Raw genomic sequence first — 114,013 nt, 5'->3', positions numbered from 1 at the left:
GGCCAGCAGGTCGACCTCCTCGCCCGCTTCCTGCAGCAGGACGGCCACGGTGTGGGCGAGGACGCCGCCCACCGACCAGCCGATCAGCCGGTAGGGACCGTGCGGCTGGACCTCCCGGATCCGTGCGGCGTAGTCCGCCGCCTCCTGCGCCAGGGTGCGCGGCAGCGGCTCGTCGTCGCCGAGCCCGCGCGCCTGGATGCCGTACAGGGGTTGGCCGGGGCCGAGCCGGGCGGCGAGGCCCGCGTAGCACCAGGCGAGGCCCCCGGCCGGGTGGACGGCGAAGAGCGGGGTGCCCCCGTCGCCGGCGCGCAGGGGCAGGACGACGCCCAGGGCGTCGCCGGCGGCCGGTGCGGCGGCGGCCGTCCGGGCCGCGAGCGCGGCCGGGGTCGGCGCCTCGAACAGGGAGCCGATGGTCAGCTCGGTGCCGAACTCCTCCCGGATGCGCGTCACCAGGCGCACCGCGAGCAGCGAGGTGCCGCCGAGGTCGAAGAACGAGTCGTCGGGCCCGGTGTGCCCCAGCCCCAGCACCTCGGCGAACAGCCGGGTCAGGGCCGCCTCCCGGGCGTCGGCCGGCGCCCGGCCCCCGTCCGCCCCGGCGAAGACGGGGGCGGGCAGGCCGCGCCGGTCCAGCTTGCCGTTGGGGCTCAGCGGGAACGCGTCCAGGGCGACGACCGCGGCCGGCACCATGTGCTCGGGCAGGTCACGGGCCAGCGCCGCGCGGACGGCCGCCGGGTCGGCGCCGCCGGTGACGTACCCCACGAGCAGCTGCTCGCCGGGCCGGTCCTCGCGCACCAGCGCGCAGGCGCCCTCCACGCCCGCCTGGGCGGCGAGCTGCGCCTCGATCTCGCCGAGTTCGATGCGCTGGCCGCGCAGTTTGACCTGGTGGTCGGTGCGGCCGAGGTAGACGACCTCGCCGTCCTGCGTCCAGCGGGCCAGGTCGCCGGTGCGGTACATGCGGCTGCCCGGCGGCCCGAAGGGGTCGGTGACGAAGCGGGCCGCCGTCAGGTCGGGGCGGTTCAGGTAGCCCTCGGCCAGCTGGCGCCCGGCCAGGTACAGCTCGCCGGGCACGCCGGGCGGGCAGGGCTGCCCGGCGGCATCCAGGACGTACAGGCGGGTGTTCCACACGGGCCGGCCGATCGGCACCGGGCCGCCGGCCGCCGGGTCGCAGGCGTGGTACGTGACGTCGACGGCGGCCTCCGTCGGGCCGTACAGGTTGTGCAGCTCGACGCCGGGCAGGGCGCGGGCGAAGGCGTGCGCCGTCTCCCGGGGCAGGGCCTCGCCGCTGCAGAAGACCCGCCGCAGGCTGTCCGCGCACCCGCCCGCCTCCGCCTCGGCGAGGAAGACCTGGAGCATGGAGGGGACGAAGTGGCAGGTGGTGACGGCCTGTTCCCGGATCAGCCGGGCCAGGCCGTGCGGGTCCTTGTGCAGGTCCGGTGCGGCGACGACGAGGGTGGCGCCCTCGCGCAGGGGCCAGAAGAATTCCCAGACGGACACGTCGAAGGACGACGGCGTCTTCTGCAGCACCCGGTCCTCGCCGGTCAGCGGGTAGGCGTGCTGCATCCAGCGCAGCCGGTTGTCGATCGCCCGATGCGCGACCACCACGCCCTTGGGCCGGCCCGTCGAGCCGGAGGTGTAGATGACGTACGCCGGGTGGTGGGGGGTGAGCGCCTTCGGCGGGTTGACCCATGGGCACCCCGACACGTCGAGGCCGTCCAGGACGACCACCGGGGCCCGCCCGTCCTCGGGCAGGCGGCCGGCGCGGTCGGCAATTGCGCAGACCGGCCCTGCGTCCTGGAGCATGTACGCCAGTCGCGCCTGCGGATAGTCCGGGTCCAGCGGCAGATAGGCGGCGCCCGTCTTGAGGACCGCGAGCAGGGCGACGACCAGATCGGCCGAGCGCGGCACCGACACCGCCACCACCTCGCCCGGCCGGGCCCCGAACGCGCGCAGGTGGTGGGCCAGCCGGTTGGCGCGCACGTTGAGTTCGCCGTACGTGAGCGTGGTCCCGCCGTCCACCAGGGCGGGTGCGCCGGGCGTGTGGATCGCGCGCGCCTCGATCGGACCGATCAGCGTCGTCGGCGGCACCGGCTGCGCGGTGTCGTTGAACGTCTCCAGGACCAGCGCGCGTTCCGCCGGCGTGGCGATGCCGAGGCGGGCCGTGGGCTGCCCGGGGTCGGCCTGCGCGATCAGATCCAGCAGGTGCAGGAAGCGCTCCTGGTGGGCGGCGAGGGCCGCGTCGTCGTACAGGGCGGGGTTGCCGTCGTGGTCGATCGCCAGGCCCCGGCCGTCGGCGCGGTCGTACACACCCACCGTCAGGTCCTCGACGGGGCCCGCGGAGAGGTTGCGGGCCCGCGCCGGCGCCCCCGCGAAGTCGACGCCGTAGTCGAACGGCATGACGTTGACGAGCGGGCCCACCAGGCCGCGGCTCTCGCCGAGCAGGCCGAGGTCGCGGCGGATGTCCTCGTAGCGGTAGCGCTGGTGACGGCGGACCTCCCGGATGCCGAGGACCACCTGCCGCACCAGTTCGGCGAAGGTCGCCTCCGGGGTGACGGTCAGCCGCAGCGGCAGCACGTTCATCACCATGCCCGGCACGCGCAGCGCGGCCGACCCCAGCCGGCCCATCATCGGCAGGCCCAGCACCACCTCCGTGGCCCCGATCGCCCGCGAGACGTACAGCGCCTGCGCGGCGATCAGCACGTCCGGCCAGGTGGCCCGCAGCCGGCCGGCCAGCTCGCGCAGCCGCTCGGTGGCCTCGGGGGAGAGCCGGGCGCTGCGCCGGCGGAACGTGCGCGAGGGCAGCGCGCCGCGGCCTGCCAGGCGGGGCACCTCCGGGCGGTCGGCGAACGCCGCCGCCCAGTGCGCGCGGTCGGTGGCGAACGCCTCCGAGGCGCGGTAGGCCGCGTCGTCCGCCACCAGGTCGGCAAGGCTTCCGAACCGCCGCGGCGGCGGCTCCTCGCCGCGGGCGAGGGCGGTGTGGACCTCGGCGGTGCGGCGCACCAGCAGGGAGTACCCGTAGCCGTCCATCACCAGGTGGTGGATGCGCTGGTACCACAGCCAGCGCTCCGCACCGATGCGGAACAGGGCGTGCCGGAACGGTGGGCCGGCCGCCAGGTCGCAGGGCGTGGCGAGGTCGGCGCGCATCCACGCCTCCGCCTCGCCCTCCGCATCGGCCGCACCGCGCAGGTCGCGCACGGTCAGCGGCAACTCCACCGCCTCGGCCACCTGCTGGCGCGGGCCCTGCGGGCCGTCGGTCACCCGCACGCGCAGCGCCTCGCACTCGGCCACCACCTGACGCAGGGCGGCGGCGAACACGCCGGGATCCAGCGGGCCGTCGATCTCCAGGCACTCCGCGGTGTTCTGGGCGGGGCTGTGCGGGTCGAGCGCCTGGGCGTACCACATGCCCGACTGGGCGGCCGTCAGCGGCAGGACGGTGCCGGGTGCGGTGCCGGCGGTGCGCTCGACGCGGGGGTCGGCGGTCGCTGCGGTGCTCACGAGGCCCCCAGCAGCGTCGCCCAGGCATCGACGGCGGGCCGCTCGGCGAGATCGGCGAAGTCGGCCGTGACGGCGTGTTCGCGGCGCCAGCGCTCCAGCAGCGTCATGACACGGATCGAGTCCAGGCCGTAGTCGAGGAGGTTCTCGTCGACGGGGATGTCGCAGGGGTCCTCGCCGAGGCAGTCGGCGACGTCCTCGCGGATCTTCTCCAGGGTCAGGGACATGCGGCTCAGACCTCCCGGAAGAGCGCGTCGGTGGTGGTCACGGCGGCGCAGCGGCCGGCGGCCCAGCGCAGGGCCATGGCGTGCTCCTCGGCGGAGAAGTCGGCGACGGCGTCGGCGACGACGAACGCCCGGATGTCGCGCATCCACGCGTCGGCGGCCGTCATCAGCACGCCGATGTGCGCGTACACGCCCGTGATCACCAGCTGGTCGCGGCCCCAGCCGCGCATCCGCTCCTCCAGGTCGGTGCGGGCGAACGCGCTGTACTTCCACTTGGTGAGCAGGGTGTCCCCGGGTGCGGGCGCCACGGCGTCCGGCACGGCCAGGGCCGCGGGGTCGTCGGCGACGCCCGGGCCCCAGAAGTCGAGCTGGAGCCCGCGCTCCTCGGGGCTCTGCCCGCCGCGCTGGACGGAGTAGACCACCGGTACGCCCAGTCGGCGGGCCCGGGCCAGGAGGCGGGCGGTGTGGGCGAGCATGCCGGTCAGCGGCTGCTCGCCGGCCGGGAAGGCGGACAGGAAGTGCTGCTGCAGGTCGTGCACGAGCAGCACGGCGCGGTCCGGGTCCGCGGTCCAGGACACGCGGTTCGCGGGCAGGTCGCCGGCGGACGGCAGGGGATAGGCGGAGATGGAGGGAAGTGCCATGGGAAGGGGGCCTTTCAGCGCTGCTCGGCGGTCGACCGCAGCTGCTTCCGGCTGACCTTGCCGATGCCGGTCTGCGGGAAGGCGTCGACGAAGGCGACGAGGTCGGGGATCTTGTAGGCGGCGACGCCGCGTTCGCGGACGAAGCGTTTGACGTCGACGGGCCGCAGCGGCCCGGCACCCGGGCGCAGGATCACGTAGGCGAGGGTGCGTTCGCCCAGGTAGTCGTCGGGCACGGCGACGAGGCAGGCGTCGTGCACGCCCGGGTGGGCCAGGAGGATGTTCTCGATCTCCTCCGCGGCGATCTTCTCGCCGCCGCGGTTGATCTGGTCCTTGGCCCGGCCCTCGACGACCAGGTGCCCGCTCGGCACGCGGCGCACGATGTCGCCGGTGCGGTAGAAGCCGTCCTCGGTGAACGCGGTCCGGTTGTGCTCGGGCGCCCGCCAGTAGCCGCGGATGGTGTAGGGGCCGCGGGTCAGCAGATGGCCGAACGCGCCGTCGGGCACGTCCCGGTCGGCGTCGTCGACGACACGGATCTCGTCGTCGGGGGAGATCGGCAGGCCCTGCGTGGTGACGACGGTCTCGGGGTCGTCGTCCAGGCGCGTGTAGTTGACCAGGCCCTCGGCCATGCCGAAGACCTGCATCAGCCGGCAGCCCAGCGCGGGCTCCAGCCGCCGGGCCGCCTGCTCGCTGTACTTGGCGCCGCCGACCAGGACCAGTTCCAGGCTGGAGAGGTCGTACGCGCTGCCGGCCGCGGCGTCCGTCCACACCAGGGCGAGCGGCGGCACCAGCCCCGTCATGGTGATCCGCTCCCGCTCGATCAGCGGGAAGGCGGTCGCCGGATCGGGCTTCGGGCACAGCACGGCGGTGCCGCCCGCGTACAGCACGCCGAGCCAGCCCGGCGAGCTCATGGGGAAGTTGTGGGCGGCGGGCAGCACGACGAGGAAGCGCGTACCGGCGTGCACGCCGCAGATCTCGTTGGAGCCGCGCAGCGAGTAGAGGTAGTCGTCGTGGGTGCGCGGGATCAGCTTGGGCACCCCGGTCGTCCCGCCCGACAGCTGCAGGAACGCCAGCTCGTGCGGGCGCGGGCCCGCAGGTGGTGCGGACGGCTCGCACGGCACCTCGGACAGCGCGGTGTGCCCGCCCGGCTCGCCGGCCACGAAGACGTGCTCCAGGCCGGGGGTGCGCTGCTGCACGCGGGTGGCCAGCTCCCGGTGGTCGAAGCCCTCGTGCACGTCCGGGACGACGTAGGCGACGGCCTCGGTGAAGGAGCAGAAGTGCGCGATCTCCGTCTCCCGGTGCGCGGGCAGCGCGTACACCGGCAGCGCCCCGATGCGGAAGAGCGCGAAGACCACCTCGGCGAACTCGCCCACGTTGGGCAGCTGGACGACCACGCGGTCGCCGCGGCCGATGCCGCGCGCCGCGAAGCCCGCGGCCAGCCGGTCGGCGGCCTCGTCCAGCTCGCGGTACGTCCAGGTGCGGCGCCGCGGCGCCGGGTCGACCAGGGCGATGCGGTCGGGGTGGGCGGCGGCGCGCTCGCGCAGCATCCCGCCGAAGGTCTCGCCGCGCCAGTGGCCCGCGGCGCGGTAGCGCTCGGCGAATTCCTGGGGCCAGGTGGGCGCGTCGACGCCGGGGGTCAGTGCGGACGCGGTCACAGCGCGGCCCCCACGGCGTCGAGGAACGTACGGAACTTCGCGGCGGTCTCGGCGGTCTCGGCCTCGGGGCAGGAGCCGGCCACCACGCCCGCGCCGGCGTACAGCCGCAGGGTGCGGCCCTCGGCCTCGGCGCAGCGGATGGTCACCACCCACTCGCCGTCGCCGTCGGCGTCCTGCCAGCCGACCATGCCGGTGTACGCGCCGCGGTCGAAGGGCTCGGAGCCGGCGATGACGGCGCGGGCCACGTCGGTGGGCGTGCCGCACACCGCGGGGGTCGGGTGCAGGGCCGAGGCGAGGTCGAGCGCGGTGACGCCGGGCCCGGCGATCTCGCCGGTGACGGTGGTCGACAGGTGCCACATCGTCGCCGTGCGCACCAGCGTGGGCCGTTCGGGCACCGCCAGGCGGCGGCACAGCGGGGCCAGTGCCCGGCGTACGGCGTCCACCACGACGGCGTGCTCGTGCAGGTCCTTCGGCGACTCCAGCAGCGCCACCGCCCGGCGCACGTCCTCGGCCAGGTCGGCGCTGCGCGGCGCCGAGCCGGCCAGCGGGTTGGCGGTCACCAGGGGGCCGCGGCGGGCGACGAGGAGCTCGGGGCTGGCCCCGACGAGGGTGCGGCTCGCTCCGGCAGGCACCGCGAAGGTGTAGCCGGAGGGGTCGCGGCGGGCGAGCCGGTTCAGCAGGGCCGGCAGGTCGGGGGCGTGCGGCGCGGTCAGCTCCAGGGTGCGGGCGAGGACGACCTTGCTCAGTTCCCCGGCGCGTATGCGCTCGACGGCGGCGGCCACGGCCGCCGCGTACCCCTCGGCCGCCGGCCACTCGCGCACCTGCCAGTCGGCGCCGTCCGCCGCGTCGGGGGCGGGCAGCGCGATCAGCGGGTCCTGGGCCAGGGGAGGGGCGCTGCGCACCGTGCGGGGCACGGCCAGGGCCGTCGGCGCGCCGGGGGCGAAGGGGATCGCGCCGAGGACCATCGGGGCGGGGGCGGCCGGCTCCCGCAGCGAGTGCAGCAGTTCGTGCACCCGCTGCGGCAACGGTCTGCTGCCGCCCGGGACCTCGGCGGCCGTGCCGTGGGCGAGCAGGGTGCGCCGGGGCGTGGCGAGGAAGCGGTCCGAGCCGGGGCGGTAGGCGTCCAGCAGGGCCACCGCCGCACCCGGGGTCGGCAGGGGCGGGGCGGAAAGGACGCTCGGGGATGTGGTCATGGGCTCTCCAGGGCTGTGGGGGAGCGGGCGGGGACGCGGGGTGCGGGCGGGTCAGGCCCGCAGCGTGGCGCCGCCGTCGACGTACAGGTCGTGCAGGGTGATGTGGCGGGCCCGGTCGGAGACCAGGAAGGCGACGGCCTCGGCCACGTCGGCCGGCTCGGCGATGCGGCCGAGCGGGATGCCGGTGCGGTAGGCGGCCGGGTCGCCCTCGATGACGGACCGCCGGCCGCCTTCGGCGCCTCCGGGCGCGGCCGCCCACAGGGCGCGCTGCATGGCGGTGTCGGTGGATCCGGGGGAGACGGTGTTGCAGCGCACGCCGTGCGCGGCGACCTCCAGCCCCAGGCACTTGGTGAACATCACCGCGGCGGCCTTGGACGCGGCGTAGGCGGCCATGCCGCTGCGCGGGACGCCGGCCGCGTTGGAGGCGACGGTGACGATGCTGCCGCGGTCGCGGGCGGTCATGCGGCGGGCGACGGCGCGCGAGACGTGGAGGACGCCGTCGGTGTTGACCGCGAAGACGGCCGCCCAGTCCGCGTCGTCGAGCTCCAGCACGGGTCCGGTGCGCAGGATGCCGGCGACGTTGACCGCGATGTCCAGCGGCCCGAGGGTGTCCTCGGCCTCGGCGACCAGCCGTTCCACGGCGGCGGCGTCGGTGACGTCCAGCGGGCGTGCGGTCACCGCCCCGCCCGCGCGCGCGGCCGTGGCCGCCAGCGCGTCGGCGTCGGTGTCGGTGGCCAGGACGCGGGCGCCGCGTGCGGCCAGTGCCGCGACGACGGCCTCGCCGATGCCCCGGGCCGCGCCGGTGACGAGGGCGAGGCGTCCGGCCAGTTCTTGTTCCGTCGTCACTTGACCATGGCCTTCCGGATGTCGCCGAGGACGGAGGCGGCCGCCTCGGCGCCGCCCAGGCTCGTCCACTTGGAGCCGTCGATCACGCTCGCGTGCCCGTCGCGGACGGCCTTCAGCTCCCGGTAGGCGGGCTTGTCGGTGAGCGTCTTGAGCAGTCCGGCGTCCGGGCCGGCCGACGACAGGGTGCCGATGAACAGCCAGTCGCCGTCGATCTCGTGGAGGTTCTCGTCGCTGATCGGCGTCGAGTGGCCCTTGCCCGGCTCGTTCTGGATGCCGGGTCGGCGGAAGCCGAGGTCCCGCAGTACGTCGCTGATGAACACCCCCTGCTGCATGACGGCGGTGCCCTTGGCGGAGTAGCGGGCGACGGACACGCTCAGGCCCGCGTCGTCGCCGAGGTCCTTCTTCAGGGTCGCGGCGGCGCTGTCGTAGTCCGCGAGGAGTTTGCCGGCCCGGTCCGTGCGGCCCAGGGCCTTCGCGGTCAGCTGCAGCGACTTCTTCCAGCTCTTGTCGCCCCCGATGGTGACGACCGTCGGGGCGATCCTCCGCAGCTGCGCCAGTACTTGTTCGTCGGCCAGTTGCCCGGCGAGGATGACGTCCGGCCGGGTCCGGACGACCTTCTCGATGTCCGGGCCCGTGACCGCGCCGACCACGGGGATGCCCTCGGCCTGCTTGCCCAGGTACTCGGGGGCGCCCTTCTGCCCGCGCCCGGCCGCAAGACCGACCGGCTTGACGCCGAGGGCCAGCGCGGAGTCCAGGTCCATCTCGCTGAGCGTCACGACGCGCTCGGGGGCGGCGGGCACCTTCACGGACGCGTTCGTGGCGTCGGTGAGCGTCGTCGTCCCGCTCCCGGTACTGCTTTGGGCCGCGGTCCCGTGCGGGGCCGCGTCGTCCGAGGAACTGCAGGCGCTCAGGACGAGCCCGCACGCGAGGGCCAGGGCCGTGGCGGCCGCGCGGCGGGCGGTTCGGGAAGCAGGGCGGGGCGGCGTCATGGCCTGGAATCTCCGTTGTTCGTCCGTCAGGTCCCCGGAAGGGAACCCGGGTTCGGTCCGCCGTGTACTCCTCGCAGGGCATGCGGAACAGCCGGCATTCCGGACATGCGGATGCTCGGCGGCCGACCGTCGGCGGACGGTTACTTAGGTTAGGCTAACCATATGACGAAGACGAGAGGGTTGCCGGTGGGACGCGGATCCGGCCGCCGCGAGGAGCGGCCGCCCCGGGGACACCCCGCCGTCCCGGCCGGCGTGGCCCTGCTCGTCCTGCTGCCGGTCCTGTGCCTGCTGTCCCTGCTCGTCGGCACCGGCTCCAGCTCACCGGCCCACGCCCTCGACTACCTCCTGGGCGACCCCGCCGCCCGCGCCGACCCCCACCTGCGCCTGGCCGTCATGGACGTACGGCTGCCCCGCACCCTGGCCGCCCTCCTCGTCGGCGTCTGCCTCGGCACGGCCGGCTGCCTGCTGCAGGCCGCAACCCGCAACCCGCTCGCCGAGACCGGGCTCCTCGGGGTCAACTCCGGGGCCGCATTCGCCGTCGTCGTCGGCCTCACCTGGTGCGGGGCCTCCTCCACGACGGACCTGCTGCTGTGGGCCCTCGGCGGCGGCATCGCCGCCAGCGCGGTCGTCCTGCTGCTGGCGGCCGGCGGCCGCGCCGGCGGATCACCGCTGCGGCTCGTCCTCGCCGGCGCGGCCCTCGGCGCCACCTTCCACGGCATGACCTCCTACGTCCTGCTCGGCAGCCAGGCCACCTTCGACGTCTACCGCTACTGGACCATCGGCTCGCTCGCCGGCGTGCGCACCCGCGACCTCCTGCCCCTGCTGCCCGTCGCGGCCGTCGGCCTGCTGCTCGCGGCCGGCTGCGCCCGGCCGCTGTCCGCGCTGGGGCTCGGCGACGACAGCGCCCGCTCCCTGGGCCACCGCCCCGGCCGCACCCGCCTGGTGGTCGCGGGCGCCGTCTCGCTGCTGGCCGGCTGCGCGGTCGCCGTCGCCGGGCCCATCGCCTTCCTCGGCCTGCTCGCGCCCCACGCCGCCCGGGCCCTGGCCGGCGCGCGCCCGGCCGCCCAGCTCGTGCTGTCCGCCCTGATCGCCGCCGACGTGATGATCCTCGCCGACGTCCTCGCCCGCGTCGTCATCCGCCCGTGGGAGACACCGGTCAGCGTGCTGCTGGCCTTCGTCGGCGGCCCGTTGCTCGTCTGGATCGCCCGCTCCTCCCGCCTGTCCACCGCCGGAGCCCCCTCATGACCACCCCCGCCGCCCGCAGACCCGCCGGGGACGTCACCCCGCCGGACAGCCTCGTGCTGCGCACCGGCACGCTCTCCTGGCTCTTCCCCCGCCGCGGCGCGCTGGCCGCCGCGCTCGTGGTGCCGCTGCTCGTGCTGCTCGTCGCCCTCGCGGTGACGGCCAGTTCCACGGGGATGAGCCTGTCGCAGACCCTCTCCGGGCTGCTGGGCACCGGCGACCGGGGCACCGTCATGGTCGTACGGGAGTTCCGGCTGCCGCGCGTGTGCGTCGGCATCATGGTCGGCGCCGCGCTCGGCACGGCCGGCTGCCTCACCCAGACCCTGGCCGGCAACCGGCTGGCCACCCCCGACCTCCTGGGGGTGGGCGAGGGCGCCACCGCCGCGGTGGTGGCCTCCGTCGCCGGCTCCTCGACCGGCACGATCGGCCACTGGTGGCTCGGCCCGATCGGGGCCGTGGCCGCGGCCGTCCTCGTCGTGCTGTGCGCGGGCGGGGCGGGCGGCGCCGGTTACCGCGTCCTCGTCGCCGGCATCGGCGTGTCCACCGTCGTCGGGGCCGCCGGCGACCTCGTGATGTCGCGCCAGAACGACAACACCGCGGGCGGCGTCTTCCTGTGGGCCGTCGGCAGTCTCAACGGCCGCGACTGGGCCGTGGGAACCCCCCTGCTGATCGCCCTGCTCTTCCTCCTCCCCCTCACCCTGGCCGCCGGGCACCGCCTGCAACTGCTGCGGTTCGACGACGACACGGCCGCGGGCCTCGGCGTTGACCTGCGCCGGCTGCGCGCCGCCGCGTTCGCGCTCGCCGTCGTCCTGGCCGGCCTGGCCGTCGGCGTGGGCGGCCCCGTCGCCTTCGTCGCCCTCGCCGCACCGATCCTCGCCGCACGCCTCGCCGGCCCCACCCGGGTGCCCGTCCTCGGCTCCGCGCTCACCGGAGCCGCCCTGATCACCGCGGCCGACGCCCTCGGGCGCGTCGCCGCCCCCGTCGAACTGCCCGTCGGCGTCGTCACCAGCGTCCTCGGCGGGCCCTTCCTCCTGTGGGTCCTCTTCCGCGCGGACCGCACCACCGGAAAGGCCTGAGCACCCCCATGACCACCGCCCGCCCCGGCCACCCCGGCCACCCCGGCCTCGACGTGCGCGGCCTGCACGCCGGCCACCCCGGCCGGCCCGTCGTCCGCGACGTCGACCTGGCCGTCCCCGCCGGCCACGTCGCCGCCGTCGTCGGCCCCAACGGCTGCGGCAAATCCACGCTCCTGCGCACCATCGCCCGGCTGCACCGCCCCGAGGCGGGCAGCGTGCACGCCGACGGCGCCGACGTGTGGAAACTGACCCAGCGACAGGCCGCCCACAAGGTCGCCCTGCTGCCCCAGGCCCCGCGCGCACCCGAAGCCGTCACCGTGGCCGGGCTCGTCCGCTACGGCCGCCACCCCCACCAGGGCCTGCTGCGCCAGTGGTCCCGCGAGGACGAACGCGCCGTCCGCGACGCCCTGGAGGCCACCGGCACCGCCGAACTGGCCGCCGAACGCCTCGACCGGCTCTCCGGCGGCCAGCGCCAGCGCTGCTGGCTCGCCATGGTGCTCGCCCAGCACACCCCCGTCGTCCTGCTCGACGAGCCCACCAGCGCCCTCGACCTCGGCCACGTCGTCGACGTCCTCGACCTCGTCCGCCAGGTCGCCGCGAGCGGCCGGACCGTCGTCATGGTCCTGCACGACCTGGCCTCCGCCGCGCGGTACGCCGACACGCTGATCGCGATGAAGGACGGCCGCGTCATCGCCCAGGGGCCGCCCCGCGACACGGTCGACGAGGCACTGGTCAAGGAGCTCTACCGCGTGGAGGCCGACATCCTGCACGCCCCCGGCGACGCCGCCCCGGTGGTCGTCCCGCGCGCCCGCGGCTGAACGGGACCCCGGCCCAGCGACGGCTACAGGTGCCGCAGGTGGTCGCGCAGGGCGCGGGCGACGTCGGCCATGAGGGCTTCGGCGCCGGGCTGGGTGCCGGCCGGGACGAGCGACTCGGTGAGGACGGCGACGGCGTACGCCTGGCCGTCGGCGTGCTCGACGACGCCGATCTCGTGCCGGAGGTTCAGGAGGGTGCCGGTTTTGGAGGACCAGGTGGTGGCGTCGGAGCTGAAGTCCGGGGCGAGCCGGTGCCGCAGGAGGTTGTGGGCCATGAGGTCGCGCACGCGCGCGGCGGCCTCGGGGTGGATCGCCGAGGGCGTCCACAGGGCCTGCAGCAGCTCGACCCAGTCGCGGGCGCTGCCGGAGCTGGCCCGGGTGGTGTCGAGTTGGGGCACCCGGTGCCCGCGGCCGCCGGTGCCGGCGTCGATGGCCAGGGCGTGGGCCAGGTGGGTCTGGGAGGCGTCGAGGCGTTCGGCGGGGGTCTCGGAGAGCTCGCGCAGCGTGTGGCGCACGGTGATGCCGCGCAGGCCGGACTCGCGCAGGACGGCGGTGACCCGGGCGGGCGGCGTGAGCGCGAACAGCGCGTCGGCGGCCGCCCCGTCGCTGATGCAGGTGCTGAGGTAGAGCAGGTCGTCGATCGCGATCCGGGCGGGGTGGCGGAAGCGGCTGATGCCGGTGGGGCCGGGCGTGGTGATCCGGCCGGGCCGGACGTCGAGTGCGAAGGCCCCGTCGAGCTCGCCGCGCCGGATGCGCTCCACCGTCGCCAGCGCGAGCGGGACCTTCACCAGCGACGCGGCGGGCAGCGGGGTGTCCGGCTCGATGCCCAGCTCGTCCCCGGTGCGCAGGTCCCGTACGAGCAGGCAGGCGCGCAGGCCGCCGTCGTGCAGCCGGCGGCGCAGGTCGTGCAGCAGTGCCTCGGTGTTCACGTCGTGGTTCCTCTCGTGCTTCCTCCCGCGGCGCGTGCCCGGGGGGATGCCCCCAGGCAGCGGGCGATGGCGTCCCCCAGGCGTGCCTCGATGTGCAGGGGGTTGCCGTCCGCGGCGGTGGCCAGGGCGTACCCCCGGCTGAGCGTGACCTCGCCGACGGGCCGCCAGTGCAGGGTGAGTTCCTCCGCCTGCGCGGGGGTGCACAGCAGCAGGTCGCGCGTGCGCAGGACCTCCGCCGCGGCGGTGGTCAGGTCGGCCCCGGCGACCACCTGTACGGGCTGCAGGCCGAGGGCGTCGCGCAGGCGTGTGAGCGGGTCGCGGATGTGCGGGACGTCGTCCTCCGGCTGGATCCACACCCGGCGGGCCGGCCCGGTCCGGGCGCGGCCGGCCCGCAGCGTTTCGAGGTAGACGCGCCGCACACCGGGGTCGTCGGCCGCGGCGAGCCCGAGCGGCAGGACCCACGTCGCCTCGTCCGGCGGCACCGCGAGCAGGGCGGCCCGCACCTGCTGGGTGTGCACGAGCTCCGTGCGCCGGGCCGGTGCGGCGATGCGCAGGTCGAGCGTGACGTCGTGCTCGCGGGCGTCGGCGACCAGGCGCGCGAGGCGGACGGTGGGGCAGGTGCCGGGCACCGCGAGCCGCCAGGGTTTGCGCCGGGCCGTCCGCGCCTCGTGGAGCAGCGCGTCGGCCGCCTGCACGAGCTGCCGGGCCACCGGCAGCATGTCCCGGCCGAAGGGCGTGAGGACGGCCCGCCGCGACGTCCGCTCGAACAAGCGCTCCCCGAAGTGTTCCTCCAGGGCGGCGACGCGACGGCTGGCCACCGGCTGCGACATCCGGGCCGCGGCCGCACCGACGGTGAAGCTGCCGTGCTGACCGACGCTGACGAACGCGCGACATGCTCCCACCAGATCCACCCCCCGAGCCTATGCCGGATCCGCATGGAAGCGTGCACGGGCGTATTGGACCGCATGACCGTGCGGCGGTGAGGGTGGTCCCGTCAGCCACGACCACGCACCGGGACGGGCCGCCCGCCCGTCCCCTACGCGCCCTGCCCACGGGCGCCTTCGGAGGTTTGGACCATGCAGAAGACCCGCGCCCGCCGCGCCGCTCTCGGCGCGCTGGCCCTGCTCGCCCTCGTCCCGCTCGCGGCCTGCGGCCAGGACGCTTCCCCGGCCGCGTCGTCCTCCGCGTCGTCCTCCGCCGCGGCCGGGGCCGCTCCGGCCGCCAAGCCGTTCGCCCGGGACTTCCAGGAGCTGGAGCGCCGGTTCGGCGCACGGCTGGGGGTCTACGCCGTCGACACCGGCACCGGGCGCGAAGTGGCGTACAACGACGGCGAGCGCTTCCCCCACGCCTCCACCTTCAAGGCACTGGCCGCCGGTGCCGTGCTGCGCACGTACTCCCCGGACCGGATGGACAAGCGGGTCACCTATGCCAAGGACGACCTCGTCGACTACTCGCCGGTGACGGAGAAACACGTGGACACCGGCATGACCCTGCGCGAGCTGTGCGACGCCGCCGTCCGCTACAGCGACAACACCGCGGGCAACCTGCTCCTCGACGCGCTCGGCGGACCAAAGGGCCTCAACGCGGCGCTGAAGGAGATCGGCGACGACGCCACCCGGATGGAGCGCCGCGAGCCCGACCTCAACCGCTGGGCCCCCGGCGAGACGCGCGACACGAGCACCCCGCGGGCCCTGGCCGAGGACCTGCGCGCCTACGTCCTCGGGGACGTCCTCGGCAAGGACGAACGCGGTCTGCTCACGCAGTGGCTCAAGACCAACACCACCGGAGGCGAGCTCATCAGGGCCGGGGTGCCCGGGAACTGGGTGGTCGGCGACAAGACCGGAGCCGGCAAGGGCTACGGCTCCCGCAACGACATCGCCGTGCTCTGGCGCCCGAAGGGCGCCCCCGTCGTGGTGGCGATCATGTCCAACCGCATCAAGGAAGACGCGGGCTACGACAACAAGCTGATCGCGCAAGCGGCATCGGTGGTGGCACGGACGCTGTCGTGACGGCAGTGGCGGCCGAGGAGATCACGCCGGCGATCCCGCGGCCGCACGGTGTCAGCCCTCCACGTGGCGCCGGAGGTACTCCCCGGTGGCCGACTCCTCGGCCTTCAGCAGGTCGGCCGGTGTGCCGGTGAAGACCACTTGGCCCCCATGCTTGCCGCCGTCCGGGCCCAGGTCGACGACCCAGTCCGCCTGGCGGACGACGTCGAGGTTGTGTTCGATGACGATGACCGTGTTGCCCCGGTCCACCAGACGGTTCATCAGGGCGACGATGGTGTCGACGTCGGACATGTGCAGGCCGGTGGTCGGTTCGTCGAGGACGTAGACGGCACCGGAGCGGTGCAACTGGCCCGCGAGCTTCAGGCGCTGGCGCTCTCCGCCGGACAGGGTGCTCAGGGACTGGCCGAGCGTGAGGTAGTCGAGGCCCACGTCGAGCAGTGCGGTGAGCTTGTCGTGGATCTCGCGTTCGGTGGCGAAGAAGCCGACGGCCTCCTCGGCGGGCATCTCCAGGACGTCGGCGATGGACCTGCCGCGCACACGATGGGCGAGGACGTCCTCCTTGAAGCGGCGGCCGTCGCACGATTCGCAGTGGACGCGCACCGGGTCCATGTAGGCGAGCTCGGTGACGATCTCCCCGCGGCCCTTGCACTCGTCGCAGGCGCCGGTCGAGTTGAAGCTGAAGAGAGCCGCCGGCACACCGTTCGCCTTGGCGAAGAGCTTGCGGACGGGATCCATCACCTCCAGGTGGCTGGCGGGGGTGGAGCGCGAGGAGGCCCTGATGGCCGACTGGTTCACGAGCACGGAGTCCGGGTGGGCGCTCATGAAGGCCCCGGTCACCAGGGAGCTCTTGCCCGCGCCGGCGACGCCGGTGACGGCCGTGAGCACGGCCTTCGGGAAGTCGACCGAGACGTTCCGCAGGTTGTGCAGGGTGGCGCCCACCACGGGGAGCCGCCCCGCCGGCCGGCGGACGGGGTCCTTGACCCCGCCCCGGCGCCGCAGGCAGGCACCGGTGAGCGTCTGCGCCGTGCGCAGGTCCGCGAAGGTGCCCTGGAAGACGATCTCACCGCCGTGGACGCCTGCGCGCGGGCCCATGTCGACGACGTGGTCGGCCGTGGCGATGACGTCCGGGTCGTGCTCAACGACGAGGACCGTGTTGCCCTTGTCCCGCAGCGCCGCCAGCAAGTCGTTGAGACGGCCCACGTCGCGGGGGTGCAGGCCCGTGCTGGGCTCGTCGAAGATGAACGTCATGCCGATGAGGCTGCTGCTGAGGTGCCGTACGGTCTTCAGCCGCTGCGCCTCGCCGCCGGACAGCGAGAGGGTCTGGCGGTCCAGGGAGAGATAGCCCAGACCGATGCCCTCGATGCGCTCCAGGGCGGTGCGGATGCCGTCGGCGATGGGTGTCGCGACGGGGTCGTCGATGTCCCGGAGCACCTTGATCAGATCGCTGATCTCCATGCGGGACCAGTCGGCGATCGTGCGGCCGTCGATGGTGGAGGCGAGCGCCCGGGGACCCAGGCGCGTCCCGTCGCAGGCGGTGCAGTGGCCGAGGGTGATGAACCGCTCGATGTTCGTCCGGGCCCGGTCGCCGAGCGTGCTCAGGTCGCGCTTGAGGTTGGTGCGGGCGAAACGGTCCACGACGCCCTCGTATTTCAGGGTCGCGGTGCTGTTCGCCGTGCGCACCGTCACCGTGCCGCCGCTGCCGTGCAGCAGCATGCGCCATTCGTCCGCGTTGTAGTCGCTGAGCGGTTTGGCCGTGTCGAAGTGGCCGGAATTGGCGTACAGCTGCCAGTCCATGCTGCCGACCTTGTGCGTGGCGAGCTGGATCGCCCCACCGTCCAAGGACTTCGTCCGATCGAACATGCGGTCGACGTCGACGCGGCGCATCCGGCCGAGCCCGTCGCACTCGGGGCACATGCCCTGCGGATCGTTGAACGAATAGAACGACGGCGGATTGCCGGGAGTGGCGTAGCGGGAGAAGAGCACGCGGACGGACGAATAGATGTCGGTCATCGTCCCCACGGTCGAGCGGGCATTGCCGCCGACCGGTTTCTGGTCGACGACCACCGGTGCCGTCAGGTTCTCGATGGCATCCGCGTGCGGCCGCTGGTATTTCGGGAGCTGGTTGCGGATGAACCAATTGAACGTTCCGTTGAGCTGGCGTTGCGCCTCGACGGCCAGGGTGTCGAAGACGAGGGAGGACTTCCCCGAGCCCGAGACCCCGGTGAACACCGTGATGTTGTTCTTCGGGATCCGCAGGGAAACGTCCTTGAGATTGTTCTCCCGCGCACCCACGATGCGGATGTCGTCCTCGTGCTCGGTCATGCCCGCTCGGTACACGTTGTCGTCTCCACTGTCGTTCTTTTCAAGGGTTTCACTCGGAGGTACGGACGCCGTCGCGGTCGAGGTAGCGATGGCGTTCGGCGTACAGCTCCGAGGTGCTCTCCGCCAGCTGCCGCAGTTCCGTCACGTGCTGCTGGAAATCGGGGTGGGCCACGGCGGCGCGCAGGGATGCCTCGTCCTGCCACAGCGCGACATTGACGTAGCGCTGCGGGTCGGTGACGTCCTGCGAAAGGGTGTAGCCGAGGATGCCGGGCCGGTCCTTCATGAAGTCCGCGACCCGGGCGAAGGCTTTTTCGAAGGCGCCCGGGTCACCCTGGACCGAGAACCTGTTCACGAAGGTGACGCGGGTGGGGCTGCCGTTCTCGGTGGTCATGCATGCTCCTCGGATCGGCCGGACAGGCTGTGCAGGCAGGCGATCAGGCACCGCGCCTGGACGTTGACGTAGTGGCTGTGCCGCAGCAGGGCGGTCAGCTGGGCCGTGCTCATCCACCGGTGCTCCGGGCCCGCTTCGAGATCACCGTCGGCCTCGACGATCAGGTAGCGGTTGCGTGCGTGGTGGAAGCGGCCGCCCTCCTCGGCGTGCACGGCGTCGAAGCGGATGCGCGCCGGGTCCGCCTCCAGCACCCCGTCCAGGTACGGCGGCCGGGCGGCGGCGGGCAGCGCGGCGTAATTGGCGGGGGTGCACTGGACCGTCGGGGCGAGCTCGGCGACGTCGACGTACCCGGGCTCGGACTTCACCTGCACGAGCAGGTGCAGCACCTCCCCGATCGGCTTGACCAGGAAGGCGATCACGCCCGTGCCGCAGGGCCGGATCATGGGCTGGGACCAGGAACGCACCTCCCGCCCGGTGGCCGTGACGTCGACGCCGATCACGTCGAAGAACAGTCCGCTCTCATGGCTGATCCGACCGTCCCTGCGCCGCCAGCGGCTCACCTCGCGCAGCGGGATGCGCTCGCTTGCGGCATCGCGCCGGGCACGGACGTCGGTGATCCAGTGAAGGAGGTCGCCCATGCCGTGCCGGGTGGGGGCACCCGGGTCGCAGGAGCGCACGAGCGCCGCCGCGAACTCCCCGGGAGCCGGGCCGAGGACGCGCGTCAGGCCGCTGCCGGCCAGCGGCAGGCAGGACAGCACCGAGCGCGTGTCCATGTTCACCAGATCGTCGGCGGCCAGCAGGCGGTGGAGCTGGCCGAGCGTCAGCCAGCGGAAGCCCTCGCGGAGCTCCACCGCCCCGGTCACCTCGACCACCATGTTGCGGTTGCGCTTGCGGTGGAACCAGGAGCCCTGCTCGGACTGGCGTACGTCGGCCAGGACACGGTGCCGCGACGGGGCGCGGAAGTAGGAGAGGTAGGGGACCTCGGCCCCCTGGTGCACCCGTGTGTAGTTGCTGCGGGTGGCCTGCACGGTGGGCGACAGCTGGAGCCCGTTGTGGTTGCCGGGTTCGGCCTTGGCCTGCATCAGGAAGTGCAGGACGCCGTCGAACTCCTTGGCCAGGATGCCCAGGATGCCCACCTCGGGCTGATGCAGGACGGGCTGGCGCCACCACTCCACGGCGGCGCCGGGCACGTGCGCGTCCAGCCCCTCGACCGAGAAGAACCTGCCCGTGCGGTGGGTGATGTTCCCCGTGGCCGGGTCGGTGCGCCAGTCCGTGAGGGCGTCCAGCGGCACGGTCCGCACCTCCATGGCGGACCGGCCGCGCTGCTCGTCCAGCCACCGGTGGAACGTCCCGAGGTCCGGTACGAGGCCGGAGCCGGCCCGTGCGGACCGCGCGATGCGCAGCGGGTCGTCGTCGGCCGGTGGTGCCGGGAGCGCGGTCGCCCGCGCCTGCGTGGTCAAGGGTGCCCCTCGATGTCTGCGCTCACCCGTCGATGGTCGTCCGCACGGCTCGACGTCCCGTGCACTCGCGCTCGAACCCCCACGGTGCGAGCCGGCCGGGCGGAACGGGGGGCCGCCCGGCCGGCTCGCCGTGCCGCGGCCCTTCGACAGGCCCGTCGGCAGACCGTTCGTCACGCCGTTCGTCACGCCGTGAAGGCCGCGGCGTTCTCGCGGACCCACTGGGCGAAGGTACGCGCCGGCCTGCCGGTGACCTTCTCCACGGTGGGCAGGACCGTGTAGCCGGCCTCCGGGGGGTTGGTGCGCATCATGAGGAAGAACTCGATGTCCTCGTCGGAGTAGCCGGTCGCCCGCCACTGGGCGACGATCTCGTCCCGGCTCAGCTCCACGTAACGCACCGGGCGGCCGAGGGCCTCGGCTATGACGCGTACCTTCTCGGGCGGCGTGAGCGCCTCCGGGCCGGTGAGCCAGTACTCCTGGCCGGCGTGCCCGTCGGTGGTCAGCGCGGTCGCGGCGACGGCGGCGATGTCGGCGTCGTGCACCATCGCGCTCTTCGCCTCCGGGAACGCCTCGCGGACGACACCTTCGTTCTTGATGGAATCGGCCCACTCCAGGGCGTTGGACATGAACTCCACCGGCGCGAGGTGGGTCCACTCCAGGCCGCCGGCCTCGACGGCCTCCTCCAGGGGGCTCTTGGACACGTCGCCCTTGAGCACCGTCACCTTGCGCACGCCGGCCTTCTTCGCCAGGTCGACGATCTCCGGGCCGTTGGCGAGCGGGGCGAAGTCGGCCCCGTTGAAGCTGATCAGGTGGACGGCGGTGACACCGGCGAACGCCGCGGCCAGGCCGGAGGCGTCGGCCAGGTTCCCCGCGACCACCTCGGCTCCTGCGGGGAGGGCGGCCCGGGCGGGGTCACGGGTGAGCGCACGGACCGGATGCCCGGCCGCGAGCAGCTGTTCCACCAGCGGGCGGCCGACGTTGCCGGTGGCTCCGGTGACGAGAATGGTCATGGGATCTCCTTCCGTTGCGCCCGACACTAGGAGCATTCGCGGTCACCTCCTGTCCGCGGTCGGTGCGAAACTCGGCGCATGTTGGAGACTTCGGCCCGTCTGCTCCGTCTGCTCGCGCTGCTCCAGGCCCACCGGGAATGGTCCGGACAGGGCTTGGCCGAGCGGCTGAGCGTCAGTCCCCGTACGGTCCGCCGCGACGTCGACAAGCTCCGCGCCCTCGGCTACCCCATCAACGCCGTCGGCGGCGTGGGCGGCGGCTACCAGCTGGCCGCGGGCGCCTCCCTGCCGCCGCTGCTGCTCGACGACGAGGAGGCGGTGGCGGTGGCGGTCGGCCTGCGCACGGCGGCCGGCGGCGCGATCACCCGGATCTCCGAGACCTCCGTGCGGGCCCTGGCCAAGCTGGACCAGGTGCTGCCGTCCCGGCTCCGGCACCAGGTCAACACGCTCGGCGCGGCGCTGGTGACCATGCCGGTGCCCGGGCCCACGGTCGACCCGGAGGTGCTGACGGCGATCGCCGCGGCGGTGCGCGACCACGAGCGGCTGCGCTTCGACTACGTCTCCCACGGGGGCGAGACGTCGCTGCGCGACGCGGAGCCCTACCGGCTGGTCCACGGCGGGCGCCGCTGGTACCTGGTCGCCTGGGACACCGGCCGCGGCGACTGGCGCAAGTTCCGCGTCGACCGGATCACCCTGCGCATCCCGAACGGTCCCCGGTTCGCCCCGCGGCCGCTGCCCGCCGAGGACATGGCGGCGTACGTCGCCTCGGGCGTGACCACCGACCAGTTCCCCCACCGGGCGGTGCTGCTCATGCACGGCCCGGCGCAGGACGTGGCCGACGAGGTCCCGCCCTCGCTGGGAGTGGTGGAACCCGTCGACGACCACACCTGCATCCTGCGCATCGGCGCACAGGACCTCGACCACCTCGCGGTGTGGGTGGCCGCGTTCGGCTTCGACTTCGAGGTCCGCGAACCCCCCGAGCTGGTGGAGCATCTGCGGACCCTGACGGCCCGCCTGCAACGGGCGCTCCCCGATGCCGGGGAGCGGCACCCCTGACCGTCAGGAGCGCACGAGCTTGCCGGCCACCTCCCGGGCCCGCTCCAGCACCGCGGCCCCGGCGGCCTCCAACGAGGCGGACGCCTTGGCCAGTTCGGCGGGGTCCTCGGAGGTGAAAGGGGTCACCGTGAACGAAGCGGTGATGATGCGCACCTCGTAGCCGAGCACCTTCTCCACGACGGTCCGCAGGTAGGGGGCGCAGTGGTCCATGTCCGCGCTGGGCGAGCCGGGGGAGTAGTCGCCGCCGTAGGCGAGCACGATCGTGGCCGGGCGCCCGGCGAGGGGGTTGGCGGCGGGGTCGTAGGGCAGGGTGCGGCCGAGGACCAGCGCCTGGTCGAACCACGCCTTGAGGTGGGAGGGGATGGTCCAGTTGTGCATCGGCGCGCTGATCAGCAGGGCGTCGGCGGCCAGGATCTCCTCGACGAGCTCGTCGTGCAGCGCGGCGGCCCGGGCCTGGCCCTCGGTCTGCGGCTCGGCCATGAGGGTGGCGAGCGCGTCCGCGTCCACATGCGGTACGGGCGCGGCGGCCAGGTCGCGGTAGGTCACGCTCGCCCGGGGCTGCTCCTCCTGCCACACCTCGCGGAAGGAGGCGGCAAGCTTGCGGGAGACGGAGAACGGCGAGGGCGACGTGTCGATGTGCAGCAGGTTGGCCACGGAACTGCCTCTCGGTGCGCGGGTGGTGGCGCCGAACAGTCCGGCGCTCGTGGTCCCGCATGCTGTCGCGGCGCGCTCGAGCGCGGTCGGAGCGCCGCTGGCGTGCCCGCGGCTCCTGCGTCAGCGGCGCACCCCGAGGAACAGGCCGCGCCCCGACTGCACGTCGGGCACGTACGTGCAGTCCAGGCCCGCGCCGGCGAACGCCTCCTCGTACTGCTTGCGCGTGAAGAGCATGGCCCGGTGCGTCTCGGTCAGGTGCCGGATCCCGGATTCCGGGGACGCCTGCAGGTAGTGGACCTCCATCCGGGAGGCGTCACCGTCGCGGACGGTGTGGGACACCCGGGCGACGGTCGTGCCCTGCCAGTGCAGGACGTCACCGGACACCCAGCGGTCGAGGTAGGTCTCGGGGAACCACCAGGGCTCGACGGCCACCACGCCGCCGGGGACGACGTGGCGGGCGAAGCACTCCAGCGCCCCGTGCAGCTCGGCGCCGGAGCCCACATAGCCGATGGAGGCGAACAGGCAGGTCAGGGCGTCGAAGGTGCGGCCCAGATCGAAGGAGCGCATGTCGCCCAGGTGCAGGGGGACATCGGGGTGGTCGGCGCGGGCGATCTCCAGCATGGGCGCCGACAGGTCGATCCCCTCGACGTGGCCGATCAGTTCGGCGAAGGGCCCGAGGTGGCCGCCGGTGCCGCAGGCGACGTCGAGGACGGAGGCGGCCCCGGGGAAGCGCGAGTGGATCAGATCGGCGACCGTGCGGGCCTCCGCCGCGTAGTCCTTGCCTCGTGCCGTGTGCTGCGCGTAGTAGAACTGGGCCGACTCGGCACCGTACATGGGGTACTCCTTGGCTGCCCGGGAGGGTGGTGTGGTGACCGCAGGGTCGCGCCCGGCCGTCGAGTGCCGCTGGAACCCGGCCGGGGCTTGAGCGAGTCCCGATCGCGGAGGTCCACGCTTCGAGCGGTGCCAGTTCCCCGTCTTCTCTGCGAAGTCTTCTCTGCGAAGGAAGGACAGCATGTCCGCGAACGGCAGGGCCGTCGTCCTGGGCGGCACGGGATTCGTCGGGCGGCACGTGTGTGCGGAGCTCGGCAGGAGGGGCCTCGACGTGGTCGTCGTGGCCCGCAGACCACCCGGCCACGAGGTCACCGGGCCGTTCCTCGCCCTGGACCTGGGCCGCGCGCCCACGCCGGATGTGCTCGCGGAGCTGGAGGCCGTCGAAGCGGGCATCGTCGTCAATGCCACCGGCAGCATCTGGGGCCGTACCGACGAGCAGATGTGGGAGGCCGTCGCGGTCCCCACCCTGCGCCTGCTCGACGCGCTGGACCGGATGGCGGACCCGCCCCGGCTGGTCCACCTGGGGTCCGTGCTCGAGTACGGGCGGATCCCGCCGGGCACCACCGCCGACGCCACGGCACCGGTGCACCCCACCAGCGCCTACGGCCGGGCGAAACTCGCGGCCACCGAGGCGGTGCTGGAGCGGGTGCGGGCGGGCCGGCCGCCGGGCATGGTGCTGCGCGTGGCCAACCTCGCCGGGCCCGGCGGCCCGGACGTCAGCCTGCCGGGCCGGGTGGCGCATCAGCTGCTGACGGCCGGCGGCCGGCCGGCAGTGGTCGAGCTGGACCCCCTGCTGGCCCACCGCGACTACGTGGACGTGCGCGATGTCGCCGACGCCGTGGTGGCCGCCGCGCTGTCGGAGGTCTCCGGCGAGCTGGTGGACATCGGCAGCGGGCGCAGCACCGCCGTACGGGACCTGGTGGACATGGTCATCGAGCGCAGCGGGGTTCCCGCGGTGGTCGTGGAGCGCGCGGGGGCGGGGGGCCTGCACTCCACCGAGGACTGGTCCCGGGTGGACGTCGCACCGGCCGCACGCCTGCTCGGCTGGCGCCCCCGGCGCTCGCTCACCGAGGCGGTGGACGCGTTCTGGCAAGAGTTCGTCGCACGCAAGGACAACCGAGACGAAAGCGAGGGCCGAGCGACATGACGGCGTACGTGTGGGACTACCTGCCGGAGTACGAGCAGGAGCGGGAGGATCTGCTCGACGCGGTCGACACCGTCTTCCGCTCCGGCCGACTGGTGCTGGGGCCGAGCGTCGGCGCCTTCGAGCGGGAGTTCGCGGACCATCACGGGCTGGCGCACTGCACGGGGGTGGACAACGGGACCAACGCGGTCCGGCTCGGCCTGCACGCTCTGGGCGTCGGCCCGGGCGACGAGGTGATCACGGTGTCCAACACCGCGGCACCCACCGTGGTCGCCATCGACGGCGTGGGCGCGACACCGGTGTTCGTCGACGTCCGCGAGGAGGACTACCTGATCGACACCGCCCAGGTGGCGGCCGCGATCACCCCCCGCACCAAGGCGCTGCTGCCGGTGCACCTGTACGGCCAGTGCGTGGACATGGCCCCGCTGCGCCGGCTCGCGGAGCAGCACCACCTGGTCGTCCTGGAGGACTGCGCGCAGGCACACGGCGCCCGGCACCACGGCCGGCTCGCCGGGACGATGGGACACGCGGCCGCGTTCTCCTTCTACCCGACCAAGGTGCTGGGCGCCTACGGGGACGCCGGCGCGGTGGTCACCTCCGACGCCGGGGTCGACGCGAGGCTGCGGCGGCTGCGCTACTACGGCATGGAGAAGACGTACTACGTCGTGGAGGCCCCCGGGTACAACAGCCGCCTCGACGAGGTGCAGGCGGAGATCCTGCGGCGGAAGCTGCGCCGCCTGGACACCTACCTCGCCGGACGGCGGGCCGTGGCCCGCCGCTACGAGGAGGGGCTCGGCGACCTCGCGGAGCACGGTCTGGTGCTGCCGTCCACGAACGAGGGCAACGAGCACGTCTATTACGTCTACGTGGTCCGCCACCCCCGGCGCGACGAGATCATCGAGGCCCTCAAGCGCTACGACATCGCGCTGAACATCAGCTACCCCTGGCCCGTTCACACCATGTCGGGGTTCCGCCACCTCGGGTACGCCGAGGGCTCGTTGCCGGTCACCGAGCGGCTGGCGAAGGAGATCTTCTCCCTGCCGATGTACCCCTCCCTGCCCGAGGACCTGCAGGAGAAGGTCGTCTCCGCCGTGCGCGAGACGGTGCTGGCCTTCTAGGGTCCGGTCATGACAGGAGGGCCACCCCGGGCGGGGTGGCCCTCGTTGCCGTTGCCGGGGTCAGACGAGCGCCTCGATGGCGCGGACGACCTCGGCCGGAGCCGGCATCCCCGCGATCTCCCGGGACAGCTCCCCGGCCCGGGCCTTGTAGGACGGATCGCCGAGGATCTTCGCGATCGCGGCCGCGGTCTCCTCGGCCGGTACGTCGTGCGAGGCCAGGGTGATCGAGGCACCGAAGGCGTCGACCGGGCGCAGGGGGATCGCCGAGTACTGGATCTCCGGCAGGACCAGTTGCGGGGTGCCGGCGTTGAGGATCGTCATGACCGTGACGCCGCCCCCGTGGTGCAGCACCAGGTCGGCGGTGGGGGCGACCACGTCCAGCGGGACGTAGCCGGCCTTGACGTCCGGGAACTCGGCGCGCAGCTGGGCGGCGACGGGTTCCGGGGCGGCGACGACGACCTCGACCTCGCCGCCGCCCAGCACCGGGCCCGTCAGCAGGGGCCGGAAGAAGTCGGGCCCGAGGGCCGGGATGAAGGCGCTGCGGGAGCCGGAGGTGATGACCACCCGCGGACGGTCGCCCTTGGCGTACATCCAGGGCTGCAGGGGGACCTGCGGGTTGCCGGGGGTCCAGCGCATCGGCCGGGCCGGCTCGGCGTGCGCGGGACGGATGCTGGGCGGGGTGATGTCGACGAACAGGTCCGGCGCCGGCAGGGCGTCCAGGCCGAGCCGGGACAGCTCCGGCCGCAGCTCGTCGGTCGCGCCCTGCCAGTCGACCTCGGTGCGGTCGTAGATGGCCCAGGTGTGGCTGACGAGCGGGAGGCCGAAGCGGTGGGCGACGAGGTGGGCGGCGTGGTTGTACTCGCCGCCGATCACCACGTGGGGCCGCCAGGCTTCGGCCAGCTCGTGCGTGCCCGCGTAGCTCGCGGCGGAGAGCCGGGCGAAGCCCCGGCCGGCGAAGTCCATCTCGTGGACCGCGCCGGTGGGCCGGGGCAGCCAGTTGCCCTCGCGGTCCTTGAGCATGGCGTCGGCCATGCCCAGGCTCGTCACGGCGCGGGCCGGCAGCCCCAGGCCGGTGACGAGGTCCAGGTTCTCCTCGGGCACCGCGACGACGACCTCGTGGCCCGCGGTCCGGGCCGCCCAGGCGAGGGGGGCGCCGGCATGGACGGGGGCCGACCCGCCCCCGGCGACGATCAGGAAGCGCACGGTGGTTCTCCTTCGGCTAGCGGCTCACGGCCTTCTTGTAGCGGTGGACGGCCAGGGGAACGAAGATCCCGAGGATCAGGGCGATCCACAGGAAGGAGGCAAGGACCGGGTGCTGCAACGGCCAGACGTCCGGCTCGGGCCTGCCCTCGGGGATGTTGCCGAACAGCCGGCGGCAGGCCTCGACCACGGCGGAGACCGGGTTCCAGTCGGCGGCCACCTGGAGCCCCTTGGGCAGTCCCTCGGCGGGCACGAACGAGTTCGAGATGAAGGTCAGCGGCAGCAGGACCATCAGCATCGCGTTGCCCAGCACCTCGGGCGACTTGGCGGTCAGGCCGATCGCCGCCGTGACCCAGGAGGCGGCGTAGGCGAACAGGAACAGCAGCAGGAAGGCCAGCGCCGAGTCCCAGACGTTCGAGCGGATGCGCCAGCCCATGAGCAGGCCGGTCAGGGACATCAGGACGATGACGAGGACGTTGTTGACCGCGTCGCCGCTGGTGCGGCCCACGAGGACCGCGGACTGCGAGATGGGCAGCGAGCGGAACCGGTCCACCAGGCCCAGCTTCATGTCGTGGGCGATGCCCACGCCGGTGTTGGAGGCGGTCAGCAGCATCGTCTGGGTCAGGATGCCGATGACCATGAACTCGCGGTAGTTCGAGCCGTGCACGTCGATCGCACTGCCGAAGACGAATCCGAAGAGCAGCGCGAAGGCGATGGGTGCGGCGCTGGTGAACACCACGATGTCGGGATTGCGGAGGTTCTTGAGGACGTTGCGCTTGGTGAGGGTCAGTCCGTCCTCGACTGCCTGGGCGAAGGCGTTCACGTGACCGGCTCCTCGGACTTGTGGGCGGCGGCGCTCGCGCCGGCGGACGTGGCGGGTGCGTCGGTGAGGGCCAGGAAGACCTCGTCCATGCTGGGCCTGCGCAACGTGACGCCGGTGATGCGCACCTGTTCCCGGTCGAGCAGGCGGATGGCGCCGACCAGGGCCGCCGGACCGTCGACGACGGGCACGACCACCCGGTTGTTCTCCTCGTCCGTGGTGATCTCGCCCTGGGCGAGGTCGCCGAGGGCCCTGCGGGCGGTGAGCGCGTCCTGCGCGTCACCGGTGGTCAGTTCCAGGCGCTCGCCGCCGACGCGGTCCTTGAGCTCGTCCGGGGTGCCCCGGGCGATGACCCGGCCGTGGTCGATCACCGTGATCTCGTCGGCCAGTTGGTCGGCCTCCTCCAGGTACTGGGTGGTCAGCAGCAGGGTGCTGCCGCCGCGCACCAGCTCCCCGATCACCTCCCAGACGGCCATGCGGCTGCGCACGTCGAGGCCGGTGGTCGGCTCGTCCAGGAAGAGCACCTCGGGGCTGGAGACCACGGCGCAGGCGAGGTCCACGCGGCGGCGCATGCCGCCGGAGTAGCCCTTGACCTGGCGGTCGGCGTTGTCGGTGAGGTCGAAGCGCTCCAGCAGTTCGTCGGCCTTCTTCTCCGCGGCCGCGGCGCCGAGGTGGTAGAGCCTGCCCACCATCCGCAGGTTCTCCCGGGCGGTGAGGTCCTCGTCGACGGCGGCGTACTGCCCGGACAGCCCGATCCTGCGGCGCAGTTCGACGGCGTGGGTCGCCACATCCAGGCCCGCCACCCGCGCACGGCCCGCGTCGGCGCGCAACAGGGTGGACAACACCCGCACCGTGGTGGTCTTGCCGGAGCCGTTGGGGCCGAGCAGCCCCATCACGGTGCCCTCCCGGACGGTGAGGTCGAGCCCGTCGAGGGCGACGTGGGAGCCGAAGCTCCTGCGCAGCCCCTCGGCGACGATCGCGTGCGTCATCGTTCCTCCATCAACCTGCGCGGTGGTGGCCTCGCCGGGGCTCCCGGCGGGCCGCGCGCCACACCGTAGGACCGATCGCGGCCAGCCTCGGTCCCCGATCGGCCGCGATCGCCGAATCCAGGGCGGGCGCGCCCGCGCTGTACGGCGGGCACCAGTGTCGGGGTGTGCGGTCGACCTCCGGTGGACCGGCGCCTGATCGCGCCGGCGGCGGACGGCGGGCGCGGGGTCGAGGCGGAATCAAGACGTTCCTGAGGCGACGCCCGCACCATGGCACGGCGCTGTCGTGTGCCACCTAGGCGGTCCGCCGCGGCGGACCGGAAACGGAAACCCCAGATGAACCGGATGACTGGCTGTGCCGCGGCCGCCCTGCTGCTGGGCGCCGCACTCCTCGGTCCCGGAGCGGCCGGTGCCGCCGCCTCCCCGTCGATCGCCGGACAGGAGGAGGGCGGGGCCGCACCGGTCGGCACCTGGACCGGCACGATGCACCTGCCGGACACGGACATCGATGCCGCCATGGCCTTCCACCGCGACGGCCGGGTCTGCCTGGTGGTGCCGCCCCCCGGCCCCGACGGCGGGGTCGAGGGGCACGGCCGGTGGACGAGCACGGGCCCCCGTTCCTTCACCTTCCGGGTGCAGGAACGATTCTTTGATGGTGCGGGCAAGCTGACGGGATCACTGCGCGCCGTGCACAACGCCTCGCTCCGGGGGAACGAGTTCACCACCAAGGGCACGGCGGTGGCCTATGACGCGGCCGGGAAGGAAGTGGGCACCCTCGCCTCCACCGGGGAGATGCGGCGGCAGAGCCGTCAGCCGGCACCCTGCCCCGCCGTCACGGCGCGGGCCGGTCACGACGCGGCCGGCTGATCCCGCCGGAGCGTGCGGGACCTCACCCGCAGCGCGCCGTCCCGGCGCACCAGGACGTCGGTGACCGCGAAGGTCGACTCGAAGCGGACCTCCCCCTCGGCACCGGTCAGGGTCACCAGCGAACCGTAGGAGACGGTGACGGTGCCGTCGGGGGCCTCGTCCATCAGATAGTGGTCGTTCCAGTGACGCAGCACGACGGTGCGGTAACGCGGCAGCGCCTGCCGGGCATGGGCCAGCAACGCCGCCCTGCCCTCCAGCTTCTGCCCGCGGTGCACGTGGTGCGTGACTCCATCCTCGGTGAACGTTGTGGCGTAGCCGTCGATGTCCTGGGCGTCGAGCAGGCTCATCTGATGGGCGTAGAACTGCAGGATCTCGACGTACAGTTGCGTGCTCACCGCTGCCATGCGGTGCCCCCCGTCGTGGTGGCGAGAAGCCGCCGGCTCTCGGTGTCGGCGGCCGGGTGAACGGTCGTGGTGGGGTTCCATGCCCTGGCGGGGGAACCCGGGGCGTGCGGGGGCCTTCCTCCCGGTGCCGCCACGTCCAGGTCGAGCTCGGAGCGCAGCACCGCCCGCTGCAGGTTCTGCAGCCGGACGGAGGGTTCGACCCCCAGTTCCTTGTTCAGGGTGTCGCGCAGGTTTCTGAACGCCTGGAGTGCCTGGCACTGCCGGCCGACGCGGTAGAGGGAGACCATGTAGTGGGCGCAGAGGTTCTCGTGCATCGGGTGCTGTGCGGTGAGAACGGTGAGTTCGCTGAGGACCGCGTGGTACCGGCCGAGCCGGATGTCCGCGCCGATGCGGCCCTCCAGCGCGTTGAGCCTGCTCTCCTCCAGCCGGGCGACCTCGATGCCCAGCGGCATGCCGATGCGCACGTCGGCGAGCGCGCGGCCGCTCCATTCGGCGAGGGCACGGCCGAGGAACCGCGAGGCCGCCTCGTCGTCGGCCTGCTCCAGGGCCCGGTTGCCGGCCTCCACGAGCTGCTCGAAGATGTGGACGTCCACGCTCTCCGGCTCGATGTCCAGCAGGTAGCCCTCGAAGCGGGTCACGAGGATGTCCTTGGCCCTGCCACGCATGTCGGCTGCAAGGGCCGACTCGATGAGCCGGCGCAGCTGCAGGATGTAGGTCTGCAGGGTCGTGCGCACGCTCATCGGCGGGCGGTCCCCCCACAGTTCCTCGATGAGGGTGGGCACCGAGACGATCCGGCCCGCGTGCAGGGCGAGCAGGGCCAGAACCTGCCTCGGTTTGGCGGCGGTCGGTGTGATCGATTGACCGTTTAATCGGGCATCGAGCTCGCCCAACAGGCGTATACTCATCCATTCCCCCATGGAGCACATTGACCGTCAGAAATTCAGGAGGATGTACTGGGCCTTTCGATTGAGCGGAATAGCAGGGGATTGCGGCGGTGCGGCGGCTCCGGCCGGTCCCGAATTTCTGCCCCCCGCAGTCTTCATTGTGCAATCTGCGTCACCGTAGATAGAAAGCGGTTGCGCAGTCAACCCCGATCGATGGCATCGTCATCCAGGTCGCTCGAGTCTGGCTGGATCCGATTGTGGACCTTGCGGTCCGGACAGCCCGAGAGGTCACAGCCGGGCGGCTGCGACCTCGGGTTCCCCTGGCCTCCCTGCGATATCCGGTCGTGCGTCGCCGATTAGTAGTTGCCCAGACCTCCGCAGACGTTGAGCGCCTGTGCGGTGATGGACGCGGCCGTATCCGAGATCAAGTAGGCGACCAGTCCGGCGACTTCCTCCGGGGTGGAGTAACGCCCCAGTGGAATCTTGGCGTTGAACCGGTCGAGCACGTCCTGCTCGCTCACGCCCCAGTGCTGTGCGTAGCCGCTGCGGACCCGTTCGGCCATCGGGGTCTCGACATAGCCGGGACACACGGCGTTCACCGTGATGCCGGTCTTGGCCAGCTCGAAGCCGACGGACTTCGTGAAACCGATTACCCCGTGCTTGGACGCGGTATACGGCGAGGCGTACATGACGCCCTGCTTTCCGGCGGTGGAGGCGATGTTGATGATCCGGCCCCAGCCGGATTTCCCCATTCCGCCGGCGGTCAGCACCTCCCGGGTGACCCGGAATACGCTATTCAGATTGGTGTCGAGGATGTCGAGCCACAGGCTCTCGTCCAGCTTGTCGATCTCCCCGCCGCCACCCCGCCCCGCGTTGTTGACCAGAATGTCGATCTTTCCGAAGGCGGCGACGGCGGCGGCCACGGCCTGCTGTACGTCCTCGGTGTTCCTCACGTCGCAGGAGACGCCGTCGGCCGGGTGTCCGGCAGCGCGTAATTCGGCCACCGTGGCGGCCACGTTCTTCGCGTCGCGCGCGCAGCCGAAGACCGCGATGCCGAGGCCGGCGAGGGTGCGCGCGGTGGCCAGGCCGATCCCGCTGCTCACACCGGTGATGAAGGCTGTTCTGTGGTTGCTCATGAGGGTCTTCCTCCTGTCGGTGGTGGAAGGTGGGCAGGGGCGCGCGGTCAGGCCGCACAGTGCGGCAGGCCGCCGTGGAACCGGGCCATCTCCCGGAAGGACGCGGCCACGTCGAGACGTGCGCCGGGCGCGAGCCCGTCGAGCTCGGCGCAGGCACGGTGGAGGTTGCTGACGAGCCGTTCGCCGTCGGCGAGCGCGGCGAAGGGGCCCAGGTCCGCGGCCTCGGCCGCCTGCAGCGGGGTGCGGCCGCTGCGCAGCGCCTGCCGGGCCAGCTCGCGCACCCAGCGCAGGTAGGCCTCGGTGGCGTCCAGGGCCTCGGGGCCCGACACCGGCCCGTGCCCGGGCACGACGATCCGCGGCCCCAGACGCCGCAGCCGCTCCAGGGCGGCCAGGGAGCCCTCGACGGAGCCCATCAGCACGTACGGGGTGACCCCCGACCACACCACGTCCCCGGTGAACAGCACCCCGCGCTCGGGCACCCAGGCGGCCACGTCGCCCGGCGTGTGCGCCGGGCCGATCGCCATCAGCTCCACGGTCAGGCCGCCGGAGTGCACGGTCGTGCTCTCGGAGAACGTCGCGTCGGGCAGCACCACGGCGGGATCGCCCCAGTCCACCTCGGGCCAGATGCCGCACAGGCCGAGGCCGGCCTCGGCCATGTCGGACCGGGTCCGCTCGTGGGCGACGACCGTGGCCCGCGGCGCGAACTCGTCGTTGCCGAAGACGTGGTCGCCGTGGAAGTGGGTGTTGACCACGACGTCCGGCCCGCCCGGCACCACCCGTTCGGTCTCGGCGCGCAGATGGCGCGCCCGGGCGCGGGTGGCCACGGTGTCGACCAGCACCGCGGTGCCGCCGCCGGCGATCAGCCCCGCGTTGTTCAGGCACCAGCCGCCGGGCAGCTGCTCGTAGACGTGCACGCCCTCGGCGATCTCCCGCAGCCGGGGCCGGGCGGCGATGCGGCGGGCCCCGGTCACCGGGCCGCCTGCGCGAACCGCTGCAGGGTCTCGCCGGGGCTCGGCCCGTCCAGCGCCCGGAAGATCCGCTCCGCATCCGCACCGTGCCGCTCCAGCCGGACGTGGGCCAGCTCGACGCGGGTGAGCCCGCCCCCGACGGGCGTGAAGGCGACCTCGATCTCGCTGGCCCGCTCGTCGTCGGGCACGGAGCGCCACTGCCCGTCGACCCGCCAGGTCAGCCGCAGCCGGTGGGGCGGCTCCCACTGCAGCACCCGGCCCCAGTCGACCTCCACCCCGTCGACGTCCCACTCGTAGTAGCGGCCGCCGACCCGCCGCTCCAGGGCCAGACCGGCCCTCGGCCGGGTGACCAGCACGTGCGACGGCGGCCACCAGTCGGCCATCCGCTCGGTGAACGTCTCGAAGCAGTGGTGCGGGCTCGCTTCGACGAGCACCGACTTGCGGACGTCCGGGATCGGGCGTTGCTCCATGGCTTCCTCCCACACAGGCACGAATCCCCGGCCACCCTCGTCAGACCGGCTCGACCTCCTGTGGAGCTGCGCTCGACACCCCTGGACGCCGCGGGATTCCAACGCGCCTGGATCGCGAGTCGAGGGACCGGTCCCACGCTGCCCGGTACGGGCGAGCGAGCACCGGATCCCTATGGAAAGCTCCCGTGACCACGGAGGAACCCATGGCCCGCAGGGCAGTCATCACCGGCATCGGCGTCGTCGCGCCGGGCGGAATCGGGAAGGAGCCGTTCTGGGAGCTCCTCACCAGCGGCAGGACCGCGACGCAGACCATCACGCAGTTCGACGCGAGCGGGCACCGCTGCCAGGTCGCCGCGGAGGTCGACTTCGACCCGCTCGCACGGGGTCTGACACCCCAGCAGGCCCGGCGGACCGACCGGGTGTCGCAGCTGGCCATGGTGGCGGCGGGGGAGGCACTCACGGACAGCGGCCTGGATATCGACGGCGAACTCGCCGAGCGCACCGGGGTGGCGATCGGCAGCGCGGTCGGCGGCACCACGACCATGGAGCGGGAGTACGCCGTGCTCTCCGACGGCGGCCGGGACTGGGTCGTCGACCCCTCGTTCGCCGTCCCGCACCTCTACGACTACTTCCTGCCGAGCTCGATCGCCGCCGAGGTCGCGCTGATCACCGGCGCACTCGGCCCGGCCGCGGTCGTCTCGACCGGCTGCACCTCCGGCATCGACTCCGTCGGCCACGCCGCCGAGCTCGTGAGGGACGGCACGGCCGACGTCGTGATCACCGGGGCGACCGACGCACCGATCTCCCCCATCACCCTGACCTGCTTCGACGTCATCAAGGCCACGTCGGCCCGCAACGACGACCCGGCCACCGCCTGCCGGCCGTTCGACCGGACCCGCACCGGGCTCATCCTCGGCGAGGGCTCGGCCGTGCTGGTCCTGGAGGAGTACGAGCACGCCCGGCGGCGCGGCGCCCGCATCTACGCCGAGGTCTCGGGCTACGCCTCCCGGTGCAACGCCTTCCACATGACCGGGCTCAAGGCCGACGGGCGCGAGATGTCCGCGGCCATCGACGCCGCCCTGGGCGAGGCGCAAGTGGACCCGACGGACATCGACTACGTCAACGCCCACGGCTCCGGCACCAAGCAGAACGACCGGCACGAGACGGCGGCGGTCAAGCGCAGCCTGGGCGAGCACGCCTACCGCACGCCGATGAGCGGGATCAAGGCCAGCGTCGGCCACTCGCTGGGCGCGATCGGCTCCATCGAGATCGCCGCCTGCGCGCTGTCCATGCGGCGCGGCGTGGTCGTGCCCACGGCCAACCTGCACGAGCGCGATCCCGAGTGCGACCTGGACTACGTCCCCAATACCGCGCGCGAGCGCCGTCTCGACGCGGTCCTCACGGTCGGCAGTGGCTTCGGCGGATTCCAGAGCGCGATGGTACTGAAGAGTCTGGAGCGAACCGCATCATGAACCAGGACGTCGTTGTCACCGGTGTCGACGTGGTCGCGCCCAACGGGATCGGTACCGAGGAGTACTGGGAGGCCACCCTCAAGGGTGCCTCGGCGATCCGGCCGATCACCCGGTTCGACGCCTCCGGATACCCGGTGCGGCTGGCCGGGGAAGTGCCCGGGTTCGAGGGCGAGTTCTCCTTTCCCAAGAAGATGGCCCCGCAGACCGACCGGCTCACCAGGCTGGCCCTGATCTGCGCGGACGCGGCGCTGGCCGACGCGCGCGTCGACCCGGCGGCCCTGCCCGAGTACGCGGTGGGGGTCGCCGTCTCCAGCGCCACCGGCGGCCTGGAGTTCGGCCAGCAGCAGCTGCAGCAGTTGTGGGGCACCGGCTGGGAGTCGGTGAGCCCGTACATGTCCTTCGCCTGGTACTACGCGGTGAACACCGGGCAGATATCGATCAGGAACGGCATGCGCGGGCCCGGCGGCGTGGTCGTCTCCGAGCAGGCCGGCGGCCTGGACTCGCTGGCGTTCGCCCGCCGGCAGGTGCGCAAGGGCACCGCCGTGATGACCACCGGCGGCTTCGACGGCATGCTGTGCCCCTACGGCGTGGCCACCGTCTCCGTCGCCACCGGTGTGAGCCGGCACGACGACCCCGAACGCGCCTATCTGCCCTTTCGGGACGGCTCCACCGGTTTCGTCCCGGGCGAGGGCGGCGCCGTCCTTGTCCTGGAGTCCCGGCAGGACGCCGCACGGCGGGGGGCGCCCCGGGTCCACGGCGTGGTGGCGGGCCACGGGGCGGCGTTCGACCCCGACCCGGCGGGCCCGGCCGGCGACGGCCTGGTGCGGGCGGCACGCACGGCCCTGGCCGATGCGGGGCTGTCGGCTCAGGACGTCGACGTGGTCTTCGCCGACGCGGCCGGCAGCGGGCCCCTGGACCGTGCCGAAGCCGCGGCGCTCGCGCGGCTGTTCGGCCCCGCAGGCGTACCGGTGAGCGCACCCAAGGCCCTGGTGGGCCGGCTGATGTCCGGTGGGGCGGCGCTCGACGTGGCCACCGCGCTGCTCAGCCTGCGGGACGGCATCGTTCCGGCCGTGCCCGAGGTGACCGGGGCGGCGGTCGACCCGCGGGTCGACCTGGTCGTCGGCGAGCCGCGGACCCTGCCGCTGCGTACGGCCCTGGTGCTCGCCCGGGGGCACGGCGGCTTCGCGTCGGCCCTGGTGCTCACCGGGCCGTGAGCGGGGACGCACGCGGTGGGGCCCGGCTCCCCGGAGCCGGGCCCCACCGTGTCCCCGCGCCGGTCAGCGCCGTTTCGCCGCCGGCAGGACGTACCGGGTGTAGAGCAGGTCGCGCACGACGTCGTCGCCGCCCTCCACCAGGCCGACGTACCGCAGGTCGCGCACCAGCTTCCCGACCGGGTGGTCGTGGGTGTAGCCCAGCCCGCCGAACATCTCCGAGCCGATCGTCGCCACCTGCCAGCCGGCCTGGCCGCAGTACATCTTGGCGGCCAGCGCCGAACGCAGCGTGCCCGTCCGGTACATCGCGGCCGCCGGGTCGGCGGCCGCCAGATGCCGGTCGAACTCCGCCGCGGCGGCCCGGCACTGGTTGCGCATGACGTCGATCAGCATCTCGATCTGGCCGAGCTTCCCGGCGAACACCGCGTTGGCGGCCAGCGGCGCGCCCTTGACCTGCTTGACCGACGCGTACTCCATGGCCAGGTCCCGCACCCGGCGGGCCATCCCGATCGCGGTGGAGGCGATCAGGATCCGGCTGGCGTTCAGGCCGATCTCCAGGTTCCGCAGCCCGTTGCCGCGCAGCACGGAGCCGGCCGGCACCCGGCACCGGTTCAGGCGGACCCGGTAGGTCGCCGAGCCGCGCATGCCGATCATGTCCCAGCGCTTGACGATCTCCACGCCGGGTGTGGAGCGCGGGACGAGGACCACGCTGTGGGCGGCCGCGTCCTCGGCGTCCCGGGCCACCACCAGCAGCAGGCCGGCGGCGTCGGCGTTGGTGGAGAAGAACTTGTCCCCGTCCAGGACGAGGGCGTCGCCCTCACGCCGGAAGGTGGTGGTGATGCGGCCCAGTTCGCTGCCGGCCTCCTCCTCACTGGCGAGGATCGCGCAGACGCCGCCGTGTCGTGCCAGCTCCTCCAGGTGGGGACGGACGAGCCCGTCCTCCCCGCAGAGCCGGAGCATCGTGGTGCCCAGGATCGACAGGAAGGACCCGAAGGCGAACCCGGCGTCCCCGTACGACAGCTCGGAGACGACGTCCACGCTGTCCTCCAGGGACACCCCGAGACCGCCGTAGTCGGCGGGGATCCACCAGTTGGCCAGCCCGGCCGCGTGCAGCCCGGCCGACTCCCTGGTGGGCGCCTCCGGCAGGGCGTCGAAGTGTTCCGCCCGGGGCAGGACCTCCGCGTGGACGAAGGTCCGTACCCGTTCCAGCAGGCCCGTGGTCGTCATTGCCCGCCCCTCCCGTTGCGCCCCGGCCGTCATGCCGTGCGCGAGAGCTGACCGTTGAACGCGTCGAGGAAGTCCCGGGGCGTCTCCAGCTCCGGGCCGTCGTCCTCCGGCAGCTTGATCCCGAAGTGCTGTTCCAGGCTGTTCGTCGTGGCGATGATCGCCAGCGAGTCGAAGCCCAGCTCCACCAGCTTGGTGTCCGTGATGTCGCCGGAGAGGTCGATGGACTCGTCCTCGCCCATCGCGCGCAGCAGGAACGTCTTCAGTACGTCGAGGGTCAACTCGGCCATGGCATGTCACCTTTCCGTTCGGAACGTGCTGGGGTGGACGGGCTTCGCGGGCCGGCGCCCCTCGACCCATTCCCGGGCCCTGGCCAGCGTCGCCCGGCTGTTCGCGCCGAGGGAGTCGCGCACGGCGGTGCGGGCCGCCTCCAGCGACTCGGGGGGCCGGGGGAGCGCGGCGAGGGCCTCGGGGTCGAGGATCACCTGGTGCCGGGAGGTCACGCGGACGCCGTCCGCCGCCTCCTCGAAGAGCCATGCGCCGGTGTGGGCCTGCAGGACGGGCGGCAGTTTCGTCTGCTTGTAGGCGATGCGCCGCAGCGGCGTGCAGATGCGGCCGGAGACGGTGGTGTGCGCCGAGCCGTCCGCCGCGCGGGTCTCCATCTCCATGAGCTGCAGGCCGCTCGCCTCCTCCCGCACGTCGAGGCGCAGGACGTGCGGCAGGCGTTCCGGCCAGCGGGCCACGTCGTAGAGGAAGTCGTAGACATCGCGCAGGGGGCCGGCGACGGTCACGCTGTCGGAGAAGTCCAGCAGGAGCTCCTTCTCCTGTTCGCCCCGCTCGGCGGCGCGCCGCAGGTGCTCCAGTTCGGCGGTGCTGTTGGTCTCCACGGCCCGTGCGATGCGCCGAAGCTTCGCCGGGTCGTCGCCGGTGGCGCGGTAGTGGTGGTCGAGGACGACCGTGCTGCCGCCGTCCCCGTCCGGGGTGACCGTCCAGGCACCGCCCATCGAGGCCACCGGATCGGCGGGGGTCGCCTGCTCGAACTTCACCCGGTACGCCGCCGGGTGGAGCCGGCGATGGGACTCCCAGGTGCGGATCTCGTCGTTGGCCAGGGCCCAGATGCGGATCCGTTCCCCGGCGTCGTCCCCGGCGACCCGCTCGGCCTGCAGGGTGGGCGGGAAGTACAACGGCCACAGGCCCACGTCGGCGATGATGCGGTAGACCGTAGCGGCCGGGGCCCGTACGGGGATCCGGTGGGTCACCTCGGTCGTGCTCATGAAGATCCCTTCCTCCTGGCCTGCTCGGGCGGTACGGGCAATCTGGCAGGGCCGCGTCGAGCGGCCCTACAGCAGCGGTGCAGCGGTGCAGCGGTGCGCTCACGCACGCGCCCGGCCGGAGCGCATGAACTCCACCAGCAGGCGCGGCGTCGGGTTCCGCAGCACGGCCTCGGCGGGCAGCTTGAGCCCCGTCGCGGCGTTGAGCCGGTTGCGCAGGTCGACGCTGAGCAGCGAATCGAAGCCGAGTTCCTTGAAGGCGTCGTCGGGGCCGACGTCCACGACCTCCTCGTAGCCCAGCACCTCGGCGGCCTGTTCACAGACCAGGCGCATGAGCTCGTCGGCCGGCGGATGCGGCGCGGGCACGGCCGGGGCGGGTACGGAGGGTGCCGGTGCCTGCGGGACGGGCCGGGGCGCCGGCGCAGCGGGCTGCAGGCCCTCGAAGAGGCGTGCCGCGCGGCCGTCCGGCCGCAGGCCGTCGAGGACCGGGCGCAGCGGCACCCTGAGCGGGGCCGCGGAGGCGAGGGCCTCGTCCAGCAGCCGCAAGGCGTGTGCGGTGGCCAGCGGGGCGATGCCGATGCCGGCCAGCGCGGCCACGTCGCGCTCGGACAGGTGGGAGGTCATCCCCGTGCGCTGCTCCCACAGGCCCCAGGCCAGCGAGGTGGCCTCCAGACCGCGGGCCCGCCGGTACTGCGCGAGGGCGTCCAGGAAGGCGTTCGCCGCGGCGTAATTGGCCTGCCCGGGACCGCCGATGACGCCGGCGGCGGAGGAGAAGAGCACGAACGCCGACAGGTCCATCTCCTCGGTCAGCTCGTGCAGGTGCCAGGCGCCGTGCGCCTTGGGCCCGGTGACCGAGCGCAGACGGGCGGGCGTGAGCTGGGCGACCACGCCGTCGCCGAGCACGCCGGCGGTGTGGAAGACACTGCCCGGCGGTTGTTCGGCGATCACCTTGGCCAGCGCCGTGCGGTCGGTGACGTCACAGGCCAGGACGGTCGCCTCGGCGCCCAGTGCGGCCAGTTCGGCCTGCAAGGCCCCGACGCCCGGAGTGTCGGGGCCGCGCCGGCCGGTCAGGACGAGCCGGCGGGCGCCGTGCGCGGCCGCCAGATGCCGGGCGACGACCGCGCCCAGCCCGTCGGTGCCGCCGGTGATCAGCGCGGGGCGCCCGGGGTCGAAGGCGCGCGGCATGGTCAGGACGAGCTTGCCGCGCTGCCTGGCGCGGCTGAGCAGGCGCAGCGGTGTGCGGGCCCGGTGGACGTCCCAGGTGCGCAGCGGCAGGTGGACCAGGGCGCCGCTCTCGAACAGGGCGATCAGTTCGTCCAGCACCTCGCCGATGCGGTCGGGGGCCACGCCGAGGATGTTGTAGGCGCGGTAGGTGATGCCGGGGTACCGGGCCTCCGTCTCGGCGATGTCGCGGATGTCGGTCTTGCCCATCTCGGCGAACCGCCCGCCCGGCGCGAGCAGCCGCAACGAGGCGTCGACGGCCTCCCCCGCCAGGGAGTTCAGGACGACGTCGACGCCCCGTCCGCCGGTGGCGGCGCGGAACTCCTCGGCGAAGGACAGGGAACGCGAGGAGGCGATGCGCTCGCCGGGGACCCCCCATTCCCGCAGCGTGTCGTGCTTGCCGGGCCCGGCGGTGGCGAACACCTCCGCGCCCAGGTGGCGGGCCAGCTGCAGCGCGGCCAGGCCCACGCCGCCCGTCGCGGTGTGGATCAGCACGGACTCGCCCGGCCGGACACCGGCGATCTCCACCAGGCACTGGTAGGCGGTGATGTACACGATCGGCACGCTCGCCGCCTGGGCGTGGCTCCAGCCCGCCGGAACGGGCCTGACCATGCGTTCGTCGGCGACCGCGACGGGACCCAGCGAGCGCTCGAAGACGCCGAACACCCGGTCCCCGACCGCGACGCGGCTCACCTCGCCGCCGACCTCCGTGACGACGCCCGAGCCCTCGCTGCCCATGGTCCGCTCGGTCGCCACGAGGCCCAGACCGACGGCGATGTCCCGGAAGTTGAGCCCGCCGGCACGCACCTCGATGCGGACCTCCCGGGGCCCCAGGGCGGCCTCCGCCTCCGGGTGGGCCACGAGCGCGAGGTTGTCCAGGGTGCCCTTGCGCGTCACGTCCAGCCGCCAGGCGCGGTGCCCGGCCGGTTCCGGCAGGCCGTCCTCGGCCGGCACCCTCAGCCGCGGCCGGTACAGCTTCCCGACCCGCACGGCCACCTCGGGCTCGGCGCAGGCCAGCGCGGCCGGCAGCGCCTCGGCCGAGGCAGGCGTACCGTCCGTGTCGACGATCCGGAAGGCGCCGGGGTGTTCGGCCTGTGCCGCCCTGACCAGCCCGGTGACCGTCGAGGCGGCCAGACCGGGCACGGGTTCCCGGTCGAAGACCGCCAGCGCCTGCCGGGTCAGGACGGTCAGGCGCGCCCCGGCGAAGCGCGGGTCGGCCAGCCAGCCCTGCAGCAGGTCCGCGGCCTCGCCGGCCAGGCGGTCCGCCACCGCCGGCACCGGCTCGCCCGGCCGCGCCGCGCCGTCGAGCGCAGCGAGGAGCACCGGCGGCGGGGACGGGGGCACGGACGCGAGGTCGGGGAAGTCGTGTGCCGCGCCCAGCGCCGGTGCCGCCAGACTCGCCCACTCGTGCGGCAGGAGTTCCCCGCCCTCCGGTACGGGTTCCCAGGCCAGTTCGAAGCCGGTGCCCTCGCCGGAGCCGGCCGGTGCGGCCGGCGGCCGCAGTGCCAGCGAGGCGACGGAGGCGACGAGACGGCCGTGCGCGTCCCGGCACCGCACGGAGACCGTAGGGCCCTCGATGTCCAGGTGCACCCGCAGCGTCGTCGTCGAGGAGGGGGCCAGGACGGCCCCGGTCCAGGCGAAGGGCACCACCAGGTCCCGGCCGGTCTGCAGCACGGCGGCGTGCAGGGCCGCGTCGAGCAGCGCGGGGTGGACGGTCGGGCAGGGCGAGGGTCCGGTGGGCAGCGTCACCTCGGCGAAGACCTCGTTGCCGCGCACCCACATGTGCCGCAGGCCGGTGAACGCCGGCCCGTAGCGGTAGCCGCGGGCGCTCAGCCGGGCGTACGCGTCGGACAGGTCGACGCGCAGGGCGTCCGGCGGCCAGGCGGACGGCTCGCCCGCGGTGTTGGTGGCCGGGGCGCCAGTGGCGAGGGCGCCGGTCGCATGGCTCGTCCAGCCGTTCGCCCCCGGGTGCCGCGCGTGGACGGTGAAGGCCCGGGGGCGTCCGGCGTCCGGCGCGTCCAGCACCACGCGCAGATCGACGGTGCCCTCGTCGGGAAGGGTCAGCGGCGCGCCCAGCACCAGCTCCTCGACGACACCGCAGCCGACGTGGGTGCCGGCCTCGGCGACCAGGGAGAGCAGGACGGTCGCCGGCACCAGCGCGGCCTCGCGCACGACGTGGTCGGCCAGCCAGGGCTGCCGGGCCCGGTCCAGGCGCGCCGTGAACACGGACTGCCCGGAGGGCAGGTCGACGTGGCGGACGTCGAAGGTGGCCTCGCCGGAGGCGGCTTCCGGGGCCGGCGCGGTCACCCAGTACCGGCTGCGGTCGAAGGCGTACCCCGGCAGCTGCGTCCACCGCCCCGGCGGCTGCGTCCGGCCGAGGTCCACCGGCACGCCGACCGCCTCCGCCGCGGCGACCGAGGCGAGGAACTGGCCCATGCCGCCGCTGCTCCGGCGCAGGGTGCCCAGGACCGTGCCGCGCACACCGGCCTCCTCCAGGACCGCCTGCAGACCGAGGGTGAGCACCGGGTGCGGGCTGACCTCCAGGAAGACGCCGTGCCGGCGGGCGGTCAGCCGGCGTACGACGGGACCGAACCGCACCGGGTTGCGCAGGTTGTCGAACCAGTAGGCCGCGTCCATGGCCGTGCCGTCGATGCGGTCGCCGGTGACCGTCGAGTACACCGGCACCGAACCCGCGCGCGACGTCACACCGGCCAGCTGCTCGGCCAGCGACTCCCGCAGGGCCTCCATGGCGTCGGTGTGCGAGGCGTAGTCGACGTCGATGCGCTTGGCGTCGACGCCCTGCCGTTCGCAGACGGCCAGCAGGCGGTCGAGGGCCGGCACGGCACCGGCGACGACGGTGGCCTGCGGCCCGTTGAGGGCGGCGACGCCCACCCCGGCCACGGAGCGCAGCAGTTGCTCGGTCTCCTGCACGTCCAGCGGGAGGCTCACCATGCCGCCGCTGCCGGCGACGGCCTGCAGCGCCCGGCTGCGCCGGGCGACGATGCGGCAGGCGTCGTCGAGGCTCAGGACACCGGCCACGTGCGCGGCGGCTATCTCGCCCTGGGAGTGCCCGACCACCGCTGCCGGACGCACGCCGGCCTCCTGCCACATGCGGGCCAGCGACACCATGACCGCGAACAGGGCGGGCTGCACGACGTCGACGCGGTCCGCCCCCTCGCCGCGCAGGGCGTCGGTCAGCCGCCAGTCGCAGTAGCGGGCCAGGGCCTCCTCGCAGTCGCGGACACCGGTGCGGAACGCCTCGGACTGCTCCAGCAGTTCCAGGCCCATCCCCGGCCACTGCGACCCCTGCCCGGGAAAGACGAGGACGGGGCCGGCCAGGTCCTGCCGGGCCTCGGCGCGCAGCACGGTGGGCGACTCGTAGCGCCCGGGCACCGGGCGTTCCCGGGAGCCGGAGGCCAGCCGGGCAAGGCCGCGCACCAGGTCCTCGGCGCTGTCGGCGACGACCGCGCCCCGGTGGGCGAAGCGGGTCCGCGAGCGCAGGACCCGGGCCACGTCCTCGGGTGCGGGCGCCGGGCCCGAGGCGAGGAAGTCGCCGAGCGTACGGGCCTGGTGGCGCAGGGACTCCTCGCCCGGCGCGGAGACGGTCCACACGAACGGGCCGGAGGCGGGGCCGCGGTCGGCGGCGGGGGCCGCGGGCGCCTCCTCCAGCACCAGGTGCGCGTTGGTGCCGCTGATCCCGAAGGAGGAGACCGCGGCGCGCCGGGGGCGGCCCTGCGCCGCCGGCCACGGGCGGGGCTCCTGCAGCAGCGCGAGGCCGCTGCCCGCCCAGTCCACGTGCCGGCTCGGCCGGGCGGCGTGCAGGGTGGGCGGCATGATGCCGGCGCGCATCGCCCCGACCGCCTTGATCACACCGCCGACCCCGGCGGCCGCCTGCGCGTGGCCCAGGTTGGACTTCAGCGAGCCCAGCCACAGCGGGCGCCCGGGGGCGCGGTCGCGGCCGTACACGGCGGCCAGGGCCCTGGCCTCGATCGGGTCGCCGAGCTCGGTGCCGGTGCCGTGGGCCTCCACCAGGTCGACGTCGCCGGGGGCCAGGCCCGCGTCGTGCAGCGCGCGGCCGATGACCTGCTCCTGGGCCGCCTTGCTGGGCGCGGTCAGGCCGTTGCTCGCACCGTCCTGGTTCACGGCGCTGCCCCGGATGACGGCGTGGACGCGACGGCCGTGCGCGAGGGCGTCCGACAGCCGTTCCAGCAGCAGCAGTCCGGCGCCCTCGGCCCAGGCGGTGCCGTTCGCGTCGTCGGAGAAGGACCGGCAGCGCCCGTCCGGCGACAGGCCGCCCTGCCGGGTGAAGTCCACGAACAGGCCGGGCGTCGGCATCACCGCGACACCGCCGGCCAGCGCCAGGTCGCACTCGCCCCGGCGCAGGGACTGGACGGCGAGGTGGAGGGCGACGAGGGAGGAGGAGCAGGCGGTGTCCACCGTGATCGCCGGGCCGCGCAGCCCGAACCAGTAGGCGATGCGCCCGGAGGCGACGCTGGTGGTGCTCCCGGTGATGCGGTAGCCGCCCGCGCCCTGGTTGTCCTCGTGCAGCCGGGGCCCGTACTCCTGCGCCATCGCGCCGACGAACACCCCGGTATTGCTCTCGGCGAGGGCGTCCTTGGCCAGGCCCGCCTGCTCGACGGTCTCCCAGGCGACCTCCAGCAGCAGCCGCTGCTGCGGGTCCATCCCGGCCGCCTCGCGGGGCGAGATGCCGAAGAACTTGGCGTCGAAGAGGTCGGCGTCGTGCAGGAACCCGCCGTGCCGCGTGACCGAGCGGCCCTCGGCGTCCGGTGCGGGGTCGTGCACGGCGGGGTCCCAGCCGCGGTTGCCGGGGAACTCCGTGATGGCGTCCTCGCCCGCCGCGACCAGCCGCCACAGGTCCTGCGGCGACCGGACTCCGCCGGGATAGCGGCAGCCCATGGACACGATGGCGATCGGGTCGCGCTCCCCGTGCGGGGAGGGCGTGTCGTGGTTCATGGTGAACAGGGCCTTTCGTGACGTGGGGCGGGTGGTGCGGAGCGGCCGGGCTACAGCGGGGTGTCCGTCTCCAGGGCCTCGATCAGCGCCGCCGGGGTGGGATGGTCGAAGAGCAGGGTCGTGGGCATGGGCCGTCCGGTGGCGCGGGTCAGCGCGGTGCGCAGCCCCACGGCCATCCGCGAGTCGAAGCCGAGGTCGTTGAAGGAGCGGCTCAGGTCGAGCTCCGCTGCGGGCTCCAGCCCGAGCGTGCGCAGCGTGTACCCGACGACCAGCTCGAACGGGTCGGCGGACGCCTCCGCCGCCACCGGCCCGGGCCCCTCGCCGGCCTCCGGCGCGGCGGCGGTGTCGAGCCAGTAGCGCTCGCGCTGGAACGGGTACAGGGGAAGGTCGGCGCGGCGCGCGGTGCGGCCGTGGACGGCCGGCCAGTCCACTCGCCTGCCCATGACGAAGGCCCCCGCCGCCACCTCGGCCGCTCCCGCGACCTCCTGCTCGGTGGCCAGAGGCGCCACGAACAGCTCCTCGCCCTGCGCCACGGTCTCCGCCGCCATGGTCGACAGCCCCTGGCCCGGGCCCGGTTCGACGAAGAGCCGGGCGCCGAGCCCGTGGGCGGTCCGTACCGCGGAGGCGAAGCGCACCGTGGAACACAGGTGGTCCGGCCAGTAGCCGGGGTCGGCGAACTCCTCCGGGGCGGCCGGACGCCCCGTGACGGTCGAGACGATCACCGGCCCGGTGGCCGGGCGCCAGGTCAGCCCCTCGGCGACCGCCCGCAGCTCCTCCCGGATGGGCGCCATCAGCGGGGAGTGCCCGGCGGCGGCGATGCGCAGCCGGCGGGTGCGGCGGCCCAGCGCCTCGAAGTGTGCGGCGACCCGGTGGACGGCCTCCTGCTCCCCGGACACCACCAGGGAGCGGGGACTGTTGACGGCGGCGATGCCGGCCGCTCCCGACTCCCGGGCCAGCACGGCGAGGGCCTCGCCCTCCTCGGCCTGCACGGCCACCATCGCGCCGCCCGGCGGGAGGCCGTCGATGAGCTGCCCGCGCCGGGCGACCAGGACGGCGGCGTCCTCCAGGGACAGCGCGCCCGCCAGGTGCACCGCGGTGATCTCGCCCTGCGAGTGGCCGACCAGCACGTCCGGCACCAGCCCCCAGGACTCGAACAGCCGGTACAGGGCCACTTCCACGGCGAACAGCGCGGGCTGGGCGTAGTCCAGCCGGTCGACCAGGTCGTTGCGGCCCCACATGACGTCGGGCAGGCTCACCTTGACGACGGGTTCCAGCGCCGCGCACGCCGCGTCGAAGGCGCGCGCGAAGGCACCGAACTCCTTGTGGAGCCGCTGCCCCATGCCGAGGCGCTGCATGCCCTGCCCGGGGAAGAGGAAGGCCGCAAGGCCCCCGGAGCCGGTGCGCTCGACGACGCCCTGCGCCTCGCCCGCCTCACCGTCGGCCAGCTGCCGCAGCCGCACGACGAGTTCGTCGGGACCGGAGGCGACGACCGCGCCGCGTGCGGGCAGGGCAGCCCGGGTCGTCGCCGAGGACAGCCCGATGTCGGCGAGCGCCGGTCGGGCGCTGTCACGGGTGACGTCCAGCGCGTCGGCAAGGCGTGCCGCTTGCTGCCGCATCGCCGCGGGCGTCCGGCCGGAGAGCACCACCGGCACCGCCGAGGCGCCCGCCGGCACCTGCGGCCGGGGCTGCTCGTGGCCGGGGGCCTCGCCCAGCAGCACGTGGCAGTTGGTGCCGCCGAGGCCGAAGGAGGAGACGCCGGCCAGCAGCCGGTCGTGACCTCCCGGCCACTCGCGCAGCTCGTGGCACACCTCCAGGCGCAGTGCGTCGAGGTCGATCGCCGGGTTCGGCTCCCGGAAGCCGACGCTGGGCGGCAGCGCCCGGTGGTGGAGGCCGAGGGCCGTCTTGATGAAGCCGGCAATGCCCGCCGCCCCTTCCAGGTGGCCGATGTTGGTCTTCACCGAGCCCACCAGCAGCGGCGCGCCCGGCGGGCGCGCCCGGCCGTGGACCGCACCGAGCGCGGCGGCCTCCACCGGGTCGCCCAGGGGCGTTCCGGTGCCGTGGAGTTCGACGTAGGAGACGTCGGCGGGCGCCACGCCCGCCTGCCGGCATGCCGCGCTCAGCACGGCCTGCTGGGCGCGAGCACTGGGGGCGGTCAGCGCGGTCGCCCCGCCGTCGTTGTTGACGGCGCTGCCCAGGACGACGCAGTAGATGCGGTCGCCGTCGGCCTGCGCGGCACCGAGCGGCTTGAGGACGAGGACGCCGGCCCCCTCGCCGCGGACGATGCCGTCGGCCCGGGAGTCGAACGTGTGGCAGCGCCCGGTGGGGGACAGCGCACCGAGTGCCTGGACGACCTCGTCGCCCTCGGCGGCGAGGTTGAGCTGGGCCGCCGCCACGACGGCCGCCGAGCACTCGCCCCGGCGCAGCGCCTGCACCGCCTGGTGCAGGGCGGCCAGTGAGGAGGACTGCCCGGTGTCGACGACCAGGCTGGGGCCGGTGAACCCGAAGGCGTGCGAGAGGCGGTTGGCGAGGAAGGCCCGGCCGATGCCCGTCATGGTGTACGCACCGGCCACCCCGGCGGCACGGCTGAGCAGCGCGTAGTCGTCCGCGCAGGAGCCGGTGAACACGCCGACCGGACTCCCGGCCAGGGCGTCCGGCGCGGTACGGGCGTCCTCCAGCGCGTGCCAGCACAGCTCCAGCAGGAGCCGCTGCTGCGGATCGGTGGCGGCCGCCTCGGCGGCGGGCATGCCGAACAGCTGCGCGTCGAACCGGTCGACGTCCCGGAGGTAGCCGCCCGCCCGCCGTCCGCTGCGCCACCCCTCGGCGGGGCCGATCGCGTCGCCGCCGCGGACCAGCAGGCGCCAGAACCCGTCCAGTCTGTCGGCGCCGGGGAAGCGGCAGGCCATGCCGACCACGGCCACCGGTTCGTCCGCCGCGGGGCCGGGACCGGGCCGGGGGGCTCGAGTGAGGTCTTCAGACACGTTGTCCTCCGCAGTCGGCGGGGTCGGGTCGGTGGGTGCTCACGCGGTGCGCGAACCCACCGGCGGGCGGATCAGCTGCCGCCGGGCCGCTTCGGCGGACCGCCGGTCGGCGTCGTCGCCCCGGTGGCGGTCGGGCAGCAGCGGCAGGACGGAGCTGCGGCCGGCGGTCACCGGTGGCTGCCGGCGGGCCAGGACGCTCAGGCTGTTCCCCGGCCCGGCTTCGACGAGCAGGCAGTCGTGGTCGCTCAGCAGCGCGGTGAGGGTGGGGGCGAAGTGGACCGTCGTGGCGGGCTGTTCGGCCCAGAAGACGGGGTCGGTGGCGTCACGGCCGGTGAGCACCCCGCGCGTGTGGGCCGAGTACAGGGGCAGTCGCGGCGGCCGCAGGCGGGTGGCGCGCCAGTCGGCCACCGAGGCCGCCGCGGCGCCGGCGACCAGCGGGCTGTGGAAGGCCTGCCGCGCGAGCACCTCCCGGCAGGTGACACCGCGTCCGCGCAGGATCCGGGCCGCCTCGTCGAGGGGACCGCGGGCGCCGGCCAGCAGGATCTGCCGGGCGGCATTCACGGCCGCCAGGTGCACACCGGTTGCCAGGACGTCGCCGACCTCGGCCACCGGAGCGGCCACGGCGAGCATGCCGCCGGGCGGTGTGGCGGCGAACTGCCCGATGCGGGCCCGCATCAGCCGGACCCCGTCGGCGAAGCCGAGCACCCCGGCCAGGGTGGCGGCGGCCAGCTCGCCCACGCTGTGCCCGAGGACGGCGACCGGACGTACGCCCCAGTCGAGCAGCATCCGGCCGAGTGCGTGGTTGACCGCGTACAGCAGCGGCTGTGCCACCGACACGTCGTCGAAGTCCGGCGAGGGCCCGGTGGCGAGCCATGCGGCGCGCAGCCGCGGGCCGTCGTCCCCGAACAGGTGGAAGGACTCGTCCATCCACGTGGTGAACGACTCCTCCCACCCGTACAGGCCCGCGGCCATCCTGGGGTGCTGGGCGCCCTGTCCGGCGAACATCAGGGCGACGGGCGGTGCGCTCGGAGCGGAAGGTGACATCCCCCTGCCTTTCCTGGACTGGCCAGCACCGTGCAGCCGGGTGTTCGAGCCTCGCCGGAGAACGGTTCGAACCCGCAGGGCTCCATCCCGGCTCTAGCCGCCTTTGAATTCCCCGCCACAGACTCCGAGGCCGGGGGCCGGACCCTGCTTCGGCAGCCGGTGACCACCGGCGCAACGGCGCACGAGGGAGGGATCCGGTGGGTGTCGCGGACGTGTTCGTATCCGGTGCCGGGCTCCACCTGGCACCGGCGATGCCGGTGGCCGAGGTGGTGCAACGGGGCCTCGCGGACCCACGGGCCGTCCGGCGCAGCCGGATGCGCTCCGTGTGCGTGGGCGAGGAGTCGGGGCCCGAGATGGCCGTCCGCGCGGCCCGGGCGGCCGTCCGGCACGCGGGAGCGCGCCCCGAGCACATCGACCTCGTGCTGCACGCCAGCACCTACTACCAGGGGCACGACCTGTGGGCGCCCGCCTCGTACGTCCAGCGCGAGGCCCTCGGCACCGCCACCTGCCCGGCCATCGACGTCGGGCAGTTGTCCAACGGCGGCATGGCCGCCATGGAGCTGGCCGTGGCCTACCTGAGGGCGGACGCCGCGCGCCACAGCGCCCTGATCACCACGGGCGACCGCTTCTGCGCGCCGGGCTTCGACCGCTGGGAGACCGACCCCGGAACGGTCTGCGGCGACGGCGGCACGGCCGTGGTGCTGTCCGTGGCCGGGGGCTTCGCCCGGATCCGGAGCCTGGTGACCGTCTCCGACCCGACGCTGGAGGCGATGGGCCGCGGCGACGACCCCTTCGGTGCGGCGCCGCTCGCCTCCCGTTCGCCGATCAGCGTCGCCGACCACCGGGCGCGCCTGGTGGACGAGCTGGGCATGGCACGGCTCATCGACCGGCTCCAGTCGGGCCAGCGGGCCGCGTTCGAGCAGGCCCTGGCCGAGGCGGAGCACAAGGCATGCGACATCGCCTGGTTCGTCCTGCCCCACCTCGGACGCCCGAAGATGGACTTCCAGTTCTTCGACGCGCTGGGCATCGACCCCGCCCGCTCGACCTGGGAGTGGGGCTCGGGGGTGGGCCACCTCGGCGCCGGCGACCCCTTCGGCGGCCTGGCCCACCTGGTGCGCACGCGGGCGCTGGAGCCGGGCCGGTCGGTCGCGCTCGTCAGCGCCGGCGGCGGCTTCGCCTGGTCGGTGGCCGTCCTGGAAATCGTCGCCGAGCCGGCCCCCGCCCTGTCCTGACGTCTCTCCTCGCAACGGAAGCCGAGCCCAACGCCATGACCCGAGACAGTTCACCGGACGACCTGAAGGACTTCCACCGGCAGCGGCCCGCGTGGTCGCCGCCGGACGACGGCATCGAGCACACCGTCGTCGAGGTCCCCCTCGACTACGCGGATCCCGCCGGCCGCCGGCTGCGGATCGCCGTCAGCCGCCGCAGGGCAACGGATCCCGGCCGCCGCAGAGGCATCCTGCTCGCCGTCAACGGCGGTCCCGGGGGCTACTTCGGGCTGGGCCGGCGGTTCTGCCGGGCCCTGGCGCACACGCCGCTCGCCCGCGCCTACGACCTCATCGGCTTCGACCCGCGCGGCACCGGCGACTCCACCCCCCTGCGCGGCGAGATCACCCCCACCACCGCGCCGTTCGACTCGCGCCCCCCGGATGCGGACTTCCCGCTCCTCACCGAGGACGCCCGGCGACGCGAGGAGGGCAACCTCCGTGCGGGCGGGGACATCCGCCCGCACTTCAGCACCCGCAACATCGCCCGCGACATGGACGTCCTGCGCGCGGTCCTCGGCGAGGAGAAGCTGACCTACCTCGGCTACACCTACGGCACCTACCTCGGCGCCGTCTACGGCAGCATGTTCCCCGACCGCCTCGACCGCAGCGTCCTCGACTCCTGCGTGCACCCGGACTGGTCCTGGCGGGAACAGGCCATGGCCCAGGGCCGGGCCCACCGCGCCAACGTCACCGCCTGGGCCGACTGGGTCGCCGCACGCCGGGCGCACTTCGGGCTCGGCGCCACGGGCGAGGAGGTCGTGGCCGCCGTCGAGGAGGCCGCGGCCGCGATCACCGCGGAAGCGGGGCACGTGTTCCTGCGCTCGCTGTTCGACGGCGCCATGGGATCGCGCTCCGCCGACCGCTCCCGGTGGGAGGAACTCGGCCGGCTCGTCGCCGACGTGCGCACCGGCGGACACCCCGCGGCCGAGAAGTGGCTGGCCGACGAGAAGGTGTGGCCACCGGCCGAGACGGAGGGCGAGATGCGCTGCGGCGTCCTCGACGCCGTGACGGTGGAGAAGCCCTGGCCCACCGACCCGGAGGTCTACTACGCGGACATGCGCCACTTCCGCGAGCACTACCCCTACGGCTACGGCGTCATCCGGGTGCAGCCGTGGGTGGGCGCCTTCCTGACCTTCACCCCGCCCGAGGAGCCCACCGTGCTCTCGGCCCACGGCCACCCCGGCGGCCTGATCGTGCACGCCGACTCCGACCCGACCGACCACTACGAGGGCGGGGTCGCGATGGCCGGGAGGCTGGGCTACGACCTGCTGACCGTGGCCGACTCCGGTCAGCACGAGATCTACGCGTTCGCCCGCAACCCGCGGCTGGACGCCCTCGTCGAGGACTACCTCCTCGACGGCGTCCGCCCCGGGCACACGACCGTACCGAGCACGGTCGGTCGCCCGGACGTCCCACCGAATACGGACGGCGGCGTGCCCGGCCGCCCGTGAGCCGGTGGCGGCCCACCGAGACAGCAGAAGGAAGGACAGCGTGAAACGAGCACTGGTCATCGGCGGCGGCATCGCCGGCCCCGTCGCCGCGATCGCCCTGCAGAAGGCCGGTTTCGAGCCGGTCGTCTACGAGGCCTTCGACCGCACGGCCGACGGCATCGGCAACTTCGTCAACATCGGACCCAACGGCATCGACGCCCTCGACAGCATCGGCGTGGGCGATCTGGTGCGGCGCCACGGCTTCGACACCCCGGCCATCGCGTTCTACAGCCACACCGGGCGGGCGCTGACCGGCGACATCGCCACCGACCGGATCGCCTCCCCGGGCCAGATCATCCAAACCATCCGGCGTTCGGACCTGTACACCTCGCTGCGGGACGAGGCCGAGCGGCGTGGCATCCCCGTCGAGTACGGCAAGCGCATCGTCGAGGCCACCGGCTCCGCCGACGGCGTCCGCGCGGTGTTCGCCGACGACAAGCACGCCGACGGCGACCTGCTGGTCGGCGCGGACGGCCTGCGCTCGCGGGTGCGCCGGATCATCGACCCGGCGGCCCCGGCCCCCCGCTACCTCGGGGTCCTCAACGCCTTCGGCCACGCCCGGGGCGTGGACCTGCCGGGGCGGCCCGGCGTCATCCGCATGTTCTTCGGCAGGAACAGCTTCTTCAGCTGCACCAAGCACCCCAACGGGGATCTGTGGTGGTTCGCCAACCCGCCGCGCTCCGTCGAACCGAGTGCCGAGCTGCTCGGCCGCAAGGCGGCGACGTGGCGCGAGGACCTGATCCGGCTGTTCGCCCGCGACCGGACACCGGCGGCACGGATCATCGCCGCCACCGAAGACCTGGCCCTGCCCTCTCCCACCTACGACCTGCCCAAGGTGCCCCAGTGGCACCGCGACGGCATGATCCTGATCGGCGACGCGGCGCACGCCGTGTCCCCCACCGCGGGCCAGGGCTGCTCGGTGGCCATGGAGGACGCCGTCGTCCTGGCCAAGTGCCTGCGCGATGCGCCCACCACGGCCGAGGCGTTCGCCACCTACGAAGCGGTGCGCCGCAAGCGCGTCGAGGACATCGTCGCGCAGGGCAAGTACAACAACGAAGGCAACATGCGACGCGGCCCGGTCGGCCGGATGCTGCGCAATTACTTCATATCCCGCGCTTTCACATCCCCCTCGGGCAAGGGTGATCCGACATGGATGAGCAGTCACCACATCGACTGGGACGCCAAGGAGCCGGCGGTGAGCCCGCGATGACGACGACCGGAGGCTGCCCCGTCACGGGCGAGACGTTCCCCTACCCCCGCCGGGGTCCGTTCGTCGCGCCCCACCAGTACCCGCAGATGGTCGCGAACGGCGTCACACCGGTCACCCTGCGCGAATCGGGGCTGCGCGCCTGGGCGGTCACCGGCTACGACGCCATCCGCAGCATCCTGACGGACCCCCGTGTCAGTGCCTCCCGCAAGCACCCCGGCTTTCCCTTCTACTTCAACGCCCCGCCCGAGTTCCGCACGGACACCTCCTTCATCGGGTACGACGCGCCGGAGCACACCCGCTCCCGCAGCACGGTGGCCGCGGCCTTCACCTACCAGCGGGTGCAGAAACTGCGGCCGCGCATCCAGCAGATCGTCGACGAGCACCTCGACCGGCTGCTCGCGCTGCAGCCGCCGGTGGACTTCCACCGCGTCTTCTCGCTGTCCCTGCCCACGACCGTGATCTGCGAGATGCTGGGCGTCCCGCAGAACGACCACGACTTCATCATCCGGCACAGCAACAACCTCTTCGGCGGGCGGAGCACCACCGAGGAGCGCCAGGCCGCGATCGTCGAGGTCAACGCCTACGTCGAGAAGCTGGTCCGGCTCCGGAGCGAGGAGCCGGGCGACGACATCATCAGCACGGCGATCGCCGCCCACCGGGCCTCCGACCAGGAGTACACCGAGCGGGATCTGGTCAACATGGTCCGGATGCTGATGAACGGCGGGCACGAGACCACCGCGAGCATGCTCTCCTTCGGCACCGCCTGCCTCCTGGAGAACCCCGACCAGCTCGCGGAACTGCTGGCCGATCCCGAGGGGCTGATCGGTCCGGCGACCGAGGAACTGCTGCGCATGGTGACCATCGGCGACGTGGGCGTGCCCCGGGTCGCCCTGGAGGACATCGAGATCGGCGGCACGGTGATCCCCGCCGGCGAAGGCATCCTGTGCCTGCTGCTGACCGGGAACCGGGACCCGAAGGTCTTCCCCGAGCCGGACCGGCTGCTGCTGCGCCGGGGGAGCCGCAAGCAACTGGGCTTCGGATACGGGGCGCACCTGTGCATCGGGGCCGAACTGGCCCGGGTGGAGATGCAGACCGCCTGGACGACCCTCTTCCGCCGCATCCCCACCCTCCGCCTCGCCGTGCCGTTCGAGGACGTCCCCCGCAAGGAGGGCGCGATCGTCTACGGCGTCCACGAGCTGCCCGTCACCTGGGACGTGTGAGAGATGACCGAGGAGACGTACGGAGCCGGGCTCGCCGAGATCTACGAGCTGATCTACGCCGGCCGCAACAAGGACTACCCGGCCGAGTCCGCCGAGGTGGCCGCCCTCGTGCGCGAGCGCAGGCCCGGCGCCTGCTCGCTGCTCGACCTGGCCTGCGGCACCGGCGGCCACCTGGCCTTCCTCGGCCGGCACTTCCCCGACCTGGCCGGCCTGGAGCTGTCCGAGCACATGCTCGCCAAGGCCCGGCGGAACCTGCCCGGCATCCCGGTGCACCACGGCGACATGCGCGACTTCGATCTGGGCCGCACCTTCGACGCCGTCATCTGCATGTTCAGCTCCATCGGCTACATGGGAACGGCCGGAGAGCTGGAGGACACCGTGCGCAGTGCCGTCCGGCACCTCGCGCCCGGTGGCGTCGTGGTGCTGGAGCCCTGGTACTTCCCGGAGGCCTTCCTTCCCGGCTACATCGCCGAGGACCTGGTCCGCTCCGAGGACCGGGTCACGGTGCGCATCTCCCACTCGACCCGCGAGGGCGACCACGTCCCCATCGTCGTCCACTACCTCGACGCCCAAAAGGACGGCGGAATACGGCACTTCACCGACGTCCACCGGATGACGCTGTTCACCAGGGAGCAGTACGAGGAGGCCTTCGAGAAGGCCGGCTGCACGGTCGAGTACCTCGCGCGCGGCGGCCGCTTCGGCTGCGGGCTGTTCGTCGGCGTGCTCACCTGACGTGCCGCCTGCGCCGGCCCGGCGCCCCGCCGGGGCGCCGGGCCGGCGCAGGTCAGTCCTCCGAGGCCGCGCGCCACATGTCCCGCAGCGAGTCCGCGAGCGTGATCCGCGGCCGCCAGCCGAGCAGTTCCCCGGCGAGCCGGATGTCGGTGCAGGTCCAGCCCCCGCCGAGGCTGCGCACGTCCCGGTGCTCCTCGTGGACCGTCTCCGGCGGGAAACCGGCCCCCGCGACGAAGAGCCGCACCAGCGTCCGCATGTCCACGGCCGTCCCGCTGCCGATGTTCAGCGCCCGGCCGCTCGCGGTGGCCGTGGCGGCCCTCATCACCGCGTCGGCGACGTCGCGCACGTCCACGAAGTCGCGCCGGGCATCGGTGAGTGCGACCGTCATGGGCCGGCCCTCGGCGGCCGCCTCGCGCAGCATGCGCACGAGCTTGCCGGGGAAGGACGCGGGGGAGGGGTGGGGGCCGCTGACGTTCGCCGCGCGCAGGACCAGCCCGTCCACCTCACCGGCGCGGACGGCCGCCAGGACCGCCTCGGAACCGGCCAGCTTGGTGCGGGTGTAGGCGGTGCGCGGATCGGGCCGGAGCGTTTCGTCCATGGCGGTCCCGACCGGCACCTCGCCGTACTCGTGCACCGTACCGATGTGCACCAGGCGGGTACGCCAGGGCAGCGCGCCCGCCGCCTGCAGGAGCCGGCGCACCAGGCCGACGTTCATGCCGGCCATCTCCTCCTCCGAGCGGGCCCAGCCGTCGGTGGCGTTCGCGGCGTCGGTGGCGTTGACCAGCACGCCCGCGCGGTGCTCGCGCAGCACGCCGCCGATCTCCCCGGCGCCGGCGGCCGCGAGGTCCAGGGCGACGAAGCGGTGGCCCGCGACGTGCGGCGCGGGCCTGCGGGCCACGACGACGACGTCGTGGCCCTGCCGGCGGGCGAGCTCGCACACGTGCCGCCCGACCCATCCGGTACCGCCGAGGACCGCGATCCGCGGCGCGTCCTTCCCGGGTGCCGTACGCATGCGGATGCCCTCCGCCGTCCGCTACCGGACCAGCTGCTCGACGGCCGGGACCACGGCGGCCGGTGAGGGCAGCGAGGCGATCTCGTCCCGCACCGCCAGCGCCTTCTGCCGGTGCCCGGGGTCCTCCAGCAGGGCCCGGCACCCCTCGACGACCGCGTCGGGGGTGAGCTCGGCCGGGGGCAGGTGCCGCACCGCTCCCGAGGCCGCCAGCCGCCCGATCGCCTCCAGCGGCTTGCCCCGTCCCGGGACGACCAGCTGCGGCACGCCCTGCGCCAGGCACGCCATCATCGTCCCGGGCCCGCCGTGGTGCACCGCCGCGTCGCACCCCGGCAGCACCGAGGGCAGCGACACCCAGCCGGCCGCCACCACGGCGTCCGGCAGGGGACCCAGCTGCCCGACGAGGTGGTCGGCCACGGCGACCACCAGCTCCACGTCCAGCCGGGCCAGGGCGTGCAGGATCTGCCCGAGCATCGGCATGCCGCCGATCTGCGGCTGGACGGAACCGAGGGTGACCAGCAGGCGCGGACGCGCGCGCCGCTCGTGCACCCAGCCGGGTACGGCGCCCGGCTCGCCGTACGGCACGTAGCGCAGCGGCCGCGCGCCCGCGGCGCACTCGCCCATCGACGGGGGGCAGTTGTCCAGCACGAGGTCGGGGGAGGGCAGCGCGTCCAGGCCGATGCGCTCCAGCTCGGGGGCCAGCTCCCGCTCCACCCACGGGGCGACCGGCAGGTCGCCGGGGCCGACGGTGTGCTTGACCCACGGGATGCCGTGCTCCCCGGCCGCGGCCGCGGCCGCCGCGAACGAGTAGGTCTCGCCCACGACGACGTCGGGCCGCCAGGAGGCGACGAGGTCGCGCGTGGCGTCCAGGGTGCGCGCGGCCAGCCGCCCGAACCCGGCGCCGACGCCCGCGGCCATCTCGTCGTCCGAGTCCGGCACGCGCACCGGACGACCCTGGCGGTCCTTGGCCATCACGTCGGCCATGTCCAGGGGGCCGGAGATCGGCGCCATGGGCAGGCCCGAGCCCCGTACGGTCGCCTCGAAGCTCTGCGGAGCCGCCACGAGCACCTCGTGGCCGGCGGCGCGCAGCGCCCAGGCGAACGGGACGACCGGGAAGTACAGCGGGTGTGCCGGCCCTGTGGCCACCAAAGTCTTCATGCCGGGAACGTAGGAGGGGGGACCGGATTCCCGCTCGAATCCGGCTGGTCGGCCCGCCACGGGCGCGGCAGGACCGCCGCGTCCAGCTCCAGGCAGCGCTCGTACTCCGGCAGCAGGCCGCGGCGCAGGCACTCCTCCAGGCCCGGTGCCACCCGGTCCCGCTCGGACAGGACCGGTTCGGCGTCGTCGGGGATCGGCAGCTTCAGCGCGGGGTCGAAGGGCGACAGCGCCAGTTCGTTCTCCGGGACGTAGCCGCGCGAGAGCGTGTACGACATCACGGTGTCGTCGGCCTCGGCGACGAAGGCATGGCCGACGCCGACCGGGAAGAACACCGCCCGGCAGGCCAGCGGATCGAGCACCACGCTGTCCCAGCGGCCGAAGGTCGGCGAGCCGCGTCTGAGGTCCACGACGATGTCGAGGGCCCTGCCGTGCGGGCAGCTGACGTACTTCGCTGCACCCGGCGGGGTCCGGGTGAAGTGCACGCCGCGCACCACCCCGCGCCGGGAGCGGCTGTGACTCGTCTGCGCCACGGCGAACAGCCGGCGCCCGGTCGCCCGGCCGAACGCCTCCTCCTGGAAGGGCGAGACGAAGGCGCCGCGCTCGTCCTCGTACACCCGGGGCGTGAAGACGAAGGCGCCGGCGACCGCGAGCTCCCGTGCTTCCATGGCCCTGATACCTCCCGCGTCCGCATGACGGCCGGTTCCCCGCCGGACTCTGCGTGCCCCGCCTCGAGCACGACCGGTGCGGCGCTGGAGCGGGCGCCGGTACGGTACGCGGGTCGATCGCGGCCGGTATGTGACCGCGATCCCGGTTAGCGTGCGCCGGAGCCCCCCCCGCACGCCCGTGCACCGGTGAAAGGACACCATGGCACCGCTCACCCTCCGGAGCCTGAACAGGGCGACCCTGCAGCGGCAACTGCTGCTGGAGCGCACCGACTTGTCCGCCCACGACGTGACCGGCCACCTCGTCGGTCTCCAGGCCCAGGACCCGGACCCGCCCTACATCGGACTGTGGAGTCGCATCCGGGACTTCCGGATCGACGACCTGACGCAGCTGCTGCACGAGCGCTCCGTCGTCCGCGCCACCCTCTTCCGGGGCACCCAGCACCTGCTCACCGCCGACGACTACCTGTGGGTGCGACCCCTGTTGCAGCCGATGCTGAACCGCTGGCAGAAGGCGGCGTTCGGCAAGGGCACCACCGGAGTGGACCCCGCCGAGCTCGCGGAACGGGCCCGGGCCCTGCTCGGCACCGCCACCCTGACCCGCGCCGAGCTCGGCCGTGCCCTGGCCGGGCACTGGCCCGGCCGCGACCCCGTCGCGCTGGCCCGCTCCGTGCAGGGCCTGCTGCCGGTGGTGCACACCCCGCCGGACGGTACCTGGGGGCGCCGGGGGGCCACGCCCTTCACCCTCGCCGACCACTGGCTCGGCCGGCCGCCGGACGACGCGCCCTCGGCGGCGGACCTCGTCCTGCGGTACCTGGCGGCCTTCGGCCCGGCCACCGTCAAGGACGTCCAGGCGTGGAGCGGGATGACGCGGCTGCGCGAGGTGGTCGACGGCCTGCGGCCGCGCCTGCGCGTCCTGCGGGCCGCCTCGGGCGCCGAACTCCTCGACGTCCCCGGCGCGCCGTTGCCGGACCCGGACGTCCCGGCACCGGTGCGCTTCCTCGCGGCCCTCGACAACGTGGTGCTCGGCCATGCCGACCGGTCCCGGATGGTGAGCGACGACCGGCGGCGGCACCTCGTCGTGGAGGCCGGCGTCACCGTGGACGGCTTCGTCGAGGGACTGTGGCACATCCGGTGGCACAAGGACACGGCCGTCCTGGTCGTCAAGCTCTTCCGGCCCCTGACCGCGGCCGAGGAGGAGGCCGTCCACGCGGAGGGCATGCGCCTGCTGCGCTTCGCCGCCGGGAAGGCGCAGGGGCACGACATCCGCTTCATGCCGGTGGAAGCCGCGTAGGCCGTGCCCGGCGGACCGTGCAGGGCCCTGCGGCTGGCGCCCCGTGGGTGCGACACGGCACCCCGTCTGCGGGTGCGTCGTGGCTTGTCGCGCAGTTCCCCGCGCCCCTACGGGGCGCCCCGTAGGGGCGCGGGACCGTGTCGATCTGCGGCTGCCGCCGCGTGGGCGCGATCGGCCACCGACGGCCCGCAGTCGACGCGCCGCCCCGAGGCCCGGGCGAAGCCCCGCGCCCCTTACGGGGCCCTAGGGGACGGTCAGTTCCTCGGCTATGGCCAGGACGTACTGGCCGTACCGGGAGTTGGCGAGCCGCTCGCCCAGGCGCCGGCACTCGTCGCCGGTGATGAAGCCCATGCGCAGGGCGACCTCCTCGACGCAGGCGATGCGCACGCCCTGGCGTTCCTCCAGCGTGCCCACGTACTGGCCGGCCATCAGCAGCGACTCGGGGGTTCCGGTGTCCAGCCAGGCATAACCGCGCCCGAGGTCGACCAGCTTGGCCCGGCCCCGTTCCAGGTACCAGCGGTTGACATCGGAGATCTCCAGCTCGCCGCGTGCCGAGGGCCGCAGGTTCTTGGCCACGTCCACCACGCTGTTGTCGTAGAAGTACAGCCCCGTGATCGCCTTGTTGGAGCGCGGGCGCGAGGGTTTCTCCTCGATGGACACGAGCCTGCCCTCGGCGTCGACCTCGCCCACGCCGTACCGTTGCGGGTCCTGCACGGGATAGCCGAACAGGACGCAGCCCTGCACGTCCCGGCTGTTCTCGTGCAGCACGTCGTAGAAGCGGTGCCCGTGGAAGATGTTGTCACCGAGGATCAGGGCGACCGGGCTGTCGCCGATGTGGTCGGCGCCGATGATGAAGGCTTCCGGCAGGCCGTTGGGTTCGGCCTGCACCGCGTAGTCCAGGTGCAGCCCCAGGTGGGAGCCGTCGCCGAGCAGCCGCCTGAACTGCGGCAGGTCGTCGGGTGTGGAGATGATCTGGATGTCCCTGATGCCGGCGAGCATGAGAACGCTGAGCGGGTAGTAGATCATGGGCTTGTCGCCCACCGGAAGAAGCTGCTTGGAAACCGCCAGAGTGATCGGGCGGAGCCGGGTACCGGATCCGCCCGCAAGAATTATTCCTTTCACAGGACGCCTCCCAGCGCGGGCCCGTCGCACTTACGAACGCCGGCCAGTAGGACATGCGGGATTCGAGCCCTTCTCGACAGGTGCTCGAATCGGCGGGATCCGGCCGTGGTGGACCGGGCTGAATTGTCTGCCACCGTCGAGTTTGCATCGAGTTGCGTTCGAGTGCGCATCCCTAGCGTGCCGGGCATGACTTCATGCCGTATTTGCCGGGGATCGGTACAGGAGTTCTTCGACTTCGGCCGCCAGCCGCTCTCCGACGCCTTCCGTAAACCCGAGGACCGGTCGGAGGAATTCTTCTACCGCCTCGCGGTCGGCGTCTGCGAGGAGTGCACCATGGTCCAGCTCATGGAGGAGGTGCCCCGGGAGCGGATGTTCCGCGAGGACTACCCGTACCACTCGTCGATGTCCTCGGTGATGCAGGAGCACTTCACCCGCACCGCGCACCGGCTGCTGGAGGCATGCGGTACGGCCGCGGACCCCTTCGTGGTGGAGATCGGCTGCAACGACGGTGTCATGCTGCGCACCGTGGCCGACCGAGGGGTGCGTCACCTGGGCGTCGACCCCTCCCGGGACGTGGCCGAACTGGCCGCGGGCAAGGGCGTCGACGTGCGCATCGACTTCTTCCAGGAGTCGACCGCGGTGGAGATCAGGGAAAGCCACGGCCCGGCCGACGTCGTCTACGCGGCGAACACCATCTGCCACATCCCCTACCTGGACTCCGTCTTCCGCGGGGTCGACGCGCTGCTGGCCCCCGACGGCGTCTTCGTCTTCGAGGACCCCTACCTGGGCGACATCGTCGAGCGGGCCAGCTTCGACCAGATCTACGACGAGCACTTCTACCTCTTCTCCGCCTCGTCGGTGCGGGCCACCGCCCGGCGGTTCGGGTTCGAGCTCGTCGACGTCGAACGCCTGCCGGTGCACGGCGGCGAGGTGCGCTACACCATCGCCCGGCAGGGGCGCCGGAAGCCGGCGGCCGTCGTCGCCGCTCTGATCGACGAGGAGCGACGGCGCCAGATCACCGACATCACCATCCTGGAGCGGTTCGCGGTCGAGGTGAAACGCAACTGCGAGGACCTCACCAATCTCCTGGCGCGGCTTCGCGCCGAGGGGCGCAGCGTGGTGGCCTACGGGGCGACGGCGAAGAGCGCGACGGTCACGAACTACTGCCGCATAGGCCCGGACCTCGTGCCGGCCGTATTCGACTCCACGAAGGCCAAACAGGGCCGGTTCACGCCCGGCACCCACATTCCCGTACGGCCCCTGGAGGAGTTCTCCGAGCCGTACCCGGAGTACGCCCTGCTGTTCGCCTGGAACCATGCCGAGGAAATCATCGCCAGGGAGCAGGGTTTCCGCGACAGCGGTGGCAAGTGGATTCTCTACGTTCCCAAGGTCCACATCATTTAGCGGGTCCGGGTCCTCACGGAAGCGGAAAACCATGACCACCAGAGTTCTCGTCACGGGCGGGGCGGGGTTCATCGGCTCCCACTACGTCCGCACCGTGCTGGGCCCGGACGGCCCCGGCGACCTGACCGTCACGGTCCTGGACGCCCTGACGTACGCGGGCAACCGCGCCAACCTCGACCCGGTCCGATCGCATCCGGGCCTGGCGTTCGTCCACGGCGACATAGGCGACCCCGCCCTGGTCGACGCGCTGATGGCCCGCCACGACCAAGTCGTGCACTTCGCCGCGGAATCCCACGTCGACCGTTCGCTCCACGACGCGGACCGCTTCGTGCGCACGAACGTCCTGGGCACCCAGACCCTGCTCGACGCGGCACTGCGGCACGGTGCCGGCCCCTTCGTCCACGTCTCGACCGACGAGGTCTACGGGTCGATCGACAGCGGTTCCTGGAGCGAGGAGGCCCCCGTGGCCCCCAACTCGCCCTACGCCGCCTCGAAGGCGGCGGGCGACCTCCTCGCCCTGGCCCAGTACCGCACCCACGGCCTGGACGTGCGGGTCACCCGCTGTTCCAACAACTACGGTCCCTACCAGTTCCCCGAGAAGCTCATCCCGCTGTTCGTCACCCGCCTGCTGGACGGCGGGTGGGCGCCGCTGTACGGGGACGGCCTGCACGTGCGCGACTGGCTCCACGTGGACGACCACGTACGGGCCGTCGAGCTGGTCAGGACGGCCGGCCGGGCCGGCGAGGTGTACAACATCGGCGGCGGCACCTCGCTGCCCAACCGGGAGCTGGTCGCCCTGCTGCTCGACGCCTGCGGTGCGGGCTGGGACCGGGTGCGCCACGTCGAGGACCGCAAGGGCCACGACCGCCGCTACTCGGTGGACTGCGCCAAGATCTCCGACGAGCTCGGCTACCGCCCGCGGGTCCCCCTGGCGACCGGCCTGGCCCGCACCGTCGCGTGGTACCGCACGCACCGCTCCTGGTGGGAGCCCCTGCTCACCGGCGCCCGCTCCACCGGCGCATGGCCGGCCGCTCGACCGCCACGTGGAGCAGCCACGCCGAGGCGAGGCTGATCGCCACGGTCGCGGCTCCCTCGGCCAGCGCCCGGGGCAGCGTGGACACCGACGTCCAGCCGTCCTCCTCGGCCATGCCGATCGGTCCGTACGCGAGCACGAGCCAGTGCACCATGTACAGGGCGAAGGAGATCTCCCCCAGGAAGGTCATTTTCGGGCCGCGCAGGAGCGTCCGGCGGCCCTCGGTGTCGGCCCGGGCGCCCGCCGCGATGAGCAGGGCGAGGAAGAAGGCGATCCCGGACGCCTGGCTGAAGGAGTCCGGCAGCCACTCCGACGCGACCACATAGCTCAGCGTGGCCAGGACGGCGGCCGGCGCGAGCCCCAGCGGGATCCACCGTCCGCTCAGCACGATGCGGGCCATCAGCATGCCGAGGAGGAACTCCAGGGCCCTGACGAGCGGGAAGTAGTAGCCGAACCACTCGGCCCACCAGGGCTCGGTGGTGTTGAGCATGATCGGCCGGTCCGGCAGGGCGCGCCCGAGGAACGGCACGGTGGCGACGGCGACGGCGACCACCGCGGTCCACAGCCACAGTCGTGCCGCGGGGATCCTGCGCACCAGCGCCAGCAGCGCGGGGAACGCGAGGTAGAAGAGGAGTTCACAGGCCAGCGACCAGGTGGGTGCGTTCGAGGAGAAGTTCAGCACCACCTCCTGGTCCGGTATCCAACTCTGCACGAGGAACACCGTGGGAACGGTGTTGGCCACCGTCACCGGATTGCCGTACACGAGCATCAGCACCGTGACCGCCGCCAGCGTCACCAGGTGGTTCGGGAAGATCTTCACCAGCCGGCGCCGCCAGAACCGCCCGGGGGCGTCCCCGGGCCGGGCGACCCAGGTCAGGACGAAGCCGCTGAGGACGAAGAAGAAGACCACCCCCGTGGTCCCGGCCGTGTAGAGGTACCGGTCGCTCCACTCCAGCCAGGGCTTGTCCACCCGGGGCACGAGCACGATCCCGATGTGGCAGATGAGCACCATGAAGGCGGCGATGAACCGCATTCCGGTGAGGGAGGGCAACCGCGCGGGCCGGTCACCGGCCGCGCCGCCGGCATGCGCGGGCGGCGCGGCGATCAGAGAGATGGTGGCATGGTCATGTCGCTTTGGAGTCCCCGTCATGTCCCGACACCCTTCGCCGCAGGGCTCGACACGGGCTCGGGAGCGGCTGGGGTATGCGCGCTTCCGCCTCACGGGGGCTCCCGGCCGGCGGTCAGGCCGTGGCGGTGTTGCGCTCCTGCCAGGTGCGGTGGACCGCCACGGCCTCCTCGCGGGGCTCGTGGCGCATCGGCAGACGGCGCTGCTGCCACGGCTTGGCGAACTCGTCGTAGAAGGTGGCCAGCTCGAAGTACCTGCGGTCGTCCACGTAGTGCGGCGCGTAGGCGTCGCGCGTGGTGAGGAAGACGACCTCGTCGGGGGAGCAGTAGTACAGGGCGCCCAGGCACATGGGGCAAGGATGGGCCAGGACGTAGACGGTGGTGCCGGTCAGGTGCTCGGTGCCCGCGCGCAGGCACGCCTCGCGGATGGCGAGGATCTCGGCGTGGGCGGTGGGGTCGCCGCTCTGGGCGACCCTGTTGGGGCTCTCCGCCAGGATCTCGCCGTCCTTGACGACGACGGTCGCGAAGGGGCGGCCGCCCTCCTCGACGTTGCGGCGGGCCAGGTCGATGGTGCGCTGGATGAAGTCCATGGGTGTCCTTCGGGCTCAGAAGGGCTTGGTCGGCAGGTACTTGCCGTCGAGGGTGATGACGGCGCGCTCGCCGCCCTCGGGGTCGGCGACCTTCTGCACGTCCAGCCTGAAGTTGATCGCCGAGATGATGCCGTCGCCGAACTGCTCGTGGACCAGGGCCTTCAGCGTGGTGCCGTAGACCTGGAGCATCTCGTGGAAGCGGTAGATGGTCGGATCGGTGGGGATGCCGCCGGGGATCGAGCCGCGCGTGGGGACGGTCTGCAGGAGCAGCGCGGCGTCGGCGTCCAGCCCGAGGAGCTCGGCCACCGCCTCGGCCGAGGCCGCGGGCAGCGCGTGCTGGCCGAGCACGGCGGCGGTGGTGAAGGCGACGGACAGGCCGGAGGCGTCGGCGATCTGCTGCCAGGTGAGGTTCTTGCGGGTCTTGGCCTCGACGGCGGTGGCGGCGAGGAGCTGACGGGCGGTGGGGTCGAACTGAGCGTGGATCATGAGGTGTTCACCTTTCCGGATCAAGAGATGGGTGTGGCTCGCGCGTCGATGACGCGGCCGGTCGCGATGTCGAAGACCCAGCCGTGCAGCGCCACCGTGTTCCGGGCGAGCGCGCGGGCGACCGAGGGATGGGTGGCGAGGTTCGCCAGCTGGGCGCGCACGTTCTCGCGGACGAGCGCGGACGTCCCGCCGTCGCCGGCGGTACGGGCCGACGCGGCGTCGGCGTGGCGCAGCCAGCCGGCGACCGCCGGAGCGGCGGCGAGGTCGTGTCCTTCGGCGAGCGCGGTCATCGCGCCGCAGGCGGAGTGCCCGCAGACCACGATGTGCGACACGCCCAGGACGGCGACGGCGTACTCGATGCTCGCCGCCACGCCGTCGGTGCCCGGGGTGTGGGCGGGGACGAGATTGCCCGCGGTCCGTACGACGAACAGCTCCCCGGGCTCGCAGCCCAGGATCAGCTCGGGCACGACGCGGGCGTCGGAGCAGCCGATGAACAGGGTGTGCGGCCGGTGCTCGGTGGCCAGGCGGGCGAAGAGCCCTTCCTTGGCGGGGAAGACGTCCCGCCGGAACCGTGCGACGCCCTCGGCGAGGTCATGCATGGGTCACTCCCTTCGGTGGCGGCCGGCCGCGGGGCCGACGGGTTCCACCCTGCATGAGCTGGTCCTATAGAGTCCAAGAGCCATTGGGCATGCAACTCATAGATGGCATCTATAGTCGCTTCCATGGCTCTGGAACTGCGTCACCTGCGCTACCTGCTCGCCGTCACCGAGCACGGCAACTTCACCCGCGCCGCCGAGGACCTGCACATCTCCCAGCCCACCCTGTCCCAGCAGATCAAGCAGCTGGAGCGCACGGTCGGCGTGCAGCTGCTGGACCGTACGGGCCGCACCGTGCGGCCCACCGACGCCGGCCTGGTGTACGTCGAGCACGCCCGCCGGGCGCTGCGCGACCTGGCCGCCGCCGAGCGGGCCGTCCACGACGTGCAGGACCTCTCGCGCGGTGACCTGCGCGTGGGCGTCACCCCCACGTTCACGGCCTACCTCGTCGGACCGCTCGCCGCAGCGCTCCACGAGGCGCACCCCGGCGTCACCCTGACCGTGCGGGAGACGACCCAGGACGGCATCGAGGCCGCCCTCCTCGCCGACGACCTCGACCTCGGCATCGCGTTCACCGGCCCCGGCGCCCACCTGCCCGGCATCGGCGCCTCGCCCCTGTTCACCGAGACCCTCGGGTTGGTCGCCGGGCCGCACACGGCAGCTCCCGCGGACCTTGCACCCGTCCCCGTACGCAGCCTGAACGACCGTCACCTGGCACTACTGGGCCGGGACTTCGCCACGCGCGGCCACATCGACGCCTACTTCGGCCGCCACGGCGTCCGCCCGCCCATCGCCGTGGAGGCCGACTCCGTCCAGGCCCTGATCGAGATCGTCCGGCGCACGCCGCTGGCCACCGTGCTGCCCGACGCGATCACCGACGACCACCCCCACCTGACGCGCGTCCCCCTCGACCCGCCCCTGCCCACGCGCACCGTCGCCCTCCTCACCCGCGCGGACGCCTACCGCAGCGCCGCCGCCCGGGCGTTCACCCGCCTCGCGCACGAGCACGTCGAGGCCCGGGCCTACGCCCCGGCCGGCCCGGGCGGTCCGGGCGGTCCGGGCGGTTCGGCGCACTGAGGTGCGGCGGCCCAGGCGGCCCGCTCGCCGAGCAGTTCGCGCAGGTCGGCGATCGTGTAGCCGCGGGCGCGGACGGCGTCGACGATCCGCGGCAGGGCCGCGGCGTCCAGGACGGTGTCCTGCCCGTCGGAGCCCACGTGCATCTGGACGATCTCCCCGGGGCGCAGGGCGTCCAGGGCCCGCCGGACGGCCTGATCGACCGTCATGCCGCGGGCCGGCCCCAGGTACCCCTTGGTGTCGGTGGTCCACTCGATGTCGGCGAACCCCAGGGCGTTGACCTCGGCGATCTCCTGCGGGGTGGTGTCGCCGTAGGGGAAGCGGAAGAACGGCAGCGGGGCGGTGCCCGTGGCCGCGCGGAGGGCCCGGTCCGCGCGCAGGACCTCCGCCGCGCGCTCCTGCGGCCGCAGGGTCTCGAAGTGGGGGTGACCGTAGGAGTGGTTGCCGATGCCGTGCCCGGCCGCGGCGATGGCGCGGGCGGCGGCCGGGTGGCGGTCGGCGAAGTCGCCGGTGAGGAAGAACGTGGCGGGGGCGCCGCGCCGGCGCAGCACCTCCAGCACCGTGTCGATGCCCTCCACGTCCCAGGCGGCGTTGAACGTCAGGGCCACCACGTGGGCCCGCGTGGGCATCGTGCGGTTCTCCGAGCCGTACAGGGCCCGCAGCCGGTCGCAGGGGTCGCCGGGCCTGCCGGGCGCCGTCGCGGCGGGCGCGGGGACGCCGGACAGGGCGGCGAGCATGGCCATCGCGGTTGCCGCCACCGTCCACGCCCCCGGGGAACGCCTCACGCCGCGCACGTTACCGGCGTGTGCCCGCCGGGAGCCGGTGACGAGGCCGGAAGTGGCCGCTCTGAAAGCAGCCGCCGCGGAAGCGGCCGCCGTAAAAGCGGATGCGCCGCCCGTGGGGCGCTCGTTACCGTAGGGGCATGTCTACGCCCCGAATCTCCTAGCCGAGGACCCGCTTCCCCGCCAGAAGTGTGTCCTTTCGCTGTTTCGGAGCGTTACCCATGATTACCGTCCGCGGTGTCGAGCTGCGCGCGGGTGCCCGCGTGCTGCTGTCCGATCTCTCCTTCACCGTCTCTCCCGGCGACCGCATCGGCCTGGTCGGCCGCAACGGCGCAGGCAAGACCACCTTGCTGACCGCCCTCGCCGGCGCCGGCGGCCCGGCCGCCGGCACCATCACCCGCACCGGTCCCGTGGGCTTCCTCGCCCAGGACTCCCGTGCCGCCGACCAGGCCGTCACCGTCACCGACCGCATCCTCTCCGCCCGCGGCCTCGACCGCGCCCTGCACGCGCTGCGCGCGGCCGAGGCCGCGATGGCCCGCGCCGCGCGCCCCGCCGAACTGGAGCGCGCCATGGCCGCCTACGCGCGCGCCGAGGCCGCCTTCCAGGCCGGCGGCGGCTACGCCGCCGAGGCCGAGGCCGCCCGCGTCGCGGCCGGGCTCGGCCTGCCCGACCGCGTGCTGAACGAGCCGGTCGGCACCCTCTCCGGCGGCCAGCGGCGCCGCGTCGAACTCGCCCGCATCCTCTTCGCCGGGCTCGCCGGGCACGGCGGCACCCTGCTGCTGGACGAGCCCACCAACCACCTGGACGCCGACTCCGTCGCCTGGCTGCGCACCTTTCTCCAGGGCCACCAGGGCGGCCTGGTGGTCATCAGCCACGACACCGGACTGCTCGCCGACGTCGTCAACCGCGTCTTCCACCTGGACCCCACACGCGCGACCATCGACATCCACAACACCGGCTGGCACACCTACCTCGCCCAGCGCGAGAGCGACGAGCGGCGCCGGACCCGGGAGCGGGCGAGCGCCGAACGCAAGGCCGCGGCCCTGCACGCGCAGGCCGACCGGATGAAGGCCCGCTCGGCCACCGCCGTCATGGCCCGCAGCATGGCGCGCCGCGCCGACCGCATGCTGGCCGGCCTGGAGCCGGCCCGGCGCACCGAGCGCACCGCCCGCATCCGGCTGCCCGAGCCCGCGCCGTGCGGCCGCACCCCGCTGGGAGCGATCAGCCTGGCCAAGTCCTACGGCGACCACCGCGTGCTGGACGGCGTCGACCTGGCCGTCGACCGGGGCAGCCGCCTGGTGATCCTCGGCCTCAACGGCGCCGGCAAGACCACCCTGCTGCGCATCCTGGCCGGTGCCGAGACCCCGGACGCCGGCCGGGTGGTGCACGGGCACGGGCTGCGCCTGGGCTACTTCGCCCAGGAGCACGACACGCTGGATGCGGCCCGCACCGTCCGGGAGAACCTGGCGGCCGCCGCCCCGCACCTGACGGACGGCGAGGCCCGGCACGTCCTCGGCTCGTTCCTCTTCGGCGGGGACGACGCGGACAAGCCCGCGGGCGTCCTGTCCGGCGGGGAGAAGACCCGCCTGGCCCTGGCCGGGCTGGTCCACGGCGGTGCCAACGTGCTGCTGCTGGACGAGCCCACCAACAACCTCGACCCCGCCTCCCGGGCCGAGGTCCTGGCCGCGGTCGGCGCCTACCCCGGCGCGATCGTCATGGTCACCCACGACGAGGGCGCCGTCGACGCCCTGCGCCCGGACCGCGTCCTGCTCCTGCCGGACGCGGACGAGGACCTGTGGAGCGAGGACTACCGCGACCTGCTCCTCCTCGCCTGACCGCGGTCACCGCCGGCACGCGTACCGCGTGCGGATGCCTGCCGGGGGCCGGTCCCCGGCAGGTCAGCGCGGGGGCTCGGCCAGGAGGGCCTTGCGGTGGCTGAACGTCTCCAGCGAGTAGCGGCCGTGGTAGTTGCCCATGCCGCTCTCGCCCACGCCGCCGAACGGCAGCTCCGGGACGGTGAGGTGGGCCAGCGGCAGGCCGAAGGACAGGCCGCCCGAGGACGTCTCGGCCGCCAGGCGCTCGCGTACGGCGGGCGAGTCGGTGAAGGCGTACAGCGCGAGCGGCTTGTCGCGGTCGTTGATGAAGGCGATCGCCTCGTCCAGGCCGGGCACCGTGACGACGGGCAGGACGGGGCCGAAGATCTCCTCCTGCATGACGGGCGCGTCGGGGTCGACGTCGGCCAGGACGGTGGGGGCGATGTACTTCGTGTCCCGGTCGCTGTCGCCGCCCGTCACCACGCGGCCGGAGCCGAGCAGGGCGGTCAGCCGGTCGAAGTGGCGCTCGTTGACGATGCGCCCGTACCGGTCGCCGGCCGCCGGGTCGGGGCCGTAGAGCTCCTCCACGGCACGCGCCAGGGCCGGCTCCAGGGCCCGGGCGGTCTCCGGGTCGGTCAGGACGTAGTCGGGGGCCACGCACGTCTGGCCCGCGTTGAGGAACTTGCCGGCCGCCAGGCGCCGCGCCACCTCCTGCGGGTCGGTGCCCCGGTCGACGAAGACCGGCGACTTGCCGCCCAGCTCCAGCGTGACCGGCGTCAGGTGCCGGGCCGCGGCCGCCATCACGATGCGGCCCACGGTGCCGTTGCCGGTGTAGAAGATGTGGTCGAAGCGCTCGGCGAGCAGCTCGGTGGTCTCGGGCACGCCGCCTTCGACGACGGCCACCGCATCCGCGTCGAGGTACTGCGGGAGCAGGCGGGCGAGGACGGCGGAGGTGGCCGGGGCCAGTTCGCTGGGCTTGGCGACGACCGCGTTGCCCGCCGCGAGGGCGCCCAGCAGCGGGGTCAGCAGCAGCTGGGCCGGGTAGTTCCAGGGCGCGATGACGAGGACGACGCCCAGCGGGTCGTACTGCGTCCAGGCGCTGGCCCCGGCCAGGTGCTCGGGGACGTCCGCGGGCTGCGGCCGCAGCCAGTCCCCGAGGTGTTCCAGGGTGTGGTCGATCTCCCGGATCGTGAAGCCGATCTCGGTGCGGTGGGCCTCGTACGCGCTCTTGCCCAGGTCCCGGTGGAGGGCGTCGGCGATGGCCGCGGCCTCCTCGGTGAGCAGGGTGCGCAGGGCGTGCAGCTGGGCGGTGCGCCAGGCGAGCGGCCGGGTGCGGCCGGTGCGGAAGGCGGCGCGGAGCCGGGCGACGGCCTCGGCGGGCCGTTCCGGGGCGGGGGCGGGGTGCGACATGGTGCCTCGTTCCGACAAAGGTTCCGAAAAGGGTTCCGAAGGAGTTCCGAAAAGACGTTGCGCAAGACGTTCCGGAAGATGTTCCGGGAAAGGGGAGGGGATCAGGCGGCGGCCGGTACGGCGGCCAGGCGGGGCCGGGCGCGGCGCTTCTCGGCCGCGGCCGCCACGGCGAGCAGGGCCAGGCCGCCGGCCAGCCAGCCGAACAGCGACAGCACGCGGCCGTCGAAGCCGGCGCCGCCGTCGAAGTAGAGCAGGGAGCGGGCGCCCTCGACGAAGCCGGCGCCGTTCCAGAAGGCGTGCAGGGAGCCGAAGAAGCCGTTCTGCAGTTCGGGGCGGAAGACGCCGCCCGAGGTCGTGAAGTTCAGCATCACGAACAGCACCATCATCGTCAGTGTCGTCCAGCGCTTGAGGAAGGTGTGCAGTCCGATGCCGAAGGCGATCACGCCCGCGGAGTAGAGCCAGGCCATGCCCCACACGGTGGCGTAGTCGTGGTCGACGACGTGGAAGACGGGGCCGGCGAGGGCCATGCCGATGGCGCTGACCACGACGGAGACGGCCAGGCCGACGGCCGCACGCGTCCACAGGCTCAAGGAGGCACCGGCCGCGCCGATGGCCGCCACGCTGCCGTACGAGCCGATGCTCAGCGCGACGAGCAGGAAGAAGATGCCCTGCCCGGTGGGGTCGCCCGAGGACAGCGTGGTGATGTCGGTGACCTTCAGCGGCACGCCCTGGTGGTCGGTGACGCTGCGGAAGACGGCGGTGGCGGCGGTGGCGGTGGTGTCGGAACCGGCCTTCGCCACCAGCACCTCGGGGTGCTCGGCACCGGGCACGTACGCGCCGGCCAGCTCGCGGTCCCGCAGCTGCCGGGTGGCGGTCGCGCGGTCGGCGACGGTGGTGACGTCCAGGGCGTCGCCGGCCCTGTCCTTGATGGTCTGGGCGAGGACCTGGGTCCGGGCGGTGCTGCCGACGACGGCGACCTTCATGCCGTGCGGCTCGGGGGAGTGGAAGGCACCGAGGTAGGCCAGGCCCATGCCCAGGCACATCAGCAGCGGGGTCAACAGGTGCACGGCCACGTGCTTGAGGTGGTGGCGCGGCCCGTGGGCGGCGTGAGCGGTCATGAGCGGGGGCTCCTCCGGGCAGTTGCGAGGTCTCAGAGGTTGGTAAATGCAACCAATACTGAATGTATTATGCAACCGAATGGAAGGTGGAGATATGCCGGACCGCGATGTGACCCTGAGCACCATCCAGCGCGAGCTGACCGCGTTCGCCCGCCGGGCCCGGCACAAGGCCGCGCAGATCCACCCCGAGCTGTCCCTGGTGACCTACAGCATGCTCGACCACCTGGAGGCGACCGGCGGCTGCCGCGGCACCGACCTCGCCGACCACTTCCTGCTCGACAAGTCCACCGTCAGCCGGCAGACCGCCGTCCTCGAACGCCTGGGCCTGATCGTGCGCGAGACCGACCCCGAGGACCGGCGCGGGCAGATCCTGCGCCCGTCCGAGGACGGCCTGCGGCTGCTCGCGGAGGCCCACCGGCAGCGCCGGGCGATCTTCGAGGACCGCTTCACCGACTGGGACGACGCCGACCTGGAGCGCTTCGCCGGGTACCTGCAACGCTACAACGCCGCCGGCTGACACCGGCGGCGTTGAAAGTGATCGGGGTCGATCCGCTTGATCAGTAGGCGGAGTTGACGTTGTCCATGGAGCCGTACTTGTCGGCGGCGTAGTTGCAGGACGCGACGATGTTGGCGACCGGGTCGTAGATGTCCCAGGAGGTGCCCTCGACGTGATACGCCTTGAACGTCGGGTCGATGATCTGCAGCAGACCCTTGGAGGGGACACCGTTGACGGCGTTGACGTCCCAGTCGTTGATCGCGCGCGGGTTGCCCGTGGACTCGCGCATCACGTTGCGCTTGATGCCCTCGTACGAGCCGGGGATGTGCTTGGCCTTCATGATGTCCAGGGCCTGGGTGATCCAGCCGTCCAGGTTGTCGCCGTAGGCCTTGGGGGTCGCAGCGGCGGGCTTGGCGGGCTTGGCGGCGGGCTTGAGGGCGGTGCGGGCCTGGGAACGGGAGGCGGCCTGCTCCTTGGCCTTGCGCTCGGCCTCCGCCGCGGCCTTGGTCTTCGCCTGGGCGTCGGTGGTGGCCTGGGTGGCAGCAGCGTCAGCGGCCTTCGCCAGCTCGGCGTCCTGGGTCTGACCGAAGGTCTCCGCGTTCCAGGCGACCGGCTTGACCGGGGCGTGGGTGGCGGCGGTGGCGGCGGGGACGACACCGAGCACGACACCGGTGGCGCCGGCGGCGGTCAGGCCCGCAGCGATGAACTTGTGGGTCTTGGTCAGACGGGTATAGCCGGAGTGGTTGGAGCGCATGAAGGAGCTGAACCTCTCGATCGGGGATGCCGCACGAGCCCGAAGCGGCGCATAACGAAGCGCCGTTCTCGATCGGACGGCGCCGTGCGACTCATCCATCATTAGCGGCGCTCGAAACCCCTGGCAAAGCCCCCCACTACGGCCCTCTTTCGTCCCCCACCACCCCCCACCCCACCCACCACGGCCAATACCAACGGCCCACTTTCGTAGGTGATCCACCTCTCATGGGCGGGCTCACATCCCGGGCCCCTCCGGCTCGCCCTCCGCGAAGAAAGCGCTACTCCACGGCACCGGAATCCGGGCCCGTGCCCCGCAGCGTCTGGGCGTGGGCCAGCTCGCGGTACGCGGCGCTGCGCCGCAGCAGTTCCAGGTGCGTACCGCAGGCGATCACGCGCCCGGCGTCGAGCACGTAGATGCGGTCGGCGTTCTGGACGGTGGACAGCCGGTGGGCGATGACCAGCAGTGCGCACTCCCCGGCGATGTCCCGCATGACCTTGCTCAGCGCCGCCTCGTTGATCGCGTCGAGGTGGGAGGTCGGCTCGTCCAGCAGCAGCAGCGACGGCCGGGTGAGCAGGGCGCGGGCGAGGGCCACGCGCTGGCGCTCGCCGCCGGAGAGGGTGGCCCCGCGCTCGCCGAGGTTGCAGGCCAGCCCGCCGGGGAGGCGTTCGACCACGTCCGTGAGGTTGGCCAGCCGCACCACGCGGTCGACCTCGGCCGCGCCGGCGTCGGGCACCGCGTAGGTGATGTTGTCCCAGAGGGTGCCGTGCACGACGTGGGTGTTCTGGTCGACCAGCGCGATGCGCTCGCGGCACTCCTGACGGGTCAGCTCGGGGGCGGGCCGCCCGTCGAAGAGCAGGACGCCCTCCTGGGGCTCGTAGAAGCGGGCGGCGAGGGAGAAGATCGTGGTCTTGCCGGCGCCCGAGCGGCCCACCAGGGCGACCTGCCCGTGGTGCGGTACGGACAGGGACACCCCGCGCAGGACGGGTCGGCCGGGGCGGTAGCCGAAGTGGACGTCGCGCAGCGTGAGGGCCCCGGCGGGCCGGGACGCGGAGCGCGGAGCGGGGGACCGGGTGCGGCCGGCGGGCTCCCGGGGCAGGGCCAGCGCCTGGTCGACGCGCTCGTAGGCGCCCATCCCGCGCTGGACGAGGCCGACGGCACGGAAGACGGACGAGAGAGGGACGACCAGGTAGGAGGCGTAGAGCAGGAAGGCCACCAGTTCGCCGAGCGAGTCGGCGGCGCCCACGCGCATGCCGCCGATCACCAGGACGACGAGGAACGATCCCTGGACGGCGAGCTCGACGGCGGAGCTCATGAAGGAGGCGAGCTTGGCGGTCTGCACTCCGGCGCGGTACGCGCTCTCGACGCGGGTGCCGATCCTGGCGGCCTCGCGGTCCTCGGCGCAGTGGACGCGCACCATGGGCAGCGCGCCGAGCGCCCGCTCCAGGTCGGCGGCGATGCCGCCGACGGCCCCCTGGGTGCGCTCGGCGGCGGTGCGGATGCCAGACAGCAGTGAGGTGACGATGACGGCCGCCGCGGCCACGGTGGCGACGACCAGCAGGAGCAGGACGGGGTCGATCCAGGCCATCAGCGCCAGCGCGCCGGCCGAGACCAGCAGCCCGGTGACCAGGTCGACCAGCGCCTGAGCGGTGGCCTCGCGGATGACGCCGGTATCGGCGGTGACGCGGGAGATGAGGTCGCCGCTGCGGTGCTCGCCGTACTCGCGCATGTCGAGGCGCAGCAGATGGGAGACCAGGCCGTGCCGCAGGGTGCGGATCACGCCTTCCCCCATGCGTTCCAGCAGGAAGCGGCCGACCGCCCCGGTGACGGCCTCCGCCACGAACAGCCCCGCGAGCAGCAGCAGCGGTCCGGTGACGGCGGCGTGGCCGGCCGCGTCGATGACGCGCCGGGCCAGCAGCGGCTGGGCCAGGCCCATGGCCGAGCCGGCCAGGGTCAGCACGCAGGCGACGGCGATGGCGGACCGGTGCCCGGCGGTCAGGCGCACCATGGTGACCAAGGCCCCGGCCGCCTTGCGGCGGCCCTTCGGCGAGGGCGCGTGCGCCGTGGCCTCCGGTTCGCCGGGGCGCGGATCGGCGCCGGTGGCGAGCTGCCCGCTCACGGCTCGTCCCGGCCGGCGGGTGCCACGACCACCAGGCGGCCGAAGTAGTCGTCGGGCACGCCCTCGCCCACCGGCCGGCCGCCGGCCTCGACCCAGGCGTGAGCGGCGAAGGGCGGCACCACGCGGACCCCTGCGCACCACGTGGGCCACACACCCCACAGCCGGCACAGCAGCGCGGCGCCCACCGAGCGCGGCAGGCAACCGCGTGGCCCCGCGCAGTACAGGCTGACCGCACATATCGCGTCCCGGGCGGCCTGCGCCTGCCCGGGGTCGGCCGGTGCGGCACCTCGGCGCACGACGCCGAGGACGGCCCGGATGCGGTGGGGGCGCAGCCGGGCCAGCAGCAGGGCGGGCAGCAGGACGACCCGGGCGGCCAGGCGGTGCCCGAGGGGCACGCCGACGGGCCGCGCCAGGGCGCTGGGGGTGCTCACGATGCCAGCCCGCTGCTGCGCAGCTGCTCGGCGAGCGTGGCGACGTCCCGGGCCGCCTGGGCGCGGTCGATGTCGAATTCCGCGACGAGCGCGTCCACCGCGTCCTGCTCGTCGCCGCCCTCCAGCAGGGCGCGGACGACAAGGGTGCCGGTGGGGTTGAGCTCCCAGTACTCCCCGCTGCGCTGGTCCAGCAGGACGGTGCCGTATGCGGTGGTGGCGGTGCAGACGTCGGCTCCCAGCCGCAGTGCCATGTGCCGTACCCCTTCTCTAGGCCGGTGGTGCGTCAAGGTCGGTGCCGCGGGCCAGGCTGCGCAGCCACACCTCGCAGGCGATGGTGGAGTAGAGGATCGCGTCCTTCAGGCCGGGGCTGTTCGGGCGCTGGGCCAGGGCGCGCAGGACGTCGCGGTCGACGAGCCCCATCCGGGCCAGATGGGAGTCCTCCCACAGGGCCAGCAGGTCGCCGCGGTGTTCGCGCAGCCCGTCGGCGGCGTCCATGGACGCCTGGGCCTTGCTGGTGCGGCGCAGGCACTCGTCGGGCACGATGCCACGCATCGCCGAGGTCAGCATCGGTTTGTACGCCCAGGGGGTGACCCGGTCGGCGGGCCGGACGGCCAGGGCCGCCTCGATGACCCGGTCGTCGAAGAACGGCGAGGCCATGGGCAGGCCGGCACGGCAGGCCATGGCGTCCCACTGGCGGACGATGCGGGTGCAGGTGCGGATGGCCTCCAGGTCGGTGTGCATTCCGCGGTCGGGGTGCAGCGGCCGGGCGCCGGCCGCCGCCTCGGTCAGTGCGTCGCGCACGAGCGCGGCGGCGTCGTCGGTGACCCAGTCGAACAGCCGGGGCTCGGCCGACCAGCCCAGCGTCCCGCCGACCGTGTCCGGCAGGGGGTCCCGCAGGCGGCCGGTGGCGTCGGCGAGCCAGCGGTCGTACGGCCGGGAGTCGGCCAGGGCGCGCGCCATGCCGGACAGCGGCCAGGTGAACAGGACCTTGAAGCCGCGCAGCCGGCCGAGCGCGAACAGCGGCCGGCGGCGCAGCAGCCGGTGGTAGTACGCCTCCGAGCACCAGGCGATGTGGTCGCCGCCGATGCCGGTCAGATGCAGCCTGCTGCCGCGCTCCCGCAGGCCGGGCAGGTGGTGCAGCACCCGGGCGCGGTCCATCACGCCGATGGTCGGCTCGTCCATCGGGTCGTCGATCTCCAGCAGGTCGGTGTAGACCAGCGGCGAGGCGTGGGCGTCCCAGACGACGTGCTCGACCTGCGGCAGGTGGGCGGCGGCGCGCTTGGCCCAGTGCAGGTCGTCGTCGCCCGGGTCGCGGCCCGGCCAGGTGCTGGCCACCACCCGGGCGGGGGAGCGGTCGGCCAGGAAGCAGACGGACGTGGAGTCCAGGCCCCCGGAGAGATCGCAGCTGACCACGCCGCCCGGCCGGGTCCGGGCGCCGACCGCGTCGGTGAGTGCCTGCCGGAGCAGGGGGGCGCCCTCGGCGAGGGGGCGCACCGGTTCGGGCGGGGACCACCAGCGGGAGGTGCGGGTGGTGTGCCCGTCGGGTGACAGGTACAGCGCCTCGCCCGGGCGCACGGCGCCGACGCCCTGCCAGACGGAGGTCTCGTACAAGGGGTGGGGAACCGGCCACAGCAGGCGCACGGCCACCTCGCGCGGGTCCGGTCCGGTGCCGGCCGCGTGGGCGAGCAGGCGGGCGTCGGTGCCGGCGACGTGGACGCCCTCGAGCGCGGTGTGGAAGACCAGGCGCAGGCCGGAGGCCGCGCCCTGGATCCTGACCCGGCCGTCGAGCGAGGCCGCCAGGTGGAAGCTGCCCGGCAGGGTGCGGGCGAGTTCGTCCAGGTGCGCGAGGTCGGTCAACCGGTCGGCGTGTCGCTGGAGTACATCGGGGCGCACGGGGCAGCAGCCCAGGACGGCGAGGGCGACCCGGCGGGTGGCGACGGCGGTGCACTCGTCGTCGGTCCAGTGGCCGGTGATCCAGGGCCTGCCGGAGGGGTGGTCGAGGGTGCGTGTTCCGGGGTGGCGGGGCAGAGAGCGGGCCGCGGCCCGCGCGCCCTCACAGTCCGGAAGGACCGTGAAGGACGCGCTGCCGCAGCCCGCCTCCGCATGATCATGCAGTGACGCCATGGCGTGCGATCAGCTGCCCTGCCTCAGTTCTTGCTGAGGACGAGGCGGTCGTTGCCCTTGAACTGCAGCAGACCGGTCTCGGTGCGGAAGTCGCCGCGCCGCGTCAGGGTGGGGGCCTCGTACGCCTTCTTCATGAGCTTCTCCTCTTTTTTGGGAGGGAGAACCAGCCCTGCATCAGACGTAACTCCCGTCTGTTGCAAGGAGGTTCGCTGCTACGAAGAACGTAGCAGCGCCTCCCGACGGTCGGACAATACGCTCATGTGCGTATTCATAAGAGGAATCGCATAAATATCCGCCGTGACCCTGTTCGGGGAAAGCGGGTTCGGGAAGGGGAGGGTGGCGCTCCGGGAGATCGTTGCTGTTAAGGTAAGGCTTACCTATTCGAAGCCCGTGTCGAGTCGTGCGCAGGGGGTCCTCGTGGCGGTGGCAGTCGCTCCTTCCCGGACGGCCGGTGCGCTCGGCGCGCCCGCCTGGGCCGGTGTGCTCCAGGAGACCTACGCCCAGGTGGCCGAGGCGCTCGGCCCGGTCGTCCGGGTGCGGGCCGGCACCGGCCTCGAGGGCGACCCCGTCACCGCCGAACGCCTCGTCAAGGACGAGGCCCTGCGCGAGTGGCTGGTCGAGGCGTCCGCCCGCAGGATCGAGGAGGGCCACGGCACCGCGCCCCGCCGCGACGTCGCGGCCCTCGACGTGCTGCACCAGTACGCCTTCTTCGCCGCCGTCACCATGAGCGGCCCCTGGTTCCTGGAGCGGCGCGTGCCCTGGGTCGGGCCCGGCGGCGTCGGGTACGACCCGGCCTCCGCCACCCTGACCGTCTCCCCCTCCTACCTCTCCTGCCTGCCGGACGACCCCGCCGCCGGCCGCCCCGGCTTCCGCGTCGTCGCCGACGAGGAGGCGCTGCGCACGGAGCTGCGCGGCGCGGTGGCCCACCACCTCGGGCCGGTCCTGGAGGCCTTCCGCCCGCTGCTGCGCCGCGGCCCCCGCGCCGTGTGGGGGCTGGCCACCGACGAACTGGCCGAGGGCATCTGGTACCTGGGCCGGCTCATCGGGCAGGAGGGCCGGGCGGTGGCCGCGGCCGAGCGGCTGCTGCCGGGCAGCACCGCGCCGTTCGTGGGCGCGGCCGGGTTCCGTCCCTCGTGCGGCGACCCCGAGGCGGAGGCGGTCGGCGAGTCCACCCGTACGCGCGTGAACTGCTGCATGTGGTACACCATCACCCCGCAGACCGTCTGCCCGACCTGCCCGCGCCGCAAGCGCCCCTGAACGAATCGCACGCAACGCAGTACGGCGATGGCCGGGCCTCCTTCAGGAGGCCCGGCCATCGCCGTACTGTCGTCGGTCCGCTGTCGCCGCGTCAGGCGCGGGCGGCGTCCACCCCGTACGTCTTGGCGACGTCGTCGAGGACGGACTCGGCGCCGTAGAGGCCCACGGCGAGCATCCACGTGGTGTCGTCGACCTCGTGGACCTGCCCCTTCAGCTGCTTCCACAGCGGGTTCGCCTGGAACTTCTCCTTGTTCTTCGTGCCGGCCCCCGACGGGTCGGGGTAGGCGGTGACGAAGATGTCGTCCGCGTCGACCTTCTTGATCTGCTCCTCGGAGATGTCGGCGTTGAAGCCGGTGCCCTTGGCGTCCTGCGGCTTGTCGAAGCCGAGGTCCTTGAGGATGACGCCGATGTAGGTGTCCTCCTTGTACAGGCGCGTCGGGCCGTCGAGGAAACGCACCACGGAGACCGAGGGGTTGGACCCCTTCTTCTTGCGGACCGCGTCGCCGATCGCCTTGGCGCGCTTGTCGTACGCGGCGATCTTCTCGTCGGCGAGCTTCTCCTTGCCGAGCGCCTTGCCGACCAGCTTGAGGTTGTCCTTCCAGGTCGCGCCGGTGTCCTCGGTGAAGACGGTGGGCGCGATGGCCGACAGCTGGTTGTAGAGCTTCTCGTGACGGACCTTCGCCGACAGGATCAGGTCGGGCTTGAGGACCTTGATCTTCTCCAGGCTGGGCTCCTCCAGCATGCCGACCGGCTTCGCGCCGCCGCCGTACGTGGCCGCGTCCTTGCCGAAGTACGCGGGCAGCTTCTCGTCGGGGGAGGCGAGGGTGGTGTAGCCGACGACGTTGCCCTGCAGGGCCAGTGCGGCGTCCACGAACGTCATGTCGAGGGCGACGATGCGCTTGGGGGCCTGCTTGAGCTGCGTCTTGCCCATGGCGTGCTCGATCGTGCGCGGGAAGGCGGCGCCCGAGGCGGCCGTGCCCTTGCCGCCCTGATCGTCCGTATTCTTGTCCGAGCCGCCGCCGCAGGCGGCGGTGGCGAGCAGACCTGCGGTCACGGCGACGGCGCCGACGGTACGGCCGAAGCGGCTGAGCCAACGGGCTCTCATCACGGGGGTCCCTTCTCTGTGCGCGTTGTGCGGTCCTAAGGATAGGCTCACCTAAGTGACCGAAAGACGCGGGGAGGGGATCGTGACCGAAGCGCTACCTGCGCGACCCGTACAGAGGGAAATGAGGCAGGTTGCGTCCGAAAGGGCAAGAAGCCGCCGGCTGTGGACCGTTGGACTGGCCGGAGCACTGCTCCTGGCGGTGGTGCTGAGCATCGCGTTCGGCGCCGAACCGCTCGGGCCCGGCCAGGTGTGGCACGGACTGTGGAGCCCCTCGGGCCGCGAAGGCGACATCATCGTGCGCTCCCTGCGCATGCCGCGCACCGTGACCGCCCTCGTGGCCGGCCTCGCGCTCGGCGCCGCCGGGGCCCTGATGCAGGGCCACACCCGCAACCCCATCGCCGACCCGGTGGTGCTCGGCATCAGCGCCGGCGCCGGCGCGGGCGTGGTGGCCTCGCTCTTCCTCGTCGGCGTCGGCAGCCTGTACGGGTACGTGTGGTTCGGCTTCCTCGGCGCCGCGCTCGCCGGCACGGCCGTGTACACGGTCGGCGCGCTCACCCGCGGCGGCGCCACGCCCGTGACCCTCGCCCTGGCCGGGGCCGCGGCGCATGCGCTGTTCACGGCGCTGACCGCCGGCATGGTGCTCTTCGACCGACAGGCGCTGGAGACCTACCGCTTCTGGACGGTGGGCTCCGTCAGCGGCCAGCCGCTGAGCCTGGTGGCCGAGGCCCTGCCCTTCATCGCGGCCGGCCTCGTGCTCGCCGCGCTCAACACCCCCGGCCTCAACGCCCTCTCCCTCGGCGAGGACGTGGCCCGCATGCTCGGCGTGCGCATCGGGCTCAACCGGGCCGTGGGCATGGCTGCCATCACCCTGCTGACGGGCACGGCGGTGGCCCTGTGCGGGCCGATCGGCTTCGTCGGACTGGTGGGCACCCACATCGCCCGCCACCTCTCCGGCCCCGACTACCGCTGGATCACCGCCCAGGCCGCGCTCATCGGCGCGGCCCTGATGCTGGTCGCGGACACCCTCGGGCGGCTGGTGGCGCGCCCGGGGGAGCTCCAGGTGGGCATCATGCTCGCCCTCATCGGGGCGCCGGTCTTCATCCATCTCGTCCGCCGCCGTCAGGCGGTGAGGATATGAGCGGTGCGCAGATGAGCAGCGTGCAGGAAACGACGGCCGTCCCCGGGCGTTCCCCCCTGCGGGCCGGCCCCCTCTCCGCGGTCTGGCGGCCGCGCACCCTCCTCGTCCCGCTGCTGGCCCTGGCCGTGCTGCTGCTCGGCACGCTCGTGGGCTGCGGCCGCGGGGACGTCGGCATCCCCCTCGGGGACGTCGCCAAGGCCCTGCTGGGCGCCGGCGACGAGACCAGCCGCATGGTGGTCCTCGATCTGCGCCTGCCCCGCTCGGTGACCGGCGCCGTGGTCGGCGCCTCGCTCGCGCTGGCCGGTGCCGTCGTCCAGGGGCTGGCCCGCAACCCGCTGGCCAGCCCCGACATCCTCGGCATCACCGCCGGCTCCGGCGTGGGCGCGGTGACCGTCATCGTCCTCGGCGGCGCCAACGGAGGCGTCGGCGGCGCGCTGGCCGAGGCCGGCCTGCCCGCCGCGGCCATGGGGGGCGGCCTGCTGGCGGCCGTCGCCGTCTACCTGCTCGCCGTGCGGCGCGGCCTGTCCGGCTACCGGGTGCTGCTCGTGGGCGTCGGCGTCAACGCCGTCCTGACCAGTGTGCTGTCGTGGCTGCTGCTCAAGGCCGACATCGTCGACGCCGGCCGGGCGCTGCTGTGGCTCAACGGCAGCCTCAACGGTGCCTCGTGGGAGTCGATGCGCCCGGCCCTGTGGACGCTCGCGGTCCTCGGCCCCGTGGCCCTGATGCTGTCCTTCCCCTTCGGCGCGCTCGTCTTCGACGAGGACACCGCCCGCGGCCTGGGCGTGCGGATGACGGCGACGCGCGTCGCGCTGCTGTTCACCGCCGTGCTGCTGACCGCCGCCGCGACCGCGGCCGCCGGCCCCATCGCCTTCGTCGCCCTGGCCTGCCCGCAGCTGGCCGTCCGGCTCGTGCGCAGCGGCACCCCGCCGCTGCTCGCCTCGGCGCTGATCGGCGCCGCGGTGACGGTGTGGGCCGACGTGCTCGGCCGCACCGCCTTCGGAAGCATCGAACTGCCCGTCGGCATCCTCACCGCCGCACTGGGCGCCCCGTACCTGCTGTACTTGCTCATTCGGAGCGGAAGGGCCCGCACGTCATGACCGAGACCACCCGCACCCCCGCAGCCTCCCCGGCCCACGACGGCGCCGGGCGCCGGGTGCGCCTGCGGGCCGAGGGCCTCACGCTCGCCTACGGGGACCGGGCCGTCGTCCGGGAGCTGGACCTCGACATTCCCGACGGCGGCATCACCGCCGTCATCGGGCCCAACGGCTGCGGCAAGTCCACTCTCCTGCGGGCGTTCGGCCGGCTGATGAAGCCCACCGCCGGGCATGTCCTGCTGGACGGCACGCCCATCCACCGCATTCCCACCCGCGAGGTGGCCGAGCGCGTGGGCCTGCTCCCGCAGTCCCCGGCCGCGCCCGAGGGGCTGACCGTGGCCGACCTGGTGGCGCGCGGGCGCCACCCGCACCAGAGCTGGTACCGGCGCTGGTCCTCCGACGACGAGGCGGCGGTCGCCGAGGCGCTGCGGGCCACCGGCATGTACGAACTGGCCGAGCGGACGCTGGACGAGCTCTCCGGCGGCCAGCGGCAGCGCGCCTGGATCGCCATGACGCTCGCCCAGCAGACCGAGCTGCTGCTGCTCGACGAGCCCACCAACCACCTCGACCTCGCCCACCAGATCGAGGTGCTCGACCTGGTGCGGGAGTTGCACCTGACCACGGGCCGCACGGTCGTCGTGGTGCTGCACGACCTCTCGCTGGCCGCCCGGTACGCCGACCGGCTGGTGGCGATGAAGGACGGGCGCGTGGTGGCCCAGGGCGCGCCCGCCGAGGTGCTCACCGAGCAGTTGGTGCAGGAGGTCTTCGGGCTCAGCGCCCGGGTGCGCCGCGACGAGGAGACCGGCGCTCCGCTGGTCATCCCGCTGAGCAGGCACGCCCGTACGGCGGCTGACGGGGCGTGAGGCGCGGGCGGGGCGGAAGCATGGCCACAGTTTGGTAGGTTAGCCTTACCTAAGTCGATGGGTGGCGGGAAACCGCTCCCACCCACCGGCGCCGCCCTGCCTGCCCACCCCGCTCGTGACCGAAGGATCCCGCCATGCTGCGTGCTCGTCTCCTCGACCGACAGGCGCAACGTGAGTCCGCTGCCCGCACCTACGCCCGGTCCATCCCGGTGGCGCCCGTCGCCGCCGCCGGCGCCGAAGTGACCGGTGCCGACGGCCGCACGTACCTCGACTGCCTCTCCGGAGCGGGCACCCTCGCCCTCGGCCACAACCACCCGGACGTCATCGCCGGCCTGCAGCAGGTCATCGGCTCCGCCGCCCCCCTGCACGCCCTCGACATGATCACCCCGCAGAAGGACGCCTTCAGCGAGGAACTCCTCAAGCGGCTGCCGGGCACCCTCAACAACAACGCCAAACTGCACTTCTGCAGCCCCGCCGGCACCGACGCCGTCGAGGCCGCCCTCAAGCTGGCCCGCAACGCCACCGGCCGGCAGGGAATATTCGCTTTCACCGGCGCCTACCACGGCATGACCCTCGGCGCCTCCTCCGTCTCCGGCCCCGGCCGGATGCGCCGCGGCGCGGCCGCATTCGGCCCGGCCGAGGCCCAGCCCGTGACCCGGCTGCCCTACCCCTACGGCTACCGCTGCCCCTTCGGCGTCGGCGCCGAACAGGCCGGCGAACTCTCCGCCCGCCTGATGGAGTCCTACATCACCGACCCCTCCAGCGGCGTGGGCAAGCCCGCCGCCGTCATCCTCGAAGTCGTCCAGGGCGAGGGCGGCGTCGTCCCCGGCCCCGACGCCTGGCTGCGCGAGGTACGCCGCATCACCGCCGAACACGGCATCCTCCTCGTCATCGACGAGGTCCAGACCGGCATCGGCCGCACCGGCGACTTCTGGGCCTGCGAACGCGCCGGCATCACCCCCGACATCCTCGTCACCTCCAAGGCCGTCGGCGGCGGCCTGCCGCTCGCCCTCATCGCCTACCGCCCCGACCTCGACACCTGGCAGCCCGGCGACCACACCGGCACCTTCCGCGGCAACACCCTGGCCATGGTCGCCGGCGAGATCACCCTGCGCACCGTCGCCGAACAGCAGCTGGCCGAGCGCGCCGCCAAGCTCGGCGAGCGCCTGCGCGCCGGCCTGCGCGAGATGGCCACCGCCCACCCGCAGATCGGCGAGGTGCGCGGCCGCGGCCTGATGATCGGCGCCGAACTCGTCGACCCCACCGCCGCACCCGACGCCCTCGGCTCCCTGCCCGGCGACGGCGCCTTCGCCCGCGCCGTGCAGCAGGCCTGCCTGGAGCGCGGCCTGATCTGCGAACTCGGCGGCCGCGGCGACGCCGTGCTGCGCCTGCTGCCCCCGCTCGTCCTCACCGACGAACAGGCCGACTCCGTGCTCGGCCGCATCGCCGAATCGCTCGCCGCCGTCACCGCGGAGCGTGCCGCGTGAACGAGCCCACCCGCGCCGACGCCGTCGCCGACCCTGCCTCCCCCTACGCCCTGCGCAAGCTCGCCTCCATCGCGCTCGACGCGCTCGCCGACGGCGCCGCCGCCCGCGGCGGGCCCCTGCCCGCCGGAGGCCCCGAGCAGGTCGCCGCCCGCACCCGCGCCCTGTGCACCCCCGTCCTGCCCGAGGAGGGCGTGGGCGCCGCCGACGCGCTGTACGACGTGGCCCGCGCCGCCGCCGAGGGCGCGGCCGACCCCTCCGACCCGCACTGCGTGGCCCACCTGCACTGCCCGCCGCTCGCCGTCGCCGCGGCCGCCGACCTCGTCGCCTCCGCGCTCAACCCCTCGATGGACTCCTGGGACCAGGCGCCGGCCGCCGCGGTCATCGAAGCGGAGGTCACCGCCGCCCTCGCCCGCCTCGTCTACCCCCACCACCCCGCCCCCGACGCCGTCATCACCAGCGGCGGCACCGAGTCCAACCTCGTCGCCCTGCTGCTCGGTCGCGAGCGGGCCCGTGCCACCGGCGCCCGTACGGTGCAGGTGCTCGTCGGCGCCAACGCCCACCACAGCGTGCGCCGCGCCGCCTGGATGCTGGGCCTGCCCACGCCCGTCGTCGTCGACTGCCCCGGCGGGCGCATGAGCCCCGCCGCCCTGGACCGGGCGCTGGTCGACTGCGCGGGCCCCGCCCTGGTCGTCGCCACCGCCGGCACCACCGACGAGGGTCTGATCGACCCGCTGCCCGAGATCGCCGAAGTGGCACGCTTCCACGGCGCCGAACTCCACGTCGACGCCGCCTACGGCGGACCGCTGCTCTTCAGCGACAAGCTGGCGCCCCGCCTGGCCGGCATCGAACACGCGGTGTCGGTGACCTACGACCTGCACAAGCTCGGCTGGCAGCCGGTCGCCGCCGGCGTCCTCGCCGTCGCCGACGCCCAGTTGCTGGAGCCGCTGGCCCTGACCGCCGACTACCTCAACGCCGACGACGACACCGAAGCGGGCCTGCCCGACCTGCTGGGCCGCTCCATCAGGACCTCGCGCCGCCCCGACGTCCTGAAGATCGCCACCACCCTGCGCGCCCTGGGCCGGCGCGGCCTGGGCGCCACGGTGGAGCACTGCGTGCAAACGGCGGCCGACGTCGCCCGGGCCGTCGACGAGCACCCGGCCCTGCGTCGCCGCCCCGGCGAGGTGGGCATCAGCACCGTGCTGTTCCGCCCGGCCGCGGCGGACGCGCTGCCCGACGCGGACGGCGACGAACTCGTCGCCGCCGTCCGCCGCGACCTGCTCGCCGAGGGCCGCGCCGTCCTCGGCCGCGCGACGGTGGCGGACGCCGACGGCAGGCAGCGACTGTGGCTGAAGGTGACACTGCTGCACCCGAGCACGACGGCCGACGACTTGGCCGGCCTCCTGGAGCTCGTCGCCGAGCAGGCGGAACGCCTCGCCCCGGCCACGATGGCGGCGTAGCCGCCCCGTAGGGGCGCGGGGAACTGCGCGACAAGCCACAACGCACCCGCAGGGGGAGTGCCGGGCCTCGCCCGACGGCGGGCCGTCGGTGGCCGATCGCGCCCACGCGGCGGCAGCCGCAGATCGGCGCCGTCCCGCGCCCCTGACGGGGCGCCGGACGGCGCGCCGCGGCCCTGCGGCCCGGCGGCGCCCACCGCCCCTACGGGGCGCCCGGCTTGGAAAGTCGCATCGTATGAATTAGCTTAGGCTCGCCTAACTTGGCCGGGGTGTCCGGATGCCGACGGACACCCCGGCCATCCCCGCAAGGCCGAGCGCCAGCGCCCCGCATCACGTACGTACGCCCGTCACCCGAAGCAGCAAGGCAGCCGCCGTGTCCATAGAACTCCCGCCGTCCGCCGCACCCCGCACCGCCCACGCCCAGGACGTCCTCCCGGCACGTGTGCAGCGCCGCCTGCTCGACCTCGCCCGCAGCGGCGACCCCGTCGCGGCCTACGTCTACGACGGCGACGTCGCCGCCGCCCGCGCCCGCGAGCTGCGGGCGGCCCTGCCCGAGTGGGCGGCGGTCTACTACGCGGTCAAGGCCAACTCCTTCCCCGGCATCGTCGGCGCCCTCGCCCCGCACGTCGACGGCTTCGAGGTCGCCTCGCTGTCCGAACTGGCCCTCGCCACCGCCGCCAAGCCCGCCGCCCCCGGCGCACCGGCCCCGGTCGTCGCCGCCGGACCCGCCAAGTCCGTGCCCGTCCTGACCGGCCTGGTCGAGGCCGGCGTCGAGGCCATCAACGCCGAGAGCCCCCTCGAACTGCACCGCATCAGCCGCATCGCCGGCGAGCTCGGCACCACCGCCCGCGTCGCCCTGCGCGTCAACCCCGCCGAGATACCCGTCACCGGCTCCCTCCACATGGGCGGCGAGGCATCCCAGTTCGGCATACCCGAGCCCGACGTCGCCGAGGCCGTGCGCCTGGCCATGAAGCTGCCCGGCATCGACCTGGTCGGCTTCCACATCCACGCCGCCTCCAACAACCTCGACGCCACCACCCACGCCGCCTACCTGCGCTGGTGCATCGAGTGGAGCGTGGCCACCGCCGTCGAGCACGGCATCGACCTGCGCCACATCGACGCCGGCGGCGGCATCGGCGTCGCCTTCGAGGCCGACTTCAAGGACGAACGGCCCTTCGACGTCGCCCGCTTCGGCGAACTGCTGGCCGCCACCCCGCCCCCCGGCGGCGTCAAGGTCGCCCTGGAGCCCGGCCGCTTCCTCGTCGCCGACTGCGGCTGGTACGCCGCCGAGGTCACCGACGTCAAGCACTCCTACGGCACCTCCTTCGCCGCCCTGCGCGGCGGCATCAACCACTTCCAGCTCCCCACCTCCTGGGACATCGTCCACAACGTCGCCGTCCTGCCCGTCGAGGAGTGGCCCGAGGGCTGCCCGCGCCCCGAGGCCGCCGACGGGCCCGTGACGTTCGTCGGCGAACTGTGCACCCCCGAGGACACCCTGCTGCGCGACGTGCGCGTCGAGCGCGTGCGCGCCGGCGACATCGCCGTCTTCCCCTGCGCCGGCTCCTACGGCTGGGAGTTCGCCATGCACGCCTTCCTCGGCCACCCCGTCGCCGACCGCATCCTGCTCTGACGCCCACGCCGCCTCGAAAGCACCCGCGATGACCCTCCCGCCGAACCCGCCCACGGCCCCGGCACCGGTGCCGGATCCGCTCGACCACCCCGATGCCCGGCAGGCCGCCGACTCCGCCGCCACCGAGACGCTGCTGCGCGCCTACGTCCGCGAGAGCGCCGTCGAGGTGCCCGCCGCCGGCACCGAGATGCTGCTCGACTTCCCCGCCAGCGCCCTGCGGCTGCGCGTGCCCGTCCGCCACCGCTCGGCCACCGGCTGGCACCGCTTCGGCCCGCCCGTCGTCGACGGCACCGGTCCCGCCCCCGCACCGGCCGACGCCGCCCTGGTGGCCGCCGCCGCGATCCGCGAGTCCACCACCGGCCGCGGGCTCGCCGCCCATCTGGGCGCCGACGCCGTCGGCCGGGTCCTGAACTCCGCCGGCCGCGTCGCCGCCCACCTCGCCGCCCGCCGCGCCGAGGCGGCCGGCACCACCGGCCCCACCCCCTTCCTCGACGCCGAACAGGCCCTCCTGCTCGGCCACCCCTTCCACCCGGCCCCCAAGAGCCGCGAGGAGGCGTCCGAGGACGAACTGGCCGACTACTCGCCCGAGCTGCGCGGCTCCTTCGCCCTGCACTGGTTCGCCGCCCACCCCGACATCGTCGCCGGCGGCACCTTCGACGGCCGGCCCGTCGCCGACCTGCTGCGCCCGCTGGCCGCCGGCGTCGCGCTGCCGAAGGGCACCGTGCCCGTCCCCGCCCACCCCTGGCAGGCCCGCGAGGTGCTGCGCCGCCCGGAGGTGCGCGCCCTGGTCGAGGACGGTCTGCTGACCCCGCTCGGCCCCGGCGGCGCGCCCTGGCACCCCACGTCCTCCGTGCGCACCGTCCACCGCCCGGACGCCGACGTGATGCTCAAGCTCTCCCTCGGCATGCGCATCACCAACTCCCGCCGCAACAACCTGCGCGGCGAGATGCGCCTGGGCGTCGGCGCCGCCCGGCTGCTGGCCGCAGGCCCCGCCGACTGGCTGCGCGCCGAGCACCCCGACTTCGCCATCCTGCGCGACTTCGCCTGGATCTCCGCCGGCACCTCCGGCGCCGAGACCGGCCTGGAGACCGCCCTGCGCGACAACCCCTTCCGCGGTGGCGCCGGCGAGGGCCTGTGCGTCGCCGGCCTGCTCGCCGAGCGCACCGGCCCCGGCGACGGCAGCGCCCCCGCGCACCGCACCCTGCTCGCCGAGGCGGTCGAGCGGGCCGCGCGCACCCACGGCACCACCGTCGCCGAGGCGGCCGCGCGCTGGCTGGAGTACTACCTCGACGTGCTCGCCGTCCCGCTGATCCGCCTCCAGGCCCGGTACGGCATCGCCCTGGAGCCGCACCACCAGAACACCCTCGTCGCCCTCGGCGAGGACGGCCTGCCCACCGCCGGCTGGTACCGCGACAGCCAGGGCTACTACCTCGCCCGCTCGCGCGCCGCCGAGATCGAGCGGCTGCTGCCCGGCGCCACCGACGACGTCGAGCTCGTCTTCGACGACGCCTTCGTCGACGAACGCGTCGGCTACTACCTCTACATCAGCAACCTCCTCGGCGTCATCGGCTCCCTGGGCGCCCAGCAGCTGGCCGCCGAGGAGGACCTGCTGCGCGTGCTGCGCGCCCGCCTGGAGCGGCTGCGCGCCACCGAGCCCGGCGCCAAGGGCCTGCTCGGCCTGCTCCTGGACGCGCCCGTCCTGCGCTGCAAGGGCAACTACCTCACCTGCGTGGACGGGCTCGACGAACTCGTCGGCGACGTGCACACCCAGTCCGTCTACATCGACCTTCCCAACCCCCTCGCGGAGGCCCAGCGGTGAGCGAGAACACCCCTTACGACCTTCTCGGCGTCGGCATCGGCCCGTTCAACCTGTCGCTGGCCGCCCTCGCGGACGGCGTGCCCGGCCTGAGCGCCCTCTTCCTCGACGCCCGGCCCGCCTTCTCCTGGCACCCCGGCCTGCTCCTGGAGGGCACCACGCTGCAGGTGCCCTTCCTCGCCGACCTGGTGACCATGGCGGACCCCACCAGCCCCTGGTCGTACCTGAACTACCTGCGCTCCCACGAGCGGATGTTCCCCTTCTTCTTCTCCGAGCGCTTCCTCATCCCGCGCCGCGAGTACGACCACTACTGTCGCTGGGTCGCCGAGCGCCTGCCCTCCTGCCGCTTCGACGCCCGCGTCGACGCCGTCGCCTGGGACGAGAGCGCCGACGCCTTCGCCGTCACCTACGCCCGCGCGGACGGCACCACCACGCGCGTCCTGGCCCGCCAGATCGTCCTCGGCGTCGGCACCGACCCGGTCGTGCCCGAGCCGCTGCGGCCGCTGCTGACCGACGCCCACCGCGGCCGCGTCCTGCACAGTGCCGACTACCGCACCCACCGCGCGGCCCTGGCCGCGGCCGACGACGTCACCGTCATCGGGGCCGGCCAGTCCGGCGCCGAGATCGTCCTCGACCTGATCCGTCACCAGGACGGCGAGGGCCTGGGCGGGCCGTTCACCCGCTGGCTGGCCCGCACCCCCGCCTTCGCGCCCATGGAGTACTCCAAGATCGGCCTGGAGCACTTCACCCCCGACTACATCCGCTACTTCCGCCACCTGCCCGAGGACCGCCGCGAGCAGATGGTCCGCGAGCAGTGGCAGCTGTACAAGGGCGTGAGCGCCGACACCCTCGGCGCCATCCACGACGAGCTGTACGAGCGCACCATCGGCGGCGGCCGCCCGCGCGCCGACCTGCACCCCGGCGTCGAGCTCACCGCCGTCCGCGAGGACGGCGACGGCTACCTGCTCACCTGCCGCCACGCCCCGCAGGAGAGCGAGTTCACCTTCCGCACCTCCGCGATCGTCGCCGCCACCGGCTACGCCGCCACCCGGCCCGCCTTCCTGGACACGCTCGCCGACCTCGTCGACTGGGACCCCAAGGGCCGCTACCGCGTCGACGGCCACTACCGCGTCGGCCTCGACCCGCGCGTCGGCGGCACCCTGTACGTCCAGAACGCCGAGATGCACACCCACGGCGTGGGCGCCCCCGACCTGACCCTCGGCGCCTGGCGCGCGGCCACCATCCTCAACACCGTGTGCGGCCGCACCGTGCTGCCCGTGCCCGACCGCGCCGCCTGGACCACCTTCGGCGCCCCCGGCGCGGCGGCACCCGCCACCGCCCCGCACCACGCCGACCCGGTCGGGACCCTGCGATGAGCGCGGCCCGGCAGGCCGGGGGAGCGGCCCCCGCGCGATCGGGCCTGCCGCTGCGGGCCGTCCTGATCGCGGTGATCGCCCTCTACCTCGTCGCCGAGACCGCACTGGCCCCCTTCCTGCCCCAGCTGTTCGAGCGCCTGTACGGCGTCGACGACCCCGGGGCGACGGGGCTGTACCTGTGGACCTGCCGCATCGTGGGGCTCGTCGCCCTGCCGCTGTGGGGCCTGGCGGCCCGCCGCCGGCCCCTGCACCAGCTCGTGGCCACCGGCCTGTGCGCCGCCGCCGCGGTGGACCTCGTCCTCGGCTTCGCGCCCAGCTATGCCGCCTTCACCGCGCTGTCGGCGGCCTCCGTCGCCGCCAACGCCGCGCTGCTGCTGGCCTACCCCGCCTTCATCGCCGAGCACACCCGCAAGGCGGCCGAGGAGCAGAGCGACGCCGAGCACGCCGAACTGGCCGCCGTGCGCTCCATCGTCGTCGTCTTCCACGTCGCCGCCGTGGCGGCCACCCTGGTGGGCGCCGGCGTGCTCGCCCTGCCCGACCCGCGCCTGGGCGTGTCCGCCTTCGCGGTGGTCGACGTCGTCCTCGCCGTGCTCATCCTGCGGGTGCTGCGCCGGCTGCCCGCCCGCAAGGACGAGCCCACCCGGGCCCCGGCCGCCGCCCCGGCCGCCGGCGGCCGGGGCCGGTGGGCGCTGCTGGCCCGGGCCGCCCTGATCGGCGTGGCCTTCGACTTCGCGCTCGCCGTGGCCCGGCCGTTCTTCACCGAGTTCGCCGAGACCGAGTTCGCCTCCGACCTGGGCGGCGGCTCGGTGGGCGGCGCCGTGCTGTTCTTCCTGCCCAGCGTCGGCGCCCTGATCACCCTGCCGTTCGCCCGCCGCTGCCACGACCGGTTCGGCCACCGGCTGCTGCCGGTCGCCGCCCTGGTGTGCGCGGGCGGCTTCCTGTGGCAGTACGCCGCCACCTCGCTGACGTCGCTGATCTGCGGCCGGCTGGTGGCCGGGCTGGGCCTGGGCCTGGCCCAGGTGGCCGTGGAGATGCGCATGTTCCACTCCACCGGCACCGCCGGCCCCGCCTTCACTGCCGTGGAGACCGTGCGCTCCGCCGGGCTGCTCGCCGCGCCCCTGATCTCCGCGGCCGTCGTCTCCCACGACCTGGCCCTTCCCCTGACGGTGGCCGCCGCCGCCCTGGCCTGCGTCGCGGTGACCTCCCTCGCCCCGGCGCGGCGCGCTGCCGCCGCCTTGGCCACCGCCCCCGTCCCGCCACGCGAACTCGTCCTCGCCGAGGCCGCCGTGACCGTCCCCGACGGCCTGCCCGTCCACGCCAAGGAGTAACGACCCCATGAACCGCCCCACCCGCACCACCTGGGCCGAGGCAGGACGCCGACTGCTGGTCAAGGCCGTCGAGGAGTTCGCCTACGAGGAACTGCTCACCCCCGCACCCGACCCCGCGCGCGGCACGGACGCCTACCGCCTGGACTTCCCCGGCGGCATCCACTGGACCTTCCACGCCGGCCGCGGCACCTTCGGCACCTGGCGCCTGACCGGGACGCCCGTACGCCACCCCGCCCCCGCCGACGGCCCGGCCGGCCCCGAGCTGCTGCTCCTCGACGCCCGCCCCGTGCTCGGCTGGGACGGCCCCACCACTGCCGAGGTGCTGCGCGAACTGACCGCCACCCGGCGCGCCGACGCGGCCGTGCTCGCCCGCGCCCTGCCCGCCGCCGCCCTCGCCGACCTGGACCACCTCGACCTGGAGGCCCACCAGGACGGCCACCCCTGCATGCTGCTCAACAAGGGCCGCCTCGGCTTCTCCGCCGCCGACTTCGCCGCCTACGCCCCCGAGACCGCCGACGCCGTCCACCTGACGTGGGCCGCCGTCCACACCACGCTCGCCGCCTACTCCGGCGTGCCCGGCCTGGACGCCGGCACCCTGCTGAAGGAGGAGCTCGACGACGACGTCCGCGAGCGCTTCGCCGGCGTGCTCGCGGCCGCCTGTGCCGAGGGACCGTACGACCCTTGCGACTTCGTGTGGCTGCCGGTGCACCCCTTCCACTGGGACGAGGCCGTCGAGACCCTCTTCGCCGCCTACCTGGCCGAGGGCCGCATCGTCCGCCTCGGCGAGAGCCCGGACCGCTACCGCCCCCTGCAGTCCATCCGCACCCTCGCCAACCTCGACCACCCGCACCGCCGCAACGTCAAGGTGCCCCTGCTCATCCGCAACACCCTGGTCTGGCGCGGGCTGAAGACCGAGCCCACCCACGCCGCGCCCGACGTCAGCGCCTGGCTGCACACCATCCGCGCCAACGACCCCTACCTGAGCGACGAGCTGCGCTTCCACCCGCTCGGCGAGGTCGCCGCCGTCTCCGTCGCCCACCCCCTGTACGACGCGGTCACCGACGCGCCGTACCGCTTCCACGAACTGCTCGGCGCCGTCTGGCGCGAACCGGTGGGCGCCCTGCTCGGCGAGGGCGAGCAGGCCCGCACCATGGCCGCCCTCCTGACGACCGGCTCCGACGGCCGCGCCCTGGTCGCCGAACTGGTCGGGCGCTCCGGGCTCGCGGCGCGTGCGTGGCTGGAGCGCTTCCTCGCCGCCCTGCTGCCCGGCCTGCTGCACTACCTCTACCGCTACGGCACCGCCTTCTGCCCGCACGGCGAGAACACCGTCGTCCTCTACGACGCGCAGGACGTCCCGATCGGCATCGCCGTCAAGGACTTCGCCGAGGACGTCAACCTCCTGCCCGAGGACCGCCCCGAGTACGCCACCCTCTCGCGGCGCGCCGAGGCGATCCTGCTGCGCTGGCCCGCGCACGAGCTCGCCCACTCCCTGCTCAGCGCCGTCTTCGCCGGACACTTCCGCTTCTTCGCGCCGCTGGTCGAGCAGCACCTGGACATACCCGAGGACACCTTCTGGGCCCTGGTCCGCGCCGAGATCGAGCGCTACCACGCCCGCTTCCCCGAACTCGCCGAGCGCGCCGCCGACTTCGGCCTGCTCGCCCCCGACTTCGACCGCGTCGCCCTCAACCGCGAGCAGCTCCTCGGCGGCGGCTTCCACGACCGCGCCGAGAAGGACGAGGGCTTCGACGTCGTCCACGGCCGCGTCGCCAACCCGCTCGCCACCGCCGGGGAGGCCAAGTGAGCCCCCGCACCCCCGCCCACGCCCCCGCCTTCGAGCAGCTGCGCGAGCAGGTGGCGGCCGGGCACCTGGACGAGGTCGTCGTCGCCGTGCCCGACCTGCAGGGCCGGCTCCAGGGCAGCCGCCTGGCCGCCCCGTACTTCCTCGACGAGGTGGCCGCCGACGGCTTCCACGCCTGCGTCTACCTGCTCGCCACCGACGCCGAGATGAACACCGGCCCCGGCTACGCCATCGACGCCTGGCAGTCCGGCTTCGGCGACTTCCTCCTGCGCCCCGACGCCACCACCGTGCGGATGCCGCCGTGGGACCCCGGCACCGCCGTCGTGCTCGCCGACGCCACCTGGCCGGGCGGCGAGCCCGTGCGCGTCGCCCCCCGCCGCGTGCTGCGCGAGCAGCTCGACCGGCTCGCCGCCCGGGGCCTTGCCGCCTTCGCCGGCACCGAGCTGGAGTTCCTCGTCTTCGACGACTCCTACGACGGGGCCTGGGAGCGCCGCTACCACGACCTGAAGCCCGCCACCCGCTACAACGTCGACTACTCCCTGCAGGGCCTGGCCGGCGTCGAACCGCTCGTGCGCCGCATACGCCGCGAGATGACCGCCGCCGGGCTGCGCATGGAGACCGCCCGCGGCGAGGTCCACCCCGGCCAGTACGAGATCGTCTTCCGCTACGACGAGGCGATGCGGACCTGCGACAACCACGTCTTCTTCAAGAACGGCGTCAAGCAGATCGCCGCCCAGGAGGGCCGGGCCGTCACCTTCATGCCCAAGTTCGACGCGGGCGAGGGCAACTCCTGCCACATCCACCTCTCCCTGCGCGGTACGGACGGCAGCGCCGTCCTCGCCGACCCGGCGGCCGAGGACGGCATGTCCGACCTCATGCGGCACTTCATCGCCGGCCAGCTCGCCTGCCTGGCCGACTTCACGCTGCTGATGGCCCCCAACATCAACTCGTACAAGCGGCTGCGCCCCGGCGCGTTCGCCCCCACCGGCATCGGCTGGGGCCGCGACAACCGCACCTGCCCCGTACGGGTGGTGGGCACCGGCCACGGGCTGCGCATCGAGCACCGGGTCCCCGGCGGCGACGCCAACCCCTACCTGTCCACGGCCGCCGCGATCGCGGCCGGCCTGTACGGCATCGAGAACGAACTGCCCCTGCCGGCCCCGCACGCCTCCAACGCCCTGGCCGACCCCACCGTCCCCCGCCTGCCGGCCACCCTGACCGAGGCCCTGCACCGCTGGGAGAACAGCCCGCTCGCGGCCGCGGCGTTCGGCGACGACGTCGTCGCCCACCTCGCCCGGGCGGCCCGCACGGAACTGGAGGAGTTCGAGAGCGCGGTCACCGACTGGGAGCGTGTACGCGGCTTCGAGCGGCTGTAGCGGCCCGGGGCCGGACGGTCAGACGTACGCGGCCGCCACGAGGTAGGCGATCAGCACGGTGACCGCCAGGACCAGGGCCGGGATCGCGAGCACCTTGGCCGTCCGGCACAGGAACGCGGTCAGCCGCGCCGGGCGGCCGGAGGGGGGAGTGCCGCCCGGCGGGGTGAGGGTCCGGCGGGCCAGGGGGACGGCGATCAGGGCGAGGAGCGCGGTGGTGATGCTCCAGCCGAGCGGCGTCTGCATCCCGGCCGCGGCGACCTGCTCCTCCAGCTGTGTCCCGCTGTCCACCACGCGGTTGTGGACCGCGTCGGAGGCGGCCACGGCAGCCACGACGAACGTGATCACCGAGGTCAGGCCCAGCGCGGCGGCCGCCGCCGCCAGCGCGGGCGCGCGCTCGGAGCGGTGCGACGGCCGGGACGCACGCGGCGGCTCCTGCCCTTGCCGGTGCTCCTGCGCGTGCGCCGGGGTGCGCGGCGGTGGTGGTGGCGGTGGAGGAGGCGGCGGAGGCGGCGCGACGGGCGGCGGGTGATCCGGTGCGGCCACCGGCTGCGCCACCACCTCCGCCTCCACGTGCACCACCGCCTCGCCACCGGCCCCCTTCAGCACCACATCACCGCTGAAGTGCCCCGTGCGCGAGGTGTCGACGCTGACGTCCAGGCCCTCGGGGGAGTCCGTCACCCGCAGCCAGTCCTCCGTCGGCTTCACGACGGCGCTGCGGGCCAGCGGCGGGCCCAGGAGCTGCACCGTCCCGTGCGGTGCGGGGGTGTCGCGGGGCACCGCGGCGAACTCCAGCCGGGCCGGCCGGGCCCGCAGGGCCATCTCCTCCAGGACCCGGCCCGCTTCCGTCGCCACCGAGCGGATGTCCTTGCGGGCCATCTCCGCCAGGGCGTCGCGGGCGCCCGCGGCCACGGACAGGTCGCTGCTCTCCATACAGGAGCGCAGCTCGGCGATGGCCCCGCGGCGGGTGAAGATGTCGGGGCTGGTCATCGCGGCGCGCACCGTGTCCGGCACCGGTGCGGGGACCACCGGGCGGTGCCCGCTGCGGGCGATGTACAGGTCGCCCTGCATGTCCACGCTGCGCGTCGGCGTCTGGTGGGGGTTCTCCCGCCGTACCCGCTCGGAGATGTAGTCGTACAGCTCGTCCAGGGAGATCCGGCCGTCCTCGTCGCGGTCCGCCTCGCCGGTGGACAGGCCGCGCACCAGGGCGCCGGTGAACAGCGAGGGCCGCGGGGTGCGTGTCTCGGTCAGCTCGCTGTCCTCGAAGGCGAACTGCATCCCGGTCGCCGCGGTGATCACGGCCCAGCCGCGCCCGCCCTCGCCCTGCCCGCCCTCGAAACGGTTGAGCACGCCCACGTCGCCCGCGGCGCGCGCGGCCATCCCCTTCGGGAAGGCGCCGCCGTAGCAGCAGTCCAGGAACAGGACGATGCTGCCCGCCCGGCTGCCGGACATCAGGCGGCGCACGTCGCCGGCCGACACGGCCGTGGAGGTCAGCCGCTCGGGCCGGGTGTCGGTGGCGGCGAAGTACAGCTCGCCGGAGACGCTCTTGAGCCCGTGGCAGGACAGGTGCAGCAGCAGCGTGTCGTCGCGGCGGCGGTCGCAGAAGAAGTCCTCGATGCGCAGGGCCACGACGTGCGCGGGCTCGTTGCGCACCACCTGCACGTCGAAGGCGCCGACGGCGGGATCGCCGAGCACCTCCGCGAGCGCCACGGCGTCCTGTGCGGGGGCCCGCAGCCGGCTCAGGCCCTCGTCCGCGTAGGCGTCGTTGGCGACGATCAGGGCGTGCCGGTCCCCGGTCACGGCGGCGTTCCCGAGGTGCCCTGCGGCGAGTGCCGCTGTACGAACAGGTCGAATGCCTGGGTGACGTGCTCCGGCGAGGCGTCGGAGAGCTCCAGCACGTCGTCGTCCATGGACAGCCGCAGCGAGGGGCGGTCCTCCCGGCAGCGGCCCCACCACTCCTGCACGGTGGCCACCACCTGGCGCAGGGCCGCCGCCGAGCTGCCCAGGCTCACCAGCAGGGCGCCCACCTGCGTGACGTCCACGGCCCGGGCGCCGGGCGGCGCCTGCTCCTGGGCCGGTACGGCGGTGACGTCCTCGACGTCGAGCTCCAGCAGTTCGCCGCGCAGGTAGCGGGCGAGCTGTTCCAGGCGCTCGGCATCGGCGCTGTCCTCGGACAGCAGGATGTGCAGCCGGTTGTCCACGGCGTTCCGCCTCCTCACGTTCCAGTCTGTGATCCGTGCGGTCGGTGTGCAAGGCGCGATGAGGGGGATGCAGCGCCTCGAAGGTTGAACGTTCCAGCGGTCATATGCCCGTGTCCTCGCTCCGTACGGCCCTGTTGAGCACCGGGTGTCCTGAATCGGGCACCGGACCGCACACGCGAAGGGAACGGTCGATGGCGGACGGAACCAAGAGCAAACAGACGCACGGGGCGGGCGGGTTGCCCTTTCCCGAACCCAAGGAGATCCGCAACGCACGGGCCTCCGTGAGCAGAACGGCGTTCGAGGGCGCGTCGTTCTTCGGGCTGTGCGCCAAGATCCCGGCGCTGCTGGCCCAGATCTGGCGCATGGCCTGGCGCATCGACCGGCGCGACGTGGTCGTGCTGTTCGGCTGCCAGCTCGCCTCCGGCTTCGCGGCCGCCGTCGTGCTCGCCGCCACCGCACAGGCCATGGTGCCGCTGCTGGGCGCCGGCCCGGTGGCCGACCGGGTGGGCGAGGCCGTGCCGGCGCTGGTCGTGGTGGCGGTGGCGGCCGGGGTGGGCCGGGTGGCCTACGGGCTGGCCTCGTGGGCCGTGGCCCGGCTCAAGCCCCGCCTGCTGACCGCGGCGGACCTGGAGATGGTCGAGGCGCTGATGGCGGTGGAGCTGGTGGCCTTCAACCAGCCGCGCTTCTCCGACGAGCAGGACGCCGCCGAGACCGGCGTGGTGCGCTGCGACCGCATGCTCTACGACGCGCAGGCGTTCATGGCCGCCCTCATCCGCCTCGTCGCGGCCTTCGGCGTGCTCACCGTGCTGCACCCGCTGATGCTGCCGGTGCTCGTTCTCGCGGTCGTCCCCTCCGGCACCGGCGCGGTGATGGAGGCGCGCATCGAGCACCGCACCCACTACGCGAACGCCGCCGGCCGCAACGTCAAGGGGATGATGCGCTGGCACGTGACCACCTCCCTGCTGGCCCCGGAGGTGCGCGGCAATCGCATGCGCTGGTACCTGGCCTTCTGGTACCGCACCCTCTCCGACCGGCTCGATGCGCGCAGCGTGGGCGCCGCCGGCCGGCAGCTGCGCGTGAACCTGGTCTCGGCCGCCGGCGGCGGGGTGTGCCTGACCGGCGCGTGGGGCGTGCTGCTGTGGCTGACGCTGACCGGGCGGGTCTCCCTCGCGGTCTCGGCGACGGCCGTCGTGGCGGTGCGCACGGCCCTGGCCAACCTCACCAACGTGGTGCACTACTGCACCTCGCTGTTCCACTCCACGCTCTTCCTCGGCGACTGGAAGCGGTTCGTGGACGACGCCCGGAGCCTGGAGGCCCGCCGCGGGGAGCTCCAGGCGCCGCCCGCACCGGGCACGATCCGCGCCGACCGCGTCACGTACGCCTACCCCGGCCGCTCCCGCCCGGCCGTCGACGAGGTGACGCTGAGCCTGCGGCAGGGCGAGGTGGTCGCGGTCGTCGGCGAGAACGGATCGGGCAAGTCCACCCTCGTCCAGCTGCTCACCGGGCTGACCGTCGCCGACAAGGGCAGCGTGACCTGGGACGGGGTGGACCTCGCCGGCGCCGACCCCGACACCGTGTGGGCCCGCACCGGCCTGGTGCCGCAGAACTTCGCGCACTGGCCGCTGTCGGTGCGCGAGAACGTCACCCTCGGCCAGCCGCGCACCCTGGACGACGGCCCGGTGTGGCGGGCGCTGGAGCAGGTGGGCATGCGCGAGGCCGTCGAGGAGCTCCCCGAGGGCCTGGACACCCTGCTGGCCCGGGAGCTGTGGGGCGGGGTCGACCTCTCCGGCGGGCAGTGGCAGCGCATCGCCTGCGCCCGCGCGCTCTACCGCCGCCCGTCCGTCCTGGTGCTGGACGAGCCCACCTCGGAGATGGACGCGCGCGGCGAGCACCAGATCTTCACCGAGCTGAAGAAGACGGCGGCCGAGCGGGTCACCGTCGTGGTCACCCACCGCCTGGACAACACCCGCATCGCCGACCGGATCATGGTCATGGAGCGGGGCCGGATCATCGAGCAGGGCACGTTCGAGTCCCTGGTCACGGCCGGCGGGCTGTTCCAGGAGCTGTACCGGCTCAGCCAGGACCGCTGAGGCGGCGGGCCCCGGTCGCGGCCCGCCCGCGACCGGGGCCCGGTTGGAGTTGTTTCCTGCGGTTGACGTAGTATGTCCGGCGTCGTTTTCGTGTCCCCGGCCGGTGCCGACGGGACGCCACGCACGGCGGGTGTTGCTTTTCGCGAGGAGACGCACAGGCGCCCCGCGTCTGTCGTACAGAACGGAAAGCACCACGTGGATCTCAGCGCGGCCAACCGGCCGGCCGGTCAGCAAGGCCTGAGCCTCTTCGCCCTGATCATGATCGGTCTGGGCTCCATCTTCGGCTCCGGCTGGCTCTTCGGAGCCGGACAGGCGGCCCAGGTCGCCGGCCCCGCCGCCCTCGTCGCCTGGGTCATCGGCGCCGTCTTCATCGGCATGATCGCCATGACGTACGCCGAGGTGGGCGCCGCCTACCCGCTGCCGGGCGCCATGGCCCGCTTCGGCTCCCTCTCGCACGGACCCGTCCTCGGCTTCGTCACCGGCTGGGCCGTGTGGATCGCCACCGCCTCGCTGATCCCCATCGAGGCCATCGCCGGTACCCAGTACATGTCCTCGTGGAGCTTCGGCTGGGCCCGCGGGCTGGTCACCGACGGCAGCCTCAGCGGCACCGGCATGCTCACCGCCCTGGCCCTGACCTTCGCCCTGTGGCTCGCCTGCTACTGGTCGGTCTCGCTGCTGGCCCGCGCCAACAACCTGCTCACCCTGGTGAAGTTCGCCATCCCCGTGCTCGCCGTCGGCGCCCTGATCGCCTCCGGCTTCCACACCGGCAACTTCACCGCCCAGGGCGGCTTCGCCCCGAGCGGCTGGTCCGCCGTGCTCACCGCCGTCAGCGCCTCCGGCGTGGTCTTCGCCTTCAACGGCTTCCAGGCCGTGGTCAACCTCGGCGGCGCCGCCCGCAACCCCGGACGCGCCATCCCCCTCGCCCTCGTCGGCGCCCTCAGCCTCGGCCTGGTCATCTACCTCGCCCTGCAGGTCGCCTTCCTCGGCGCCGTGCCGCCCGAGCGACTCGCCGAGGCCGGCGGCTGGAGCGGCATCAACTTCGCCTCGCCCTTCGCCGACCTCGCCAAGCTCCTGATGCTGCACTGGGTCGTCACCATGCTGCAGTTCGGCGCGTTCATCTCGCCCAACGGCGCCAACATCGGCAACGTCGCCTCCGCCGCGTACCTCGCCCAGAACCTCGCCGAGACCGGCTTCTTCCCCAAGAAGATCGCCGAGGTCCACCCCCGCTACGGCGTCGCCCGCCCCGCCATGTGGCTCAACCTCGGCTTCTCCGTCCTGCTGCTGGTCACGGTCGGCCACAGCTGGGAGGCGCTCGCGAGCGTCGTCTCCGCCGCCATGGTCGTCTCCTACCTCATGGGCCCCATCGCCGTCGGCGTTTTCCGGCGCACCAAGCCCGACCTGCCCCGGCCCTTCCGGCTGCCCGCCGCCCGGGTGCTGTGCCCGGTCACCTTCGCCTTCGCCGCCTGCGCCCTGTACTGGTCCAAGTGGCCCAACACCGGCAAGGTCGCCCTGCTGACCCTGCTCTCCCTGCCCATCGCCGCCGTCGTGCTGCGCCGCCGGGGCGAGCGGAGCCTGCTGCGGCAGTTCGCCCCCGCCTGGTGGATGGCCGCCTTCCTGCTGTGGCTCTCCGCCCTCTCCGCCCTCGGCAGCACCCGCTTCGGCGGCCACGGGGTCATCCCGGGCGGCGTGGACATCGCCCTCGTCGGCCTGTCCGCCCTCGGGTTCTACTTCTGGGCCGTACGCGCCGGGGTCGCCGCCCACCGCGCCGGGCTGCCCGCCCCCGACCCCGTCACGGCCGCGGCCCCCGCCGCCGTGCAGGCCGAGCCCGAGCCCGCCGGGGCCACCGCCTCCTGACGTTCCCCCGACCTGCCGGTTCCTGCCCTCCGCACCGCGGAGGGCAGGCCCATGTCGAACGGGGTCCCGACACGAGATATCTTGATGTCGAGCAATGTTACAGACGTGAAGCGGAGCACACGGTGACTGACTCGACCATCATCTACACACACACCGACGAGGCCCCGGCCCTGGCGACGTATTCGTTCCTGCCGGTGGTCCGGGCCTACGCCGCGGCGGCCGGGGTCACTGTGGAGACCCGCGACATCTCGCTGGCCGGGCGCATCATCGCCCACTTCCCCGAGTACCTCGAAGAGGGCCAGCGCATCCCCGACGCCCTCGCCGAGCTCGGCGAGCTGGCCAGGACGCCGGCCGCGAACATCATCAAGCTGCCGAACATCTCGGCCTCCATCCCGCAGCTCAAGGCCGCCGTCGCCGAGCTGCAGCAGCAGGGCTACGCCCTGCCGGACTACCCGGACGACCCCAAGACCGACGAGGAGCGCGAGATCCGCGCCCGCTACGACAAGGTCAAGGGCAGCGCCGTCAACCCCGTGCTGCGCGAGGGCAACTCCGACCGCCGCGCCCCCGCGTCGGTCAAGAACTACGCCAAGACCCACCCCCACCGCATGGGCGCCTGGACGCCGGAGTCGAAGACCAACGTCGCCACCATGGGCGAGAACGACTTCCGCTCCACCGAGAAGTCCGTGGTGATCTCCGAGGCCGGTGCGCTGCGCATCGAGCTGGTCGGCGACGACGGCTCCACCACCGTCCTGCGCGAGTCCGTGCCGGTCCAGGCGGGCGAGGTCGTGGACGCCTCCGTCATGCGCGTCGCCGCGCTGCGCGAGTTCCTGACCGAGCAGGTCGCCCGCGCCAAGGCCGAGGGCGTGCTGTTCTCCGTGCACCTCAAGGCCACGATGATGAAGGTCTCCGACCCGATCGTCTTCGGCCACGTCGTGCGCGCCTTCTTCCCGAAGACGTTCGCGAAGTACGGCGAGGTGCTGATCGCCGCCGGCCTGACCCCGAACGACGGCCTGGGCGGCATCTTCAAGGGCCTGGAGAACCTGCCCCACATGGGCGAGGAGATCCGCGCGTCCTTCGACGCCGAGCTCGCCGAGGGCCCGGCCCTGGCGATGGTCGACTCCGACAAGGGCATCACCAACCTGCACGTCCCCAGCGACGTCATCGTCGACGCCTCCATGCCGGCCATGATCCGCACCTCCGGCCACATGTGGGGCCCGGACGGCCAGGAGCACGACACCCTCGCCGTCCTCCCGGACAGCAGCTACGCCGGCGTCTACCAGGCCGTCATCGACGACTGCCGCGCCCACGGCGCCTACGACCCGGCCACCATGGGCTCCGTCCCGAACGTCGGCCTCATGGCGCAGAAGGCCGAGGAGTACGGCAGCCACGACAAGACCTTCGAGATCCCGGTCACCGGCACCGTCCGCCTGGTCGACCAGGCCGGCAACGCCGTCATCGAGCAGACCGTCTCGGCCGGCGACATCTTCCGCGCCTGCCAGACCAAGGATGCCCCGATCAAGGACTGGGTCAAGCTCGCCGTCACCCGCGCCCGCGCCACCGGCGACCCGGCCGTCTTCTGGCTCGACGAGACCCGCGCCCACGACGCGCAGCTGATCGAGAAGGTCAAGGCGTACCTGACGGAGCACGACACCGAGGGCCTGGACATCCGCATCCTGGCGCCGGTCGAGGCGACCAAGCTGTCGGTCGAGCGCATCCGCCGCGGCGAGAACACCATCTCCGTCACCGGCAACGTGCTGCGCGACTACCTGACGGACCTCTTCCCGATCCTGGAGCTCGGCACGAGCGCCAAGATGCTCTCCGTCGTCCCGCTCATGAACGGCGGCGGCCTCTTCGAGACCGGTGCCGGCGGTTCCGCGCCCAAGCACGTCCAGCAGCTGGTCAAGGAGAACTACCTGCGCTGGGACTCGCTGGGCGAGTTCTTCGCGCTGGTGCCGTCCCTCGAGCACTACGCGAAGACCACCGGCAACGCCCGCGCCCAGGTCCTCGCCGACACGCTCGACCGCGCCACCGCGACCTTCCTCGAGGAGGACAAGTCGCCCAGCCGCCGCCTCGGTGGCATCGACAACCGCGGCAGCCACTTCTACCTGGCCATGTACTGGGCCCAGGAGCTGGCCAAGCAGACCGACGACGCCGGCCTCGCCGAGGCGTTCGCCCCGCTCGCCGAGGCCCTGACGGCCAAGGAGACGACGATCGTCGACGAGCTGATCGCCGTCCAGGGCAAGCCGGCCGACATCGGCGGCTACTACCAGCCCGACCCGGCCAAGGCGTCCGCCGTCATGCGCCCGTCGACCACGTTCAACGAGGCGCTGGCCACGCTGGCCTGACGCCCTCGCACGACGTGACCACCGCCCCGACCGGCACCAGCCGGCCGGGGCGGTGTCCTGTTCAGAAGGCGGCGATCGTGGACGGGGCGCGTTCCGCGCGCGTCAGGGCGCGCAGAACCGGGACCGCGCCGTGACGGCGCACGGCCAGCCGGCCCAGCAGGGCCACGACGCTCTCGACGACCTCCGGCGGGAAGCCCGGCGTCTCCAGGCCCACACTCACCGCCAGGTCGTCGCAGTGGACCACCAGCTCCATCGTCCGCGTGACCAGCAGATCCGCCAACCCGAGCGACCACGGCCCCCAGAACGGCAGCCGCACGGCCCGGCCCGCATCCGCCGCCCCCAGCACGGCCGGCAATCCGGCCAGGGCCGCCTGCACCCGCTCCGCGAGCACCACCGCCCCCTCGGCCGCGAGACGCTCGCCGCCCTGCCGGATGCGTACGTTCACCTCCGCACCGGGCCCGGCGCCGATCCACTCCACCCGGCGGTAGTGCTCCGCCAGCGACACCTTCTCCTCCACCGGGTGCGGCTCCTGCAGAGCCGCGGGGACGCACAGCACCTGGTAGGCCAGGTGGCCCGCCAGCGCCCCGACACCGAACTCCTCCAGGGCGCTCGGTCGCCGCCAGGCCGCGGCGACCTCGGGGGCACGCAACAGCTCCACGGCCGAACGGGCCGCGGCCAGGAATTCCTCTCCGGCACTTGTCATGAGCGGGACGCTACCGTCCACCCGGCTGGCGGACACCACCCCCGGCCGGGATCCTGGGTGGGTGATCCACCGTGTGGTGACCGGTGCCGCAGGGCTCCTCGGCTCGGCCGTCAGCCGCCGGCTGCGCCGGACGGAGGGCCGGCTGCTGCGCACGGACGCGGCCGAGGAGGATGCGTTCCGCTCGCGCCTGGAACACTTCCTGGCCACCGCCACCCGGGCGGAGCTCTATCTCGCCGGGGGCCTTGGCGACGCCGGCGCGCACACCTTCCGCGAGACCCAGGACCGCATCGTGCCCGGCACGTACGCGGCGGCCCACGCCTTCACGGAGACGGTCCGCACCCTGGGCGTCCCGGGGTCCTTGACCTTCTTCACCTCGACGGGTGGCGATGTCGCCCACGAGGCGGCCATGGCGGCCGTGGAGGCACTGGCCCGCGGCTTCGCCACGGAGTACGCACCCGCGCACATCACCACCCGAGTGGCGGCCCTCGGCCCCCTGACGGCGCCGGTGGACGACATCGCCCGCGCGGTCGTCGCCCTGGCGGGCCCGGAATTCGACCTGGCCACAGGGGCAACCGTCCCCCTCCACGCCCACCCGCACGCGTAAGCCCCGTAAGGGGCGCGGGGCGGTGTCGATCTGCGGCTGCGCCGCGTGGGCGCGACAAGCCACGACGCCCGCAGACGAAAGCGCCGCCGGACACGCCCTGCGGGCCAACCGCCCGGGCCCGGCAGGGCCCCCGCTGCCGCCCGCCCGAAGGCCCCGGCCCGCGCCGTATCGTTCGCGTGGCGTCGGTGGCCGGGGTAGACATGGGGTATGGCCCGAATCCGGGGCCGCACCTGGAGGCCCTCGGGCCGCTGGTTCGCCGTGGCGGGCACCCGCAGTGTCGCTGGTCAGATGTTCGTGCTGCAGGTGCTGATCGTGCTTCTGCTCGTCGTCGCCGCGGCGGTCACCTTGCTGATCCAGGCGCGGAGCGACAGATTCCAGGCGGCGCGCGACCGCTCGCTCGCCGCTGCCGAGGCGTTCGCCCACGGCCCCGGCATGGTGCAGACGTTGCGCGGGCCGGATCCGAGTGCCGTGCTGCAGCCGTTGTCGTTGGATGCGGCGCGGCAGGGTGGCGTGGACTTCATCGTGGTGATGAACCGGCAGGGCATCCGCTACACCCACCCGGACCCGAAGCTGATCGGCAAGCGTTTCGTCGGCACGATCGCGCCGTCGCTCAGCGGTCATACGACCGTCGAGCGGGTCAACGGGCCGTTGGGCGAGGAGCTGCAGGTCGTCGTTCCGGTCACGGACAGTGGCCGGGTCGTGGGCATGGTGTCGTCGGGGTTGAAGGTGGCCTCCGTCAGCAGTGCCGTCGACCAGCAATTGCCGCTGGTCATCGGGGCGGGCGCGGCCGCCCTGGTGCTGGCCACGGCCGGTACGGCCCTGGTGTCGCGGCGGTTGCGGCGCCAGACGCGTGGTCTGGGGCCGGCCGAGATGACCCGGATGTACGACCACCACGATGCGGTTCTGCACGCCGTGCGCGAGGGCGTGGTCATCGTCGGCGGCGACGGCCGGGTGGTGCTGGCCAACGACGAGGCACGGCGCCTGCTGGATCTGCCGGAGGACGTCGAGGGCCGGGCCGTGGGTTCGCTGGGGCTGGACCCCCGGATGGCGGAACTGCTGCAGTCGCGGCGAGTGGCCAGCGACGAGGTGCTGCCGGTCGGTGACCGGCTGCTGGCGGTCAACAACCGGCCCACGGACCGCGGTGGCGGCCCGCCCGGCAGTGTGGCGACCCTGCGGGACTCCACGGAGCTGCGGGCGCTGGCCGGGCGCGCGGAGGTGGCCCGCAGCCGGCTGCGGCTGCTGTACGACGCGAGCGTGGGCATCGGCACCACGCTGGACGTGCAGCGCACGGCGGAGGAGCTGACGGAGGTGGCGGTGCCGGGCTTCGCCGATTACGTCACCGTCGATCTCGCCGAGCCGGTCCTGCGGGGCGAGGAGCCGAGCGGGGCGGTGCGCGGGGACGAGGCGGTGGTGCGCCGGGTGGCGCTCGGCGGGGTCACCCGCAATCCGCCGCTGTACAAGGCCGGCCAGCTCGTCACGTTCGCCGGGCCGACTCCGCAGGCGACGGGGTTCGTCAGCGGCAGTCCCGTCCTGGTGGGCGATCTGCGGACGTCGGAGGGCTGGCGCACCCAGGACCAGGAGCGCACCCAGGCGGTGCTGGACTTCGGTCTGCAGTCGCTGATCACCGTGCCGCTCAAGGCCCGCGGGGTGCTGATGGGCATCGCCAATTTCTGGCGGGGCCGCGAGAGCGGGCCCTTCGAGGAGGACGATCTGTCCCTGGCCGAGGAGCTGGCGGCCCGGGCGGCGGTGTGCATCGACAACGCCCGCCGCTACACGCGCGAGCACGCCATGGCCGTCACCTTGCAGCACAGTCTGCTGCCGCGCGCCCTGCCGGAGCAGAACGCCCTCGACGTCGCCTACCGCTATCTGCCGGCCCAGGCGGGGGTGGGCGGCGACTGGTTCGACGTCATCCCGCTGCCGGGGGCCCGGGTCGCCCTGGTCGTCGGCGACGTGGTCGGCCACGGCCTGCATGCGGCGGCGACGATGGGCCGGCTGCGCACGGCCGTGCAGAACTTCTCCGCCCTGGACATCCCGCCGGACGAGCTGCTGGGCCACCTCGACGAGCTGGTCACCCGGATGGACCAGGAGGCGGACGAGGGCGACGGCGATTCCGCGGTGGCCGGTGCCACCTGCCTGGTGGCCATCTACGACCCCTCGAACGGCATGTGCTCCCTGGCCCGGGCCGGTCATCCGCTGCCCGCGCTGGTGCATCCCGACGGCACGGTGGAGTTCCCGGAGATGCCGGCGGGGCCCCCGCTGGGCCTGGGCGGTCTGCCCTTCGAGGCGGCCGAGATGCACCTGCCGGAGGGCAGCAGCCTGGTGCTGTACACGGACGGCCTGATCGAGGACCGCCGCCGCGACATCGACACGGGCCTGCGCATCCTCACCAGCACCCTGGCCGTGGCGGACCGCAGCCCGCAGGACACCTGCGAGGCCGTCCTGGGCGCCCTGCTGCCGGACCGGCAGACCGACGACATCGCCCTGCTGGTGGCCCGTACGCACCTGATCGCCCCCGAGGACGTCGCCGAGTGGGAGCTGCCGGCCGACCCGGCGGTGGTCGGCCGTGCCCGTGCGGACGTCACCCGGCAGCTGGCGCAGTGGGACCTGGAGGAGCTGTCCTTCACCACGGAGCTGATCCTCAGCGAGCTGATCACCAATGCGATCCGGCACGCCTCGGGGCCGATCAGGGTACGCCTGCTGCACGACCGCACCCTGATCTGCGAGGTCTCCGACACCAGCAGCACCTCGCCCCACCTGCGCTACGCCGCCGAGGAGGACGAGGGCGGCCGGGGCCTGTTCCTCGTCGCCCAGCTGGCCGACAGGTGGGGCACCCGGTACGTGCCGGGCGGCAAGGTCATCTGGTCGGAGCAGTCCCTGACCGGCGCCGGCCTGGCGGGCATCGACCTGCTGGACGTGTTCTGACGGGCGGGGCGCCGAAAGGGGGGATCAGCCCCGCGAGGTCACCAGGGCGTCGTTGCGCAGCGGCGGGTCGCCGAGGACGTGCACGCGCCGCAGATGGCGCGGGGAGCGGCTGGCGAAGGCCTCCCGGCCGTGCAGCAGCGTGTAGTTGTCGGCGACCACGACGTCGCCGGTGCGCCAGGCGTGCGCGTACAGGTGGCGCGGGTCGTGCAGGGCCGCCTGCAGGGTGCGGTGGAATTCCGCCAGCTGCTCCTCGGGCACGCCGGAGAACCGCAGCTCGGGGCGGTTCAGGAACGTCTCGCCCGGAGGCACGGGCTCGTTGTAGCGGATGACCGCGTGGCCGGCGGGGGAGGTGGTGACGACGGGGGACAGGCACTCGCCGGCGTACTGCGAGGCGTCCCGGCTGTAGCGGCCGGTGACCTGCTCCCACAGCCGGCGGTGCGCCGGGTCGGCCGTGCGCAGGACGGCCTCGGTCTGGGAGAAGGTGGTGCGCCCGCCCTCGTGCTCGCCGGGGGCGGTGACGCAGTGGAAGATCTGGAACTCGGCGATCTCCTCGCGGTACATGCCGTCCCAGTGCAGCGGCACGTACCGGTGGTCGAATATGTGGTCGACGGGCTGCTCGTGCTCGACCAGTTCGAGCACGGGCCCGTAGGGCCACATGCCGATCTCGCCCCACCGGGTGCAGTACTCGGTGAGCTCGTCGGCGTCGCGCGGGCCGGCGAAGCCGCGCAGGAGCAGCAGGTGGTGGGCGCGGGCCAGCTCGCGCAGCCGCTCCACGGGCAGGTCGGTGACGCGGGCGTCCGGCGTCGCGGCGTCGATGCGGACGCCGAACGGCTCCAGGGGGACGAGCGGGTGGCCGGCGATCCGTTCGCCGGCTGCGGCAGTGGTCATGGGATGTCCTCGGGTCGGGGAGGGGGCGGGTGTCCGCTCAGGCGGCGGCGACGGCGGCGGGCAGCGCGTAGTGGGCGGGCCGGCCGTCCACGAGCACCGGTTCGGCGCCCAGCTCCTCCGCCTCCTGACGCTTCATCAGGACATAGCCGCCGTCGCTCGTGCGCAGCGCCACGCTGTGCCAAGGGGTGAGCCAGTTGTCGGGGGTGTCCACCAGGTGGATGCCGAGTTTCTCCGCGCCGCACGGGTGCGGGTGGATCGACAGCCGCACGGCGCCGGGGAAGCGGTCGCCGAGCAGGTCGCCCCACGCCTTGCTGCGCTGCATGACCGCGTACGCCCGGGTGCGGGCGTCGCGCTGGAGGGCGGCGCGGCTGCCGGTGTACTGGGGGGTGTTGGCGTCCTCGAACAGGAAGCGGGTCATCGCCCGGTACAGGGCGACCTCCTCGCCGGCGCGCACCCGCTCGCGCAGCTGCTCCAGCGGCTCGGCGTACTGCTCGCACAGCACCTCGCGCATCCGGTCGTGGCCGAGCCCGGCCAGCTCGGGGATGTCCTCCAGGTTGAACAGGTCGATCCCGGCGGGCTGCGGCAGGGCGTCGATCAGGTGCCGCATCTCCTGCTGGTAGGCGGTGATGTCCGCGTCGGGGATGCCGACGACGTCGCCGAAGACCCGGCCGTCGGAGCAGATGAGGATCCGCGCACCCGGCGCGTACACCTCGCGGATGCGCCGGGTCAGCCCGGCGAGGAACTCAAGCGCGAGGCGCTCGGCGGTGTCGGGCAGGGCGCCGAGCACCTTGGCGGTGTTCGGGGACTTGCCGGGGAAGGCGGGCAGCACGAAGAGTACGGGCTCGCCGGCGGCCACGTACCGCTCCACCTGCGGCAGGTGGGCGTCGCGGCAGGCGGGGCAGGAGCCGCCGGCCGGCGGGCGCGCGTCGTGCGCCGACGCCGTGCGCTGGTGCCGCAGCACCAGCTCCATGACGCGCTGTGCGGTGCGTCGGACGTCGGAGTCGTCCATCGTGTCGTCATCCTTCCGAAGTGGTGCAGTCTTCCGGTGCGGTGCAGTGACCTGCCATCCTGTCAAGAGCTGGAACTTTCAAGTAATCCCATTGATCCATAGGATGCGGTTATGGACCTGGAAGTTCGCCATCTCAAAGTGGTCTGCGCGATAGCCGAGGCCGGCAGCATCACCCGGGCGGCCGCCGCACTGGGCGTCTCCCAACCGAGCCTGGCCGCACAGATCCGGCGCATCGAACGCCTCCTGGGCGGCGCGCTGTTCGTCCGCTCGCGGCAGGGCGCCGCCCCCACCGCGCTGGGGGAGTTCGTGCTCGCCCGGGCCCGCTCGGTGCTGCCCGGCATCGAGGCGATCCAACGCGAGTCCGCGCTGCACGCCGGCTCCACCAGCGGCCGCCGGCCCCTGCGCTACGTCGCCACGCCCGGCCCGCTCGCGGTCGGCCTGGTACGCGAGTTGCAGGACCTCTTCCCCGGCTCCCGGCCCACCCTGCGCACCGAGGCGAGCCTGGCCACCGCGGCCGCACTGGTGGCCAGCGGCCAGCAGGACCTCGCCACCGGCACCGAGTTCCTGCGCCCCGGAGCCGAACTCCCCGCCGACCTCGGCCGGGTGACCGTCGCCGTCGAACCCGCCTTCGTCCTGCTGCCCGCCACCCACCCGCTGGCCGCCCGCCCCGTCGTCGACCTCGCCGACCTCGCCGACGCCGACTGGACGCTGCCCGCCAACCAGGGCAACGGGCTCTTCGAGGTCTTCAGCGAGGCCTGCGCCCGAGCGGGCTTCACCCCGGCTGTCCGGCACGACGCCGAGGCCGGCGCCGCCCGCGAACTCATCGCCGACGGCCAGGCCGTGGGCCTGGGACAGGCCACCTTCCGCGGGACGCCCGGCGTCGTGCCCCGCCCGCTCGCGGGCACCCCCCTGCGCATCCGCCACCTCCTGCTGTGGCACCGGCGCGGCGCGCTCGGCGACCACGCCCCCGCCGTCGCCGCCCGGGCCGACCGCGTCTACGCCGCCGCCGTGCGACGCAGCCCGCACTACCTCGACTGGCTGGCCGAGAACCCGTCAGTCGTCCGCTGACCGCACGCCGGGCCCGGCCCGGGCCCCGGTGTCGGCGAGCTCCGCCACGGCGGCCAGCACCCTCGGCCAGGCCCGCGAGCGCGGGTCGATCGGCGCGAAGTGGTCGGCGCCGGGCAGCTCCTCCAGCGTCACCGCGTCGCCCAGCCGCCGCGCCCGGGCCGCGTACGCCCGGCTCATCGCGAGCGGGACCTGCGCGTCCGCGGTGCCGTGCAGCAGCCTCGCCCGCACCCCGGCCGGCAGCAGCCACCCGGGGTCGGCCAGGGCGTAGCGCTGCGGCACCCGTGCGGGCGCGCCGCCCAGCAGGGCCCGCACCGCGCCGCCGTCGAGGTCCCACAGGGCGGCCAGCCCCAGCGACGTACAGCCCGCCAGGCACAGCACGCCGGCGCCGGCCGGGGGCCGGTGCCAGCGCGAGCGGGCGGGCAGCCGGTGCCGGGCGGCGGCCCACAGCACCAGGTGGCCGCCGGCCGAGTGCCCGGCCCACACCTGCCGGGCGGGATCGGCGTCGTAGCGCCGGGCCAGGGGCCCCACCGCGTCCGTGGCGGCCGCGATGTCGTCGAACGTGCCGGGCCAGCCGCCGCCCGCGCCGGTACGGCGGTACTCCGGCACCACCACCATGTAGCCGCGCGCGGCCAGCGCGTGCGCCATGGGCCGCAGGTGCCGGCGGTCGTACGCGGCCCGCCAGAACCCCCCGTGCACCACCAGGACCACCGGTGCCCGCGCCCGCGGCGCCGGCCACACCTCCACCACGTGTTCCCCGTGCCTGCCGTAGCGCTCGGTGCACGGCGGTGGTGGTGCCGGCCTGGTGAGCACGTCCCGGCCCATGGCGCACCATCCCCGTCGTACGGCAGCGAGTCGAGCACGGACCCGGCCATCGTCGCATCGCCCCGGCGCGACGGTAAGCCCCGCAAGCGGGAGGCAACCGCGGCCAATTGGGGACGGGGCGAGGCGGCCCAGCTGCTACCTTCCGGATCTGCACGGCTTTTTGTTCGCTTGTTCCTTCTTCCTTACTTCTCTTCAAGGAGACGTGACCACATGAACGCCCTTGCCACCGAACCCGTCCGCATCCTCGCGATATCCGGAAGCCTGCGGGCCGCGTCCGTGAACACCGCCGTCCTGCGCGCCGCCGCCGCGCTGGCCGGTACCGACGCCAAGGTGGAGATCTGGGACGGCCTGGCCGCCGTCCAGCCGTTCAACGAGGACCACGAGGCCGAACCCGGCGCCGGCGTCCGCGAGCTGCGCGCGGCCATCGAGTCCGCCGACGCCCTGCTGTTCGCCACCCCCGAATACAACTCCTCCGTGCCGGGTCAGCTCAAGAACGCCCTCGACTGGGCCTCCCGCCCCTACGGCGCCTCCGCCCTGGGCGGCCGCACGGCGGCCGTCATCGGCGCGAGCCCCAGCGCCTTCGGCGCCAAGTGGTCCCAGGCCGAACTGCGCAAGGTTCTCACCAACTCCGGTGTCGAGGTCGTCGGCGAGGAACTGTGCGTCGCCCGGGCCCACGAGGCCCTCGGCGAGGACGGCCTGCCCGTGGCCGAGGAGCTGCGCGCCGCGCTCACCGGCGTCGTCACCGCCCTGGTCGAGAAGGTGCGCGCCGACCGGGCCGCGTGACGCCCCACCCGCCCGCGACCGGCCGGTCCGTGCCCCCCGGGCGCGGACCGGCCGTCGTGCGGGATGGCGCGATCCTTGCGGTCGGCCCCAGAGCTTGACCGGTTCGTCGCACGCCGTAACCGGCGCGGTGGGACGATCGTCCGGTCGCCGCGCCGGAGCACGAGCCGTGCGCGCGGCGCGATCCGGCGGCATGCGCGAGGGTACGGGGAGACGAAGTGGCACTGGACCGGGCGACCGTCATCTCCGAGTGGTTGTTGCCCGCCGCCGTCTGCGCCCCCGTCACCTGGGTCTGCCTGGTCGCCCGTTTCCGCGAGGAGGGCCGGCTGCTGGGCACCGCCCGCTCCTCCGCGCTGGCCCTGTGCGTGGTGCTGTGGACCTCCGGCATGGCCGCGCTGGCCAGCGGGCTGCTGCTGCCGCACGCCTCCAGCGTGCCGCCGCTGGCCGTCGGCGCCGTCACCGGATGGGGCGTCCTGCCGCGCGGCCGCGGCGAGCAGAACGGCAGCCGCGCCGCCCTGGCCGTGCTGACCCTCGGCAACTCCCTGCTGCTGCACCAGCTCGCGCTGCGGCTGCGCGCCGACCGCGCCGCCTGGTGCGAGCGCCTGGCCACCGGCTTCCGCGACTGCTGGGACCTCGACGCCTTCGCCGGCGACGTCCGCCGGCACCTGCTGCTGCGGGTGGACGTGCCCGGGCGCACCGGCCGGGCCCGCACCCACCTCAGGCGGGAGATCAACCAGCGGTACCAGGACGTGCGGGGCGCGGCCCAGAAGTGGATCACCTTGGAGACGAAGGTGGAGAAGGCCTGCCAGCAGCAGGGCCGCGGGCCGCACCGCGAGGAGCTGCGGCAGGTGCGGCGGGCGTTCGGCGAGGCCGAGCAGTACCTGTGGTTCCTGCTGGAGCTCGAGCACGCGCACGGCAAGCGCGACGGAGCCGCCCGGCTGGAGGCGCTCAAGCAGCGCTACTTGCCGGAGCCGGAGGGGCAGGAGAGCCGCCCCGGCCCGCGGCCGCCCGCCGGGGCAAGCGCGCCCCGTAGGGGCGCGGGGAACTGCGCGACAAGCCACGACGCGGCCGCAGACGGGGTCCAGAGGTAGCGCGTCGACTGCGGGCCGTCGCCGGCCGGTCGCGCCCACGCGGCGGCAGCCGCAGATCGGCACAGCCCCGCGCCCCTACGGGGCGCTCAGCGGTGGGGGGAGCGGGCGTAGGGGAGTGCCGGGGACGGCTGCGGGGTGTGCTGCGCCGGGGGTTCCCCGGCCGGGCCGTCGGCCGGCCGCGGGGCGGCGTCCAGGAAGGTGATCTCGACTCTCGCGTCCAGGGATTCGGCGACGGCGGCGAGCGAGCGCAGGGTGAGGTTCTCGTCGCCGGAGAGGATCTGGCTGACGCGGCCGGGGGAGACGCCCATGCGGTCGGCCAGGTCCTTGCGGGTCATCTCGCGTTCGGCCAGCAGCCCGGCCAGCGATGCCGTGGTGCGGCGGGCCAGCAGGGCCCCCGCCTCCTGTGCCGCGTGACCGCTCTCGGTGCTCTTCCGCCAGGCCATGACCGCCCCCACCCGTCCGCCGTCGCTGTCGCGCGCCCCTGACGGGCCGGTGGGCGCGCGCCCTGAGGATGTCCCTGGATGCAGCATGCCACCTTTAGCCCTGGCTAAAAGCCGGATGCGGGACGAAGAACGCGCCGTCCTCATGGGGAGGATCCCCTTCCTCGGCCGGTGACCTGGGCATAAGAGGTTGACGACAACTTTCGGCCAGATCCCGGGAATTCACCCCGGCGGCGGCGTCGCGCCGGGGCGCATGCGCCGGTGACGAGGAGTCTTCTCAACCCCCGGCCCCGCCCCTACCATGCGGAGCGCTCCGAGTCCCACGGGCCCGGGAGGGCCGTTGGATTGTCATGCGCATGGCTTCGTTTGGGTGTGACGCACCGTCGCCCGGGCCGGCCGCACGCAGGGCGCCACCGGCCGCCGCTTCGTCCCGCAGCCCGCATCGCACCAGGTCCCGCCGCCCGCCCCCACCGCTCGGGGGAGCCTTCGCGCACGCACGGGCGGCAGACCGGAATTCGTCCCTCCCACGGGTCCCGTGCGGGACCCGTGGACAACCGATTGGAGCACCATGCCCACCGGCCTGCTCACCGCCGGCGCGATCGCCGCGTTACTGGCGACGCCGCTGTCGACGAACGCCCCGTCCTCGGTCATCACCAACCCGCCGCCGGACAAGATCGTCATCGAGGTCGCCACCGTCAACGGCTCGGGCTGCCCGGCCGGGACCGCCGCCGTCGCGGTCTCGCCCGA

Annotated in this window: 95 protein-coding genes and 1 pseudogene (2 of these 96 running past the window's edge); 42 read left to right on the top strand and 54 right to left on the bottom strand. The window is 73.8% G+C overall.

Annotated features, from left to right (window positions below):
* The 7 genes in view from AC27L3_RS03905 to AC27L3_RS03875 are tightly spaced (at most 51 nt apart) and all read right to left on the bottom strand, a layout consistent with a single transcriptional unit that may run on beyond the window.
* On the bottom strand, positions 1 to 3,492 hold the 5' portion of the coding sequence (locus AC27L3_RS03905; RefSeq protein ID WP_487232582.1) for an amino acid adenylation domain-containing protein. Its footprint begins 507 nt before the window's first position; the window shows 3,492 of its 3,999 coding nt (coding positions 1-3,492); the start codon lies at positions 3,490 to 3,492; the stop codon falls past the left edge of the window.
* A complete protein-coding gene (locus AC27L3_RS03900; RefSeq protein WP_487232581.1) occupies positions 3,489 to 3,716 on the bottom strand; it encodes a phosphopantetheine-binding protein in 228 nt (75 codons plus the stop codon). Before AC27L3_RS03900 ends, AC27L3_RS03905 begins: the two co-directional genes overlap by 4 nt.
* Positions 3,717 to 3,721: 5 nt before the next feature.
* Positions 3,722 to 4,354, bottom strand: a complete 633-nt coding sequence (locus AC27L3_RS03895; RefSeq protein ID WP_487232580.1) for an isochorismatase family protein — start codon at positions 4,352 to 4,354, stop codon at positions 3,722 to 3,724.
* 14 nt (positions 4,355 to 4,368) lie between these two features.
* Positions 4,369 to 6,006 carry a (2,3-dihydroxybenzoyl)adenylate synthase gene (locus AC27L3_RS03890; RefSeq protein WP_487232579.1) on the bottom strand — a complete coding sequence of 546 codons (1,638 nt, stop codon included), beginning with the start codon at positions 6,004 to 6,006 and terminating at the stop codon, positions 4,369 to 4,371.
* Entirely contained in the window at positions 6,003 to 7,199 is a 1,197-nt protein-coding gene (locus AC27L3_RS03885) for an isochorismate synthase (protein ID WP_487232578.1), read from the bottom strand. The genes AC27L3_RS03890 and AC27L3_RS03885 overlap by 4 nt, the downstream gene beginning before the upstream one ends.
* A 51-nt stretch (positions 7,200 to 7,250) precedes the next feature.
* Positions 7,251 to 8,045, bottom strand: coding sequence for a 2,3-dihydro-2,3-dihydroxybenzoate dehydrogenase (locus tag AC27L3_RS03880; protein ID WP_487232577.1), 795 nt, complete (start codon positions 8,043 to 8,045; stop codon positions 7,251 to 7,253).
* On the bottom strand, positions 8,042 to 9,034 hold the full coding sequence (locus AC27L3_RS03875; protein ID WP_487232576.1) for an ABC transporter substrate-binding protein: 993 nt from the start codon (positions 9,032 to 9,034) through the stop codon (positions 8,042 to 8,044). The genes AC27L3_RS03880 and AC27L3_RS03875 overlap by 4 nt, the downstream gene beginning before the upstream one ends.
* Positions 9,035 to 9,196: 162 nt before the next feature.
* Between AC27L3_RS03875 and AC27L3_RS03870 the strand changes: the two genes are divergently transcribed.
* The 3 genes from AC27L3_RS03870 to AC27L3_RS03860 are packed head-to-tail and all read left to right on the top strand — an operon-like array spanning position 9,197 to position 12,170.
* On the top strand, positions 9,197 to 10,279 hold the full coding sequence (locus AC27L3_RS03870; RefSeq protein WP_487232575.1) for a FecCD family ABC transporter permease: 1,083 nt from the start codon (positions 9,197 to 9,199) through the stop codon (positions 10,277 to 10,279).
* Positions 10,276 to 11,352, top strand: a complete 1,077-nt coding sequence (locus tag AC27L3_RS03865; protein ID WP_487232574.1) for a FecCD family ABC transporter permease — start codon at positions 10,276 to 10,278, stop codon at positions 11,350 to 11,352. The genes AC27L3_RS03870 and AC27L3_RS03865 overlap by 4 nt, the downstream gene beginning before the upstream one ends.
* Before the next feature lie 8 nt (positions 11,353 to 11,360).
* Positions 11,361 to 12,170: an ABC transporter ATP-binding protein gene (locus AC27L3_RS03860; RefSeq protein WP_487232573.1), complete on the top strand. Its 810-nt coding sequence runs from the start codon at positions 11,361 to 11,363 to the stop codon at positions 12,168 to 12,170.
* Between the two features lie 23 nt (positions 12,171 to 12,193).
* On the opposite strand, the gene AC27L3_RS03855 is transcribed toward AC27L3_RS03860, so the two are convergent.
* Positions 12,194 to 13,096, bottom strand: a complete 903-nt coding sequence (locus AC27L3_RS03855) for a serine hydrolase (protein WP_487232572.1) — start codon at positions 13,094 to 13,096, stop codon at positions 12,194 to 12,196.
* Positions 13,093 to 14,007 (bottom strand): LysR family transcriptional regulator, encoded by a 915-nt coding sequence (locus tag AC27L3_RS03850; RefSeq protein WP_487232571.1) that lies wholly within the window; start codon positions 14,005 to 14,007, stop codon positions 13,093 to 13,095. The genes AC27L3_RS03855 and AC27L3_RS03850 overlap by 4 nt, the downstream gene beginning before the upstream one ends.
* A gap of 165 nt (positions 14,008 to 14,172) precedes the next feature.
* Here AC27L3_RS03850 and bla point away from each other — a divergent pair, with 165 nt between their 5' ends.
* The gene (bla, locus tag AC27L3_RS03845) at positions 14,173 to 15,105 is read left to right on the top strand and encodes a class A beta-lactamase (protein ID WP_487232570.1); all 933 of its coding nucleotides are present in this window, start codon (positions 14,173 to 14,175) and stop codon (positions 15,103 to 15,105) included.
* Between the two features lie 51 nt (positions 15,106 to 15,156).
* Here the strand turns inward: bla and AC27L3_RS03840 are convergent, their stop codons facing one another.
* The 4 genes from AC27L3_RS03840 to AC27L3_RS03825 all read right to left on the bottom strand — a co-directional run bounded on the left by AC27L3_RS03840 (position 15,157) and on the right by AC27L3_RS03825 (position 20,282).
* The gene (locus tag AC27L3_RS03840; RefSeq protein WP_487232569.1) at positions 15,157 to 17,424 is read right to left on the bottom strand and encodes an ATP-binding cassette domain-containing protein; all 2,268 of its coding nucleotides are present in this window, start codon (positions 17,422 to 17,424) and stop codon (positions 15,157 to 15,159) included.
* A 49-nt stretch (positions 17,425 to 17,473) separates the two neighbouring features.
* A complete protein-coding gene (locus AC27L3_RS03835) occupies positions 17,474 to 17,815 on the bottom strand; it encodes an antibiotic biosynthesis monooxygenase family protein (protein ID WP_487232568.1) in 342 nt (113 codons plus the stop codon).
* The gene (locus tag AC27L3_RS03830) at positions 17,812 to 19,275 is read right to left on the bottom strand and encodes an NDP-hexose 2,3-dehydratase family protein (RefSeq protein ID WP_487232567.1); all 1,464 of its coding nucleotides are present in this window, start codon (positions 19,273 to 19,275) and stop codon (positions 17,812 to 17,814) included. The genes AC27L3_RS03835 and AC27L3_RS03830 overlap by 4 nt, the downstream gene beginning before the upstream one ends.
* 182 nt (positions 19,276 to 19,457) lie before the next feature.
* The gene (locus tag AC27L3_RS03825) at positions 19,458 to 20,282 is read right to left on the bottom strand and encodes an NmrA family NAD(P)-binding protein (protein ID WP_487232566.1); all 825 of its coding nucleotides are present in this window, start codon (positions 20,280 to 20,282) and stop codon (positions 19,458 to 19,460) included.
* A gap of 78 nt (positions 20,283 to 20,360) precedes the next feature.
* On the opposite strand from AC27L3_RS03825, the gene AC27L3_RS03820 reads away from it, so the two are divergent.
* On the top strand, positions 20,361 to 21,335 hold the full coding sequence (locus AC27L3_RS03820) for a helix-turn-helix transcriptional regulator (protein ID WP_487232565.1): 975 nt from the start codon (positions 20,361 to 20,363) through the stop codon (positions 21,333 to 21,335).
* 3 nt (positions 21,336 to 21,338) lie between these two features.
* On the opposite strand, the gene AC27L3_RS03815 is transcribed toward AC27L3_RS03820, so the two are convergent.
* Entirely contained in the window at positions 21,339 to 21,989 is a 651-nt protein-coding gene (locus tag AC27L3_RS03815) for an FMN-dependent NADH-azoreductase (protein ID WP_487232564.1), read from the bottom strand.
* Positions 21,990 to 22,109: 120 nt separating this feature from the next.
* Positions 22,110 to 22,823 carry a class I SAM-dependent DNA methyltransferase gene (locus AC27L3_RS03810; RefSeq protein WP_487232563.1) on the bottom strand — a complete coding sequence of 238 codons (714 nt, stop codon included), beginning with the start codon at positions 22,821 to 22,823 and terminating at the stop codon, positions 22,110 to 22,112.
* A gap of 178 nt (positions 22,824 to 23,001) precedes the next feature.
* Between AC27L3_RS03810 and AC27L3_RS03805 the strand changes: the two genes are divergently transcribed.
* Positions 23,002 to 23,967, top strand: coding sequence for an NAD-dependent epimerase/dehydratase family protein (locus tag AC27L3_RS03805; RefSeq protein WP_487232562.1), 966 nt, complete (start codon positions 23,002 to 23,004; stop codon positions 23,965 to 23,967).
* Positions 23,964 to 25,082, top strand: coding sequence for a DegT/DnrJ/EryC1/StrS family aminotransferase (locus AC27L3_RS03800; protein ID WP_487232561.1), 1,119 nt, complete (start codon positions 23,964 to 23,966; stop codon positions 25,080 to 25,082). The genes AC27L3_RS03805 and AC27L3_RS03800 overlap by 4 nt, the downstream gene beginning before the upstream one ends.
* 60 nt (positions 25,083 to 25,142) lie before the next feature.
* Here the strand turns inward: AC27L3_RS03800 and AC27L3_RS03795 are convergent, their stop codons facing one another.
* Genes AC27L3_RS03795 through AC27L3_RS03785 form a run of 3 tightly spaced genes read right to left on the bottom strand, consistent with a single transcriptional unit; the run spans position 25,143 to position 28,091 of the window.
* Complete coding sequence (locus AC27L3_RS03795) at positions 25,143 to 26,285, bottom strand: nucleotide disphospho-sugar-binding domain-containing protein (protein WP_487232560.1); 1,143 nt, start codon at positions 26,283 to 26,285, stop codon at positions 25,143 to 25,145.
* 16 nt (positions 26,286 to 26,301) lie between these two features.
* Positions 26,302 to 27,105 (bottom strand): ABC transporter permease, encoded by an 804-nt coding sequence (locus tag AC27L3_RS03790; RefSeq protein WP_487232559.1) that lies wholly within the window; start codon positions 27,103 to 27,105, stop codon positions 26,302 to 26,304.
* A complete protein-coding gene (locus AC27L3_RS03785) occupies positions 27,102 to 28,091 on the bottom strand; it encodes an ATP-binding cassette domain-containing protein (protein WP_487232558.1) in 990 nt (329 codons plus the stop codon). Before AC27L3_RS03785 ends, AC27L3_RS03790 begins: the two co-directional genes overlap by 4 nt.
* Positions 28,092 to 28,424: 333 nt before the next feature.
* On the opposite strand from AC27L3_RS03785, the gene AC27L3_RS03780 reads away from it, so the two are divergent.
* A complete protein-coding gene (locus AC27L3_RS03780) occupies positions 28,425 to 28,955 on the top strand; it encodes a hypothetical protein (protein WP_487232557.1) in 531 nt (176 codons plus the stop codon).
* Here the strand turns inward: AC27L3_RS03780 and AC27L3_RS03775 are convergent.
* The 5 genes from AC27L3_RS03775 to AC27L3_RS03755 form a co-directional block, all read right to left on the bottom strand.
* Positions 28,937 to 29,350 carry a nuclear transport factor 2 family protein gene (locus AC27L3_RS03775; protein WP_487232556.1) on the bottom strand — a complete coding sequence of 138 codons (414 nt, stop codon included), beginning with the start codon at positions 29,348 to 29,350 and terminating at the stop codon, positions 28,937 to 28,939. The two genes, AC27L3_RS03780 and AC27L3_RS03775, sit on opposite strands and share 19 nt — an antisense overlap.
* The gene (locus AC27L3_RS03770) at positions 29,347 to 30,264 is read right to left on the bottom strand and encodes an AfsR/SARP family transcriptional regulator (RefSeq protein WP_487232555.1); all 918 of its coding nucleotides are present in this window, start codon (positions 30,262 to 30,264) and stop codon (positions 29,347 to 29,349) included. Before AC27L3_RS03770 ends, AC27L3_RS03775 begins: the two co-directional genes overlap by 4 nt.
* Positions 30,265 to 30,599: 335 nt before the next feature.
* Positions 30,600 to 31,379, bottom strand: coding sequence for an SDR family NAD(P)-dependent oxidoreductase (locus AC27L3_RS03765; RefSeq protein WP_487232554.1), 780 nt, complete (start codon positions 31,377 to 31,379; stop codon positions 30,600 to 30,602).
* A 47-nt stretch (positions 31,380 to 31,426) separates the two neighbouring features.
* Positions 31,427 to 32,350: an MBL fold metallo-hydrolase gene (locus AC27L3_RS03760; protein ID WP_487232553.1), complete on the bottom strand. Its 924-nt coding sequence runs from the start codon at positions 32,348 to 32,350 to the stop codon at positions 31,427 to 31,429.
* Entirely contained in the window at positions 32,347 to 32,817 is a 471-nt protein-coding gene (locus AC27L3_RS03755; protein ID WP_487232552.1) for an SRPBCC family protein, read from the bottom strand. The genes AC27L3_RS03760 and AC27L3_RS03755 overlap by 4 nt, the downstream gene beginning before the upstream one ends.
* Before the next feature lie 203 nt (positions 32,818 to 33,020).
* Between AC27L3_RS03755 and AC27L3_RS03750 the strand changes: the two genes are divergently transcribed.
* Positions 33,021 to 34,289 (top strand): beta-ketoacyl-[acyl-carrier-protein] synthase family protein, encoded by a 1,269-nt coding sequence (locus AC27L3_RS03750; RefSeq protein WP_487232802.1) that lies wholly within the window; start codon positions 33,021 to 33,023, stop codon positions 34,287 to 34,289.
* Entirely contained in the window at positions 34,286 to 35,503 is a 1,218-nt protein-coding gene (locus AC27L3_RS03745) for a beta-ketoacyl synthase N-terminal-like domain-containing protein (RefSeq protein WP_487232551.1), read from the top strand. Before AC27L3_RS03750 ends, AC27L3_RS03745 begins: the two co-directional genes overlap by 4 nt.
* Before the next feature lie 63 nt (positions 35,504 to 35,566).
* Here the strand turns inward: AC27L3_RS03745 and AC27L3_RS03740 are convergent, their stop codons facing one another.
* The 6 genes and pseudogenes from AC27L3_RS03740 to AC27L3_RS03715 all read right to left on the bottom strand — a co-directional run bounded on the left by AC27L3_RS03740 (position 35,567) and on the right by AC27L3_RS03715 (position 48,212).
* A complete protein-coding gene (locus AC27L3_RS03740) occupies positions 35,567 to 36,727 on the bottom strand; it encodes an acyl-CoA dehydrogenase family protein (RefSeq protein ID WP_487232550.1) in 1,161 nt (386 codons plus the stop codon).
* A 29-nt stretch (positions 36,728 to 36,756) separates the two neighbouring features.
* Positions 36,757 to 37,014: an acyl carrier protein gene (locus AC27L3_RS03735; RefSeq protein ID WP_487232549.1), complete on the bottom strand. Its 258-nt coding sequence runs from the start codon at positions 37,012 to 37,014 to the stop codon at positions 36,757 to 36,759.
* A gap of 6 nt (positions 37,015 to 37,020) precedes the next feature.
* Positions 37,021 to 37,998: an aromatase/cyclase gene (locus AC27L3_RS03730; protein ID WP_487232548.1), complete on the bottom strand. Its 978-nt coding sequence runs from the start codon at positions 37,996 to 37,998 to the stop codon at positions 37,021 to 37,023.
* Positions 37,999 to 38,097: 99 nt separating this feature from the next.
* Positions 38,098 to 44,154, bottom strand: a pseudogene (locus AC27L3_RS03725) (type I polyketide synthase); the annotation flags it as partial.
* Between the two features lie 86 nt (positions 44,155 to 44,240).
* A complete protein-coding gene (locus AC27L3_RS03720; RefSeq protein ID WP_487232547.1) occupies positions 44,241 to 47,168 on the bottom strand; it encodes a type I polyketide synthase in 2,928 nt (975 codons plus the stop codon).
* A gap of 39 nt (positions 47,169 to 47,207) precedes the next feature.
* A complete protein-coding gene (locus tag AC27L3_RS03715; protein WP_487232546.1) occupies positions 47,208 to 48,212 on the bottom strand; it encodes an acyltransferase domain-containing protein in 1,005 nt (334 codons plus the stop codon).
* 212 nt (positions 48,213 to 48,424) lie between these two features.
* Between AC27L3_RS03715 and AC27L3_RS03710 the strand changes: the two genes are divergently transcribed.
* From AC27L3_RS03710 to AC27L3_RS03690, 5 genes are read left to right on the top strand one after another with little or no spacing between them, the layout of a single operon-like run.
* A complete protein-coding gene (locus AC27L3_RS03710) occupies positions 48,425 to 49,444 on the top strand; it encodes a ketoacyl-ACP synthase III family protein (RefSeq protein ID WP_487232545.1) in 1,020 nt (339 codons plus the stop codon).
* 35 nt (positions 49,445 to 49,479) lie between these two features.
* Entirely contained in the window at positions 49,480 to 50,931 is a 1,452-nt protein-coding gene (locus AC27L3_RS03705; RefSeq protein ID WP_487232544.1) for an alpha/beta fold hydrolase, read from the top strand.
* A gap of 40 nt (positions 50,932 to 50,971) precedes the next feature.
* A complete protein-coding gene (locus AC27L3_RS03700; RefSeq protein WP_487232543.1) occupies positions 50,972 to 52,180 on the top strand; it encodes an FAD-dependent oxidoreductase in 1,209 nt (402 codons plus the stop codon).
* The gene (locus tag AC27L3_RS03695; RefSeq protein WP_487232542.1) at positions 52,177 to 53,400 is read left to right on the top strand and encodes a cytochrome P450; all 1,224 of its coding nucleotides are present in this window, start codon (positions 52,177 to 52,179) and stop codon (positions 53,398 to 53,400) included. Before AC27L3_RS03700 ends, AC27L3_RS03695 begins: the two co-directional genes overlap by 4 nt.
* 3 nt (positions 53,401 to 53,403) lie before the next feature.
* On the top strand, positions 53,404 to 54,132 hold the full coding sequence (locus AC27L3_RS03690; protein WP_487232541.1) for a class I SAM-dependent methyltransferase: 729 nt from the start codon (positions 53,404 to 53,406) through the stop codon (positions 54,130 to 54,132).
* Positions 54,133 to 54,184: 52 nt separating this feature from the next.
* Here AC27L3_RS03690 and AC27L3_RS03685 read toward each other — a convergent pair whose 3' ends face one another.
* From AC27L3_RS03685 to AC27L3_RS03675, 3 genes are read right to left on the bottom strand one after another with little or no spacing between them, the layout of a single operon-like run.
* On the bottom strand, positions 54,185 to 55,144 hold the full coding sequence (locus tag AC27L3_RS03685) for an NAD-dependent epimerase/dehydratase family protein (RefSeq protein ID WP_487232540.1): 960 nt from the start codon (positions 55,142 to 55,144) through the stop codon (positions 54,185 to 54,187).
* 21 nt (positions 55,145 to 55,165) lie between these two features.
* Positions 55,166 to 56,299, bottom strand: a complete 1,134-nt coding sequence (locus tag AC27L3_RS03680) for a nucleotide disphospho-sugar-binding domain-containing protein (RefSeq protein WP_487232539.1) — start codon at positions 56,297 to 56,299, stop codon at positions 55,166 to 55,168.
* Entirely contained in the window at positions 56,296 to 56,964 is a 669-nt protein-coding gene (locus AC27L3_RS03675) for a dTDP-4-dehydrorhamnose 3,5-epimerase family protein (protein WP_487232538.1), read from the bottom strand. The genes AC27L3_RS03680 and AC27L3_RS03675 overlap by 4 nt, the downstream gene beginning before the upstream one ends.
* Before the next feature lie 199 nt (positions 56,965 to 57,163).
* Here AC27L3_RS03675 and AC27L3_RS03670 point away from each other — a divergent pair, with 199 nt between their 5' ends.
* On the top strand, positions 57,164 to 58,255 hold the full coding sequence (locus tag AC27L3_RS03670) for a winged helix DNA-binding domain-containing protein (protein ID WP_487232537.1): 1,092 nt from the start codon (positions 57,164 to 57,166) through the stop codon (positions 58,253 to 58,255).
* A gap of 243 nt (positions 58,256 to 58,498) precedes the next feature.
* On the opposite strand, the gene rfbA is transcribed toward AC27L3_RS03670, so the two are convergent.
* Entirely contained in the window at positions 58,499 to 59,377 is an 879-nt protein-coding gene (gene rfbA, locus AC27L3_RS03665; RefSeq protein WP_487232536.1) for a glucose-1-phosphate thymidylyltransferase RfbA, read from the bottom strand.
* 186 nt (positions 59,378 to 59,563) lie between these two features.
* Here rfbA and AC27L3_RS03660 point away from each other — a divergent pair, with 186 nt between their 5' ends.
* Positions 59,564 to 60,781, top strand: a complete 1,218-nt coding sequence (locus AC27L3_RS03660; protein WP_487232535.1) for a methyltransferase domain-containing protein — start codon at positions 59,564 to 59,566, stop codon at positions 60,779 to 60,781.
* Between the two features lie 31 nt (positions 60,782 to 60,812).
* Positions 60,813 to 61,853: a dTDP-glucose 4,6-dehydratase gene (gene rfbB / locus AC27L3_RS03655; RefSeq protein ID WP_487232534.1), complete on the top strand. Its 1,041-nt coding sequence runs from the start codon at positions 60,813 to 60,815 to the stop codon at positions 61,851 to 61,853.
* Here the strand turns inward: rfbB and AC27L3_RS03650 are convergent.
* The 4 genes from AC27L3_RS03650 to AC27L3_RS03635 form a co-directional block, all read right to left on the bottom strand.
* A complete protein-coding gene (locus tag AC27L3_RS03650; protein ID WP_487232533.1) occupies positions 61,777 to 62,964 on the bottom strand; it encodes an acyltransferase family protein in 1,188 nt (395 codons plus the stop codon). The genes rfbB and AC27L3_RS03650 overlap by 77 nt on opposite strands.
* Before the next feature lie 91 nt (positions 62,965 to 63,055).
* Positions 63,056 to 63,529, bottom strand: a complete 474-nt coding sequence (locus AC27L3_RS03645) for a nucleoside deaminase (protein ID WP_487232532.1) — start codon at positions 63,527 to 63,529, stop codon at positions 63,056 to 63,058.
* 15 nt (positions 63,530 to 63,544) lie between these two features.
* On the bottom strand, positions 63,545 to 64,015 hold the full coding sequence (cynS, locus tag AC27L3_RS03640) for a cyanase (protein ID WP_487232531.1): 471 nt from the start codon (positions 64,013 to 64,015) through the stop codon (positions 63,545 to 63,547).
* Between the two features lie 20 nt (positions 64,016 to 64,035).
* Complete coding sequence (locus AC27L3_RS03635; RefSeq protein WP_487232530.1) at positions 64,036 to 64,614, bottom strand: carbonic anhydrase; 579 nt, start codon at positions 64,612 to 64,614, stop codon at positions 64,036 to 64,038.
* Positions 64,615 to 64,737: 123 nt separating this feature from the next.
* Here AC27L3_RS03635 and cynR point away from each other — a divergent pair, with 123 nt between their 5' ends.
* Positions 64,738 to 65,688 carry a transcriptional regulator CynR gene (gene cynR, locus AC27L3_RS03630; RefSeq protein WP_487232529.1) on the top strand — a complete coding sequence of 317 codons (951 nt, stop codon included), beginning with the start codon at positions 64,738 to 64,740 and terminating at the stop codon, positions 65,686 to 65,688.
* On the opposite strand, the gene AC27L3_RS03625 is transcribed toward cynR, so the two are convergent.
* Positions 65,634 to 66,470 (bottom strand): polysaccharide deacetylase family protein, encoded by an 837-nt coding sequence (locus AC27L3_RS03625; protein ID WP_487232528.1) that lies wholly within the window; start codon positions 66,468 to 66,470, stop codon positions 65,634 to 65,636. The two genes, cynR and AC27L3_RS03625, sit on opposite strands and share 55 nt — an antisense overlap.
* 218 nt (positions 66,471 to 66,688) lie before the next feature.
* Between AC27L3_RS03625 and AC27L3_RS03620 the strand changes: the two genes are divergently transcribed.
* Positions 66,689 to 68,302 carry an ABC-F family ATP-binding cassette domain-containing protein gene (locus tag AC27L3_RS03620; RefSeq protein ID WP_487232527.1) on the top strand — a complete coding sequence of 538 codons (1,614 nt, stop codon included), beginning with the start codon at positions 66,689 to 66,691 and terminating at the stop codon, positions 68,300 to 68,302.
* A gap of 63 nt (positions 68,303 to 68,365) precedes the next feature.
* On the opposite strand, the gene AC27L3_RS03615 is transcribed toward AC27L3_RS03620, so the two are convergent.
* Together AC27L3_RS03615 and AC27L3_RS03610 are read right to left on the bottom strand one after the other, a co-directional pair.
* Positions 68,366 to 69,691, bottom strand: a complete 1,326-nt coding sequence (locus tag AC27L3_RS03615) for an aldehyde dehydrogenase family protein (protein ID WP_487232526.1) — start codon at positions 69,689 to 69,691, stop codon at positions 68,366 to 68,368.
* 101 nt (positions 69,692 to 69,792) lie between these two features.
* The gene (locus AC27L3_RS03610; RefSeq protein WP_487232525.1) at positions 69,793 to 70,809 is read right to left on the bottom strand and encodes an ABC-2 transporter permease; all 1,017 of its coding nucleotides are present in this window, start codon (positions 70,807 to 70,809) and stop codon (positions 69,793 to 69,795) included.
* A 94-nt stretch (positions 70,810 to 70,903) separates the two neighbouring features.
* Between AC27L3_RS03610 and AC27L3_RS03605 the strand changes: the two genes are divergently transcribed.
* On the top strand, positions 70,904 to 71,326 hold the full coding sequence (locus AC27L3_RS03605; RefSeq protein ID WP_487232524.1) for a MarR family winged helix-turn-helix transcriptional regulator: 423 nt from the start codon (positions 70,904 to 70,906) through the stop codon (positions 71,324 to 71,326).
* A 40-nt stretch (positions 71,327 to 71,366) separates the two neighbouring features.
* Here AC27L3_RS03605 and AC27L3_RS03600 read toward each other — a convergent pair whose 3' ends face one another.
* The 6 genes from AC27L3_RS03600 to AC27L3_RS03575 all read right to left on the bottom strand — a co-directional run bounded on the left by AC27L3_RS03600 (position 71,367) and on the right by AC27L3_RS03575 (position 76,864).
* Positions 71,367 to 72,059 (bottom strand): transglycosylase SLT domain-containing protein, encoded by a 693-nt coding sequence (locus AC27L3_RS03600; RefSeq protein ID WP_487232523.1) that lies wholly within the window; start codon positions 72,057 to 72,059, stop codon positions 71,367 to 71,369.
* Between the two features lie 277 nt (positions 72,060 to 72,336).
* Complete coding sequence (locus tag AC27L3_RS03595; protein ID WP_487232801.1) at positions 72,337 to 74,064, bottom strand: ABC transporter ATP-binding protein; 1,728 nt, start codon at positions 74,062 to 74,064, stop codon at positions 72,337 to 72,339.
* Between the two features lie 107 nt (positions 74,065 to 74,171).
* On the bottom strand, positions 74,172 to 74,606 hold the full coding sequence (locus AC27L3_RS03590) for a lasso peptide biosynthesis B2 protein (RefSeq protein WP_487232522.1): 435 nt from the start codon (positions 74,604 to 74,606) through the stop codon (positions 74,172 to 74,174).
* The gene (locus tag AC27L3_RS03585; protein WP_487232521.1) at positions 74,603 to 74,857 is read right to left on the bottom strand and encodes a lasso peptide biosynthesis PqqD family chaperone; all 255 of its coding nucleotides are present in this window, start codon (positions 74,855 to 74,857) and stop codon (positions 74,603 to 74,605) included. Before AC27L3_RS03585 ends, AC27L3_RS03590 begins: the two co-directional genes overlap by 4 nt.
* Positions 74,858 to 74,873: 16 nt before the next feature.
* Positions 74,874 to 76,730 (bottom strand): lasso peptide isopeptide bond-forming cyclase, encoded by a 1,857-nt coding sequence (locus AC27L3_RS03580; protein ID WP_487232520.1) that lies wholly within the window; start codon positions 76,728 to 76,730, stop codon positions 74,874 to 74,876.
* A 23-nt stretch (positions 76,731 to 76,753) separates the two neighbouring features.
* Positions 76,754 to 76,864 carry a keywimysin-related RiPP gene (locus AC27L3_RS03575; RefSeq protein ID WP_487232519.1) on the bottom strand — a complete coding sequence of 37 codons (111 nt, stop codon included), beginning with the start codon at positions 76,862 to 76,864 and terminating at the stop codon, positions 76,754 to 76,756.
* 283 nt (positions 76,865 to 77,147) lie between these two features.
* Between AC27L3_RS03575 and AC27L3_RS03570 the strand changes: the two genes are divergently transcribed.
* The gene (locus AC27L3_RS03570) at positions 77,148 to 77,987 is read left to right on the top strand and encodes a (2Fe-2S)-binding protein (RefSeq protein ID WP_487232518.1); all 840 of its coding nucleotides are present in this window, start codon (positions 77,148 to 77,150) and stop codon (positions 77,985 to 77,987) included.
* Between the two features lie 91 nt (positions 77,988 to 78,078).
* On the opposite strand, the gene AC27L3_RS03565 is transcribed toward AC27L3_RS03570, so the two are convergent.
* Complete coding sequence (locus AC27L3_RS03565) at positions 78,079 to 79,092, bottom strand: ABC transporter substrate-binding protein (RefSeq protein WP_487232800.1); 1,014 nt, start codon at positions 79,090 to 79,092, stop codon at positions 78,079 to 78,081.
* A gap of 121 nt (positions 79,093 to 79,213) precedes the next feature.
* Here AC27L3_RS03565 and AC27L3_RS03560 point away from each other — a divergent pair, with 121 nt between their 5' ends.
* The 11 genes from AC27L3_RS03560 to AC27L3_RS03510 all read left to right on the top strand — a co-directional run bounded on the left by AC27L3_RS03560 (position 79,214) and on the right by AC27L3_RS03510 (position 94,452).
* Positions 79,214 to 80,230, top strand: a complete 1,017-nt coding sequence (locus AC27L3_RS03560) for a FecCD family ABC transporter permease (RefSeq protein WP_487232517.1) — start codon at positions 79,214 to 79,216, stop codon at positions 80,228 to 80,230.
* An 11-nt stretch (positions 80,231 to 80,241) separates the two neighbouring features.
* Positions 80,242 to 81,327: a FecCD family ABC transporter permease gene (locus AC27L3_RS03555; protein WP_487232516.1), complete on the top strand. Its 1,086-nt coding sequence runs from the start codon at positions 80,242 to 80,244 to the stop codon at positions 81,325 to 81,327.
* Positions 81,324 to 82,187, top strand: coding sequence for an ABC transporter ATP-binding protein (locus AC27L3_RS03550; protein ID WP_487232515.1), 864 nt, complete (start codon positions 81,324 to 81,326; stop codon positions 82,185 to 82,187). Before AC27L3_RS03555 ends, AC27L3_RS03550 begins: the two co-directional genes overlap by 4 nt.
* Before the next feature lie 134 nt (positions 82,188 to 82,321).
* Entirely contained in the window at positions 82,322 to 83,674 is a 1,353-nt protein-coding gene (locus tag AC27L3_RS03545) for a diaminobutyrate--2-oxoglutarate transaminase family protein (protein WP_487232514.1), read from the top strand.
* Positions 83,671 to 85,131: a pyridoxal phosphate-dependent decarboxylase family protein gene (locus AC27L3_RS03540; protein WP_487232513.1), complete on the top strand. Its 1,461-nt coding sequence runs from the start codon at positions 83,671 to 83,673 to the stop codon at positions 85,129 to 85,131. The genes AC27L3_RS03545 and AC27L3_RS03540 overlap by 4 nt, the downstream gene beginning before the upstream one ends.
* Before the next feature lie 370 nt (positions 85,132 to 85,501).
* On the top strand, positions 85,502 to 86,758 hold the full coding sequence (locus tag AC27L3_RS03535; RefSeq protein ID WP_487232512.1) for an alanine racemase: 1,257 nt from the start codon (positions 85,502 to 85,504) through the stop codon (positions 86,756 to 86,758).
* Between the two features lie 28 nt (positions 86,759 to 86,786).
* Positions 86,787 to 88,577, top strand: coding sequence for an IucA/IucC family protein (locus tag AC27L3_RS03530; protein WP_487232511.1), 1,791 nt, complete (start codon positions 86,787 to 86,789; stop codon positions 88,575 to 88,577).
* Positions 88,574 to 89,950, top strand: coding sequence for a lysine N(6)-hydroxylase/L-ornithine N(5)-oxygenase family protein (locus AC27L3_RS03525; RefSeq protein WP_487232510.1), 1,377 nt, complete (start codon positions 88,574 to 88,576; stop codon positions 89,948 to 89,950). The genes AC27L3_RS03530 and AC27L3_RS03525 overlap by 4 nt, the downstream gene beginning before the upstream one ends.
* A complete protein-coding gene (locus AC27L3_RS03520) occupies positions 89,947 to 91,278 on the top strand; it encodes an MFS transporter (RefSeq protein ID WP_487232509.1) in 1,332 nt (443 codons plus the stop codon). Before AC27L3_RS03525 ends, AC27L3_RS03520 begins: the two co-directional genes overlap by 4 nt.
* A gap of 7 nt (positions 91,279 to 91,285) precedes the next feature.
* The gene (locus AC27L3_RS03515) at positions 91,286 to 93,079 is read left to right on the top strand and encodes an IucA/IucC family protein (protein ID WP_487232508.1); all 1,794 of its coding nucleotides are present in this window, start codon (positions 91,286 to 91,288) and stop codon (positions 93,077 to 93,079) included.
* Positions 93,076 to 94,452 (top strand): glutamine synthetase family protein, encoded by a 1,377-nt coding sequence (locus AC27L3_RS03510; protein ID WP_487232507.1) that lies wholly within the window; start codon positions 93,076 to 93,078, stop codon positions 94,450 to 94,452. Before AC27L3_RS03515 ends, AC27L3_RS03510 begins: the two co-directional genes overlap by 4 nt.
* A gap of 18 nt (positions 94,453 to 94,470) precedes the next feature.
* Here the strand turns inward: AC27L3_RS03510 and AC27L3_RS03505 are convergent, their stop codons facing one another.
* A complete protein-coding gene (locus tag AC27L3_RS03505; RefSeq protein ID WP_487232506.1) occupies positions 94,471 to 96,249 on the bottom strand; it encodes a caspase family protein in 1,779 nt (592 codons plus the stop codon).
* On the bottom strand, positions 96,246 to 96,650 hold the full coding sequence (locus AC27L3_RS03500; RefSeq protein ID WP_487232505.1) for a hypothetical protein: 405 nt from the start codon (positions 96,648 to 96,650) through the stop codon (positions 96,246 to 96,248). Before AC27L3_RS03500 ends, AC27L3_RS03505 begins: the two co-directional genes overlap by 4 nt.
* 191 nt (positions 96,651 to 96,841) lie before the next feature.
* Between AC27L3_RS03500 and AC27L3_RS03495 the strand changes: the two genes are divergently transcribed.
* The 3 genes from AC27L3_RS03495 to AC27L3_RS03485 all read left to right on the top strand — a co-directional run bounded on the left by AC27L3_RS03495 (position 96,842) and on the right by AC27L3_RS03485 (position 102,939).
* Positions 96,842 to 98,740 carry an ABC transporter ATP-binding protein gene (locus AC27L3_RS03495; RefSeq protein WP_487232504.1) on the top strand — a complete coding sequence of 633 codons (1,899 nt, stop codon included), beginning with the start codon at positions 96,842 to 96,844 and terminating at the stop codon, positions 98,738 to 98,740.
* Between the two features lie 195 nt (positions 98,741 to 98,935).
* Positions 98,936 to 100,594, top strand: coding sequence for an APC family permease (locus AC27L3_RS03490; RefSeq protein ID WP_487232503.1), 1,659 nt, complete (start codon positions 98,936 to 98,938; stop codon positions 100,592 to 100,594).
* 122 nt (positions 100,595 to 100,716) lie between these two features.
* Positions 100,717 to 102,939, top strand: a complete 2,223-nt coding sequence (locus tag AC27L3_RS03485) for an NADP-dependent isocitrate dehydrogenase (protein WP_487232502.1) — start codon at positions 100,717 to 100,719, stop codon at positions 102,937 to 102,939.
* Positions 102,940 to 103,000: 61 nt separating this feature from the next.
* Here the strand turns inward: AC27L3_RS03485 and AC27L3_RS03480 are convergent, their stop codons facing one another.
* Entirely contained in the window at positions 103,001 to 103,642 is a 642-nt protein-coding gene (locus tag AC27L3_RS03480; RefSeq protein WP_487232501.1) for a maleylpyruvate isomerase N-terminal domain-containing protein, read from the bottom strand.
* A gap of 61 nt (positions 103,643 to 103,703) precedes the next feature.
* On the opposite strand from AC27L3_RS03480, the gene AC27L3_RS03475 reads away from it, so the two are divergent.
* Both AC27L3_RS03475 and AC27L3_RS03470 read left to right on the top strand, forming a co-directional pair.
* On the top strand, positions 103,704 to 104,246 hold the full coding sequence (locus AC27L3_RS03475; protein WP_487232500.1) for a hypothetical protein: 543 nt from the start codon (positions 103,704 to 103,706) through the stop codon (positions 104,244 to 104,246).
* Between the two features lie 207 nt (positions 104,247 to 104,453).
* Positions 104,454 to 107,168: a SpoIIE family protein phosphatase gene (locus tag AC27L3_RS03470; RefSeq protein ID WP_487232499.1), complete on the top strand. Its 2,715-nt coding sequence runs from the start codon at positions 104,454 to 104,456 to the stop codon at positions 107,166 to 107,168.
* Positions 107,169 to 107,192: 24 nt separating this feature from the next.
* Here AC27L3_RS03470 and AC27L3_RS03465 read toward each other — a convergent pair whose 3' ends face one another.
* Both AC27L3_RS03465 and AC27L3_RS03460 read right to left on the bottom strand, forming a co-directional pair.
* The gene (locus AC27L3_RS03465; protein ID WP_487232498.1) at positions 107,193 to 108,056 is read right to left on the bottom strand and encodes a TauD/TfdA dioxygenase family protein; all 864 of its coding nucleotides are present in this window, start codon (positions 108,054 to 108,056) and stop codon (positions 107,193 to 107,195) included.
* A 37-nt stretch (positions 108,057 to 108,093) separates the two neighbouring features.
* Entirely contained in the window at positions 108,094 to 109,065 is a 972-nt protein-coding gene (locus AC27L3_RS03460) for an L-tyrosine/L-tryptophan isonitrile synthase family protein (protein ID WP_487232497.1), read from the bottom strand.
* A 111-nt stretch (positions 109,066 to 109,176) separates the two neighbouring features.
* Between AC27L3_RS03460 and AC27L3_RS03455 the strand changes: the two genes are divergently transcribed.
* Positions 109,177 to 110,133 carry a LysR family transcriptional regulator gene (locus AC27L3_RS03455; protein WP_344436253.1) on the top strand — a complete coding sequence of 319 codons (957 nt, stop codon included), beginning with the start codon at positions 109,177 to 109,179 and terminating at the stop codon, positions 110,131 to 110,133.
* Here the strand turns inward: AC27L3_RS03455 and AC27L3_RS03450 are convergent.
* Positions 110,119 to 110,955, bottom strand: a complete 837-nt coding sequence (locus tag AC27L3_RS03450) for an alpha/beta hydrolase family protein (protein ID WP_487232496.1) — start codon at positions 110,953 to 110,955, stop codon at positions 110,119 to 110,121. The genes AC27L3_RS03455 and AC27L3_RS03450 overlap by 15 nt on opposite strands.
* Before the next feature lie 210 nt (positions 110,956 to 111,165).
* Between AC27L3_RS03450 and AC27L3_RS03445 the strand changes: the two genes are divergently transcribed.
* Positions 111,166 to 111,738, top strand: a complete 573-nt coding sequence (locus AC27L3_RS03445; RefSeq protein WP_487232495.1) for an NADPH-dependent FMN reductase — start codon at positions 111,166 to 111,168, stop codon at positions 111,736 to 111,738.
* Between the two features lie 215 nt (positions 111,739 to 111,953).
* A complete protein-coding gene (locus AC27L3_RS03440) occupies positions 111,954 to 112,826 on the top strand; it encodes a hypothetical protein (RefSeq protein ID WP_487232494.1) in 873 nt (290 codons plus the stop codon).
* 86 nt (positions 112,827 to 112,912) lie between these two features.
* On the opposite strand, the gene AC27L3_RS03435 is transcribed toward AC27L3_RS03440, so the two are convergent.
* Positions 112,913 to 113,269 (bottom strand): helix-turn-helix domain-containing protein, encoded by a 357-nt coding sequence (locus AC27L3_RS03435; protein ID WP_487232493.1) that lies wholly within the window; start codon positions 113,267 to 113,269, stop codon positions 112,913 to 112,915.
* Positions 113,270 to 113,834: 565 nt separating this feature from the next.
* Here AC27L3_RS03435 and AC27L3_RS03430 point away from each other — a divergent pair.
* Positions 113,835 to 114,013 carry the start of a DUF4360 domain-containing protein gene (locus tag AC27L3_RS03430; RefSeq protein ID WP_487232492.1) on the top strand. 478 nt of this gene lie beyond the right edge of the window, so the window shows 179 of its 657 coding nt (coding positions 1-179); the start codon lies at positions 113,835 to 113,837; its stop codon lies off the right edge, out of view.

It is taken from the genome of Streptomyces sp. PKA51 (assembly GCF_057552455.1).
Note: the sequence above shows the minus strand (reverse complement) of the source record. Positions and strands in the feature narration are given on the sequence as shown.

Coding starts and splice junctions, on each gene's coding strand:
- AC27L3_RS03900 (WP_487232581.1), bottom strand. CDS start 3,716: ATGTCCCTGACCCTGGAGAAGATCCGCGAGGACGTCGCCGACTGCCTC.
- AC27L3_RS03895 (WP_487232580.1), bottom strand. CDS start 4,354: ATGGCACTTCCCTCCATCTCCGCCTATCCCCTGCCGTCCGCCGGCGAC.
- AC27L3_RS03885 (WP_487232578.1), bottom strand. CDS start 7,199: ATGACCACATCCCCGAGCGTCCTTTCCGCCCCGCCCCTGCCGACCCCG.
- AC27L3_RS03875 (WP_487232576.1), bottom strand. CDS start 9,034: ATGACGCCGCCCCGCCCTGCTTCCCGAACCGCCCGCCGCGCGGCCGCC.
- AC27L3_RS03870 (WP_487232575.1), top strand. CDS start 9,197: ATGACGAAGACGAGAGGGTTGCCGGTGGGACGCGGATCCGGCCGCCGC.
- AC27L3_RS03865 (WP_487232574.1), top strand. CDS start 10,276: ATGACCACCCCCGCCGCCCGCAGACCCGCCGGGGACGTCACCCCGCCG.
- AC27L3_RS03860 (WP_487232573.1), top strand. CDS start 11,361: ATGACCACCGCCCGCCCCGGCCACCCCGGCCACCCCGGCCTCGACGTG.
- bla (WP_487232570.1), top strand. CDS start 14,173: ATGCAGAAGACCCGCGCCCGCCGCGCCGCTCTCGGCGCGCTGGCCCTG.
- AC27L3_RS03840 (WP_487232569.1), bottom strand. CDS start 17,424: ATGACCGAGCACGAGGACGACATCCGCATCGTGGGTGCGCGGGAGAAC.
- AC27L3_RS03835 (WP_487232568.1), bottom strand. CDS start 17,815: ATGACCACCGAGAACGGCAGCCCCACCCGCGTCACCTTCGTGAACAGG.
- AC27L3_RS03825 (WP_487232566.1), bottom strand. CDS start 20,282: ATGACCATTCTCGTCACCGGAGCCACCGGCAACGTCGGCCGCCCGCTG.
- AC27L3_RS03820 (WP_487232565.1), top strand. CDS start 20,361: ATGTTGGAGACTTCGGCCCGTCTGCTCCGTCTGCTCGCGCTGCTCCAG.
- AC27L3_RS03810 (WP_487232563.1), bottom strand. CDS start 22,823: ATGTACGGTGCCGAGTCGGCCCAGTTCTACTACGCGCAGCACACGGCA.
- AC27L3_RS03805 (WP_487232562.1), top strand. CDS start 23,002: ATGTCCGCGAACGGCAGGGCCGTCGTCCTGGGCGGCACGGGATTCGTC.
- AC27L3_RS03800 (WP_487232561.1), top strand. CDS start 23,964: ATGACGGCGTACGTGTGGGACTACCTGCCGGAGTACGAGCAGGAGCGG.
- AC27L3_RS03785 (WP_487232558.1), bottom strand. CDS start 28,091: ATGACGCACGCGATCGTCGCCGAGGGGCTGCGCAGGAGCTTCGGCTCC.
- AC27L3_RS03780 (WP_487232557.1), top strand. CDS start 28,425: ATGAACCGGATGACTGGCTGTGCCGCGGCCGCCCTGCTGCTGGGCGCC.
- AC27L3_RS03770 (WP_487232555.1), bottom strand. CDS start 30,264: ATGAGTATACGCCTGTTGGGCGAGCTCGATGCCCGATTAAACGGTCAA.
- AC27L3_RS03765 (WP_487232554.1), bottom strand. CDS start 31,379: ATGAGCAACCACAGAACAGCCTTCATCACCGGTGTGAGCAGCGGGATC.
- AC27L3_RS03755 (WP_487232552.1), bottom strand. CDS start 32,817: ATGGAGCAACGCCCGATCCCGGACGTCCGCAAGTCGGTGCTCGTCGAA.
- AC27L3_RS03750 (WP_487232802.1), top strand. CDS start 33,021: ATGGCCCGCAGGGCAGTCATCACCGGCATCGGCGTCGTCGCGCCGGGC.
- AC27L3_RS03745 (WP_487232551.1), top strand. CDS start 34,286: ATGAACCAGGACGTCGTTGTCACCGGTGTCGACGTGGTCGCGCCCAAC.
- AC27L3_RS03740 (WP_487232550.1), bottom strand. CDS start 36,727: ATGACGACCACGGGCCTGCTGGAACGGGTACGGACCTTCGTCCACGCG.
- AC27L3_RS03735 (WP_487232549.1), bottom strand. CDS start 37,014: ATGGCCGAGTTGACCCTCGACGTACTGAAGACGTTCCTGCTGCGCGCG.
- AC27L3_RS03730 (WP_487232548.1), bottom strand. CDS start 37,998: ATGAGCACGACCGAGGTGACCCACCGGATCCCCGTACGGGCCCCGGCC.
- AC27L3_RS03715 (WP_487232546.1), bottom strand. CDS start 48,212: ATGTCACCTTCCGCTCCGAGCGCACCGCCCGTCGCCCTGATGTTCGCC.
- AC27L3_RS03705 (WP_487232544.1), top strand. CDS start 49,480: ATGACCCGAGACAGTTCACCGGACGACCTGAAGGACTTCCACCGGCAG.
- AC27L3_RS03695 (WP_487232542.1), top strand. CDS start 52,177: ATGACGACGACCGGAGGCTGCCCCGTCACGGGCGAGACGTTCCCCTAC.
- AC27L3_RS03690 (WP_487232541.1), top strand. CDS start 53,404: ATGACCGAGGAGACGTACGGAGCCGGGCTCGCCGAGATCTACGAGCTG.
- AC27L3_RS03685 (WP_487232540.1), bottom strand. CDS start 55,144: ATGCGTACGGCACCCGGGAAGGACGCGCCGCGGATCGCGGTCCTCGGC.
- AC27L3_RS03680 (WP_487232539.1), bottom strand. CDS start 56,299: ATGAAGACTTTGGTGGCCACAGGGCCGGCACACCCGCTGTACTTCCCG.
- AC27L3_RS03675 (WP_487232538.1), bottom strand. CDS start 56,964: ATGGAAGCACGGGAGCTCGCGGTCGCCGGCGCCTTCGTCTTCACGCCC.
- AC27L3_RS03670 (WP_487232537.1), top strand. CDS start 57,164: ATGGCACCGCTCACCCTCCGGAGCCTGAACAGGGCGACCCTGCAGCGG.
- AC27L3_RS03660 (WP_487232535.1), top strand. CDS start 59,564: ATGACTTCATGCCGTATTTGCCGGGGATCGGTACAGGAGTTCTTCGAC.
- rfbB (WP_487232534.1), top strand. CDS start 60,813: ATGACCACCAGAGTTCTCGTCACGGGCGGGGCGGGGTTCATCGGCTCC.
- AC27L3_RS03650 (WP_487232533.1), bottom strand. CDS start 62,964: ATGACGGGGACTCCAAAGCGACATGACCATGCCACCATCTCTCTGATC.
- AC27L3_RS03645 (WP_487232532.1), bottom strand. CDS start 63,529: ATGGACTTCATCCAGCGCACCATCGACCTGGCCCGCCGCAACGTCGAG.
- cynS (WP_487232531.1), bottom strand. CDS start 64,015: ATGATCCACGCTCAGTTCGACCCCACCGCCCGTCAGCTCCTCGCCGCC.
- AC27L3_RS03635 (WP_487232530.1), bottom strand. CDS start 64,614: ATGCATGACCTCGCCGAGGGCGTCGCACGGTTCCGGCGGGACGTCTTC.
- cynR (WP_487232529.1), top strand. CDS start 64,738: ATGGCTCTGGAACTGCGTCACCTGCGCTACCTGCTCGCCGTCACCGAG.
- AC27L3_RS03620 (WP_487232527.1), top strand. CDS start 66,689: ATGATTACCGTCCGCGGTGTCGAGCTGCGCGCGGGTGCCCGCGTGCTG.
- AC27L3_RS03615 (WP_487232526.1), bottom strand. CDS start 69,691: ATGTCGCACCCCGCCCCCGCCCCGGAACGGCCCGCCGAGGCCGTCGCC.
- AC27L3_RS03610 (WP_487232525.1), bottom strand. CDS start 70,809: ATGACCGCTCACGCCGCCCACGGGCCGCGCCACCACCTCAAGCACGTG.
- AC27L3_RS03605 (WP_487232524.1), top strand. CDS start 70,904: ATGCCGGACCGCGATGTGACCCTGAGCACCATCCAGCGCGAGCTGACC.
- AC27L3_RS03600 (WP_487232523.1), bottom strand. CDS start 72,059: ATGCGCTCCAACCACTCCGGCTATACCCGTCTGACCAAGACCCACAAG.
- AC27L3_RS03595 (WP_487232801.1), bottom strand. CDS start 74,064: ATGGTGCGCCTGACCGCCGGGCACCGGTCCGCCATCGCCGTCGCCTGC.
- AC27L3_RS03585 (WP_487232521.1), bottom strand. CDS start 74,857: ATGGCACTGCGGCTGGGAGCCGACGTCTGCACCGCCACCACCGCATAC.
- AC27L3_RS03580 (WP_487232520.1), bottom strand. CDS start 76,730: ATGGCGTCACTGCATGATCATGCGGAGGCGGGCTGCGGCAGCGCGTCC.
- AC27L3_RS03575 (WP_487232519.1), bottom strand. CDS start 76,864: ATGAAGAAGGCGTACGAGGCCCCCACCCTGACGCGGCGCGGCGACTTC.
- AC27L3_RS03565 (WP_487232800.1), bottom strand. CDS start 79,092: ATGAGAGCCCGTTGGCTCAGCCGCTTCGGCCGTACCGTCGGCGCCGTC.
- AC27L3_RS03560 (WP_487232517.1), top strand. CDS start 79,214: ATGAGGCAGGTTGCGTCCGAAAGGGCAAGAAGCCGCCGGCTGTGGACC.
- AC27L3_RS03555 (WP_487232516.1), top strand. CDS start 80,242: ATGAGCAGCGTGCAGGAAACGACGGCCGTCCCCGGGCGTTCCCCCCTG.
- AC27L3_RS03550 (WP_487232515.1), top strand. CDS start 81,324: ATGACCGAGACCACCCGCACCCCCGCAGCCTCCCCGGCCCACGACGGC.
- AC27L3_RS03545 (WP_487232514.1), top strand. CDS start 82,322: ATGCTGCGTGCTCGTCTCCTCGACCGACAGGCGCAACGTGAGTCCGCT.
- AC27L3_RS03530 (WP_487232511.1), top strand. CDS start 86,787: ATGACCCTCCCGCCGAACCCGCCCACGGCCCCGGCACCGGTGCCGGAT.
- AC27L3_RS03520 (WP_487232509.1), top strand. CDS start 89,947: ATGAGCGCGGCCCGGCAGGCCGGGGGAGCGGCCCCCGCGCGATCGGGC.
- AC27L3_RS03515 (WP_487232508.1), top strand. CDS start 91,286: ATGAACCGCCCCACCCGCACCACCTGGGCCGAGGCAGGACGCCGACTG.
- AC27L3_RS03495 (WP_487232504.1), top strand. CDS start 96,842: ATGGCGGACGGAACCAAGAGCAAACAGACGCACGGGGCGGGCGGGTTG.
- AC27L3_RS03480 (WP_487232501.1), bottom strand. CDS start 103,642: ATGACAAGTGCCGGAGAGGAATTCCTGGCCGCGGCCCGTTCGGCCGTG.
- AC27L3_RS03470 (WP_487232499.1), top strand. CDS start 104,454: ATGGCCCGAATCCGGGGCCGCACCTGGAGGCCCTCGGGCCGCTGGTTC.
- AC27L3_RS03465 (WP_487232498.1), bottom strand. CDS start 108,056: ATGACCACTGCCGCAGCCGGCGAACGGATCGCCGGCCACCCGCTCGTC.
- AC27L3_RS03460 (WP_487232497.1), bottom strand. CDS start 109,065: ATGGACGACTCCGACGTCCGACGCACCGCACAGCGCGTCATGGAGCTG.
- AC27L3_RS03455 (WP_344436253.1), top strand. CDS start 109,177: ATGGACCTGGAAGTTCGCCATCTCAAAGTGGTCTGCGCGATAGCCGAG.
- AC27L3_RS03450 (WP_487232496.1), bottom strand. CDS start 110,955: ATGGGCCGGGACGTGCTCACCAGGCCGGCACCACCACCGCCGTGCACC.
- AC27L3_RS03445 (WP_487232495.1), top strand. CDS start 111,166: ATGAACGCCCTTGCCACCGAACCCGTCCGCATCCTCGCGATATCCGGA.
- AC27L3_RS03435 (WP_487232493.1), bottom strand. CDS start 113,269: ATGGCCTGGCGGAAGAGCACCGAGAGCGGTCACGCGGCACAGGAGGCG.